The organism is Fulvivirga imtechensis AK7 (assembly GCF_000331535.1).
GTDB lineage: Bacteria > Bacteroidota > Bacteroidia > Cytophagales > Cyclobacteriaceae > Fulvivirga > Fulvivirga imtechensis.
Genome location: NZ_AMZN01000055.1, coordinates 57,672 through 173,014, shown reverse-complemented (window position 1 = coordinate 173,014; position 115,343 = coordinate 57,672). Strand labels below are relative to the sequence as shown.

At 42.4% G+C, this 115,343-nt stretch carries 91 protein-coding genes and 1 tRNA gene (2 of these 92 cut by a window edge); 30 read left to right on the top strand and 62 right to left on the bottom strand.

Annotated elements, in window-relative coordinates; genetic code table 11:
* A protein-coding gene (locus C900_RS17130) for a type IA DNA topoisomerase (protein ID WP_009581364.1) crosses the window boundary here: on the bottom strand, nt 1–1,204 show its 5' portion. It extends 1,103 nt beyond the left edge of the window; 1,204 of the gene's 2,307 nt are visible here — the first part of the coding sequence; it begins with the start codon at nt 1,202–1,204; the stop codon falls past the left edge of the window.
* 146 nt (nt 1,205–1,350) lie between these two features.
* Nucleotides 1,351–1,476: a hypothetical protein gene (locus C900_RS30870; RefSeq protein WP_009581363.1), complete on the bottom strand. Its 126-nt coding sequence runs from the start codon at nt 1,474–1,476 to the stop codon at nt 1,351–1,353.
* A gap of 73 nt (nt 1,477–1,549) precedes the next feature.
* Between C900_RS30870 and C900_RS17125 the strand changes: the two genes are divergently transcribed.
* The 7 genes from C900_RS17125 (at nt 1,550) to C900_RS17100 (ending at nt 10,543) form a co-directional block, all read left to right on the top strand.
* A complete protein-coding gene (locus C900_RS17125; RefSeq protein WP_009581362.1) occupies nt 1,550–1,876 on the top strand; it encodes a PadR family transcriptional regulator in 327 nt (108 codons plus the stop codon).
* A gap of 101 nt (nt 1,877–1,977) precedes the next feature.
* Nucleotides 1,978–4,575 (top strand): FtsX-like permease family protein, encoded by a 2,598-nt coding sequence (locus C900_RS17120; RefSeq protein WP_009581361.1) that lies wholly within the window; start codon nt 1,978–1,980, stop codon nt 4,573–4,575.
* Between the two features lie 700 nt (nt 4,576–5,275).
* Nucleotides 5,276–5,680, top strand: a complete 405-nt coding sequence (locus C900_RS17115) for a hypothetical protein (RefSeq protein ID WP_157494064.1) — start codon at nt 5,276–5,278, stop codon at nt 5,678–5,680.
* Between the two features lie 523 nt (nt 5,681–6,203).
* Nucleotides 6,204–6,533: a PadR family transcriptional regulator gene (locus C900_RS17110; RefSeq protein ID WP_009581359.1), complete on the top strand. Its 330-nt coding sequence runs from the start codon at nt 6,204–6,206 to the stop codon at nt 6,531–6,533.
* 1 nt (nt 6,534) lies between these two features.
* Complete coding sequence (locus tag C900_RS17105; protein ID WP_245558451.1) at nt 6,535–8,703, top strand: ABC transporter permease; 2,169 nt, start codon at nt 6,535–6,537, stop codon at nt 8,701–8,703.
* A 21-nt stretch (nt 8,704–8,724) separates the two neighbouring features.
* On the top strand, nt 8,725–9,183 hold the full coding sequence (locus C900_RS30650) for an ABC transporter permease (protein ID WP_009581357.1): 459 nt from the start codon (nt 8,725–8,727) through the stop codon (nt 9,181–9,183).
* 481 nt (nt 9,184–9,664) lie between these two features.
* Nucleotides 9,665–10,543: a TolB-like translocation protein gene (locus C900_RS17100; RefSeq protein WP_009581356.1), complete on the top strand. Its 879-nt coding sequence runs from the start codon at nt 9,665–9,667 to the stop codon at nt 10,541–10,543.
* A gap of 318 nt (nt 10,544–10,861) precedes the next feature.
* Here the strand turns inward: C900_RS17100 and C900_RS28605 are convergent, their stop codons facing one another.
* From C900_RS28605 to C900_RS17060, 8 genes are all read right to left on the bottom strand, one after another.
* Nucleotides 10,862–14,245 (bottom strand): GEVED domain-containing protein, encoded by a 3,384-nt coding sequence (locus tag C900_RS28605; RefSeq protein ID WP_157494063.1) that lies wholly within the window; start codon nt 14,243–14,245, stop codon nt 10,862–10,864.
* A 767-nt stretch (nt 14,246–15,012) separates the two neighbouring features.
* Complete coding sequence (locus C900_RS17085) at nt 15,013–16,047, bottom strand: Fic family protein (RefSeq protein WP_009581353.1); 1,035 nt, start codon at nt 16,045–16,047, stop codon at nt 15,013–15,015.
* A 498-nt stretch (nt 16,048–16,545) separates the two neighbouring features.
* Entirely contained in the window at nt 16,546–16,668 is a 123-nt protein-coding gene (locus C900_RS29975) for a MetS family NSS transporter small subunit (protein ID WP_009581352.1), read from the bottom strand.
* Nucleotides 16,665–18,173 carry a sodium-dependent transporter gene (locus C900_RS17080; RefSeq protein ID WP_009581351.1) on the bottom strand — a complete coding sequence of 503 codons (1,509 nt, stop codon included), beginning with the start codon at nt 18,171–18,173 and terminating at the stop codon, nt 16,665–16,667. Before C900_RS17080 ends, C900_RS29975 begins: the two co-directional genes overlap by 4 nt.
* 96 nt (nt 18,174–18,269) lie before the next feature.
* The gene (gene pafA / locus C900_RS17075) at nt 18,270–19,877 is read right to left on the bottom strand and encodes an alkaline phosphatase PafA (RefSeq protein ID WP_009581350.1); all 1,608 of its coding nucleotides are present in this window, start codon (nt 19,875–19,877) and stop codon (nt 18,270–18,272) included.
* Nucleotides 19,878–19,954: 77 nt separating this feature from the next.
* Nucleotides 19,955–22,543, bottom strand: a complete 2,589-nt coding sequence (locus C900_RS17070) for a WG repeat-containing protein (RefSeq protein WP_009581349.1) — start codon at nt 22,541–22,543, stop codon at nt 19,955–19,957.
* Nucleotides 22,544–22,635: 92 nt separating this feature from the next.
* Nucleotides 22,636–23,541, bottom strand: coding sequence for a hypothetical protein (locus C900_RS17065; protein ID WP_009581348.1), 906 nt, complete (start codon nt 23,539–23,541; stop codon nt 22,636–22,638).
* 237 nt (nt 23,542–23,778) lie between these two features.
* Nucleotides 23,779–24,258 (bottom strand): DUF1203 domain-containing protein, encoded by a 480-nt coding sequence (locus C900_RS17060; RefSeq protein ID WP_009581347.1) that lies wholly within the window; start codon nt 24,256–24,258, stop codon nt 23,779–23,781.
* A 122-nt stretch (nt 24,259–24,380) separates the two neighbouring features.
* Here C900_RS17060 and C900_RS17055 point away from each other — a divergent pair, with 122 nt between their 5' ends.
* Nucleotides 24,381–25,061, top strand: coding sequence for a 2OG-Fe(II) oxygenase (locus C900_RS17055; protein ID WP_009581346.1), 681 nt, complete (start codon nt 24,381–24,383; stop codon nt 25,059–25,061).
* 44 nt (nt 25,062–25,105) lie between these two features.
* Nucleotides 25,106–25,378 (top strand): Ada metal-binding domain-containing protein, encoded by a 273-nt coding sequence (locus tag C900_RS30865; RefSeq protein WP_083867516.1) that lies wholly within the window; start codon nt 25,106–25,108, stop codon nt 25,376–25,378.
* Between the two features lie 154 nt (nt 25,379–25,532).
* Here C900_RS30865 and C900_RS17050 read toward each other — a convergent pair whose 3' ends face one another.
* The 4 genes from C900_RS17050 to C900_RS17035 all read right to left on the bottom strand — a co-directional run bounded on the left by C900_RS17050 (nt 25,533) and on the right by C900_RS17035 (nt 30,768).
* Complete coding sequence (locus C900_RS17050; RefSeq protein WP_009581343.1) at nt 25,533–26,375, bottom strand: methylated-DNA--[protein]-cysteine S-methyltransferase; 843 nt, start codon at nt 26,373–26,375, stop codon at nt 25,533–25,535.
* A 468-nt stretch (nt 26,376–26,843) separates the two neighbouring features.
* Nucleotides 26,844–28,040 carry a serine hydrolase domain-containing protein gene (locus C900_RS17045; protein ID WP_009581340.1) on the bottom strand — a complete coding sequence of 399 codons (1,197 nt, stop codon included), beginning with the start codon at nt 28,038–28,040 and terminating at the stop codon, nt 26,844–26,846.
* Nucleotides 28,041–28,139: 99 nt separating this feature from the next.
* Nucleotides 28,140–29,249, bottom strand: a complete 1,110-nt coding sequence (locus C900_RS17040; RefSeq protein ID WP_040496972.1) for a helix-turn-helix domain-containing protein — start codon at nt 29,247–29,249, stop codon at nt 28,140–28,142.
* Nucleotides 29,250–29,499: 250 nt separating this feature from the next.
* Nucleotides 29,500–30,768 carry a hypothetical protein gene (locus tag C900_RS17035; protein WP_009581337.1) on the bottom strand — a complete coding sequence of 423 codons (1,269 nt, stop codon included), beginning with the start codon at nt 30,766–30,768 and terminating at the stop codon, nt 29,500–29,502.
* Between the two features lie 124 nt (nt 30,769–30,892).
* Between C900_RS17035 and C900_RS17030 the strand changes: the two genes are divergently transcribed.
* Nucleotides 30,893–32,011, top strand: coding sequence for an outer membrane protein assembly factor BamB family protein (locus C900_RS17030; RefSeq protein ID WP_009581336.1), 1,119 nt, complete (start codon nt 30,893–30,895; stop codon nt 32,009–32,011).
* Between the two features lie 75 nt (nt 32,012–32,086).
* On the opposite strand, the gene C900_RS17025 is transcribed toward C900_RS17030, so the two are convergent.
* The 3 genes from C900_RS17025 to C900_RS17015 form a co-directional block, all read right to left on the bottom strand.
* Entirely contained in the window at nt 32,087–35,152 is a 3,066-nt protein-coding gene (locus C900_RS17025) for a M4 family metallopeptidase (protein WP_009581335.1), read from the bottom strand.
* 142 nt (nt 35,153–35,294) lie between these two features.
* Nucleotides 35,295–39,338 (bottom strand): response regulator, encoded by a 4,044-nt coding sequence (locus C900_RS17020; RefSeq protein WP_083867514.1) that lies wholly within the window; start codon nt 39,336–39,338, stop codon nt 35,295–35,297.
* A gap of 333 nt (nt 39,339–39,671) precedes the next feature.
* Complete coding sequence (locus tag C900_RS17015) at nt 39,672–40,313, bottom strand: phosphatase PAP2 family protein (RefSeq protein ID WP_009581333.1); 642 nt, start codon at nt 40,311–40,313, stop codon at nt 39,672–39,674.
* Between the two features lie 511 nt (nt 40,314–40,824).
* Here C900_RS17015 and C900_RS28600 point away from each other — a divergent pair.
* The 3 genes from C900_RS28600 (at nt 40,825) to C900_RS17000 (ending at nt 44,555) form a co-directional block, all read left to right on the top strand.
* A complete protein-coding gene (locus C900_RS28600; protein WP_009581331.1) occupies nt 40,825–41,880 on the top strand; it encodes an adenylate/guanylate cyclase domain-containing protein in 1,056 nt (351 codons plus the stop codon).
* Nucleotides 41,881–41,902: 22 nt separating this feature from the next.
* Nucleotides 41,903–42,121, top strand: a complete 219-nt coding sequence (locus C900_RS17005; RefSeq protein ID WP_009581330.1) for a hypothetical protein — start codon at nt 41,903–41,905, stop codon at nt 42,119–42,121.
* 238 nt (nt 42,122–42,359) lie between these two features.
* Nucleotides 42,360–44,555, top strand: coding sequence for a carbohydrate binding family 9 domain-containing protein (locus C900_RS17000; protein ID WP_009581328.1), 2,196 nt, complete (start codon nt 42,360–42,362; stop codon nt 44,553–44,555).
* Nucleotides 44,556–44,633: 78 nt separating this feature from the next.
* Here C900_RS17000 and C900_RS16995 read toward each other — a convergent pair whose 3' ends face one another.
* From C900_RS16995 to C900_RS16960, 8 genes are all read right to left on the bottom strand, one after another.
* Nucleotides 44,634–45,038: a DUF4468 domain-containing protein gene (locus tag C900_RS16995; protein ID WP_009581326.1), complete on the bottom strand. Its 405-nt coding sequence runs from the start codon at nt 45,036–45,038 to the stop codon at nt 44,634–44,636.
* 8 nt (nt 45,039–45,046) lie between these two features.
* The gene (locus C900_RS16990; protein WP_009581325.1) at nt 45,047–45,451 is read right to left on the bottom strand and encodes a GreA/GreB family elongation factor; all 405 of its coding nucleotides are present in this window, start codon (nt 45,449–45,451) and stop codon (nt 45,047–45,049) included.
* A 449-nt stretch (nt 45,452–45,900) separates the two neighbouring features.
* A complete protein-coding gene (locus C900_RS16985) occupies nt 45,901–47,268 on the bottom strand; it encodes a sigma-54-dependent transcriptional regulator (protein ID WP_009581324.1) in 1,368 nt (455 codons plus the stop codon).
* Entirely contained in the window at nt 47,261–48,382 is a 1,122-nt protein-coding gene (locus tag C900_RS16980) for a sensor histidine kinase (protein ID WP_245558450.1), read from the bottom strand. Before C900_RS16980 ends, C900_RS16985 begins: the two co-directional genes overlap by 8 nt.
* A gap of 195 nt (nt 48,383–48,577) precedes the next feature.
* The gene (locus C900_RS16975; RefSeq protein ID WP_009581322.1) at nt 48,578–49,051 is read right to left on the bottom strand and encodes a hemerythrin domain-containing protein; all 474 of its coding nucleotides are present in this window, start codon (nt 49,049–49,051) and stop codon (nt 48,578–48,580) included.
* A gap of 17 nt (nt 49,052–49,068) precedes the next feature.
* Nucleotides 49,069–49,302: a hypothetical protein gene (locus tag C900_RS16970; protein WP_009581321.1), complete on the bottom strand. Its 234-nt coding sequence runs from the start codon at nt 49,300–49,302 to the stop codon at nt 49,069–49,071.
* An 18-nt stretch (nt 49,303–49,320) separates the two neighbouring features.
* Nucleotides 49,321–50,055 (bottom strand): iron-sulfur cluster repair di-iron protein, encoded by a 735-nt coding sequence (gene ric, locus C900_RS16965; protein WP_040496969.1) that lies wholly within the window; start codon nt 50,053–50,055, stop codon nt 49,321–49,323.
* A 60-nt stretch (nt 50,056–50,115) separates the two neighbouring features.
* Nucleotides 50,116–50,550, bottom strand: a complete 435-nt coding sequence (locus C900_RS16960; RefSeq protein WP_009581319.1) for an RrF2 family transcriptional regulator — start codon at nt 50,548–50,550, stop codon at nt 50,116–50,118.
* 418 nt (nt 50,551–50,968) lie between these two features.
* Here C900_RS16960 and C900_RS16955 point away from each other — a divergent pair, with 418 nt between their 5' ends.
* Nucleotides 50,969–52,102, top strand: coding sequence for a Fic family protein (locus C900_RS16955; RefSeq protein WP_009581318.1), 1,134 nt, complete (start codon nt 50,969–50,971; stop codon nt 52,100–52,102).
* 153 nt (nt 52,103–52,255) lie between these two features.
* Here the strand turns inward: C900_RS16955 and C900_RS16950 are convergent, their stop codons facing one another.
* Nucleotides 52,256–56,203 carry a T9SS type A sorting domain-containing protein gene (locus tag C900_RS16950; RefSeq protein ID WP_040496968.1) on the bottom strand — a complete coding sequence of 1,316 codons (3,948 nt, stop codon included), beginning with the start codon at nt 56,201–56,203 and terminating at the stop codon, nt 52,256–52,258.
* A 310-nt stretch (nt 56,204–56,513) separates the two neighbouring features.
* Here C900_RS16950 and C900_RS16940 point away from each other — a divergent pair, with 310 nt between their 5' ends.
* Entirely contained in the window at nt 56,514–58,877 is a 2,364-nt protein-coding gene (locus C900_RS16940) for an ABC transporter permease (RefSeq protein WP_009581314.1), read from the top strand.
* 177 nt (nt 58,878–59,054) lie between these two features.
* Here the strand turns inward: C900_RS16940 and C900_RS16935 are convergent, their stop codons facing one another.
* The 5 genes from C900_RS16935 to C900_RS16915 form a co-directional block, all read right to left on the bottom strand.
* A complete protein-coding gene (locus tag C900_RS16935; protein ID WP_009581313.1) occupies nt 59,055–59,633 on the bottom strand; it encodes a sigma-70 family RNA polymerase sigma factor in 579 nt (192 codons plus the stop codon).
* Complete coding sequence (locus tag C900_RS16930) at nt 59,626–60,801, bottom strand: MFS transporter (RefSeq protein ID WP_009581312.1); 1,176 nt, start codon at nt 60,799–60,801, stop codon at nt 59,626–59,628. Before C900_RS16930 ends, C900_RS16935 begins: the two co-directional genes overlap by 8 nt.
* 591 nt (nt 60,802–61,392) lie before the next feature.
* Nucleotides 61,393–62,946: an NAD(P)-binding domain-containing protein gene (locus C900_RS16925; protein WP_009581310.1), complete on the bottom strand. Its 1,554-nt coding sequence runs from the start codon at nt 62,944–62,946 to the stop codon at nt 61,393–61,395.
* A gap of 65 nt (nt 62,947–63,011) precedes the next feature.
* Nucleotides 63,012–64,043, bottom strand: a complete 1,032-nt coding sequence (locus C900_RS16920) for a DUF4405 domain-containing protein (protein ID WP_009581309.1) — start codon at nt 64,041–64,043, stop codon at nt 63,012–63,014.
* Between the two features lie 8 nt (nt 64,044–64,051).
* A complete protein-coding gene (locus C900_RS16915) occupies nt 64,052–64,495 on the bottom strand; it encodes a hypothetical protein (RefSeq protein ID WP_009581308.1) in 444 nt (147 codons plus the stop codon).
* Between the two features lie 248 nt (nt 64,496–64,743).
* Here C900_RS16915 and C900_RS16910 point away from each other — a divergent pair, with 248 nt between their 5' ends.
* From C900_RS16910 to C900_RS28595, 3 genes are all read left to right on the top strand, one after another.
* The gene (locus C900_RS16910) at nt 64,744–65,328 is read left to right on the top strand and encodes a Crp/Fnr family transcriptional regulator (RefSeq protein WP_009581307.1); all 585 of its coding nucleotides are present in this window, start codon (nt 64,744–64,746) and stop codon (nt 65,326–65,328) included.
* A gap of 90 nt (nt 65,329–65,418) precedes the next feature.
* Nucleotides 65,419–65,799: a hypothetical protein gene (locus C900_RS16905; RefSeq protein WP_040496967.1), complete on the top strand. Its 381-nt coding sequence runs from the start codon at nt 65,419–65,421 to the stop codon at nt 65,797–65,799.
* Between the two features lie 147 nt (nt 65,800–65,946).
* Nucleotides 65,947–66,519 (top strand): NADPH-dependent FMN reductase, encoded by a 573-nt coding sequence (locus C900_RS28595; RefSeq protein WP_009581305.1) that lies wholly within the window; start codon nt 65,947–65,949, stop codon nt 66,517–66,519.
* Nucleotides 66,520–66,635: 116 nt separating this feature from the next.
* On the opposite strand, the gene C900_RS16895 is transcribed toward C900_RS28595, so the two are convergent.
* Nucleotides 66,636–67,076, bottom strand: a complete 441-nt coding sequence (locus C900_RS16895) for a VOC family protein (protein ID WP_009581304.1) — start codon at nt 67,074–67,076, stop codon at nt 66,636–66,638.
* A 327-nt stretch (nt 67,077–67,403) separates the two neighbouring features.
* Here C900_RS16895 and C900_RS28590 point away from each other — a divergent pair, with 327 nt between their 5' ends.
* The 4 genes from C900_RS28590 to C900_RS16875 all read left to right on the top strand — a co-directional run bounded on the left by C900_RS28590 (nt 67,404) and on the right by C900_RS16875 (nt 72,454).
* Complete coding sequence (locus tag C900_RS28590) at nt 67,404–69,128, top strand: PKD domain-containing protein (protein WP_083867512.1); 1,725 nt, start codon at nt 67,404–67,406, stop codon at nt 69,126–69,128.
* A gap of 440 nt (nt 69,129–69,568) precedes the next feature.
* Complete coding sequence (locus C900_RS16885) at nt 69,569–71,608, top strand: glycoside hydrolase family 97 protein (RefSeq protein WP_009581301.1); 2,040 nt, start codon at nt 69,569–69,571, stop codon at nt 71,606–71,608.
* 160 nt (nt 71,609–71,768) lie between these two features.
* Nucleotides 71,769–71,999, top strand: coding sequence for a hypothetical protein (locus C900_RS16880; protein ID WP_157494062.1), 231 nt, complete (start codon nt 71,769–71,771; stop codon nt 71,997–71,999).
* Nucleotides 71,996–72,454, top strand: coding sequence for a DinB family protein (locus tag C900_RS16875; RefSeq protein WP_009581299.1), 459 nt, complete (start codon nt 71,996–71,998; stop codon nt 72,452–72,454). The genes C900_RS16880 and C900_RS16875 overlap by 4 nt, the downstream gene beginning before the upstream one ends.
* A 280-nt stretch (nt 72,455–72,734) precedes the next feature.
* Here the strand turns inward: C900_RS16875 and C900_RS16870 are convergent, their stop codons facing one another.
* From C900_RS16870 to mltG, 21 genes are all read right to left on the bottom strand, one after another.
* Nucleotides 72,735–73,043 (bottom strand): STAS-like domain-containing protein, encoded by a 309-nt coding sequence (locus C900_RS16870; RefSeq protein ID WP_040496965.1) that lies wholly within the window; start codon nt 73,041–73,043, stop codon nt 72,735–72,737.
* 43 nt (nt 73,044–73,086) lie between these two features.
* Nucleotides 73,087–73,821 (bottom strand): ATP-binding protein, encoded by a 735-nt coding sequence (locus C900_RS16865; RefSeq protein ID WP_185113978.1) that lies wholly within the window; start codon nt 73,819–73,821, stop codon nt 73,087–73,089.
* A 319-nt stretch (nt 73,822–74,140) separates the two neighbouring features.
* Nucleotides 74,141–74,428: a hypothetical protein gene (locus C900_RS16860; RefSeq protein ID WP_009581296.1), complete on the bottom strand. Its 288-nt coding sequence runs from the start codon at nt 74,426–74,428 to the stop codon at nt 74,141–74,143.
* Nucleotides 74,429–74,764: 336 nt separating this feature from the next.
* A complete protein-coding gene (locus C900_RS16855; protein WP_083867511.1) occupies nt 74,765–76,189 on the bottom strand; it encodes a TolC family protein in 1,425 nt (474 codons plus the stop codon).
* Between the two features lie 185 nt (nt 76,190–76,374).
* Nucleotides 76,375–79,542, bottom strand: a complete 3,168-nt coding sequence (locus tag C900_RS16850; protein WP_009581294.1) for an efflux RND transporter permease subunit — start codon at nt 79,540–79,542, stop codon at nt 76,375–76,377.
* A gap of 58 nt (nt 79,543–79,600) precedes the next feature.
* On the bottom strand, nt 79,601–80,767 hold the full coding sequence (locus C900_RS16845; protein ID WP_040496964.1) for an efflux RND transporter periplasmic adaptor subunit: 1,167 nt from the start codon (nt 80,765–80,767) through the stop codon (nt 79,601–79,603).
* Nucleotides 80,768–80,836: 69 nt separating this feature from the next.
* The gene (locus C900_RS30265) at nt 80,837–81,004 is read right to left on the bottom strand and encodes a hypothetical protein (protein WP_009581292.1); all 168 of its coding nucleotides are present in this window, start codon (nt 81,002–81,004) and stop codon (nt 80,837–80,839) included.
* A gap of 225 nt (nt 81,005–81,229) precedes the next feature.
* Complete coding sequence (locus C900_RS16840; protein ID WP_009581291.1) at nt 81,230–82,612, bottom strand: sensor histidine kinase; 1,383 nt, start codon at nt 82,610–82,612, stop codon at nt 81,230–81,232.
* A gap of 7 nt (nt 82,613–82,619) precedes the next feature.
* Nucleotides 82,620–83,306: a response regulator transcription factor gene (locus C900_RS16835; protein WP_009581290.1), complete on the bottom strand. Its 687-nt coding sequence runs from the start codon at nt 83,304–83,306 to the stop codon at nt 82,620–82,622.
* Between the two features lie 1,235 nt (nt 83,307–84,541).
* On the bottom strand, nt 84,542–85,141 hold the full coding sequence (locus C900_RS28585) for an HNH endonuclease (RefSeq protein WP_009581288.1): 600 nt from the start codon (nt 85,139–85,141) through the stop codon (nt 84,542–84,544).
* Between the two features lie 63 nt (nt 85,142–85,204).
* The gene (locus C900_RS30405) at nt 85,205–85,471 is read right to left on the bottom strand and encodes a hypothetical protein (protein ID WP_009581287.1); all 267 of its coding nucleotides are present in this window, start codon (nt 85,469–85,471) and stop codon (nt 85,205–85,207) included.
* Between the two features lie 50 nt (nt 85,472–85,521).
* The gene (locus tag C900_RS30400; protein ID WP_009581286.1) at nt 85,522–86,109 is read right to left on the bottom strand and encodes a nucleotidyl transferase AbiEii/AbiGii toxin family protein; all 588 of its coding nucleotides are present in this window, start codon (nt 86,107–86,109) and stop codon (nt 85,522–85,524) included.
* Nucleotides 86,093–86,872, bottom strand: a complete 780-nt coding sequence (locus tag C900_RS16815; RefSeq protein WP_040496963.1) for a type IV toxin-antitoxin system AbiEi family antitoxin — start codon at nt 86,870–86,872, stop codon at nt 86,093–86,095. The genes C900_RS30400 and C900_RS16815 overlap by 17 nt, the downstream gene beginning before the upstream one ends.
* Nucleotides 86,873–87,102: 230 nt before the next feature.
* On the bottom strand, nt 87,103–87,675 hold the full coding sequence (locus C900_RS16810) for a hypothetical protein (RefSeq protein WP_009581284.1): 573 nt from the start codon (nt 87,673–87,675) through the stop codon (nt 87,103–87,105).
* A 5-nt stretch (nt 87,676–87,680) separates the two neighbouring features.
* On the bottom strand, nt 87,681–88,319 hold the full coding sequence (locus C900_RS16805; RefSeq protein ID WP_009581283.1) for a hypothetical protein: 639 nt from the start codon (nt 88,317–88,319) through the stop codon (nt 87,681–87,683).
* 155 nt (nt 88,320–88,474) lie between these two features.
* A complete protein-coding gene (locus C900_RS16800; RefSeq protein ID WP_009581282.1) occupies nt 88,475–88,939 on the bottom strand; it encodes a JAB domain-containing protein in 465 nt (154 codons plus the stop codon).
* Nucleotides 88,940–89,416: 477 nt separating this feature from the next.
* Nucleotides 89,417–89,501: transfer RNA gene (locus C900_RS16795), tRNA-Ser, on the bottom strand.
* Nucleotides 89,502–89,607: 106 nt separating this feature from the next.
* A complete protein-coding gene (locus C900_RS16790; protein WP_009581281.1) occupies nt 89,608–91,377 on the bottom strand; it encodes a DUF4153 domain-containing protein in 1,770 nt (589 codons plus the stop codon).
* Nucleotides 91,378–91,425: 48 nt separating this feature from the next.
* Nucleotides 91,426–92,397 carry a YihY/virulence factor BrkB family protein gene (locus C900_RS16785; RefSeq protein ID WP_009581280.1) on the bottom strand — a complete coding sequence of 324 codons (972 nt, stop codon included), beginning with the start codon at nt 92,395–92,397 and terminating at the stop codon, nt 91,426–91,428.
* A complete protein-coding gene (locus C900_RS16780) occupies nt 92,398–92,805 on the bottom strand; it encodes an acyl-CoA thioesterase (RefSeq protein ID WP_009581279.1) in 408 nt (135 codons plus the stop codon).
* Entirely contained in the window at nt 92,805–93,854 is a 1,050-nt protein-coding gene (gene mltG, locus C900_RS16775) for an endolytic transglycosylase MltG (protein ID WP_009581278.1), read from the bottom strand. Before mltG ends, C900_RS16780 begins: the two co-directional genes overlap by 1 nt.
* A 216-nt stretch (nt 93,855–94,070) precedes the next feature.
* On the opposite strand from mltG, the gene C900_RS16770 reads away from it, so the two are divergent.
* From C900_RS16770 to C900_RS16760, 3 genes are all read left to right on the top strand, one after another.
* Nucleotides 94,071–94,700 (top strand): L-threonylcarbamoyladenylate synthase, encoded by a 630-nt coding sequence (locus tag C900_RS16770; RefSeq protein WP_009581277.1) that lies wholly within the window; start codon nt 94,071–94,073, stop codon nt 94,698–94,700.
* A complete protein-coding gene (locus tag C900_RS16765) occupies nt 94,700–95,326 on the top strand; it encodes a WbqC family protein (RefSeq protein ID WP_009581276.1) in 627 nt (208 codons plus the stop codon). The genes C900_RS16770 and C900_RS16765 overlap by 1 nt, the downstream gene beginning before the upstream one ends.
* Before the next feature lie 127 nt (nt 95,327–95,453).
* Nucleotides 95,454–97,994, top strand: a complete 2,541-nt coding sequence (locus C900_RS16760; RefSeq protein WP_009581275.1) for an ATP-dependent Clp protease ATP-binding subunit — start codon at nt 95,454–95,456, stop codon at nt 97,992–97,994.
* Nucleotides 97,995–98,237: 243 nt separating this feature from the next.
* Here C900_RS16760 and C900_RS16755 read toward each other — a convergent pair whose 3' ends face one another.
* The 3 genes from C900_RS16755 to C900_RS16745 all read right to left on the bottom strand — a co-directional run bounded on the left by C900_RS16755 (nt 98,238) and on the right by C900_RS16745 (nt 102,632).
* Nucleotides 98,238–99,647 (bottom strand): ATP-binding protein, encoded by a 1,410-nt coding sequence (locus C900_RS16755; RefSeq protein ID WP_009581274.1) that lies wholly within the window; start codon nt 99,645–99,647, stop codon nt 98,238–98,240.
* Nucleotides 99,648–99,724: 77 nt separating this feature from the next.
* Nucleotides 99,725–100,531, bottom strand: coding sequence for a tetratricopeptide repeat protein (locus C900_RS16750; protein ID WP_009581273.1), 807 nt, complete (start codon nt 100,529–100,531; stop codon nt 99,725–99,727).
* 58 nt (nt 100,532–100,589) lie between these two features.
* Complete coding sequence (locus tag C900_RS16745) at nt 100,590–102,632, bottom strand: VWA domain-containing protein (RefSeq protein ID WP_157494061.1); 2,043 nt, start codon at nt 102,630–102,632, stop codon at nt 100,590–100,592.
* A 240-nt stretch (nt 102,633–102,872) separates the two neighbouring features.
* On the opposite strand from C900_RS16745, the gene C900_RS16740 reads away from it, so the two are divergent.
* Together C900_RS16740 and C900_RS16735 are read left to right on the top strand one after the other, a co-directional pair.
* Nucleotides 102,873–103,931 carry a sensor histidine kinase gene (locus tag C900_RS16740; RefSeq protein WP_009581271.1) on the top strand — a complete coding sequence of 353 codons (1,059 nt, stop codon included), beginning with the start codon at nt 102,873–102,875 and terminating at the stop codon, nt 103,929–103,931.
* Between the two features lie 13 nt (nt 103,932–103,944).
* On the top strand, nt 103,945–104,661 hold the full coding sequence (locus tag C900_RS16735) for a LytR/AlgR family response regulator transcription factor (protein ID WP_009581270.1): 717 nt from the start codon (nt 103,945–103,947) through the stop codon (nt 104,659–104,661).
* 58 nt (nt 104,662–104,719) lie between these two features.
* Here the strand turns inward: C900_RS16735 and C900_RS16730 are convergent, their stop codons facing one another.
* A complete protein-coding gene (locus tag C900_RS16730) occupies nt 104,720–105,994 on the bottom strand; it encodes a replication-associated recombination protein A (RefSeq protein ID WP_009581269.1) in 1,275 nt (424 codons plus the stop codon).
* Between the two features lie 61 nt (nt 105,995–106,055).
* Between C900_RS16730 and C900_RS16725 the strand changes: the two genes are divergently transcribed.
* Both C900_RS16725 and C900_RS29970 read left to right on the top strand, forming a co-directional pair.
* On the top strand, nt 106,056–106,928 hold the full coding sequence (locus C900_RS16725; RefSeq protein ID WP_245558449.1) for a DMT family transporter: 873 nt from the start codon (nt 106,056–106,058) through the stop codon (nt 106,926–106,928).
* Nucleotides 106,929–106,989: 61 nt separating this feature from the next.
* The gene (locus C900_RS29970) at nt 106,990–107,166 is read left to right on the top strand and encodes a hypothetical protein (protein WP_157494060.1); all 177 of its coding nucleotides are present in this window, start codon (nt 106,990–106,992) and stop codon (nt 107,164–107,166) included.
* Here C900_RS29970 and C900_RS16720 read toward each other — a convergent pair.
* Nucleotides 107,163–108,185, bottom strand: coding sequence for a threonine aldolase family protein (locus tag C900_RS16720; RefSeq protein ID WP_009581266.1), 1,023 nt, complete (start codon nt 108,183–108,185; stop codon nt 107,163–107,165). The two genes, C900_RS29970 and C900_RS16720, sit on opposite strands and share 4 nt — an antisense overlap.
* A gap of 258 nt (nt 108,186–108,443) precedes the next feature.
* Between C900_RS16720 and C900_RS16715 the strand changes: the two genes are divergently transcribed.
* Nucleotides 108,444–109,655, top strand: coding sequence for a TCR/Tet family MFS transporter (locus C900_RS16715; protein ID WP_009581265.1), 1,212 nt, complete (start codon nt 108,444–108,446; stop codon nt 109,653–109,655).
* A 67-nt stretch (nt 109,656–109,722) separates the two neighbouring features.
* Here the strand turns inward: C900_RS16715 and C900_RS28580 are convergent, their stop codons facing one another.
* From C900_RS28580 to C900_RS16695, 4 genes are all read right to left on the bottom strand, one after another.
* Nucleotides 109,723–112,509 carry a carboxylesterase family protein gene (locus C900_RS28580; protein WP_051052867.1) on the bottom strand — a complete coding sequence of 929 codons (2,787 nt, stop codon included), beginning with the start codon at nt 112,507–112,509 and terminating at the stop codon, nt 109,723–109,725.
* A 261-nt stretch (nt 112,510–112,770) separates the two neighbouring features.
* Nucleotides 112,771–113,469: an N-formylglutamate amidohydrolase gene (locus C900_RS16705; protein ID WP_040496962.1), complete on the bottom strand. Its 699-nt coding sequence runs from the start codon at nt 113,467–113,469 to the stop codon at nt 112,771–112,773.
* Nucleotides 113,448–114,710, bottom strand: a complete 1,263-nt coding sequence (locus C900_RS16700) for a carboxylate-amine ligase (RefSeq protein ID WP_009581262.1) — start codon at nt 114,708–114,710, stop codon at nt 113,448–113,450. Before C900_RS16700 ends, C900_RS16705 begins: the two co-directional genes overlap by 22 nt.
* Nucleotides 114,707–115,343: the end of a RimK family protein gene (locus tag C900_RS16695; RefSeq protein ID WP_009581261.1), read on the bottom strand. Its footprint extends 809 nt past the window's final position; 637 of the gene's 1,446 nt are visible here — the last part of the coding sequence; its start codon lies off the right edge, out of view; its stop codon occupies nt 114,707–114,709. The genes C900_RS16700 and C900_RS16695 overlap by 4 nt, the downstream gene beginning before the upstream one ends.

Genomic DNA, 115,343 nt, shown 5'->3' with positions numbered 1-115,343 from the left:
CATCCACCTGCGTTTTGGCCACTTTACAATCGGGATAAAATACCGCTATAAAACGCCTGACAATAATATCATACACTTTTTGTTCATCACCGCTTAATGGCTTTTGCTCTCCGGTCGGTATGATGGCGTGGTGATCCGTCACTTTATTATCGTTAAACACCTTTGTCGACTTTCGGATCTTCTTTCCCAGAAGAGGTTCTGTGAAAGAAGAATAATTAGGCAGCCCCTGAAGTATACCGGGTATTTTAGGGTACATGTCATTCGGCAGAAATGTAGTATCGACCCGTGGATAGGTCACTACCTTTTTCTCATAAAGCGCTTGTACCAATTTGAGTGTTACTTCTGCTGTAAACCCGAATTTGGTATTGCAGTATACCTGCAGGCTGGTAAGATCAAACAGTTTAGGCGCATATTCCTTACCTTCTTTCTTCTCAATGTCTGTGATCACCAGGTCTTTTCCAGTGATCTTGTTGAGAAGTTCCTCCCCTTCCTCTTTTGAGAAGAATTTACCGGTGGTGTTGTTGAATTTAGTTTCTCTGTAGATGGTCTGCAGCTCCCAGTACGGCTGAGGCACAAAATTTTCTATCTCATAATGGCGATTGACCAGCATGGCTAATGTCGGGGTTTGCACTCTGCCAATGGACAGTACCTGCTTATAGCCGCCATATTTAAGGGTATATAGCCGGGTGGCGTTCATTCCTAACAGCCAGTCACCAATGGCACGTGAGCTGCCTGCATAAAAGAGATTATCAAATTCTGTTGCCGGTCGTAGCTTGTCAAATCCCGCTTTAATGGCTTCCGTAGTGAGCGATGATATCCAGAGGCGCTGTACTTCACCCTGATATTTCGCTTCTTTGATCACCCAGCGCTGTATCAATTCCCCTTCTTGCCCGGCATCACCACAGTTAATCACGACAGAGGCATTGGCTAATAAACTTTTAATTACCTTAAACTGCTTCTTTACTCCGCTGTCATTCATAAGCTTGGTTTCGAACCGATCCGGGAGCATGGGAAGTGTGTTGAGGTCCCAGCGCTTCCAATGCGGCTGATAGTCTTCGGGAGCATATAATGTACAGAAATGTCCGAACGTCCACGTTACCTGGTAGCCGTTACCCTCAAAGTATCCCTCCTTACGTGCGCTGGCGCCAATTACCTGCGCTATTTCTCTGGCTACACTTGGCTTCTCCGCAATACAGACCTTCATGCGTATAAATTTAGTATTGAGATATTAAAACTGTATTTACGATTTACAATTTACGATTTTTGATTTTTGATTTACGAATTAAACGGCAGGCCGAAAGTTTAAAGCATGAAGCTTACAGCTGCCTATTGCTTTTGCCAACTGTCGATTTATTCATTCAACTTACCCCAATCGCTATCGGGTTGGTACGGCTTCGCCTTACTTACTTCATATGTGATGGTTTCGATTTTCATTGGCACATCCGACATACTGGCGAAATTACAAAATCTATTCATTTCAGTATTTGTTACTAAAAAGTAGAACATATTTATTTTCCCTCCGTATATTAGTTCTACAACTTAGTAACAAATGAAAAAAACACGCTTAGGTGAATTTGAAGAAGTCATTTTGCTTCTGGTCGGCATCTTAGGCAATGAAGCTTATGCATTTAAGATTGCTGATGAATTTGAAAGCCAGACTGATCGCCCGGTATCCATCGGAGCGGTACACTCCACACTCAACCGGCTTTCCGAAAAAGGCTTTTTAACCTCAGAGATGGGAAGTGCGTCTGCCGAGAGAGGTGGAAGGAGAAAGCGCATCTACTCGCTAACAGCCAGCGGTCAAAGGGTACTTTCTGACGCTCGTGACTTCAGGGTATCACTGTGGAGTCAGTTTCCGGGGTTTGCAGGGGGATGACGAGAGAATGATAGAATGAATGGATGAATGAGTGAGAGAATGAGGGAATGATGGAATGAGGTAATGAATGGATGAATGGAATGGTGATACACGCTGAATAATTGAATAACAACAAATACATACCACCCCGGTTAGCAGAACGGCTACTGCTCTGGTTTCTCCGTAATGACCTTGCAGAAGAGGTATCGGGTGATCTGGAAGAGAGGTTTTACAAAACGGCAGCTAAAAAATCATTATCTAAGGCAAAACTCAACTATTGGTACCAGGTCTTTCACTACCTAAGGCCTTTTGCCATCAAAAAATACAGGTCAAACTCAAACCCATTTATCATGTATCAACATAATTTTAAACTCACCTACCGGAATTTTATCAAGTATAAAACTTCCTTTTTCATTAACCTTATTGGTCTTACCACCGGACTGTCCAGTGCACTGCTTATTTTCCTGTGGGTATCCGATGAGCTGGCGATGGATAAGTTACATGAAAAGGATGAACAATTGTACCAGGTATTTCTCACTCACGAAGAAAATAGTTCCTTGCGTACGGGGCCCGAGACACAGGGTCTTTTGGCTGAGGCTTTACTCGCAGAAGTGCCCGAAGTGGTAATGGCGGCCGCAGACACGGAAACAGAGTGGTTTGGAGATAATTTTGCTGTGTCTAATGGCGAGGAAGTGATCAAAGCGAAAGGTAAATTTTCCGGAGAGGACTATTTCAATCTTTTCAGCTATAAATTTAAGCATGGTATACCAGATAGAGCGTTATCTGATAAATCTTCTATCGTAATTACCGAATCACTGGCATTAAAGCTATTCAATACTACTCAGGTAGTCGGCAAAACGGTGGAATGGCACCTGTTACACTTGCAGGGAGAAGCCAGCATATCAGCAGTTTTGGAAGACCTGCCTTCCAATTCTTCTGAGCAGTTTAACTTTGTTCTTCCATTTTCTATTTATAAAGATATCATTGGTGACGGAATGCATTGGGGCAACTTTAATGCATATACTTATGTGGAGCTGGCAAAAGATATCAATATAAATGCCTTAAATCACAAAATAGCGTCTTTTGTGAAAGATAGAGATGAAGGCAGTAACGTTTCCCCATTTTTCAAGCAATTTTCCAGCAACTACCTGTACGGCACCTTTAACAATGGCATCCAAACTGGGGGGCGGATCACTTACGTAAGGCTTTTCTCGGTCATCGCCATTTTTATTCTGGTTATCGCCTGCATCAATTTCATGAACCTGTCGACAGCCCGGGCTTCAAGAAGGCTGAAAGAGATCGGCATTAAAAAAACACTTGGCGCCGGAAGGGTAAGCCTGATTTTTCAGCACATGGGTGAGGCTGTGCTGATCACTTTCTTTGCTTTATTCCTGGCTTCATTACTGACCTTTATGATCCTGCCTGAGTTTAATGAGCTTACAGGCAAACAGCTATCGCTTCAGTTCACCCCGGAAATTATCGGTGCAGCCATCCTTATTGGACTTTTTACCGGCCTATTGGCAGGCAGCTATCCCGCTTTGTATCTCTCTGGCTTTAAGCCGGTAAGTATTCTCAAAGGCAAGCTCAATGCTTCTTTCGGAGAGGTTTGGATAAGAAAAGGCCTGGTAGTCTTTCAGTTTGCGCTATCTGTCATCATGATCGTAGGCGTGCTGGTTGTTTTTCAGCAGATCCGGTTCATCCAGACAAAAAGCCTGGGCTACAGTAAGGATAATATCTTAAAAATACCAGTGGAAGGCAAAGCCGTTGACAATATGGCAACCTTCTTTGACGAACTCAAAAATCTACCGGGCGTGCTCAATGCTACAGCAACAACACATTCTATGGTAGAAAGCGGAGCGTATACCACCGGTATACATTGGGAAGGAAAAGATCCCGATGTGCCTATACGGTTCGAACAAGCCAGAGTGTATTATGATTTCGTTGAAACTTTAGGTATTAAGGTGCTGGAGGGAAGGAGTTTTTCTAAAAAATTTGGCAATGAACAATCAAAAATAATCTTTAATGAATCTGCCATTGAGGCGATGGATATGCAAGATCCTGTTGGCAAAAAAATCATCATGTGGGGTAAGGAGAAGGAAATAATCGGGGTGGTGAAAGATTTTCACTATGCCTCACTTCACACCCCCGTAGAGCCCATGCTGTTTTACTTTGAACAGCAGCCTCCTCACAGCGCTTTGGTAAAAATAGATGGTGAAAATATCCAGGAGGCTATCGCCAATATCCAGTCATTCTATAAAACATTTAATCCCGGATATATGCTGGATTACAAATTTTTGGATCAGAATTATCAGGCACAATATATTGCAGAACAGCGTGTTTCTGTGCTTTCACAATATTTTGCAGGTATTGCTATCGTGATATCCTGCCTCGGGTTATTCGGCCTGGCTGCTTTTACTGCAGAAAGAAGGCAAAAAGAGATTGGCATAAGAAAGATACTGGGAGCAGGGAATTTCAGTATTGTCACACTTCTTTCCGGAGACTTTACCAAAATGGTGCTTGTTGCTGTCTGCCTTGCCTTACCTGTCAGCTATTTTCTTGCGCAATATTGGTTGAGCGGCTTTGCGTACAAAATTGACCTGCACTGGTGGCTGTTTGGTCTGGCAGGAGTAGCAGCGTTGGTCATCGCCTGGCTTACTGTGGGCTTTCAAACATTGAAGACAGCAAATATTAATCCGGTGCAGTGCTTAAAGGATGAATAATAATACTAAATAGTACCTGCAGGAAACGCGCAACTTATCGTCATTGCGCCTGTCCCCGGCTTGCCACGGGGAACGAAGTGCGGCAATCCCCTCTTCTTTGGTGTGCGTTAAGAGGGGATCACTTCGATTCCTTCCCATGGCAAGCCGGGGCTGGCGGGGATAGTAGTTGTTATTCAACTCGTTCAGAGTTGATGGATATTTATTGATCCCCCCCAATTTCATTGGGGGTTAATCATATTCAAGCCTTTCAGGCTTGGGTCGGGTTATCTGATTTTTAGCCTTCTTTTGTTACGAAGCAACCTTTAAGAAGAGTAATCCGGGGATTGAACATAAATAGTCCTCTCATCCGTTGATTTGATGGTAGGGCGCAGAGTCCCTTACCAGGAGACGCTGCTGTGAAGAAAGAAGAGCAATCCCGGAGGGGTTGAATTAGACACACACCAGCTCCTGGCTCCCGGCCAAGCGAAATATCATAAAAGAACGATTGTTTACTGACTACTTCAGGTTCCTGGCTTTTCCGCCTTAATTCACAGGATAACTCGACTTTTAAGGTATTAACATCGAGATCAGGTTAAATTAATAAATAAATAGTTATATTTCTAGCCGTTTTTACCAAGTGAATTATTTATGGGTGCCACAAAATTTGACTTAAAATCAGGACGCCTTTTTCCCCTGGCATTTTCAGATACTCGCCTTCTGTTTGTTAATAGCGGCTGTAATTGTAGTGTTTCAAAATATCTTTATTGCACTTATACTACTGACGGTAGGTCTGGTCATCCTCACCAGCCATTCTGGTATGGAAATCATTCCGACAAAAAAGACATACAGGCCTTACAACTCCTTCCTGTTTATAAAAAGTGGTAAGGCAAAGCCATATGCAGAGGTAGAGAAGATCTATGTAAACGCCAGCAAAACGAGTCAACGGATCTACACTGCCCATACGAATGACTCCACCGTATTCAAAAATATAGAGTACGATGCCTATATTAAATTCTCCAATGGCACCAAAGAGTATTTGATGACCAGGAAGGATAAAAAGAAGCTGTTGAGTGCGTTGGAGGAACTCTCTCAGGCGCTGAAGATCCCGGTTTCGGATAATACGTGACAACGCAGTTGTCTCTAACAAAACACAAGCGAATTCACAAATATTTATGATCACAGCTTTGAGCGTGTCAGGCTTCAGCTTCTGCCATGGTTCAGGGGGATCCTGAATATTTTCTCCGCTGTGCTGCGAAAATTCCAGGATGACGTGGTGGTTCGCGATCTTTGTTTCTGCGGTTAATGATGGTGTAATGTCATTATACAATAAAGTCAACTGAAGTTTTTTGTTGCCTTGACATTAATTAGTGTTTGTAAGAAAACTCACGGCTTATCGTCATTGCGAACGAAGTGCGGCAATCTCCTCTTCTTTAACGTACTTTAAGAGGGGATCGCTTCGATTCCTCCCCGTGGCGAGCCCGGGACAGGCGCGATGACGGCAAGAGTTTTCTTATAAACACTAATTAGATGGTGATCACCGGAAACTTAGCTGCATTATTGCGTAATAAAAACTACATTTAAGAATAAAATATATTCTAATCCATTTGGTTGGAAGTTTATTTTAACTACATTTAAGAAAAATATACAAAATGAGTAAACATCATCTGGGGGAATTTGAAGAAATTGTAATGCTCACGGTGGCAATTCTGGCCGATGAAGCCTACGGGATCTCCATCATTGAAGAGATGGAAAACCGGCTGGACAGGAAGGTGAGCATTGGGGCGCTGCAAACCGTTTTAAGAAGGCTCGAAAAAAAGGGATACTTATCATCCAGATTCGGTGAAGCTACCAAAGTGAGAGGAGGAAAACGCAAGCGCTATTTTATGCTTACCGCATATGGCAAGAAAGTGCTCACCGAAGTGAAGGAGCAGCGGCTCAGCCTGTGGAATGCTATCCCTCAATTCTCAACAAGCTACTGATATGCCTCACAAGAAGTATCCCCTGCCGCCGCGCTGGGTCAGCAAATTTTTCCAGTGGTATTGCCATCCCGATTACTACGAGGACATCGAGGGCGACCTTTTAGAAAGATTTGAGTCGGGACTGGAAGAACATGGCCTGAAGAACGCAAGATGGAACTATATCAAAGATGTAGTTAGGCTTTTTCGGCCCGGGATCATTCGCTCTTTAGAAATATCATCTCGTATAAATCACTACAGTATGTTTAAAAATTATCTAAAAGTAGGTTACAGGAATATCCTCAAACACAAAGGTTTCTCTTTAATAAATGTTACAGGCCTGGCTATAGGAATAGCCTGTTGTATAATCATCATGCTCTATGTCCAAAATGAGCTTTCCTACGACCGATACCATAAAAATTACAACCAGACATATCGTGTTTTACAAACTTTTCGTAGCGCTGCAGATCCCGGAAGCCTACCTCCCCCGGCGCCTGAAGAATTTCAAGTGTGGGGCTGCGCACCGATAGGTCCGGCTCTGCAGGCTGATTTTCCCGAAATAAAGAGCTTTTTCCGGTTTACCAGTCCGGTAAACCTTCTGTTTCAATACCAGAATAAAAAATTCCAGGAAGACAACATGGTATTTGCAGACTCCACCGCTTTTAAAGTATTCAGTTGGAGGCTTATTTCGGGTCGTGAAGAAACTGCGTTAACCAAGCCCAATAGCATCGTATTAACTCAAAATGTTGCCGCCAAGTACTTTGGCAAAAATGATCCATTAGGCAAAACCATAACTATTGACCAAACCAAATCATTTGTTGTAACCGGTGTGATGGAAGATGTTCCGCACAATTCGCATTTCACTTTTGACGGATTGATCTCTATGACCACCGCCCACAACTGGCGGACTGAAATATTTGACTGGTGGGGATATGTCGATTTTTACACGTATTTCCTTGTAGATGAACAAGCTAATATCGCTGCCCTGGCACAGCGAATTCCTGATTTTGTAAAACGTCACTTACCCGGATGGCAGGACAATACCATAGCCTTTGAACCATTAAGCGATGCATACCTTTACTCCGTGGCCGCAAGACAGCCAGGAGCCATGGGCAGTTTGTCTAATATTTATATGTTCTCTTCCATTGCCGTTTTCATACTGATCATAGCATGCATCAATTTTATGAATCTTTCCACGGCTCGTTCTATGGAAAGAGCAAAAGAAATAGGAATACGAAAATCAATCGGAGCCCACCGGCATTCACTGGTGGTTCAGTTCCTTCTTGAATCCATATTGCTCTCCACAATATCAGCAATACTGGCTGTCGCGTTGGTTTCTATAGCGCTGCCATGGGTACAGGAGCTTTCAGCCAAAACATTGGATCTGTCGAGCCTCCTTTCCTGGAAGTCCGTTATTGCTTTCATGGGCGGAGTATTTTTAATAGGCCTTCTCGCAGGAAGCTACCCTGCCTGGATATTGGCGCAAGTCAGGTCAGCTCAAGTTCTAAAAGGGACCTTTAAGTCATCTTCCAAAGGAGCTGCATTGCGAAAAAGCCTGGTGATATTTCAACTGAGTCTCTCGATAGCGTTGATAGCAGGTACTGCAATAGTTTTTTCCCAGCTTGATTTTATCCGCAGCCGGGATTTGGGATTTACCAAAGAACAAATGCTGGTAATAGACTTTGGTTGGGATAGTGGTGTGCAAGAACAGCTAAATATCATAAAAGCAGAGTTCCTGAGGCACCCGGATGTGCATAGCATAGCTGCTTCCAGGGCAGTTCCCGGCAATTTTCTACCAGATGCCGGCACGAGAATAGAGTCACCGGAAGGAGCTATGATAATGCAGTCTCCGGGAATTTATGAAATAGAGCCGGATTTTGTGCCTACTTATGATATGCAAATGATAGCAGGAAGATCTTTTTCTGCTAACATTCCCAAAGACTCCACAGAAACGCTCCTACTTAATGAAGCCGCCATGCGACTATATGGATATACGGACCCCTCCGAAATAGTAGGCAAGAAATTTTCCCAGTGGGGCCGTAACGGCATCGTAGTGGGAGTTGTCAAAGATTTTAACTATAAGTCGTTACATACAAAGGTGGAACCACTAGCCCTGCGTTTTGCTCCTGTTGGTGCCTTAAGGCATCTATCGCTACAGGTATCGCCTGAAAATATAACCAAAACGATTGCTTAATTAGAGCAATTATGGCAGCAAATGGTACCCCATCGCCCGTTCCTTTATAGCTTTCTTGATGACAGCTTTGATCAGCAATACAAGGCAGACATACAATTTGGAAAAATTTTTAGTGTATTTGCCGGAATAGCTATCTTCATCGCCTGCCTGGGATTATTCGGACTGACTACTTATACCACGGAACAAAAAACCAAGGAGATCGGTATTCGAAAGGCGCTTGGCGCTTCGGTAGTGAGCATAGTTTCCCTCTTGTCTAAAGATTATGTAAAGCTTTTTCTAATGGCCATCGTCATTGCTACTCCGGCATCATGGTATGTTATGAACGGCTGGCTCAATGGCTTTGCTTATAAAATCGAAATAGGACCCGAGGTATTCATAGCGGCAGCATTCATCTGCGTTTTAATTGCCCTCATTACCATTAGCTGGCAATCGATAAAAGCAGCGTTGCGAAATCCGGTAGAGTCTTTGAAAAATGAGTAGGTCTTAATATGTGGCTGTTTCGTCTTGGTTGTTAACCCAAAAATATCTAAATAACGCGAATTCGATATAAAATGCTTAAAATAGGTGGTCATCCTGAGGCGACCAAACCACCGCCTCATCCTGAAATTTTCGTAGAGCAACGGAGAAAATATGAAGGATCCCCCTGATCCGGTGTTAGGGCTTGAAGCTCAGTCACAGCCAGTAGTGAGGAGATCCCGGGTCTTCACTGCGTTACGTCCGGGATGACGGTAGGGGAATTGAATAATTAATTGAATGTAATGAAAACTTGTCATTGGTACGAGAGGAAGGAACTTCCTAAGTTCCTTATTGTACTTAGTAAGATTCTTCGTTCCTCTCCAAAGCCAGTTAAGCCAGTTCGGGACAGGCAGAATGACCTTAAAAGAGGTTTTTTTTGTCTATTTTCTGATAATGCATACCTTTAATCGGTACTACTATGTCGAACTCACGTTAAATAGACCAGATGAAACAGCTACTTACCATATTACTCCTGGCATGGGCAGCCGATGCCGATGTCATTGCCCAGCCTGATACTGAAATCTATGTATTTGATCTACGCAAAAGAGATGGTTCCATCACGTTGGAAAACCCGTATAATGTTACCTACCAGAATCCCGGCTATGACAACCAACCTCACTTTTTGCCTGATGGTTCGATGTATTATGTTTCCACCGACAACGGACAGACTGATATCGCCCAGGTAGAATTTCCTGAAGGCTCCTGGGCATGGCTGACAAGAACCACGATAGGTAGCGAATACTCTCCCACTCCCATCCCCGGCAGTCAGGATTTCTCCTATATACGGCTTGACACCAATGGTATGCAGCGACTTTATCGCCATTCATACGAGTCGCAAAAGCCTGAAGTGCTGTTGGAAGATGTCAAGGTGGGCTACCACTGCTGGCTGGATGACAATACCCTGGCCGCTTTTGTTTTAGGCGAACCTCCCTCACTACAGCTCTGCTATGTAAAAAGTCAAAATTGTACACCAAAACGAAAGAACATAGGGCGATCCTTACATAAGATCCCCGATTCCAAAGCGATTAGCTTTATTCACAAAGACAGTACCCCATGGCAAATCATGTCCTATGATCTTTCAATAGGGACATTTAGTCCCATCATCAATACTTTACCCGAATCAGAAGATATGTGTTGGGGGCCTGACGGCACCATTTTCATGGGCAGTGGGAGTGTTTTGTACAAGTACCACCCGGGAAAAGATAAAGATTGGGTGGCGGTATCGGACCTTTCAGAATTCGATCTCAGCGGGATCACACGTCTGGCGGTAAGCCCTGATGGCGGCAGGATTGCTATTGTTGTTGATCAGGCTTCAGGAGACTAAAAAGAAGCCGTCTTTAAAAGTCACATTCCGTTCGAGAAGTTGAGTATTTGTAAACCGCAGAGGTACCAGAGGCTTATTGGAGAAACAAAGGGAGATTCCTCTGTGTTCTCTGTTTCTCCTCAGTTTCCTCTGCGGTTAATTAGTGTCTCTAAGAAAGCGCCAATGCCTGCGTTACGCTCGCCCCAAAAATGCTCATCCCGACAACTGTACGGGACTCCGCTTTTTGGGACTTCGTCCCGCCCTTTGGCGGGAACGTTTTCTTAAAGCCCCTTAGAGTTTTCTTACAACCACTAATTATGACTTTACGTCATTCAGCTCTTATTCCTTAATGATCTTACTATTGATCACTTCTCTTTCCGTTCTCATGGAGACAATATAAGCTCCCTGAGGAAGGTTAGACATATTGAAACGTACATTTGAACCTGCTGACTCGATGTCTTCTATTACAACTCCTGTTAAGGTCATCAGCTTCAGACTATAGCCTTTGGCTTCATCAGCTATAGCTATTTCCACCATATCTTTTACAGGATTCGGTGTAACCACAAAATAACTTTTCGGTCCTTCATTACCTAACTCCGTAGCATTTCTTGCACCGGCAAAAGTCGTGTTAGACGGTGTGCTGGTAATGTTTATAGTATAATCTTCAACCTCGCCATAGCTGAAAGTACCACATGATGACGGTGCCGCGTTGTACCTCATGGACACCCTCATTCTTGTAGTTCCCAAAGCTGCCGATGATGGTATATTCAATGTTGAGGACAATGTGCCGCTGCTACTCGATGAGCCGCTAACCATTTCTTCTCCTGCGTCAGTAAAGTCACCATCCTGGTTAAGATCGATCCATATTTTCCAGTATTCGGTATAGCTTGAGCTTCTAAATCCAGCGCTGAAATTGATCGTATGCGATGCTCCTCTGGTAAGGTCTGTACTCAAGTTTGTAAAATTACCATACCCACCATTGGCACCGGTCGAATTATTGATCGATCCTACGGCCACGAGGTCTATCCACTCGTAGTAAGCACTGTTACCACTGGAAGTACAGTAGGTGATTGGCGTTTGGGTTGTAAATGTTACGGAACTGGCTGTTGATTGATTTCCGGCAGCATCCTTAGCCCTCACTGAAGCAGTGTAAGTAGTTGAAGCCGTAAGTCCGGTAAGGTTATAAGTGGTGCTTGTAGTATTGGCTACCAACGAACTTCCCAGGTATACGTCATAGCCCGTAACGCCAACATTATCAGTTGATGCTGTCCAGCTTAGCGTAGCAGTAGTTGTAGTAACTCCTGATGCTGTCAACGAACCTGGCGCTGATGGTGGCTGTGTATCTCCGCTTCCGGCCTGAATATTCACTGTATAATCTTCTACCTCTCCATAGCTAAAGCTTTCACAAGAGGTAGGGATACCATTATATTTCATGGATACACGCATCCTTGTTGCTCCCTCCAGGGCTCCTGAAGGTATGGTAAAGGTTCCGCTAACCGGTGAGGATTGAGTGGCGGATTGTGTCCATACCTGTTCGCCTGCATCTGTAAAGTCTCCATCCTTGTTGTAGTCGATCCATACGCTGTAGCCTTCGCTGTACACTGTGCCCGTCCATGTAGGAGTAACCGTAATGGTATATGACGTGTTTTTGCTAAGGTTAGTGGATATAGAAGTGAAATCAGTATACCCTCCGCTACCGGCACCAGAAGAATTATTAATGGATGCCAGTTGAACTCTTCCTATATACTCATCCACAACGCTGTTTCCATTTGAAGAACAATAGTTTAACGTCACCTCGGTGGTAGTGAAGGTGGTAGAGCTACTATAAGTAGAGGTAGAGCCATCAGAGCATTTACTTCTTACCTGCGCCTCATACTGTGTAAGTGCAGTAAGTCCGGTAAGATTTGTGGAGGTGCCTGAAACTGAAACTGTAGTCCAGGTAGTTGTACCGGTTTGACGGTAGCGAACATCATAAGAGGCTCCGGCCACAGCGCTCCAGCTTAAAGTCGCTGATGATGATCCGACATTTGAAGCGCCAAGGCCTGTCGGTGTTGTTGCATTACAAGCCACTGTACCGGCAATACCAGTTACGATCAGTGTAAAATCCTGGCTACCACCGGAAAGCGATCCTTTGTGCGTAACCGTAATGGTGTAAGAACCACTTGCACTGTTGACATTAATTCTCTCGAACGGGTCTACATTATTATCTCCTGTACCATTTGAGTTAACACCTGTCAATCTGTAAGGCATATAAGTAGATGAGCCCTGGCTTACCCTAATATCAAGATCGTTTACCAGCACAGGTGTAGTAAGGTTTGCCGTACCTGTATTAGCAGTGCCAGCAGGGTCTGTCCATGAAATAGAGGCCAATAGCGGGCTACTGCCATCGGAATCTACAGTAATAGTATAGCTTTGACCAGTATTTAAAGTAAGCTCTTCTATTTTAGAAGCGCCTCCATTGTCGGTAATGGCCTGTGCTGCCGCTTTTGCGTTAAGCAGACCCCATCCATAAACTGCATCAGGCCCTGAAATACCTGCATCGTCTGCCGTATGAAGTGCAAGTCCTTTTAGTGTAGCCGCCCTCATATAGTTACCGGTAATATTGTTGTGATGCTGTTGCAGCAACAATAGCGTACCCGTTACATTCGGTGAGGCCATTGAAGTACCCGTGATAGAGTTGTAGGCAGCGTCACTGTTGTCATAAGTAGAATACACGCTGGTGCCGTTACCTGTTATGTCCGGCTTGATCCTCAGGTCATCGGTAGGGCCTTCACTGCTACTGCTATTGATGGAAACACTGTTAAGCGAACCATCATTGTTAACGTTAGCATCTTGAGCGTTAGCTACCACCATGTTGTTTTTACTGGTGGCATGCCCACTCAATTTATCGAAAGAGGAATTACCATTGAGCGGATTGCCGTTAGAAGAGTTGTCATTACCATCATTACCTGCCGCTACTACCATCAGGTAATAAGGCGAATTGTACATCAGGTTATCCCAGTCTCTGGACTCAGCGATATAAGCACCGAAATACCAGTCAGGGATCAGGCTGGCGCGATACCCGTAAGAATGGTTAGAAAGGAGCATACCGTTTGCCGCTTCAGTGGTAGCCTCCGCAAGGTCATTATTCCAGTCGTGCGTCAGGGCTCTGGCATGCGGAGCCATGCCCTTGGCAGCCGCCTGCACACCAGATGCCACTATAGTACCTGTAACGTGCTGGGCATGGAAGCTATTACCATTAAGCGCTGTAACACCATCGTTGATCGTGACCCGGTTATTTCCACCGGCACCATCAAACTCCTGGTGTGTGGGTCGTGTGGGGCCACCATCCCAGACGTGAGCGGTCATGTTCTGTCCGTTTACATTCAGGCCCAGCGTTCCGCCTGAGTGCAGGTGGTTAGCCCGGGTAGACCTGGCAGCATTTACATTGTATACGGTGTAATAAATCGGCTTGCCGTCCGTAGAAACTGCTATTAGTTCATCAAAGGAACCATCATCATTTGTCTTTAGCACATCCCAGCCCTTTTGAGCAGCCATTTCCAAGGCCTGTTGCTTGGCAGCAGCAGCTTTTTGGCTGAACTCTGTTCTGAGCTGAGTAAGACGATTCTGATTGTAACGATTGCTGATCTTTTGCTTTTCTGATTGCGTTTGCGCAAAAGACATAGAAATTGAGAATAGGAAAATGGGTAACACCACTTTCCAGTGTGTGGGTTTGGTTTTCATTTGGGTTTAGGTTTTGGTTGAATTAATAGTTCAATATAGAAAAAAATAGGTCAACTAGCAAAATATTTTGGTGGTGGGTTCGTTGGGGGATTGGTTTTTTGGGAGGTACTCAATGCGCTTAGTTAAGAAAAAGCTCTACTAAGAAGTACCGCATCTCGCGGAATCCAACAACTTTCAGTTGATTTGAGGATAATGACATTACGCCATCATTAACCACAGAAGCAGAGGAGGAACAGAAATCATAACCACCACGCCATCCTGAATATTTTCTCCGTTGCTCTGCGAAAATTTCAGGATGGCGTGGCGGTTTGATTTGCTTCGGCCGTCATTGCTTAGCCAAGTGCTTTACTAAGCCTTTAAGGACTAGTAAAGCTTTCCAGGCATCGAAGGAGGCCATCCTGGCCAATGAAGCCTCATTCGGTCATAGCGTTGCTGTGGAGCTTCATTTTTATATTAGTTCGTATTTGATTTTGAAGCCTTCAATCTTTAGTTTATGCTCATTGAGAAGTTGCTGGACGCTCATGAGTTCGTCCTCGGTTACTCTGAATTTCTGTTCTGCCAAAATTGAGGATGTTGACATTTGAACTTCAGCGTTCCCGTACAGGTGTAATTTACAGATAAAAAGAAGTTCGTTGCTACAATCGAAGTTCCCTAATGCGTAAACCATTGTTCCGATCTCCTCGTGAAATCCCAGTTCAGATATTCGGCAGCTATTTTGCTCATAGGGAAATGCTCAACAACGTTTGGGTTTTGCTACATTTTGTTTTTTATAGTAAAGAATAATTTGTTCCAGGACCGGTTCCATGACGTTCGATTAAATTCAAACTTAGCAAATCACTAAGTATACGTTTAACAGTAGGGTTCGGTATGTCAAGATTTTTAGCAATGTCTCCTGATTTGCATCCTGCATGGTCTGAAATGAATGCCAATATTGACTTTTCTCGCGGGGACAATTTTGAAGTTGTTCCAGTTTGTTCCAGTTTGGCCAAAAGCTGTTCTTGAATATTCATTAAAGCACTGAAAAAGAAATTGATCCAAGTTGTTACGTTCTCATTTGGCCGTTGAGCTTGACAGCTTCTTAATTCTCGGTAATATTCGGGTTTTCGACTTTCAATTTCATGTTCGAAACTGACATACTGAATCCATTTATACCCACCTTTCAGAAGGAGTAGACTGGCTAGTAATCTACTCAGTCTCCCATTACCATCTTGAAAAGGGTGAATGGAAACAAATTCGTAAGAGAAAAGAGCGCTTTTGACGAGTTGGTGTGTTTGAGTATCCCTATTGTACCATTCGAATAGAGATCTCATTGCATCATCTGTTTCAAAACCAGGAGAAGTTGTCTCAAAAATCAGTTGTTTGGTACCATCAGGTAAATTTGCTTCCACATTATTACTGTGTTGCTTATAATTGCCTTTATGCCATTGATCTTTTTCGCTATATTTCAAAAGGATATTGTGAAGGTTTTTTATTTCGTTTTCCGTTATTCGTATGTCATTATATGATTCCGAAATAATATCTAGAGCTTCAAAATATCCAGCGACCTCTTGCTTATATCTTTCGGTTAATTTATCGATTGAAAGGTTGCGTAATAAAATATCAACCTCTTCATCACTCATCTTCGATCCTTCAATGCGTGTAGAAGCACCAACACTTCTGACAGTTGCGATAGACTTGAGCTGTTTAAGGCTTTGACCTTCCCTTTTTTCTATTGAATTCCAGGAGGCATCAAACCGATCCAGTTTGCTTATGTTGTTGACCAGTTCCCAGTCAAAATCTAATTCAAAATTGTATACTTTCATTTAAAATGATACGATATGATTCGTAAATATACGATAATGAAACGATAAGTTTGATACGATATGAGCCGAAAATATACGTAAATCCGAAGCTTATGAAATGTAACCATTAAATATGCAACATTGCACATATATCCATTATATTCCTTGTCTGTAATTACCACACACATATCATTACCCGACTAAAAACGACTAGCTCCTCACTATTTGGTTGGGTTCGGGTTTCAGCTTCTACCTCGGATCGGGGAATCCCGGATATTTTCTCTTTACGACCCTGTGACCCTGCCTGTCCCAAGCTTGTCCTCGGGGAGGAACGAAGGGTCTTCCTCAGTTTAGAGGGACAACCTCTGTTCTTAGTAAGATTCTTTCTTCGTCAGAATGACCTGGGAAGGGTGGGAAATTCCAGGATGACGAGGTGGTTTGAAAACACAGAGAAATCTCTCCGCGACCTCTGTTTCTCCTCTGTGTCCTCCACGGTTAGTTCACTGCCCAAGGGCAGCCCTACTCCGAAACCTCTTTCTTGCGTGACGATTCCCGCTTCATGGCCAGGCCGAGAAAGTAGATGAAACCACCCACTACGGTGCCTACGATCAGTATCATTGAAATTATGGCTGCTGTACTCATGATCTGTTCTTTACGAAAATCCTGTATAAATATTTATTGAGCAATAATCCTGCAATGATCACCAGTCCCCACTGCGTGACAATGGAGGCGTTGCTATAAACATCGAACACATTCCAGTTTCCTTCCGCATTGAACCAGGGGTATTCGGAATAGCCTTGTGACATCCACCAGTAAACGAGGACTACACCAAGAAATGCATTGAAAATCAGTGCTACAGCAAAGTAGGTTGCAGGAACGTTGAAATCTGAGTCGGTATCAATATAATCGCGCTTAAACTTACTCACCCCATATCGAAGCACGGCAACAATGAGTAACAGGCCGGAAATGATCAATCCAATGCCCCAAACCCAGTCTTGGTTGTTAAAAACATTGAGCGAATAGGCCGAGGGGAAACCAAACACTATGCAAAAAATGGCTGTTCTAAGAGCGGCTGATTTCCTGCTGAATCCCATATCTTTCAGGTTGCTGATGAATAGCTCCAACATGGGCAGTAGTGAGCTAAAGGCTGCCAGGAAAAACGCCAGGAAGAAGATAAATGACAGTATGGCTCCACCTGTTACTGTGGCAAACAGTTTGGGAATAATGGTGAAGGTCAGTGCCTGATTACCACTTTGCAGATAAGTAATGGCATCGCCCTCACTGGCAGAGAGCGCAAACACCGCAGGCAATATGGCCATACCCGCCATCAGAGAGGCTGTATTATTACCAAACCCACCGATAAAAGTGTTCAGTACCACGTCCTCCCGTTTCCTGGAATACGATGAGATGGTCATGATCAGCCCCCAGCCCGCCCCTGTTGACCATGCCGACTGTGACAACGCCTCTATCCATATGGTAGCATTGGTAAAATGCTTTACATCAATGAAAAACATATATTCCAGGCCTTTGTAGCCATTTTCCATATTCAGCGACATCATCGTAATGATTATGAGCAGTACGAACAAAGAGGGGATAAGTATCTTATTGGCCTTTTCGAGACCATTTTGGATCCCCTTTATCAACACCACTATTCCGGTGATCACTGCCAGTATGTATAAAATAATAGTCCAGGTGTTGCCGCTTGAGATAGAATTCCAATATTGATCAAGGTAGGCAGGGTCTGCGCTGAGCGCCTTGGCAATGGTCTCCCCTCCACTGATAAACGCCCATAGATTTTGAGTAGACAGCCCCAAATACTGGAGCGCCCAGCCCGTGACCACTGAATAGTAAAAAGCTATGCCCAGTGTGCAGAGTGTAATAAAAAAACCGCCCCAGGTGAACTTCCGGCCTCCTATCTGCCCGTAAGAGCCTATTACACCCAGTTTGTACTTTTTACCAATAGAAAATTCAGCCATCAGCAAGGGAATGGACCAAATGAGTAGGAACAAGATCCAAAGGATCAGGAATGCACCACCATACTGACCGGCCAGTCGTGGAAAGCGCCAGAGGTTGCCAGCTCCAATAGCCATACCGAGAGATGCCAGTACTATCCCCCAGCGGTTACTGAATTCTTCTGCTTTTTGCATTTTTGGTTTCAGTCTAAATTCGCGCTAATGATAGCTAAAAATAATTTAGTTACGAAATGCGGTATGCCAGAAGGTATTAGAATGGTGTAAATGGTATCAGTTTTTGAATAATTCCTCAATAGGTTGGCCAGTAACACCATTGGGCAGTTTAATTTCTAACATGAGGCACAGTGTGGGCACAATATCTGTTATTTCTGTATATGACACCGAAACTCCGGGTGTGATATTGGCACCATACCAGAGTAGGGGCACATGAGTATCATATGTAAATGCTGAACCATGGGTAGTGCCGGTGCTCCTTTTGCTATCCAGCCATGCGGGCTCAAGGCTATATAAAACATCGCCCGATCTTTTTTGGTTGTAACCTCTGGCAAGCAGGCCTTTAATACCTCCCGCAGCATAGTCGAGCCAATTGATCACATAAGCAGGGTAGCTTTCAAGCAGACCATCATATTGCAAAATGTAGTGTGCCGCAAACTCCTGTACTTCGTGAAGTTTTATACCCTTATTAAAAATCAGTTCCCTGTTTAAAAATATCTGCATGTTGCTTACATTTCTCACCCATTCACCGTCACCGTATCGCTGCGATAGCGCTGCCGTAATCTCATGCTTTAGATCGATACTGAAATATCCTGCGGGCACTTTGCTATCGATCAAAAATTGTGGCACTTCTGCTACTGCATGATCGGAGGTAAGGAACAAAATGTAGTTATCCTTACCGACTTGCATGTCGAGCGCCCGGATCAGAGAAGCTATATTTTTATCTAACCTTAAATAGGTATCTTCCAGTTCAACAGAATTAGGTCCAAAATCGTGACCAATGTAGTCGGTAGATGAAAAACTTACAGACAAAAAATCAGTGTAGTCGCCTTTTCCTAGTTGCTCCCCCTCGAGGGCAGCCAGAGCCATATCCAACAAGATGTCGTTGCCAAAAGGAGTGCCGGGAAGCAGGCTATAGTCTCTATGGCTTGAAAGGTCGTAAGGGAATACAGCCTCTTTACCTTCTATTTTGCCCTCGTAGGGAGACTTATCAGGACCACTGGCGGTATATGTGTCAATATCATAGAGTGGTTCCCACTTACGCTTCAGGTATGTATCGGCCAGCTTTCTTTGGTTAAACTTTTCTACCCATTGAGGAAGTTTATCTGCATAATAGGTACTGGTAATGAACTTTCCATTAGTATGATCATACCAATAAGCCTGTCCCAGATGCCCGGCCGGGAATATGGCTCCACGGTCCTTTATCGATACTCCAACGCTTTTAGACCGTTTCTGGTTTGAAAGCAGCAGCTCATCGGCAAACGTAGTGGTCAACATATTTCTGGGAGACATTTTCCCTTTATCTGATGCGCTGCCAACGGTCTGTTCAGTATTATCTCCTGCACAATAGATCATACTTCCCAGGCTTTTACTGAACCAGTAGTTGCCTGTCACTCCATGCACGGCAGGTGTCGTGCCGGTAAAGATGGAAGCATGTCCCGGACCTGTATAGGTGGGCACATAGTTGTAGTGTACATTCCTAAGCTGAAAGCCATCGTTCATCAACTTTTTGAAGCCATCATCACCAAATCTGCTCCCAAACCGGTACAGGTACTCCTGCGCCATTTGATCAACAACTACCCCAACTACAAGCCTGGGCTTTTGTTGTTGGCCGTAACACAAGGCATACGCAAGGAGAAAAATGGCAATAAGAAAAGTTTTCATAATTAGGTATAGTTTATCAGGTACACAATAATAGGAAGTAATTGCGGAGTATAAAAAACTCTAATATTACCAGTGCATTAATTATCACAATAGATCAGGGAATAATCCTTGGCATCAAACGCCTGTTTGCGCAAGATATTTCCGAAGGCATCGTAATAGATCACTACATAAAATTCAGCTTCATGAATATGCTTTTCGGTGAAGTAAACAGGACGCTCAGCAGTGCCTACATTAACAATATCGTTAAAGGTAGGTGTAATAATTTCTCCTTTTATATTACTCCACACTCCATAGCCTCCCTCCTTGAGCACTACAGCCCTTACCTCTCCTTTGGCTGCCTGTTCAAAATTAATTGACCTGATATTCTCTTCTTTTACTGCTCCACTTACAAGATCGAGCAGTTGCCATTGATCACTTTTTTTCACCAATGCTGCACTATCACTCCAAAAACGAACATCCTGGTAATCAAACGCTGTCAATTTCTTATTGGCCCCGTTAATCACTCCCAGCTTACCACCTTTTTCGGCTATAAAGAGCTGTGGCGTATAAGGTGAGAGGTTTTTATCATATTCAGCAGGAATAAACACTGATTGCTTTTCGTTATAGAGTCCAAATTTCTTATTCCTTAATAAGGAAACAAAGCCGTCACTATAGTTGCCAATAGCATCGTAGTCCATGGGCAGAAGCGTCCTGGCATCTGCGGATATTAATCCCTTTTTCGACCCTCTGGATATTACCAGATAGTCAGGGCCAAGTGGTTTGGCTTCATCAAAACTGCCACTGAATAAGGTTTCGCCTTTATCCGAGAGTATAATTTTTCTATGTCTGTCTCCTTCTATCAGCAGGTATTGCGCTGAATTTAGCTCTGCCAGCAAAGTTATGTGGTCGTTTTTTCCAAGCAGTAATGGTCTTTCAAGTGTAACCACAGCCGTAGAATCATTCCTGGATATAACAGCGAAGTGATCTCCTATCAAGCCGATCGAGTCCAGATTATTGGCTTTGAGAGCATAGCTGCTTACATCGAACAATGTCCAGAGGCTATCTTGCTGAAAGCCGATCCACGAAGCATTGAACCTCAGCTTTTTAACATTTTCTACCTTCAAAACCTGCTCGTATTCATCATTGAGGATGTTGATGCCCCCCGATTTGCTCACCAACATACCATCCCTGATCACCCTTATCTTTTGATGGGATTGTGGTATTATCTCGCGACAATCTTTGTCTATAACCGCCTCCTCTGATCCCGCCTGAAGCCAGAGATTTCCATCATCCAGCAGATCAAAGTCGTTGTACCCAGCTTTTACATCCAGTCTGCCTTTATCAACACCTTGAATGAGCATGGCCTCATTTTTAACATCGTACCGCTCACCCTTTTCAAAAATAATAAAGTTTCCCAGGGATAAAATATCATCGAATGCAGCAGGAGTTATTTCACGGCCGGATACTGTTGCAAGACCCCACCTTTTTCCCTTTTTAAAAGCCAGGTATTTTCCCAAAAGCAGTCTTACTTCGCCAGCGCCGAATGGCAACACTTTACGGCCCGATTTATGATAAACACCGATCGAGCCCTGGCTTTCAATTTTCAATAGCCCATACCCAAGGTCCTCCACATCATCATACGCACCTTTATAGACAGGCGCTCTGTTTATGCCAATGATCATGTTATCTAAAAACAGGTAGTCTCTCGTTATCCCACCACACAACTCTCCTTCATCCACGCGATCATATTGTGCTGCTATTATTTCCTTTCCCCGGTCATCCATAAACCCATACTGGCCTGCTTCCCGGAATGGTACCAGCACTTTTCCATACAGCGCCTTCAGTGCACGCAAAGAATCCGTCATAAGCTGTGGCGACAGCTCCTGACCGGACTCTTTAAGCACGTGGTACATAAACGCCACTGCCTTAGACCGAAGCTCACTCTTGGGAAACTGCCTGATAAATTTCTGATAGCTGGCCGCACTATGATCGGCCGTCATGATGGCATAGATATTTTGCTCAGCCTCTGATCGATATGGCGTACCCGGGTTGTCTTTGAGAAACTGTAGAAAGCTCTTTAATGTATTGTCTGCCGTACGTTCATAAAAATAAATTTTTTCGTAACGCTTTTTGGCTTCCGGCACCTGCACCGCACCAGGATACTTCTCCATGAAATTCCGATAACTTTGGTAGCTGTTTTCCTGAACAGCCTGCTCATAGGCCCGGGCATTTCTCAGAGAAATAGCTTCCGGCACCTGCTCTGCTGTATTAAAATATGTGATAAAATATATGTAGGCCTCTTCGGTATCCTTTTCGGTAGAACGAGCAAATGCCGCACTATCAATGGCATCCTTTAGGGATTCAATGGCTAAGCCGGTTACTCCTGCATTTTCATGTTTTTTCTTCTCCTTTTCATCTAATCCCCCAAAACCATCCCTCGCAAGAAGGATATAATGATAAGCCGAATCTATGTCTGCCTGATGATAAATCGGACTAAAAAAAAGCCTTGCCTGAACGTAGAAGCCTGCAACAAGGGTACTGTCCTTTTCCAAAGCTTTTTTATTGGTAGCTACAGCTTTATGGATATCCCCTTTTTCAAGATGCTTTAAAGCTCGTTTGGATAAGCTCACCTGCCCCTGGGCAGATAAGCAAAAGAAAAACAATATGATCACCAGCAGTTTTCGCATCTTTCAATACACGACACGAATATGCTTATTTTTCATTAAAGATGGGTACCGATGACCACTTTTTATAAGGATAGGAAGAGTTGAAACAGCGCTCAGCCAGGGGTATTAAAACCCGGAATAGCGATTTTCCTGATACACCAATAACCATATTGTTGCTCGAAGTAGATACTTGCCTTTCCATTAAACACAGTTACATTCTGCTTTTTAATAGCATCGTATTTTAGCGAAACATCTACTTTTGCCTCCCCTTTTTCCTCATCAAATTGTACGTTCAGAATTTCCCGCGTTGTCACTTTGAAGCTTTCCCATGCCTGCTGAAACAATTTGATCCTTTCTATCAATACTTCCTCGCTTATTTCACCTTCTTTGTCAAGTATGTGGCGGCATAGTACGTGTTCGTCATACTTATTCCACTTTCGTTCCAGCAGGGCCTCCAGGAATTCATGCGTATATCTTCTCAGGTCGTCATCATGGTTGGGATAAAACTCTTCATATATAAAATGAGTGAACATACCCTCTATTTTCACGTCCAGGTCTTCAATTTCATATTCAAAAAGCTCTTCCGTGATGAATTTATAGATCACTCTCGCCTCATACTCACAACAGCAGTCCAGCACAACCGAATGCTGGTGCATCACCTCATACAGCCTGTCCAGTTCCTTTTCAATCATTTCATCATTAAGATCCTCCTCCCGCTGAAATTCCGGCCTCCCGATCCTCTCATACACGCTGATCTTTTTGGCGTTTTTATGCAGCGCCTCGAAATTATAAATGTAATTGAGCCAGGCATTTTCCTGTTCCGGGTTAAGCGGGTTTTCATCCTGCTCTGGAAATTGGGCCTGATGCTCAGCCATTAGTTTAAGCTTTAGCAGGTTATTTTCCTGCTGTAGTTTTTCTTCAGGTGTTAACGAGTCGTCATCTTCTTTCATGGGTATATAATTTAGTATTGAGATATTAGTGTTGAGTATTGAGATCAGAGCATCTCGCTTTTGGTTCATATTGCGTCTCTTATTCAATACTCGCGACTAAGTACTCATGACTCTCTTTTTTGCCTACTGCTTCTGCCTACTGCCGATTATTCATCCTCAGTTGGTATGATTTGGCCTTATGGTCATTTCATGAGGATGGATTTCCGACAATTATCATTAGAGTGGTAAGCTAAAATCATTATCTCTCATTGTCAAATTTATTGGCACCCGATCTTAGTAAGACAAGACTTCATCTGTTAAAAAAACTTAAACCCGCTCTATCTTACATATAAAACATCCTGCCTCTGCATTGCGGGCATGCAGATAGGCTACCTGGGGGTAAGCTTTAAATATTTCCCGGATGAGTTCATCCACATCCTGATCTCCGACCAGTTGGGTACAAGCCATCATCTGATCGCTGGAATATCCGATCAAGGTTAATGGAAAATTTACCCTATCTGCTTTTATCTCAGGAGGAAAACGATAAATATCCTGGTAAGGCTCAACCTCCTCTGCGTGAATGAAAACCGGTCCGGGCTGGTCAAAAGCATTTGGCTTTTCAAAGGGCGAATGTTTGAACAACAGCCTTCTGTCTTCTCCGGGCTTGAATGGCTTTAAAGATACCCTGCATGGACCGTATCCTGTTGCCGGCTGTTCCAACACTTCATTACCGTAATCATCCTCTCGCTCTTTTCTGATCCTGGTAGCATACATCGAGCTGAACGGCACAATTTTAAATTTCTTCATAATACTCCTTTTTCAGACAAAGATCGAAAGTAGACTAATGGCTTTCTACCCGTTTTTTGCTATGATATCTTCTTAGCAAGTATCGGGTGGGTGAGAGAATGAAATAAGTTGACATTTACATTATGGAAGAGAAAATAAACAACCAGTTGAATACGAGGGGATATGCTTTGATCCCCTCTTTGTTAACTAAAGAAGCGTGTGGTGAAATGATCTCGCTTTATGAAAATAAGGGGTTATTCAGAAAGCGGGTAGTGATGGAGCGGCACCGGTTTGGAAAGGGAGAATACCAATATTTCAACTATCCGTTGCCGGGTCTCATTACCAATATTCGTGAAAAGTACTACGCAGCGCTTGTGCCATTGGCTAACATGTGGATGAAAGCCTTAAAGATCTCCATAGAATATCCCGCATCGCACGAAGAGTTTATTGAAGAATGCCATACAGCAGGGCAAAAACTGGCCACCCCACTTTTACTAAGGTATCACCAGGATGATTTCAACTGCCTGCACCAGGACCTGTACGGGAAAGTTTTCTTCCCTCTGCAACTGGTCATCTGCCTCAATCAGCCTGGTAAGGATTTTACAGGTGGTGAGTTTGTACTTACAGAGCAAAAGTACATGTCTCAATCGTCTTGTGAAGTGATCACCCCTCAGCTTGGCGATGCCATAATCTTTGCTACACAATACCGGCCAGTAATGGGGGCCAAAGGTTACTATCGGGCGCATATGAAACATGGGGTTAGCCGGGTCCGGTCAGGGGAAAGAAATACGCTTGGTATTATTTTTCATGATGCGGAGGTTTGAAAAATCGGTAATCGGTAATTGGTGACCAACAGCCAGTAGCCAAAATGTTACATCACTACGATATTTCCAGCCATTCTTTCAGGCGATCAAGGTGTTTATATGTTTTGATCAGAACGGGGCAAGTTACGTTAGCAGGTAACAGCCGGCTCAAGATATATGGCTGTCTTGACTGTTCATCTGGAAAGCGGATGAAAATAGAGAACAGGGTCTTCTTTAAAGATGAGGAGGAGGCCCTGGCACATTCATACCGGCCATGTGGACATTGTATGAAAAAAGCATATGAGGTGTGGCGCGGAGCGCAGAGGTCAAAGCGTTGAACTTCGCATTTCTGTGTTTCTTACACCCACCTCTGTATCTCCTCCCGGGAGGAGATTAACATACGTGGTTTGTTGGAGACTGGTTACCCACACGATACCAGGCTCTCACTAACCACCGATTACCAACCACAGACCACTGATTACTGATTACCGCTTACTGATTACCGACTACCGACTCACTCCCCTTGCACGACTCCCAGCCAAGTATAGCCGTTTTCCTGGTAGTACCCCAGTGGTAGTCTCCAATAACCCCTGTAGAGCGGATAACTCTGTGACAGGGTATGAGGTAGGCTACCGGATTGGCTCCGACAGCGCTGCCTACGGCTCGTACTGCTTTCGGGTGCCGGATGGTGTTGGCTATATTGGTATAGGTGGCTGCTCTTCCTGATGGTATCTTAAGCAATGCCTCCCATACTTTCAACTGAAATGGGGTTCCTTTCAAGTGCAGTTTCACTTCCTTCAAATCATTTTGTCCGGTGTAAAACACCTGTAATGCGTTGTTCTGAAGCTCATCAACCGTATTTCTGAATTGTGCTGACGGGAATTCACCCTCCAGGAGCGGCAATGCATGTGCTCTGGCTTCAATAAAGGAAAGGTGGCAGATACCTTTAGGTGTAGAGGCAATAAGTACTTCACCGAACAGGCTGGTGGCAATGCTATAGTTAATGACCAGGTCTTTTCCCTTGTTTTTAAACTCACCAGGGGTCATCCCTTCTATAGAAATGAACAGGTCGTGCAGTCGGCTGCTCCCTGATAAACCGGTTTCAAATGACGTATCCAGAAGTGAATGCTGGTCCAACAATAGCTTCTTGGCATGGCCCAGACTCACAAATTGTAAAAACTTCTTCGGGCTTACACCTGCCCACTCTTTAAACATGCGTTGAAAGTGGAACGGGCTAAGGTGTACTGCATCAGCCACCTCGTCCAATGAAGGCTGTGTCTTAAAATTATCTTTGATGTATTCAATGGCGTTTGCTACTCTATTATAATCTTCCATAACCTTAATTTTTATTCAAAATTACCACTGAGCACCTGTAGAATAAACCCGATTCTTGCTGAGGTAATGTCAGTTAATGGCCATTTTACCCTCTACCAGCAATACTCAATTTAAGAAATAATCTATTCTAAGAATTTCAATGCCACACGTACATGTTATAAATCACACTGTTTGAGCCCCATTTTTTCACGGGGTGAGTTTGTGATTTGTCATCGCAGGCATTGAAATTTATCCATTTGCTCACAGCCTTGACTTTTTTGTTATCCCGAACGCTTTAACGCTTTCGGGAACAAAAAAGTAAGACATATGCTATAAAAAGTCACAATAGACACAAAAGTTACAAACTGAGCAATAAGATGCTATCATCTGACTATCAGCATGTAATGTTTTCTTAAAGCCACTTAGTTTTCTTACAAACACTAACTAACGAGCATTGCCAGAGTCCTTTACGGGATCATGTGGCAAAGACTAATTTGCAAAAAACATGTTTATGCTCTCATTAATTTGATCTATAACTTCTTCGTAGTGCTCTTCATGGTTATCAGTAGAGACTGCGTCATAATTGCTAAGCGTGAAGAAGCCTACGTTATGTTTGGCACTAAAATGTAGTTCCGTAGTCGTTCCAATATCCCCTCCCCGACTACCGAATGCATTTTCTCCGGGATCTATATCCCAAAATATGGTATAGGTTGAAGACGTTTTTGTGAACAACAGTTTATAATACGCTTCACTAAACAATGTATTCGTCTCTCCTCTCGCTCCGGCTATCATGTTTATCATATATTTCATTATATCTTCATTAGACGTTTTTATGCCGCCATCAGGAAAGGATTCGAGATCGTAAAATGGTAGAGGTGTAGCTTTATCCCAGTAGAGTGTAGCATAATTATCATTGGGCAATTGGTACTCAAATGAAGTGTTGTACATGCCCAATGGGTTAAATATATATGTACTCATAAAATTACGGTAGTCCATGCCCGAGGCTTTTGCTATCAAATGTGCCATCAATGAAGATCCAACATTGGAATAATCCTCATTTTCTCCCGGTTCGGTATCCTCGAAATTATCCGGACTATAATAGCTTCCTCCTTCATAGAAATAAGCAGTTATGAATTCTTCCAATGTTTTTGGCTCCCGCTGTGTAACTCCGTAATCCTGAAACATTTCGGCACCTGCTGATGACATACTCTGATCATTTAAAATATAGTAGGAAGTTAAATAGATATCATCGGTATCTACTAAACCAGACGTATGATTGACCAGGTGTTTTACAAGTATTTCGGCTGATGGATTTTTGGGATTGACCAAATCTTCGGTCAAAATGTCATTTATTGGAGTATCTAAAGTAAAATAACCTAACTCGATGCATTTAACGACTGCTACACCAATAAACGATTTGCTGATTGACGCTATGGGTTGGATAGTTTGATTGGTATATGCAATGTTTTCTTCCATATTTTGAACACCAAAACTTCTTTGATAAACCGCAGTACCGTTTTTGACGATTCCCACAGTGAGGCCGGGAAGATCTGAATGATTTATAATATCTTCCAGTCTACGGGTTAAGCTCTTTTCATCTGTTACATTAACAGGATCACCATCATCTTCTCTACAACCCGACATTACCAGGGTTGTAACCAATAAAAAATAAATTGCTCTTTTCATTATTTTGTTTTTTGAATGAGTCTCAAAAGTATAAGGCCTCAAACAAACAAAAGTCACTTTATGTGTGATAGGCGTCCCAAAACAACAGATTTGAACAAATCAGGACTTTTCCCGGAGCTTTCTGTAAGCTCCCGGTGACATACCGGTGGCTGTTTTAAAGATGTTATAGAAAACGCTTTTAGATTTAAAGCCGGCTTCCATACCAATGGCCTCAATCGAATATTTATAGAATTCCGAATCTTGCAACAATTTTTTGGCCAACCCTATCCGGTATTCGTTCACAAACTGGATCGTACTTTTATTGATTTCCTGGTTTATAATCTGGGACAGGTGGCCCTCGCTGATGTTAAGCTGCTTTGCCAGATCGTACCGGCTTAGAAGAGGATCTTTATACAGTTCATCTTCATCCATTAATTTGTACAGTTGCTCAATAACCCTTGAAGTGGTGGCCTGGGCTTTCTTCTTTTTTTCAAAAGTACCTGTAGTCTCTCCAGCAATCAGGCGCTGGTGTATTTCATCCTTTTGAACTATTATTTGCAACCTAAACACGCCATAGTATAGTACCCACCATGACAAGAAGGAAAGCACCAACCACAGCAAATCTGAGGAAAGCTCGGAATTGAGCAGAAAATCTTCAACATCTGATAGTAACCATATCAGGATGATGATTATGATAAACAGATTTAATCTTAACAGCCAGTGCTTTTTCTCTTTAGAGATGGTTTGCGAATGCTTGATCAAACGCCTGCTCCAGAGGATTAAAATAATATTATATGCCAGGGAAAAAGCGGCTTCTAAAGCATAGGTCACTTCAACAGCCGTATCTTCTATGTCAAAGGAAGAATCATAGAGGTTGAAGATAAAATCAAAGCCCAGAAAGGTATCTATGAGCACGGCAATTATAAAAGGAAAGTATAGCCATTTTAGCCAGCTTCGCTTTAGATATTCGTGTTGAATATGAATCAGAAAATAATGAAACAGGGTTGCTGCTACCAGAAACTCCCACATTATGCCTTGCAGGAATTCAAAAATACCCCCTTCGGCTCCGTACCAACCCAACAAGGTTATGGCAACCAGTATTAGTATAGAGAAAGACAGGTAGGCGTTTGCCTTACTTTTGTAGAACGGGGTAGTTAATAGTGCTATGCTTATAAAGCAGCCCAGAACTCCGCTAGCAATGACTACTAAATCCAGAATTATATATAGCAATATGATTTATTTTGTATTTTCCCGGTAAGGTGATATTTCTCCACGCCTAAAAGCCAAACTTAGCATTTTTTCAACTTTATTCATGAGCATGACTATCAGGTATGGGTGAGTAAGCCTAATTTACAATCCTCAGGCGCTCTTAATACACTCACTCATAATTTCCTTACCAAGAATATCAGGGATCTCCTCAATTGGGGCGGGGGACTGAGCCTTAAGTTCCATTCGATACGCTTAATTGGGAATTACATTCTCACATCACTTCCGCAAAGCCGTTATTCAAGATCACCTTTCCTTTACTGTCCGTTAGTCTGACCCCACTAACCTCTCCAAAGCCTCTAAAAACAAATTTGAGCACTTTCAGCTTGCCCATAGCTGTTGAATAATCAAATGTAAATGGCTCGTTGTCTCCTATTTTCACCACCACTTGTTTATTTTTCACCCGTAACCTAAGTTCCTGGGTCGTACTGATGTCGGCCGATAACCGGGAGAGGTCATTTAATTTACCTGGCATGCGTTTATCGCTGAATAGCAAAGAAGTTTCTCCATAGCAACCTTGCTGGCTAACCGGAAGCGCGACTGTTCCGTTTTCTGCTTTTATCAGCACATACATATGCTTACAAAGCAACTTTTCCTGCCCCGGAAGCAACGAAAAGCGAGCTTCAAGAGTGAAATTATCACCATCGAGCGCTTCCAGCAGCGGATTTGATAAAGTGAACACAGGATAATAGACGTTAACATCTTTTGCCTCATATTTATGCAGCAAGTCTGCAGTCATCTGCAATTTACCATCACCAATAAAATCTGCCGGATCAATATAGACTGGAGTAATATCATAATCAGACTGCATTAGCAAACCATGCCAGCCTTTGGTGGTGACATACACGGGCTTTTTCACCAGTATAGAATCATCAACAATCAATTTGGACCAGTGGTAATCCGGATAGTAGTATACTCCGGTATAAAAATGATGCTCCGAATCTAGTTTTGTTCTTTCGTAAGGATTCCACGAAAGCTCGATAAAAACCTCTTTGTTTTCAACTTCACTGATGTCATAATTAAAACCTATGGTAGCGGGAACACCATCATGAATATCCTCGGCAGGGTCCAGGCTAACCATACCATCCGGCAGTGGATTGCTGTTTGGCAACAAAGCGATAAGGGCAAAAGATACCAATGCCGCAAGCAGGATCAACAATGCCGGTAATTTCACCAGCTCCCAGATGGTCTTTGCCGGAGTAGTTTGATCCTGTTGCTGGGCTGCCCTGGTGAATTGCTGCCAGTTGCCATATCCGATAAACTCCGCCAACGCATCCAAAGTCTTTACCTGGGGCAGGCTCTGGTACTGGTTCATCCAGATCCTCCGGAGGGTGGCTGCACTCAGGCGTACCTTTGTCTTCTCATAGATCGAGTCGCTGAGGTATTCAAAGTCACGCTGAACAATGTCCACCTTCTCCGACCAATCCATTTTGGTCAAAATAGCCTCTTTACAGGCCTCGATATATCTTTTCTCCGGTTCCATGCATCAAAAATACTCCATTTCAATACGTGCAAAGGTTTTGACAAGTTTTTGGAAGTGCTTTAAAAGCGCTTAGCAGCAGATTTCATTTTATACTTGATCTTTCCAATAACAAAAAGTTAAACTTATGAAGCTGTACATCCAATACATTGTATTTCTTTTTTTATGTTATAGCCTGGCGGCTACAGGTCAGACACCCTCATTAAAGTGGAAATTCAAAACGGGAGATAAGGTCATCTCCTCTCCGGTTGTTTATAATGACCTGATCTATTTTGGGAGTGAAGACGGCAACTTCTATGCCGTGGACCTGGAGGGCAATGAAAAATGGAGATTGCATACTGCCGGTAAAATCCGCTCGAAAGCGATCATTGCTGAGGGCATTTTATTTTTCGAGTCCGGCAATATTTTTTATGCACTTAATCCCGCTTCAGGTAAAAAACTATGGATATATGATCCTGCCGACACTTTGTATGCCAACCAAATAGACCCTTATGATGATAAACGTCCCTCCGGCACTCTCCATGAAGGTATTATTTACGTGGGATCAAGCAGTGGCACGCTTTATGGCTTTGATACCAAAACGGGAAAAATCAGGCTTAAGATCAATACTGACAATGCTTCGCCTATACGGTCAACGCCTATTGTACAAGATAACAGGCTCTATTTTGGAGACTGGAATGGTGTGGTCTATTGCCGTGATTTGAAGCAGGATAAATACCTGTGGAAGAAAAAGACCTATTCCTTTGATAAGCCTTATTCTACATTTGGTGGTATTGCCTCTGAGTTTGTCATTTTCCAGGACCTCTTGTTTTTTGGCGCCAGAAATTTTGTTCTCAATGTGCTCCGAACCGACTCTGGTGAAAAGGAGTGGACATACATAGAATCCAATGGCGGGTGGGTGATCGGTGACCCGGTAATATATGACAACAAACTGTATTTGGGCGGGTCCGATAACCATAAAATACTGGCTCTCGATCCCATTACAGGACAATTGCTGTGGGACTTCAATGCAGGACAGAATATCTACGCCAAACCTGTGGTTACGAAAGACAAGGTGATCTTTACTTCCGGCCCTATTTATAAGCCCAATGATCCGGGAGGCTTATGGATAGTAGATCGCGCGAAAGGTAAATTGATCGCTAAAGTGCAGATGCCCAAAGGCGCCTACTCGGCTCCTGTAATGGTGGGGCAATCAATATTATTCGGGTGTAACGATGGCAACATTTACTGCTTCTCGCTGGAATAAAAAAAAACAGAGGCCCGTCATTCCTGACGGGCCTCCTACCTAATTTAATCTAACAACTGTTCAAACCGAATTCATCTATTCTTGTTGTACGACCAGCCTTCTCTTTTCTCCATCTATCTCAAGGATATAAACCCCGGCCTGTACTGATTTAAGACTAACCCCTATCTCATTCATACCTTCCTGCAAGTCTACATCCTGATGATAGACAGTAGCTCCAATGCCATTGATAATGCGCACCTGGCCATGCCTTGTTCTTCTTCTGTTCATGTATTTTACATTTACATGATCCAGCGCCGGGTTCGGATAAACCTCCAGGTCCGGGCTCATTGAGGGATCACCCGCTGCAAATGAGGAGTATCCTCCTGTACAAGGCCCAAGATTGGTCCACCAGCCATAGTTCGGAGGCCAATAGATACCACTTATTTGAGCTTCATACAGGTAACCCTGGTAAACCACCCGGTCGCCTGCCGAGTATACCCTACCGCTTTCATAGGGTGGCACACCACTACAGCCTCCGGTATCACCGCTTTCTGTGGTGAAGGTTACCGTGGCATACGGTGCTGTCTGCCCGTTGGAGCAGGTATAGTTGATCCTTACATCATAGGAAATACCTGCTGCAAGCCCGGTAAAAGGTTCGGTATTTGAACTCACTGTTTCCGTTGTCCAGGTTGATCCTGAGCTTCGCTTATATCCGAATCTGTAGCTTGAAACACCGTCCACAGCGTTCCAGGATATCTGCGCAGAATTACTGGTAATTTGTGTCGCTACAAGTCCGGTAACAGCGCTACATGCGCCACCGCCATCACAGGGACCAACCTCTTTCCAGTAAGCGGAAGTGGGAGGCCAGTAGTAAATATTATACAGCGCTTCATAGATCTTATTGTTGTATACCACCTGATCTCCGGCATAATAGTAAGCGTTGTGGTTCCACACCGGCAGGCCGTCACAACCGCCTCCTCCATCAGTGTCTGTGGTGAATGTAGTATTGGCGTATGCCGATGGCTGGCCGTTGCTACAGGTATAGCGCACCCTGACATCGTATGCCGTGCCGGCAGTTAAGCCTGTAAGACCGAAAGAGGTGCCATTAACTGTTTGGCTGGTATAAGAAGATGCGCTTGAAGCCTTATACTCTAAAGTATAAGAAGAAACCCCGGAAACGCCATTCCAGGAAACCGATGCCGATGTTTGTGTGACGCTGCTGACAGAAAGTCCGGTTACGGCATTACAATTCTGATTGTCACTCCCGGTGGTGAAATTGATAGTTGCATATTCTGCTACGGAGCCGTTGCTACAGGTATATCTGGCTCTGACATTGTAGGTTGTGCCCGGTGTGAGACCCGTCAACGTCCGGCTGGTTCCATTTACTGTTAGTGTTGTATAGGTACTGCTGCCGGCGGTTTTATACTCCAAAGTATAGCTGTTTACACCGGAGACGCCATTCCAACTTATAGTAGCTCCGGTGGTGGATATCTGACTTGCAGACAGCCCTGTGAGGGCAGCGCAGGTAGTATTGCCACAATTACCGCTAAAGGCGCTGCCTACGCCCACCGCCCGCATGGCATCCGTTGCGGCTGCCTCCTCACATGAGCCATTGCCGTAAAGATCACGTGCAGCATTGATCACTGCCGTTCTGGCTGCAGAATAGCCCGAGTTAGAGGTGAGATACCTCGTCAGCGCTCTGTAGGCAATTTGTGCCGCCTTTTCAATGCCAACACCGCTTACGCTGAAAGACTGACCGTTGTCGTTGGTGCCACTTCCGCCCTGTGCGGTAAGATAATACCAATAGTTAAGTACGCCACTGTTGGTATGCACTCCACCGTTATCACCTCCGTTGGTAGGCGCCCAGTAGGTGCCTTTGTAAGTATCGGGCTGACGATAACGGTTGGGGTTGCTCATAGACCGCTGGAAAGAGATATTCTCACCCACAGTCCATTTATCCCCTACATTGGCATAGTGCTCCGCATAAGTGCCGAATATATCGCTGAAAGCTTCATTAAGAGCGCCTGACTCTCCCTGATAAATAAGTCGTGCCGAAGTGCCTGTTACACCATGAGCGATCTCATGACCCACTACATCCAAAGGAGTAAATGGCGTACCGCTACTGCTATTTCCAAAAGAAGCGGTACCATTTTGCCAATAGGCATTGTTATTGACCTGTGGATTATTTACCACCAGGTTGATCTTGGAGCCGGCATTATCATAGCCATTACGCCCAAATTTTTCTTTTAAGAAGTCCCACGTTACTTCCGCACCCCAGTATACATCGATGTAATACTTGGCATTTCCTGTTCCTGAAAAGGTTGAGGACGTACTGTAATAAGGGCTGTTGTTGTTGTACAACTGGAAGTTGCGATTTCCTGTTTGACGGGCATAGTAGTAGCCACCACTTTGATCTACCGTAATGGATTTAGCTCCGTAGTAACCCGTATTGGCGGTGCCGTTTACCAGCGCATCGTGAATAAGCGACTCCTCGAATATAATTTCCCCGCTACCGGCATCAACGTAGACATTTTGCTCTGTGTATGGCTCAACCGCAAATACATCGAACCGGTAGGCAAGAGTTAGTTTACTTGCATCCAATTCGTTGTTGATGGTAATATACACCAGTTCACCTTCGGGTTGGTCGTAGTTGATATTCCTGTGGTTACTGCGCTTGCCAGCCTTCACCTCTTTGGCCTCCTCGGTTTGCCAGATATAGGTTTTGGCATCCACCTTCTGTAGTGCCTTGCTTAAGGCTAACTCTTCAGAAATAGCCGGTGATTGTTTCAATGATGCCGGCAGGCGTCTGTACCACTCGCCATTTGCGCTGATCACTTTGCTGTCTCTCACATGCAGGATCAACATAGAGTTAGCGACCACGGCATTGCTTAGCGTTTGTTGCAGCCGGTAATGTGTGATCCCCAGGTTATCTGTTTCTACATCCAGTACTTTGATACCGTAGTCCACATTTGCCTTATAATATTCCTTTACAAATGATTCCGGACTCTGAAATGCCGGGGCTTCACTGAACTGTCTGAAATGCCGGAACAGTCCCTTTTCTTCATATTCACTCACATCTTGTGCATAGGCGAGATTTAGACTGGCCAAAAGCAAAAGTGTAAGCAAATGAGTAAACATTTTGCTCATAAACGTTGGTTTCATATGGGTTTTTGGTTTAAGGTTAAAAATATACCTCCCAAGATGGCCGGTTTTAGGGAATGAGAGGTGACTAACTGTACATGGTGATACAGCCATTTTGTTCAGAAGGGGTTATTTTGTTTAGAAAAGGGTCGATATGTACAAATTAACCCTTGACCTTGTTGTTTTTCAGGAATGCCGAAGGGGAGATACCAAAATAGCCTTTAAAATATTTCCTAAAGTTCTTTACACTGTTGTATCCCACCTCATCGCTGGCTTCGTTGATGTTGTACTGGCCAGACTTCAATAGTTTGGCGCCTTTCCTAACGCGCATGACATGGATAAACTCCTTTGGAGAATAGTTGGTGAGTGCCGGAAATTTAAGATACAGCAACGAACGGCTGACTTTGAGCTTATCAGCAAGGTTCACCACATCAAAATAAGGATCAGCCATATGTTTGTTGACCACAATCATAGCCCGTTTTAGCAGGTCAGAATCCGGTGAGTTTTGAGCCGCCTCATCAATATTCGCCATGGAGTCGGCAAACATAGCTTTTAACGTGGCCCGCGAGCGGATCAGGTTTTGAGCGGAGGCCAGCAATACGGATTTATCGCAAGGTTTAGACAGGTGTACGTCAGCACCGGCAGACAGTACCTCTACTTTTTTGGCATCAGAAACAAACGCTGTGAGCACAATAATGGGAATATGACTGGTCATTTCATCTTCTTTCATCTCCCTGATGAGGGCGTGGCCGCTTTTTCCCGGCATGGCCAGGTCTGTAATGATCAGGTCGGGAAGTTTTGTCTTGGCCAGCTCTATGCCGTCAACACCTGACCTGGCCTCAAATACGGTATAGTAGCCCGACAACACCCCGGCCATATACCGTCTTATATCTTTATTGTCTTCTACTATCAAAATCTTAGCCCCACCATTCTCCCTGTTGACCTCCTTATTAAAGCGCATCAATGACCTCTTCAGGTGATGCTGAAACCGGTATTTCAGCAATTGATCAGGCTTAAAATGGCCGGAGCCTTTGTATAGTATCATAGTAAACGTGGATCCGGCACCCTTTTTACTTGCCGCGCTGAGCTCACCATGATGTAATTGCACCAGTTTTTGGCTCAAATGAAGCCCGATACCGGTACTTTCGAAGCCGCTGGCTTCATTTAACGGGGGCCGTGAAAAGCTGGCATCAAAAACCTTGTCAATATCACTATCAGCTATGCCTGTACCTGTATCACTCACAGTGACTGCAATTGCTTCACGGTTTTGGTACCGGTATTGGCAGTCTATACTTACACTGATCGCCCCTTTTTCAGTGGTGAATTTAAACGCATTGGACAGTAGATTGAACAGCACCTTCTCCAACTGATCTTTGTTAAACCAGATCAACTCGAATTTTTTATTGGTATCAAAGTAGAGGTCTATCTTATTCTTTTTGGCCAGTTCTTCAAATACCTGAACTGTATCCCGCACAAAAGCAATGATATCATACTGTGATACCATCAGTTTAAGTCCCTCCTGTTCAAGTTTTTTCATATCGATCAGCTCGTTGGCCAATCTCTTCAGGCGCTGAGCATTAACCTCGATCTTATGCAGACATTTAGGTGTTGATGAATGTCCGTTGGACTTCAAAACGTCTATATCGTTGAGGATCAGTGTGAGTGGCGTTCGGAATTCATGCGAGATGTTGGACACAAAATCCAGCTTCAGGTTTTGGTTGATCCTGGCCATTTTTTCAAGTTCAAGCTGCTGCTTTAGCCGTACTCCTGCCAGGCGATACCGGTAGTAAGCCGCTACCAGCCCTGCAGCAAGCAGACTATAAATAATAAATGACCACCACGTCTTCCACCATGGCCCCTTCACATCAAAAGGTATTGTAGAAGAAGCTACTACCTCTCCACCATAGCGTACAGCTCTGACCGAAAGATTGTACTCACCCGGATTCAGGCGGTACAGCACTACCCGTGGGCTTACAGGATCTACAGGGAACCATTTTTCATCATCGATGCTATACTCAAAGCTGATGTTGTCATGCAGGTGATGTGCCGGAAACCCCAGTAAGACATCAATAACATCATTCTCCTGCACATCCACTACCGCTTTCCCAGCGTGTGAACCACGAACCTCAGCACCCTTGGATTCATCATTCACCAAAATATCGGAGATCATAATGTTGCAGTCAGCTTTGCAACGATTTTCATCTTCGGCAATGCGTTTTGTATCGATGATCACCACCCCTTTGTTGGTGCCGAAGTATACATTTCCCAGGTGGTCTTTGGCTACCGAACCATAGTGAAAAAAGGGCCAGCCACTGGCTCCCGGCACCCTGTACTGTCTGATCCGACCGGAATAGGGGTGATAGGAAATTATCCCCTGATTAGTACCCATCCACAAAGTACCATATGGATCTTCGGTAATGGCATTGATCTTTTTATTTTTAAAGAACGGCCTTTCTTTAAAATCTATGGTTTTACCTGTTTTCCCCTGATATTTATAAAGCCCCCTGTTGGTACCCAGCCAGCTAATACCGTTGACAGCTACCGAATGGTAAATGTACGCGTCATATGTATCGGTAAAAAGCATTTCGTTCCCCGTAAAAAATCCATCTTTAATAATTCCATTGACCCAGGGGCTGAAGAATACCATGGTGCTGTCACATAGAAAATCCCCATAATACATGGGTTTGACAATGCTGAAGGCGCCTTTTTTAATAGAATCAAGGTGATTAGTGATGGCCCCTGTCTCTGGATCGATCATGTTGAGGCCCGACTGCGTAGTGGCGTAGATATTTCCTCCTGTATCTTCAAAAATATCATTAACGATGCCGGACGTGAAAGGATCGGCAGAAGTGTATTTTGGCGAGTATATCCTGGGAGTAACATCTTTCCCAGCCTTAAAGCGCTCATACTGTTCCCGGGTGTAATAGCATAATCCTTCGTAAGTGGCTATCCACAAATTCCCTTGCCGGTCAAAATGAAACTCACTGATACTGTCGGAAGGTAAATTGAGGCTACCCCCCACTTTTTCCACCTGCTTAGGATCAAAGTTACCGTCTTCCGCTCGCTGCAGATATACTACTCCTCTTCCAAAGGATCCTACAAGAAGGTTGCCTTCGCTGTCCACCTTCACGCTATTCAGGCTGGTGAGATTACCTACATGCTCGTGAAGCGCAATGGTTTTTATCGCCTCATCCTGTAAGCGTGTACTCTTAATGCCATCTCCAATTGTAGCCACCCAAAGGGTGTTATTCCTTACGTAAATAGAAGAGATGCCGTCATCCAGGAAATTGAAATCGGGAATAGATTCAAAAGAAATAGGTTCCGGTACACCGCGTTCATCTTCCAGAAATATCCTGTAGAGCCCCATGCCAGTTACGGAAAAGTACAGGTAACCATCAGCATACGTAGTGGCCGTATAGGGTGTAAGGGTTTGAATATTAGGCATGTTCAAACCCGGCACCTTTTCCAGTTGGCCGGTGGTCAGGTTATAAATGAATGGCCCTTCTGAAAGGTAGTTGATCAGAACCCGGTTTGCTGGCAATACCTGAATGTTTTTACCGAGTTTAAATCCCTTACCCTCTCCTTGCAAGGGATTGTTGATCAGTTGATATTTTTCCCATTGCCCAAGTTCATTGACCTTGCCATGAATAACACCATACCCTGCCAATGAGATGAATAAATGATCGTTACGTGCCGTAGCAAACTCGTTAACGATCAGGTTTTCACCAAAGTGTTTGACATCAAAGCGCTCAACACCCTGGGGTTGGAAGTTTTTATCGGTAGATACAAGATATACTCCGTGCAGATATGAGATCAACACCTGCTGGCGCCCCAGATAAATAATGTCCTCAACAGGGTTGTTAAAGCTTAGTGTATGGCTCACCAACTGCCTGGTATCAGGATCATAGATTCGAAGCCCCAATTTAGTACCAAGCCATAGCCGCTGGTCCGGCATAATGTAGACATAGTATACTGGTATATGTTTGCCCAGACTGTCGAGAAGGGGTACCGTATAAGCGTGATATCCGTCAAATTTTACTACTCCTCCTTCAGTAGCCAGCCACAATACTCCGTTTTTATCTTCTTTTATATCGTAAATATAGTTGGATATCATGCCATCCACCTCTTTATACTCCTTCCATACAGGTTTTTGGCCGTAGCTTTCAAAAAACAACATAAATAAAAGTACACAAAGGTGGGGCTTCATGGTTATCAGGAAGTTAGGTGAATATGTAGAGCAGGAAACATAGCTTGAGCATTGGAAAATTCTTAACCAAAACTCTTTACAGACACAATAGAAGCAATAAATTAAGTGATTTGATGGAAATTATCAAAAGAAAGCATGCGGTTTCTTAACACCTGATGTATTTAGTGTCTCTAAGAAAACGTCAATGTCTGCGTTTACAAACACTATTTAACAAAAAGAAAGAACAAGCGGAAACCTGTGGAGCCGTGGCATTTAAAATCTCCGGTCGCTCACGGTAAAACCTTCACTTATACCTCTGTAAATATTCGGAGCATCAATAAAAGTGTGAAAGTCCTAAAAGCTCAAACTCATATAAATTCCTGGGGTCTTTCCGTTGTAAACAGGGGCCATCATTACTTTGTTCCTTTTCTTTTTATCTCTGTTCAGCCACTTAGTAAGCTTATGCTGATGGGTAAGGTAGACCAGTTCTGTTGCTAAAATGCCAACACCAGCGCCAACGAGTACATCCGGTAGCCAATGATGATTGTTGATCACCCGCAGGGCTCCGGTAGCCACAGCAAAGGTGTATCCCGCCACGCTATACCAAGGGCTTACATCCTTATATTCATGGTGCATGAAGGTGGCTGTAGCAAAGGCTCTGGAAGTGTGTGCGGAGGGAAAAGAAAGTCCCTCGCCACTCGGACGAACCATACCAAAGCCTTTTTTCATGGTGCTGGTGAGTACATGCTGCAGCAGAAATATTTTGGAAAGGATAATAGTACGTTCGCCAAAATTATTCTCACCATGGATCCCCATCATATTCAGTCCGTAAACCATTACAACCGGGGCATAACGTAAGTGGTCGTCTATGCTGGTTTGAAACTGTTGCGGTTCGGCCAGCAGATCCGTCTGAATACTTTCCTGGATCTGGTACTTGCTTAAACCTGTGTGATCTTCTGCAGTCAGTGTGGCCAGTGCCACTGTTGTCAGTGCCATGGGCACTGCAGCAATTCTAAAAGACTGTCTTTGGTGCCATTTCAGGGGTGTTTTAATTGAATCGACTTGTGCGTATGCAATGGATGTGAACAGTAGGAGTGGGAGTAAAAAATAAAGGCCTCTCCCTTTTTTAATGATACTAGTCATAAAAAAATTGCGTTTGAAAAGTTTAAAAAATGAAATACAAAGAGAGGAATGTAATTTTCAAAAAATCAGCAACAACACATTCCACGCCCAAGCTTTAATTTAATGATTTTAGAGCAGATTTTCCACTTCTTGTCGCAGATATTTCGGCATGTAATTGGTAACAAACTGACAGCAAGCGCTTTGCACTTATGATTAAGTATAACTTCAACTAAGTGTAACGTATGTTACAATGCACACACTCCTTATCAGGTACTTTTGCGACAAATATTTTTACAGCCCATGTATCCACACATACTTTCCCACGCCTACATCCTTATTGTTTATGATCAACCTCACAGAATGTCTCGCAAAAGGAGAAATAAACATGCACGTAATTTCTGCACATAGCAAAGAACGAATCATCGGGTATGCCTGGTGGATAACGTTGTACTGGCTCATCATAGGCTTATTTGCTTTTGGTTATGAGACCATTCTGCTGTCACAAGAATGGCCTGTAAACCTTTATATCTTCGCACTCGGTGTATACACGTTGCCTCCAGTCATTTTTGGATTACCCTTCCTGATCCTGGAACAACTATTTGTACTAAAATGGATGAACATGCTCAACTTTTATCTGGCGCTGATCATTCGCTCAATGCTTTACCTGATGGGGATAATTGCGGCTTATAGCCTCATCCAGTATTTTGGCCCGTTGATATTCCCGGCCACTTTTTTTAAAGAACCCTTCCTTCTTAAGTTTATCTTTGTATGGGGTCTTGGAAGTATACTGGCTCTATTGTTTTACAGCCTTTCTTCAAAACATGATCCAAAAATGTTTATGTCGTGGCTAAGAGGAGAATACCACAAGCCAAAGCAAGAAGACCGTGTTTTCTTATTTTGTGACATCAACAAATCTACCCCGGTAGCAGAACGGCTGGGGTCACGCTTGTACTTTGATTTTTTAAACGAGTTTTATTCATTTATTACTCCAATAATCCAGCGATATGAAGGCGAAGTTTATCAATATGTAGGTGATGAAATAGTCATTTCCTGGCCACTACAAAAAGGACTGGCCAACAACAACGCACTCGAATTATTCTTTGAGATAAAAGCTGCCCTGGAAAAAAAAGCAGCGTTCTTTCTGAAAAGCTTTCACTATGCGCCTACTATCAAAGGAAGTTTGCATGTAGGGCAGATTACCAAAGGCGAATTGAATGCCATAAAAAAAGAATTTATCTATACCGGTGATGTACTAAATACCACATCAAGAATGTATGCTATCTGTAAAGAAAAAGACGTACCTCTTGTTATTTCAAGAGGGCTGCTTGAACAGTTCTCCGAGCCAGACCGGTACGTGATCCACGATGAGGGTTACTTTCTTCCTCGCGGCAAACAGGAAAAAATATATATTTATTCTATCCCTGAGAGACAAAGCCCATAAGCCAACGAAAATATAAAGCCACTTGAAAAGCAATAAAAACATACTTTTCGCCCTCATCCTAAGCATCAGCCTCGGCCTGGCGCCCTACACCCCCGAACCGCATATTGTTGGGAAAGTCCGCTGGTTATTGGGTGGCGCTCAGGGCATGCAATTTATAGATTATTTCGATTTGCTGCTACATGGTTTTCCATGGGTATTACTCATTATTACCATTGTCAAACGAGTAAAACAGCCTTCGTAATAAGAATATAATGTGGCAGGTGAGGATTGCTTCTCCAGGTTTGTGCAATGCCTATGCGCCTGTAGAGATAATCGTGAATCTTCTTTAATGCCACTTCCGACTCCACTCATCGAGTTATTTTAAGCCAAATATATACATGAATAAAATTAATAGATACATTAAAAACAATTCATCCAATTAATTAATCTAAGAGTTTTATGATCCGTTTCAGGAGATATAACTTTAAAACGAAGGGTTAATGAAAAAAAACTTACTCACTTTGATATCTCTTCTTACTTCCACCATTTACGCACAGGACCTTTATGAGGTTGCCCGCACTACAGCGCCCATTGAAATTGACGGGGTTGTCAACGAACAGGCCTGGAAATCTGTAGAGCCCTTTCCTATGACCATGTATACGCCTGTATACCAGGGAGAGCTCACCGAGAAAACGGAGATACGCATGTGTTATGATGATGAATATATCTATTTTTCCGGTGTTTTCCTTGATTCTGATCATAAGGGTATCCAGGGCAACTCCTTGTTAAGGGATGGCGACCCCGGGGGTGACTTTTTTAACGTACTACTCGACACCTACAATGACAATGAAAACTTCAGCACATTCAGCACCATGCCATCAGGCAACAGGTTGGATGCGGAAATACTAAATGATGCTGAGGGCGATCAGTCGCAGATCTTTAACGCGAGCTGGAATACCTTTTGGAGCGTAGCCACCACACGGAATGATGCAGGGTGGTATGCTGAAATGAAGATCCCTTTCTCCAGCCTGCGTTTTGACGATAACAATGGCAACGTAATCTTCGGACTGATCACCCACCGGCTGATCGGCAGAAAAAACGAGCGGCAGACATTTCCTGCAATTCCACCGAACTGGAATATGGCAGCATGGAAGCCATCCAGAGCCCAGAAGATATTACTGACAGGCATAAAGCGCAAGAATCCTATTTACTTTACTCCTTATGTGCTGGGCAACTATCAGCAAAATAGTGCCTATGATAGTACCAGAAAAGAAATAGCCGACCATTCTGATACAGACGGAGAGGTAGGCCTGGATGTAAAATTTGCTTTAAGCTCCAACCTCACTCTTGACCTGACGCTGAATACAGACTTCGCTCAGGTAGAAGCTGATAATGTACAGGTAAATCTCACTCGCTTCTCGCTTTTCTTTCCTGAAAAGAGGCAGTTTTTCCAGGAACGTTCCGGAGTTTTCAGCTTCACAACCAGCAACATTTCACAAAACCGCCTCTTTCATAGCCGCAGGATAGGTCTTGATGAAAATGGCAACCTGCTGAGGGTTTATGGCGGAGGACGCCTGGTAGGAAGGTTTAAAAACCTGGATGTGGGAGTTTTAACAATGCAGACAGAAGGTTCCGATCCGTCCATCTCATCGGAAAACTTCGGTATTGTTAGGTTAAGAAAAAGGGTGCTGAATGCCTACTCTTATTTGGGAACCTTGATTACTTCCCGTGTGGACTCGGAGGGCAATTACAATTTTGTGACCGGAGCAGATGCACTCCTCAGGGTTGCAGGACCATACTATTTGACCATAAAAGGAGGCCATGTTTTCTCCGATCACCTGCCCGACTCAGAAAATTCGATGGGCTATATAAAATGGGAAAAAAGAGCGGTATCTGGCTTGGGATATATTGCAGAAGCAGAATATACCGGTAAAAATTTTGATCCTGGTGTAGGCTTTGTGCTTCGCAAAAACAACCTGGCGCTAAATCAAAATGTGGTGTACGGGCATTTTATTGACGGTCAGTGGGTAAGGAAACTGGAGCCCTTTGCTGCTAATTCTATTTTCCTTAGAAACAATGATCAGTCCCTGGAAACCATGACAACCGAACCTGGCATCCTTATTTTGTTTGCGTCCGGTGCAGACATTTCCTTCTCGGTTTTGAGGACCTACGATGAAGTGAAGGAGGATTTTGCCCTATCTGAAGAGGCTTTTGTCCCTGCAGGTAACCATACTTTCAGCACTTTGAATGCGGCATTCAATATGTCAAACGGCAGAATGATTAGAACAAGCGTGAGCGGTGAAACAGGAAAGTTTTACGATGGTGATAAAGCTTCTCTTTCCATATCACCTACCTGGATCCCCTCCAAACATTTCCAGATAAGCCTCAACTATACTTTTAACAGGATCGAGTTTACTGAAAGAGACCAACTGCTGAGGGCAGATATTGCCAGCGCCACCATGCTTGCAGCGCTGGATACAAAATGGTCGCTCAGGTCGCTGGTGCAATATTCAAAGCTCAACAATAAAGTAGCCGTGAACACTGGCCTGCGTTATAACCATAAAGAGGGCAATGACCTCTACCTTGTCTACAACCAGGTATCCAATACGGTGGGTCAGGATATAGAAGGAATTGAACTGCCTGGCACCGAAAGCTGGAGCCTGACATTAAAATATACTTATACCTTCATTAGGTAAGTTGTGTGTGTTAGCCCCTTCTCATCTCCGCCAGTTGCGGTGGTTGGAGGGGCTTTTTTTATAAGGTTGGCAAACTTTTTACTGCAAGCCGGTCTCTTTTCCATCTATGGCGTGTTTTATAGCCTCAGCTAAATTAACACACCGTCTGTTAAACTCACGGGAAGCTTGAGAAGATTCCGGGATGTTGCCACTGAATCTGTACGCATATCCGTTATTGCTGATATTGATAGTAAGCGTAATAACTACAGATTGCCGCACAATGCCCTGGTGTACCTGTATGCGCTCACTTGCAACGAGTGTTCCTTGTTCCGGGTCGGCTTGTCTGATGGTAAGGTCAGCGTCTTCCATCCATTCCAGAAGCCTGCCATAAGCCTGTGTTTTAGAATGGGTTAGTACCCTTTGCTCACCATTATAAGACGCAAGATTTATACCGGAACACTCTCCTGCCAGCAATGGCACGAAGGTACTCAATAGTATAATCATAAAGCTCTTCATTTAAATACTCGTTTGGGAGCATTTTTTACTTCGAGTATTTTTATCTTACCTTTTCCTTTCGGAAATAACCACCGTACCTCATCTCCCTTTTTATAACCGAACAATGCCGATCCCATAGGAGATAGAATGGAAATTTTATCCTGTTCCATATTTCGCTCTGCCGGCACTACTATCTGTATGTTTTTTTTAATTCCATAGGGTGTAAGCACGTCAACCATGCTGTTGATGCGTACAACATATCGTGGCATATCAAACTCCTCCTTTACTACCGCCGATTTCAATTCTTTATGAAGCGCTTCCAGGCAGCTTTGGTTCAGGGGATCTGTATATCTTCGATTCTCAAGCATACCAAGAAGCCAATCGTATTCGTTTTTCTCTACTATAATATTTTGCTGATTCATTTTATATATTATTTCTACAGTTGAATTGAAAAAGGGAGGTTTTAGTGTTTAGCTATAGCCAATTACCCGTAGTGCTCACAGTGATATGTCACAGCATCTTCGCGATACCATTGACAACGATCTTTAGAGCACAATGACTACAGAGACTGGAGCTCTGGTGGTGGCTTTGAATATATGCACCGTTGGCAGCATTAGGTGTTTCCCCCACCTCAGTCTCGAACTCAGAGCAGTCCCATATATAGTCGCCACGGTGCAAACCACAGCTTATATCATGTACACATCTATGGCAGATCCCATCAACAATTGACGTTATCATATACATTCATCCCCTTTCGGAGGTCACATTTACAACATGCGTACCAGTAAGACAGGAAATCGCCAAACAGGGTATTTGGAGTCTTTTTAGCGGTATTGCCACGGTGGCAGGGGAAATAATGACCGGTACATTTTTACCCGGTGGTTCGTTTTGTGCCGCTCTGGTTTATCAACTTCTGACGCAATGTTTTCCTGTTGATGCCTAGGATCCTGGCTGCTTCTGTTTTGTTATGATCCACAGCCTGCAACACTTTCAGTATATGCTCATACTCCACTTCTTTCAATGTTCGAAGTATCGTAGTTTCGGCTGGTACTTCCTGAGAAGCACTTTTTATGTAATCAGGCAGGTGACCGGCTGTAATTTCGCCATCACACAAGATCAATGCCCGCTGAATAACATTCTCCAACTCACGGATATTACCAGGCCAGGCATAGCTTTTTAGCAGGCCGGCTACCTCTTTGGAAAGGGTGATCCCTTCTTTATTAAAATCTTTTGAAAACTTTTGAAGAAAATGCTGCGCCAGTGGCAGTACATCACTCCTGCGATCTCTTAGGGGTGGGGTGGTAATTGATATGACGTTAAGGCGGTAGTAAAGGTCTTCCCGGAATTTACCATTTTTACTCATGGCATAAAGATCACTGTTGGTAGCTGCGATAATACGCACATCTATTTTTTGTGGTTTGTTGGCACCTACCATGGTTATTTCTTTTTCCTGGATTACGCGCAACAGCCTCGTCTGCACTGTGCCTGAGGCCGTACCTATTTCATCTAAAAATATGGTGCCTCCGTCTGCCGCCTGAAAGAAGCCTGCCCTGGATTCATATGCTCCGGTAAAAGCACCTTTTACAAACCCAAACAACTCACTTTCAAGCAAATTTTCTGGAATAGCCCCACAATTTACCGCTATAAAAGGTGATTTGCTGTACTTTCCGCTATAGTGAATGGCTCTGGCCACAAGCTCCTTTCCTGTACCGCTTTCCCCGGTTATCAAGGTGGTGACCTTAGTGTCTTTTACTCTCCGGATCAGGTCTATAAGTTCTTTGATACCTTCGGACTGTCCTATAATACCCCAATAGCTTACGGGTTGATCATTCTTCCATTTTGTTTTTTGCCCATCACCTTCAAATTTCACAGCCCGTTGAGCCAATGCTTTTTCCACTGCCTTTTGTAGCTCCTTTATGGTAAACGGCTTAACCAAATACTCCATTGCCCCGGACTTAACAGCCTCCACTGCACCGGCTACAGACGGATATCCCGTGATCACAAGCACCGGAATATTCGGAAAATGACGAGCGGTGTACTTCACTAACTCCATGCCGTTTTGTACCGGCATTTGCAGGTCAGTAATAAGAAGGTCTACATCGGAGTGCTCCAGTATATCGATAGCATCATTGACATTAGATGATTGAAAGGTGACATAGTTCAGTGCATTCAACTGCCTTTGCAGTACTTCCAGCATATCAAAAGAATCATCTACAATAAGTATTCGTTTCTTATTCATACGATTGTTTTAATGGAAATATTACTGTAAACGTAGACCCGCGATCCACCTCTGATTCCACGACTATTTGCCCCCCATGATTTTTTACAATGCCATGCACCACGCTCAGGCCGAGGCCTGATCCTTTACCAGTGGCTTTGGTAGTAAAGAATGGTTCAAATATCTTTTCACGGATAGATTCCTCAATACCGTGACCTTCATCTTTAATGATCAGGATAAACTGATCAATCTGACGCTCCAATTGCACCTCCAGCTTTCTTCCTTTAGGGGTAGCATGTATGGCGTTGATCAGCAAGTTGAAAACCACCTGTGTAAACTGTACAGGATCTACATGGGCAGTTATCTCACCATTATCTTTTTTGAATAGCACAGTCAATCCAGCATTTTTAAATGAGATCTGCAAAAGATCCAGTGCATCTTCAACCAGGGCATTGATTGACACTTCTTGCATATGCTGTGGCATTTCGCATGAAAAGAACATCAGCTTCTTCACCACCTCACGGGCATGCATGGCCGAGTTGATGATCTTCTCTATGTCCTTCTTCATATGGTTATCGCCAGCCCTGTCCTGGACCAGTTGTGAAAATCCCAGAATATTACCCAGCGGTGTATTCAGCTCGTGGGCTATACCCGCTGTAATCTCTCCCAGTATCGCCAGCCTGTCGTTGTGCTGAAACTTCCGTTGCATGAGTTCCTCTCGCTTTTTCTGCTCGCCTCTTTCTATGATCGCGGCTATTTCCTGCGCCAGTGTTTTTAGCAGTGTCTGCTCTTCAGGAAGAAATGGCGATTGCTGAAAGGAAGAAGCATCATAGTAGATCGCAAGATATCCTCTGGGCTGACGACTGATCTCTATAGGGTGCATCTGTGAAATATGTTCAGCAGGAAGCTTTCCTGAAAAATACGCTACCTCGTCCACGCACAGTTGTACCACAGCCTCTTCAGGAAATTTCCATGCCCTGGGTATCACATTTACAATTGATTGCAGCATGTGTTCTAAAGATTGGGTAGAGGTAGCTACAATATTGGATATTTCATAAAGGCACGTAAGCTCTTTGATCCTCTCATTAAGCGTTTCGACAAGCTGATGGTTATTGGCGTTCATAGTATTATCCATGTAACACAAATATCAGCTTTATTTTCAATACCATGATTATTTACACCATTCCATTCAGGGATCAATGGATATTCCGGAGGAAGTTGCGACCGAAGGCTTTAGCTTCAAGTTGCCAGCCCCGTTTACCAGGCATTCATTACCATTCACTTCTCCCCGATTTTATCAACCTCTGTACCTGCTCCCTATTCGGCTCTCTCATTTCCTTATCTTCCAAAATTCATCCTCTGTGTTTTCCTCAAATATTTCATCGTTATGTACGGTACTGATCTTGTCGAGCTGCTCTTCTGTTGCTGCTTCCTGTATTATGTTAAACAAAACACGCTCTTCAAAGCGGATATGTGCTTCCAACTCCTCCTCCAGTAAGCTAAGGGTGCGTTCAAGGTCGGTATTCATAGTGAAGAGCCTGCGCAATCTCCGATGATCGGCCAATGCTTTCTTTATCAGCTTATGATCCTCACCCAACACAGGAAAAAGATACTTCTCCTCAAGACAGAAATGTGGTTCTGCATATTTTTCAAAAAACCAATCGCAATAAGTCTTGATCCTTTCCAGGGCTATGCCTTTGCTCATACCTTGCCGGATCTTCCAGCTTAGCAGTAAGCTATGATGGTGGTCACGGCTTAATGGTTGCATCTTCTTATCTCTTTTTATAGGCTTTATAGCTTCCATTTTGATTCCTTTAATTTTTAAATTCTTTCCAGACACGTAGGGCAGTTTTGCAACGTACCCTGTTGCAGATGAATGCCATCTACGTGCCGCACCAGAAACTTCCGGATCCTGGTATGGTACCCCAAATGATTATTTACATCCACCTGCTTGTCCTTTATCCTGATCCTGATCTTTCTGTCATACTCCTGGTAGCCCCAGCATACCGGACACAATTTGGGTTTTGCCTTCTTTTTGTTTTCCCGGATATTCATAGGTTACTGTTTTAGTCGTTATTTCAACATTTCAGCCAGCGTTCTTTCCAGGGCTATTGACCGTGGAAATAAAATATTGTTCTCTAAATGAATGTGTAGGTGCAGGTCTGATTCAAAATCCTGAAGCATAGCATAGGTGATCTTAAAAGTATTGCATGCATCAGAAGGTGGCTGGTATGCATCGGTCAGTCCATTTATTTTACGAAATCTGTCCCCTTCGGCCTCGTGCTCAGCCATCATCATATCCACAGGGTTTTGTACTGAAACAAATTGCGGTGACGCTACGGCTTGCCCGACTGATTTAGATTTTTCCAACTTCCTAATGAAAGGGAATAATATAAGTTCCTCCTTCTTCATATGTGTGGTAAGCTCACCGGCCGAGGCAGTAAAAAGATCCTTAATTTCAAAGAGCTCCGGATGGCGTGCTCCATGTACATCACAAAGCCGTTGCAAAAATTGTGTAATAACAGGTATTTTCTCTTCAACATAAGCATGATGTTTTTTCTCGATCACGTCTACCAACAGGTCTAAAGGCCAGGAATAGTAGTCAACAGCCTGGCCACCACCATTCTGAATAATGTTTTGAATAGCCAATACCATCTCGTCAATCGAGATATCATTTTGCTTGCATACGTCTTTTAACACTCTGTTACCTTTACAGCAAAAGTCCACTCCATAGTGATGAAATACTTCCGCTGCCTTATAGTTTTCCGCCACAATTTCACCAATTGTCTTTTCAATTATCTCGTTCATTATTTCCATATTTAGTTCTATGATTTCGGATATTTTTGTCCTTTATTTATTTAAATTTTTTTACCTGTTCAGAAAAGTTAATCCCACTTCCAGCCCCACAGCCAACTCATAAAGGGAAGTGTTTTCCAGCATTAGTTTTAATTCATCTCTCACCTTTACAAACTTATCATGCACGGGGCAGGGTTGACTGGCACTACATTCGCTGAGTCCAAGGCCACAGCCTTTATAGATAGCGTCTCCGTCTATCGCATCCACGATTTCACTCAACTTCACTTCATCAATTTGGTTTTTAGGAATCTCAAACCCCCCATGCGGACCTTTAACTGAATAAATTATTCTACTTCGCACCAACAGTTGTAAGATCTTGGCTGTAAATGCCTCAGGAGAGTTGATCTCTCTGGTAATATCTTTCAGGCTGGTCCGCTGTCCGTTCAGTGACTCCTGCGCTACTACTATAGCTGCTTTTATCCCATATTCACATGCCTTTGAAAACATTTCAGTTCCTTTTGATGTAAATATAAGCAATATTTTATTATCGGACAAATTTGTCCTTTATTATTAGTACACTTATAATATAGCAGCCCAATGATTAAGCCTATTTAAGAAAACTTAAATAAGGCAACTCCTTAATTAAGTTTTTTTCACATTTCTTAATTAGTGTCTCTAAGAAAACGCCAATGTCCGCGTTACGTTCGTTCCAAAAATGCTCCTCCGGACAACTGTAACAACTGTACGCACTACTACCGTTTTTTGGAACTTCGTCCCGCCCTTAGGCGGGAATGTTTTCTTAAAGACACTTAGAATTTTCTCACATAATTAAGATTATTTAATAAAACTTAAATAAGCTAACTTCTTAATTAAGTTTTTAGCTTATTTCTTAATTAATGGCTATCTTTAATTAAGATTATTAACTATGAAGCATTTCATCGCGGGTAGGTATATCAAACAAGGTACATATAAAAGCTTTCAGCCGGAAAAAATAAACCGGGCATGGTCCATTGAAAATATGGAGCTTCTGAGTTTATTAAGTCAGGCTGACAGGCATCTTGGTAGGTTGGATATGTATTCAGAAAACATCCCAAATGTAGATCTATTCATTAGTATGCATGTCGTCAAAGAAGCCACGCAATCAAGTAAAATAGAAGGCACCAAAACTAACATTGAAGAGGCTCTTTTAGACAAAAAAAATATCGCTGAAGAAAAAAGAGATGATTGGGAAGAGGTACAAAATTATATCAAGGCTCTTAACGAAGCTATTAATAAACTTGAAGATTTACCTTTTTCATCAAGACTCATAAAACAGACTCATAGAATCTTATTGTCAGGAGTTAGAGGTAAACATAAATCACCAGGGGAGTTTAGAACTAGCCAAAACTGGATTGGCGGTGCCACTATTATGGATGCAACATTTATTCCACCCATACATTCAACCATTGACGAGTATATGAGTGATCTGGAGGAGTTTGTTCATAGTGAAGAAATATATTTTCCTGAGCTTCTAAAGATTGCACTAATCCATTATCAATTCGAAACTATACACCCGTTTCTCGATGGGAATGGACGCGTAGGCCGATTAATGATAACACTTTACTTAGTGGAAAAAGGAATTTTAAAGAAGCCAATCCTGTATCTATCCGATTTTTTTGAACGAAATAGAACCCTGTACTATGACAATCTAATGCGGGTTCGGGAAAAAAATGACATTACTCAATGGTTCAAATTCTTTCTTGTAGGGATAATCGAAACAGCAAAAAATGGCATTTCAACTTTTGATAAAATTCTAAAACTCCAACAAGATGTTGAGAATAGAATTCAAACTTTAGGAAGCAGATCGAGCAGTGCCAACATCCTTATTAAAGACCTATACCAACATCCGATCATAGATGCTCAAAAGGCAAAAGAAGTTACAGGTTTGTCTGCTCCCTCTGTTTATAAACTACTTGTAGAATTAGAAAAGTTAAAAATCATTCATGAGGTGACTGGAAGTAAGAGAGGCAAAATCTATTTCTTTAGAGATTATGTTAATATTTTTAATAGGGAAGATTAACAAGGATCAGATCATTGGTATAAACGCGTGATGCACAACCAACTGTGCTAAAACCTGGAGAACTATTTATTTATATTTATAGCTTTACTGTAAAAGAAAATAGAGCCATATCTATACTCAACATGGCTCTCTCTCTAGGTTTTCTTTTTCCTTCTAATGCATCGCTATTCTAAAACTTTTAGCTGAGCCATCCCTTAAGAATACCTTAACCCAATAAATACCACTTTCAAAGGATGAGACATCTATCTTCATGTCCGATGAAATTCTACTAGCGGGCAATTCTGCCACTTTCTGACCAGTTAGGTTTCTTATTTGCAACAGCTCAGCATTTACAAGGATCTCTCCCCTGAAGTAAATAAAATCACTAGCAGGGTTTGGATAAGCGTATAAGGCCTGAGTTAAATTCTCTGGTACACCGGTCACAATATTCACCGGGATCTCAAAAGCTTGCTCTACAGATGCTTCACCGGTATCTGTACTTCTAACTCTTACATTGAGAAAATCATCAGAAAGGTACTTCGACAGCACTTCTTTTAAATGCAGGTTGGCGCCATCTATGACAAACATGTCGTTGTGATCATCTCCGGCCCCAGTCACCAAGACATACGTATGTGAATCATCAGCATCGTCATCAGCAGTAGTGAATGTTCCGATCACTACATCAGTACCGGTTTGCTCTGTAAGTTCAATAGATGTAAAACTGATACTCACAGGATCATCATTTACGTTATTGAGTTGGAGCGTAAATATTTCTTCAACCGAACCTCCGTTTCCGTCATTCGCCCGGATTCTTACAGACAGACTTCCACTGATAGGATCATCAAAAACTGCACCTAAAACAAGCTGATTTCCATCAATATTAAAGCTTCCGTTGTCGTCATCTCCGTCACCGACTACCAGGGTAAAAGTATGTGTATCAGCGACATCATCATCCGAAACCGATAACGTACCTACAACAGTGTTGACAGGCTCTCCTTCAGTAACCGAAGCAGAAGATAATGTAAGATCTGTTGGTGCATCATTTACGTTGTTGAGTTGGAGCGTAAATATTTCTTCAACCGAACCTCCGTTTCCGTCATTCGCCCGGATTCTTACAGACAGGCTTCCACTAATAGGATCATCAAAAACTGCACCTAAAACAAGCTGATTTCCATCAATATTAAAGCTTCCGTTGTCGTCATCTCCGTCACCGACTACCAGGGTAAAGGTATGTGTATCAGCAACATCAACATCCGAAACCGATAGCGTACCTACAACAGTGTTGACAGGCTCTCCTTCAGTAACCGAAGCAGAAGATAATGTAAGATCTGTTGGAGCATCATTTACACTGATAATATCTATGCTAAAAGCTTCATCACGTGTTATACTTCCGTTGTCTATTGTTACTGTGATAGTAGCCACACCATGCTGATCCGGCTGTGGGATAATTGCAAGAGTAGCAGTTGATTCAGGATTGGTATAATCGATATTAACAGAGGCAATAAGGCTTTCATCGTAACTTGCTGTTAACACTAATATCCCGGAATTAAAAGCTCCCCCTGAAATATTGCCGACAGCCACATCCAGAGAGGTGTCCTCATCCGTTATTTGATCTTCAATGGGATCAATTGTTGGAATAGATCCTATTTGTATCAGACCTAATCCAGCAATTTCATTAGTGAATGAACCATGCTCACTATCTGCCTCCGCTGTGGTAACCAAATAATACTGCCTACCGGCTATAAGTTCATGCTCAATTTTACCAAGGATCGATTCATCGCCACCAGAGGATGCCAAAACATTCTTTAATGGATTATTAGGATCAAAGCTTGTCTTATAAAGCGCCAGGAAGTTATCAAAATTTGCTGTTTTTGTTTTAAGGCTATATACGGCATCTTGCTTCACCACAAAAGGCTGAACATGATATCCGCTGATGATACTGGTCAGCGAACCCGGTGGAACCCCTTCTTCCGGGCGGTCCCAGGTTAGATCACCCGATGTAGCAGATTTGTAGGTTTCTGCATTTCTGACAGTAACCTCAATTTGGTGGAAATTAGTATCAAAGCCATTATCCTGTACACCACCATCATCAGAAACTTCTATGGTAATTGTTGCTGTTCCAAACTGATCAGCGATAGGAGTAAAACTGATAGTACCGATTGCTTCCGGGCTTGAATAAGTTACCACCGGGTCTGTGATTAATCCAGAATTATCAGAGGTAGCAGCTATTGAGATAGTTTGTGTACCACCGTTGTTATCTGTAATAGCAGAAAGATTAATAGTTTGTTCACCGGAATTCTCATTTATTACTATAGAGGAAACGGCATCCAAAGTAGGTGCCAGGTTTCCTCCACTAACATCAATAGCGAAGGTTGTGGTATACTCGTTGATCCCACCGAAGGTAGTGGCACCATCATCTGTTACGGTTACAGTTATGATAGCCGTTCCAAATTCAGAAGCTACTGGGTTGATAGTTAAACTCCCAGTGTTGCCAGGACTGGTATAGTTAACAGTGGGGTCAGGAATGAGAGCAACGTTGTCAGAAGTAGCCGTTATTGTAATGTTTTGGGTTTCGTTACTTCCGGCTGTTATTCCGGTAAGATCAATATCAAACGGAGCAGCATCCATGAGCACAATAACATCATCAATATCATCGATTGTTGGTGCGAAGTTGTTACTTACATTAACACTAAATACCATCGTAGTTTCATTAGCTCCACCAAAAGCTGTACCTCCGTCATCAGATATTGTTACGGTGATATCTGCAACGCCTACTTGATCCGGAGCAGGTGTGAAGGACAACGTTGCTGAATTATCAGGGCTTGTGTATGTCACAGAAACATCGGAGATGAGCTGAGTATTGCTTGAAGAAGCCTCGACAGTAATTGTCTGATCATTTTCATCTCCGGAAGTGATACCTGATAAACCAACATCGGTTGCTCCTGTGTTCATGGCCAAATACTCGTCATCTACGGGATCAACTGTAGGCGCGGTATTAGGTGATACCGTCACAGAAAACGTTCTGAAAAATGTGTTCACGGCGGTTCCGGATGACATCCCATCATCGGTCACGGTCACGGTGATAAGGGCTGTACCCACTGCATCAGCAACAGGAGAAAGTGTAAGTGTCCCCGTAGCATCCGGAGATGTATAGGTCACCACTGGATCAGGTATCAAACCTGGCTTGTTTGAACTGGCAGTAACTGTAAGAGTTTGTGCCTCAGATGTATTTAAACCGGCAGTTATCCCGGTAAGATCGATGTCAACCGGATCAAAATTTAATGGCAAAGACTGAGAACCTATGGGATTAAGTGTAGGTGGAAAATTGGCTTGCACCTGAATGGTAAAATGCATTTGGTAAGTATCAACACCTCCGTTGTCTGTACCTCCGTCATCCATTACTGTAACAGTAATAACAGCCTCTCCCGTTACACCTGCCGCGGGAGTAATAGTCAATGTACCGAGTGAGCCAGGTGAAGCGTATGCTACTACAGGATTAGGTATAAGGCCAGCGTTATCGGAAGTAGCTGTTAATGTAATCTCCTGTGCTTCTCCTATTCCTGCCGAGATACCGGTTAAATCAACATCAAACGCACTGGCGTTTTGACCAATATAAACCGCATTCTGCTGATCAATGACTGGACTTGAGTTTCTGAAAGGGCTAAAATCGGTTATGGTCAACTCTCCAGCACCTAAAGCGCCATCTTCTGTATGTACCCTAAAGCCAAAAACGTCACCTTCAGCCACTGTTACGACCATTTCTCCTGATTGGCTGGGAGGCCCGCCCGTATCTACCAAAGGAGTAAATGTTCCGTTTAAAAGATAACCTGCCGGATCGTAAGAGGCTCCATCCACATCAGTACTGAAATAAGACCATCTGAATTTGACCTCCCCTGATCCCACAACAGAAATAGTATAGTCAGTATCACCTTCTACTTCATCGTTTCCTCCAACAAGACGAACTTCATCCGGAGAGCCAGACAGGTCAAGAAATGCATCGGAATTATCCGAGACAAACGACCAGTTACCCGGTGCAAAATCGCCCTGAAACTGCGCTAGCAAATTCAGGAGCGGGAAGAATAGGCATATCAATGTTACAACTAAAGTAAACGTTCTCTTCATAATTGAATTAATTAAATAATACTTACAGTGTTTAAATCTGGGATAGAATTGAATAACGGACGGTAAAATGAACCAGGAAGTTGCCTTAATTAGATTTAGGAAAACCAAATCTACAAAAAACTCATAATAATGATCACATTTTATAATATATATTACACGATTTGTGTTATTCCTTGCAACCTTTTATTTGCTAATATCAATATGAAAGCCCCGGATTTATGCAACCTATTGATAAAAGCCTGGTCTTTTGGCATGAATTACCTGTTACCTTTTGAAAAAACCGGAGTATTCTCTGTAAACACCTATAGCCATGCTGAAAAACTACTTCCTTGTTACTTTTAGAAATTTGTATAAAAACAGCGCTTATTCAATAATCAACATAGCCGGTCTGGCCATTGGCATCACCTGCAGCATTTTGATCTTACTTTGGGTAGATCATGAAACTTCGTATGATAAGTTTCTGCCTAAAAATGACAGGCTTTACCAGGTATGGGTTAATGCGGCATTCGATGGTAAGATCAACTCCTGGCGGTCGGTGCCTCTGCCCACCTATGAGGCTATGAAAACCAGTGATGCTAACATTGTAAATTCCGTAGTAACAGGATGGGGAAGCACGCACTTGCTCAGGTATGAGGATACCAGAATGAACAAGCAGGGTTACTTTGCCAGTAAAGAATTTTTAGAGATGTTCCAATACCCGCTGACCCGGGGGTCTGCTGAAACTGTGCTGGATGATCCCTATTCAATAGTACTGACGGAGTCGGCTGCCAAAGCGCTTTTCGGAGATGAAGATCCGATAGACAAGATGGTGCGTGTCGATGATCAGTATGACCTGAAAGTAACTGGTATTTTGAAAGATATTCCTACCAACTCTTCATTTCAGTTTGAATACCTCATTCCATGGGAATTCAGAGCGCTCATTCAAGAATGGGTAGTGAGAAATCAGGACAACTGGGGCAATTATTCCTTCCAGATCTTTATTGAACTCAACGATAAAAAAAATGAAAAAGCGGTATCCGAGACCATTAGACACATGCTTACGGAAAAAGGGCAGGATGATATTGAAAGGGAGTTCTTTTTACATCCGCTGCTTGACTGGAGGCTAAAATCGAACTTTGAGAATGGTGTACAATCCGGAGGTATGAGCGATTATGTACGACTGTTTACCGTAATAGCTATTTTCATCTTATTCATTGCCTGCATTAATTTCATGAATCTTGCCACTGCACGCTCTGAACGCAGGGCTAAGGAAGTAGGGATCCGTAAGAGTGTGGGCTCTAACCGGTGGGAGCTCATTATGCAATTTTTGGGTGAGTCTGTTTTTATTACATTCATTTCTTTTGTTATCGCCATACTCATAGCCTATCTCGTACTGCCCGCCTACAACCAGTTGGTGGAAAAACAACTTTATATTGATTTTGCATCTGGTAAATTCTGGCTTGCAGCGTTGAGTTTCATCCTTTTTACCGGCATCATTGCAGGAAGTTACCCGGCCTTTTATCTCTCCGGATTTCAGCCGGCCCGGGTGCTGAAAGGACAACTAAAAGTTGGTAAGAGCGCCAGTACACCAAGAAAAGTACTGGTGACACTACAGTTTGGTGTAGCCATTTTGCTCATAATCGGCACCCTGGTGATTTATAAGCAGATACAACTCGTACAGAACAGGGAACTGGGCTACAGCAAAGAAAACCTCATTACTGTATTGCTCAACGATGAACTAAGTAAAAATTATTCGACACTAAAAACAGAATTGGAAGCGTCCGGGGATGTCGAATCCGTAACAAAATCAAACAGCGCCATTACTTCTATCAATTCCAACAACTTCTTAGGGTGGCCTGGCAAGCCTGAGGACCTGCGGGTAATATTTACCACCATTGTGGCTGACTATGACTATTCAAAAACGATGGGAATAAAAATCTTGGAGGGTCGTGATTTCTCAAAAGATTTTGGAAGTGATACCTCGGCAATAATCATCAACAAAGCAGCCCTGGAGCTGATGGGCCTGGAGGATCCTATCGGCACCCAGCTTGATCTTTGGGGGGATAAGCGGCCATTGATTGGCGTTGTAGACGATGTGCTGATGGGATCACTTTACGATCCTGTAAAACCCATGTTCATCATTCTTGATGACTGGGGAGGTACAATCACCCTACGCCTAAAGAAAACCAACGATTTAAATGCGTCTCTGGCCCAGGTGCAAAGCATTTTTGAAAAACATGATCCGGCACACCCTTTTGAATACACCTTTGTGGATGATGATTTTAAAAAGAAGTTCACCACGATAAACCTAACCAGTAATCTTGCCTCTATTTTTGCCACTTTAGCCATCATTATCACTGGTTTGGGACTTTTCGGATTAGCCAGTTTTACTGCCGAGCAAAAGACCAAAGAAATCGGCATCAGGAAGGTGTTGGGAGCTTCCATACAGAGCCTGGTGGCGCTAATTTCAGGCGAATTCTCTCGATTGGTTATTATTTCATTTGTTATCTCCGCTCCTCTGGCCTGGTGGCTGCTTAACCAATATTTGGAACGCTATCCCATCAGGACCGGCATTGCATGGTGGATATTTCCGCTCACCGGGCTCATCGCTTTAACTTTTGCGCTTCTGATTGTGGCTTACCAGGCCTGGAATGCTGCCCGGGCTAATCCTGTGAAAGCTTTGAGAAGCGAATAACATAAAATGCCACACGGTAAAAAAGCGCTCCTGGCTGGATAAAATGCTCCGGTTGTTCAAACGAAACCGAGGCCTAGCTATTCATCCATCCAGGGGCTCCGGAATATCACACCTGTATCATGGACAATAACCCGATCAGGGATGTTCCTGCTAATATTGTGAATCGCTTTATCGCGATCAATCACATCCGCCTTCTATGCTATTGTTACCACAGACCTGTACACCCGCCTTTGGCACACACCCTGCAAAACGCCCTGAAGCATCCTGCTCAACCATGCAGGTATCAAAGATCATTTTCCTTATTTTCTCGCGTCCTCTCTGCACTTTGGAGCGCAAGGTAACGTAGTTAAGCCCGAGTGATTCGGATATTTCTTTTTGACTTTTTCCCTCTATTTCAGAAAGTCTGATAATGGTTCTGTAATCATCCGGAAGCTGGTCAATGAAATCATGAAGGCAAGGTTCAAGTTCTTCGTATACATTGGTTTCATCACTATCTGCTACAAATCGAGCAGGGAGTGGTTCCGCATCCGGCAGAAGCTTTCTGCCACGATAGAAATCGATAACCTGGTTTTTCGCAATTGTAAATAACCAGCTTTTTAAGCTTTGGGCATTCTTCAACTGATTTGATTTACCCACTAGTTTCAAGATCACCTCCTGATAAATATCCTGTGCGTCATCAGGCGATGATACTTTGCTCCGAATGAAATTAAACAGATGACCACCAAACCTGCTTTGTATATGATCAATATTATTCATGACGATAATTAAATTTACGTATTTTAAACCAAATAGATATAAGTATCAGAAACAGGGAAATAAATATACCTGACGGGGCAGCAATACTTAGCAAGCCAAGTCCGGTTAATGAGCCTGTAGCAGACCCCATGTCTCTGGAAGTATTGATCCGCGTCAGGGCATCAAAACTTTTATATTCAGGACCAAAATCTATAGCTACGATAGGAACAAGTGTCAGGTTGATAGCTGATCCGACAAAACACAAAAAGATACCACCTCCACTACTACCCAATCCGATCAGAGCTGTCCCTGATGCTATCATCAGGCAGGAAGCCTGAAAGATCGTTAGAAAGCCAAACCTGTCGCTTAGCCAGCCCGATACAGGTGAAATTATAACATTTAGCAACCTTCGCAGCGATATGTAAATGGATGAAACCAGAAGCAGTCGATCGGCATCTCTATTATCTATATTGAGAATATGGCTCATCCCCACGATTAGAAAGCCTTCAACAACGAAAGATGTTCCAAACACCCATACATCGATCCATGCCGGCTTTTGAAATGAAAAAGGCTTAATTTTTTGCTTTTGGTGCTGTACAACGGGTATCAGGTAAAAAACAGGGAATAGTAAGACAAGTAGTGCTCCCCAGGTAGCAAAGGTGAACCCAGCGCCCAGTGACGTGAGCATAACCGGCCCGATCCAATAAGCCAACATAGGCCCTGCATCCTGTATACTTCTTGCTATTCCCAAAGCACTTCCTTTATTTTTATTTTTACCTGCATATTGGATGGTAGCAAAGCGCATAGCAGAATAAGCAGCACCCCACATCAGCCTGCCGGCTATCCATATCCACACTGCATGGCCCAGCGCATATATAAAGGTGGAAATGGTTGAAAAAACAACTCCCAGAAGTAAAACATTTTTTACTCCCCAACGACTGCATAGCCAGGCTATCCACCGGTTGGTAAAAAAGCGCGAGAACTTGTTGATGGAAAGCAGCAATCCAATGCTAAAAAGGGAAAGTCCGAGTGCTTCGCCTTTCACCGGCAGGTACGCGTAAAGCAGTGCATCTCCCATGCCCCCTATAGCCATCAGTAGTGACGACCACATGGAGGGGCTCAGGGAAATATTCCCTTCAACGTCATCCTCCCGGCCAGCTTGGATCAACTGATCTTTACCCCACAGCATAATATTTTGACGACTGTACAACACCGCCAACTAAGACGACCATACCATTCAATTGATGCGAAAACTTAAAAAAAATGGAAGAGCCCCGAATACAGACTGCCTGTACCTGCCCTTCCATAATTAATGTCTTTAAGAGAAATTACAACTTATCGTTATCGGTAACGAAGTGCGGCAATCCCCCTCTTCCTTGGCGTACATTAAGAGGGATTGCTTCGATTCCTCCCCGTAGCAAGCCCCATAGCCGTTAACTTAAGAAAAAACGAGCACCCAGAGGGGGCAAATCTTTGTAGCCCTGGGTGAAGCCCCGGGGTTAACCAGAAGTTGAATGTGCCATAGGAAAGCCGGCCAAAAAAATACTAGCTTCCTTGGCACACACAGCAGGTAATGAGCTCAAAGCATTTATCACGCAAGCATGATCACCAAAACAGCCTTCACCTCTCCCAAAGCTTGAATATAGTGCATTAAATATTAATCCTTTCCCGAGGCTTCACCCAGGCTACAAAGATTCCATCACTCCGCGATGCTTAGCTTGACGGCTATGGTGGCAGGCGCGATGACGGCCAGAGTTTTCTTATAGACACTATTCCACGCTTAGCAACAGGAAGCCACTTTAGCTTCCCGTTCTTTTTCAGGAACCGAATTACAGCCACAACCCGCTTCTCCTTCTGCCTTTTTCTCTTCATCTAGTTTGCAACAAGCCTCCTCGTTATCAGTTGGCGCACCACCACAGCAGCCCTCTGCAGCAGAAGTTTCTAATACATTTTTTTCTATCTTTTCCATTGCTTTCATATTTAAGTTGTCATTTTTTGATGGGGAACAACAAGCTCCCGCATTATTATTCTCTTCTTCGTTTGCAACAACTGCCGGTCCACAGCATGCCACGCCTGTAGCAGCGTCAGTGCTACATACTCCTGTTTCAGGCAGTTCGAGTTCTACTCTTTTGGCTGCCTCCGCATCGCCATCCAGCCAGGCAGCAATACTCCTCACCTGCTCATAACCAGTAGCCATCAGGAAAGTAGGCGCTCTTCCGTAGCTCTTCGCACCAACAACATAAAAATTTGACTCAGGTTGCCTAAGCTCCAACTCTCCGTGTGGCCTTACGGTACCACAACTATGAATGTTAGGATCGATCAGTTCTGCCAGTTCAGGAACACTTTCCAAAGCAACATCTACCTGCACCCTAACCTCTCGTAGCATAGAAAGGTCAGGCCTGGCACCCGTATTAGCTATAATTTCGTCCACACCGAAGATTTGCAGCAACTTATCATCAGTATACCCTTCAATGCTCAACCTCTCGCTTTTTGCAGAGATCTTTTGGATGAGGAAGGGAGTATATATTTCCAGGTGTCCGCTGTTGACCAGTTTTTCGATCCTGATCCCCAAAGCGCCACGGGCTTCCAGTGCATCGTCTTCTTTCCCGCCATATACAGCAGAAAGATTTTCCGCCCGCAATATCCAGGTCATCCTGGTCTCAGGATATTCTTCTCTTAAAGTCGCCAAATCAAGCAATGTATTGATAGCAGAATGACCACTGCCGACAACCGCCACATGTTTATTTGCATATCGCTTTTTGTCTTTTCCCAGAATGTCAGGAATTCTATAACGTATACGATCTGCATGTTCCAACTCCCCCTCTGCAAAGACGCCACCCGCACCAAGTGGGTTTGGATTCTTCCAGGTTCCTGATGCATCAATAACAGCGGATGCTTCATATGTGTAGCGCTTCTCTTTTTCATTCACCTGAATAATGAATGGCTGGTTTTCACGGCCTGATGTACGCATTTTATCAATTCGCTTCCTTGTAATCGCTACCACTTTGGACGATAAGCGAAGAAAAGGCTTTATTTGAGGGTGAAAACTTAGCGGAAGAAGGTAATCTTCAACTATCTCTCGTCCTGTCGGGAGTTTATCTTCATCCGGCTTTTGCCAGTTCATCTCTTGCAGCAGCTTCTCAGCAGCTTTATTAATATTGTACTTCCAGGGAGAAAATACGCGTACATGCCCCCAGTCCAGCAGGTTGGCGCCCACCGATCCACCGGATTCAAATATTATGAATGGTATATTCCTCTCTTTTAGATGAGCAGCCGCTGCCATTCCAACCGGACCTGCCCCGATAATCGCTACCGGATAGTCTCTTACTGTCATAATTGTTTTATTATTTGATTTTCGTCCTTAAGACGGGAAGGAAAGGCTATTGATGCAACAAAATATTAAAAATTAACACCCACGACCACTCGCTCCGCTATTTTAGCCGCTGTGGTAATTTTTGTCAGGTCATGATATAATGTACCGTTTTTTCCCGAATGATGACCGTGCCCCAGCAGTTCCATCAGATAATACCGTGAGCGATCATCGCGGTACACACGGGCGCTATAGATCAATGAAGGCTGTCCGAGCAGGCCGGTACCTCCATGATATTCGCTGTCTTCAAGGTAATCGTATTCGGAAAAGAATTCATTCTGATCAAAAGCCACATTAATTTCCATTTTAACTACAAATACACTGAGCTGGTTTAGCGCCTCATAACCTGCCGACTTAAATAGGAAACTACCTGTAGGAGTGGCCCCTGTTATTCCATCAACAAGCGGGGCTCCCCGATGTGGAGCATAACTGCCATCAATGGCTTTGACCCCTCGTTGATGAGACCAGTGTGGCAGCGCATTTACACGCCTGATATCTCGCTGCTCGACCTGTTTAACGCCATCGTATTCCCTGAAATTATCGGGTGATCGTCCACTATAAAACAACCCCCTGGCTGTAGAGTTGGTCACCATTAAGGTAGTTATATAATTGCCAAGGGTGTCCTCAATCCAGAATGCCATCTGCGGGTTCCAAAAGTGCTCCCCTTTTACAAAGTCTATGGTAATAAAGGCGGCCTCTCCTTCAGAAAAATCATATAATTGATAGTTGTGACCCTCAACCTGGCGACTGGTTCTGGCTTTAACTGAACTACGCCAGTCCATCAAAGACCTAAACGGTTCCAGGTCCCGGTAAGCCATTAATAGCACTAAGGCCCCTGCAACAATTACGAACAACGCTTTTGGACGCTTAAAATAGGATAGGAGGCTTTTACAATTATTGTACACATGAGGCAAAACCGCCAACACGAAAAGGAGTCCGAATATGGAATGAACCGCATCTACTGTACGGTGATATGGCAAAAAAAACAAAATCAGGCCTGATACAGACAGTACAAAAAAGGTGACTGCCAGTACCAGGCTTGTCCACAGGCGTATCTTCATAACCTATCTCATATCTTTGAGACCTGTTCAGTAAGCAGGCTCACCTCTATCTTCACATTTTTCAACACTTGCTGCTTTGAAGAGGCGGGGTCCGGCCTGAAATGCCGAAGTTCATGCATAAGTATGCTTTCCGGAAGCCTTTCTACAAGTTCGGCGCGTACAACAGCCGCTGCCTGTGCAATAAACAGTACACTTTCATCATCAGAACTGCCTGCAGGCACTTCAAATGAAGTTATTTCAGTACTAAAAAAAATAGAAGAGTTTTTCATTGACATTATTACTGTCTCTAATTCCGACCGGAGCTCGGTGATCACTTTGGCCTCTGCAACCTTTGTATTATCCGGGCCGCATGACTTCGGCTCACATCCGGTCTTTAACTGTGCAAAGCCCTGACTGATTGTTAATGTCATCAAAAGGGTAAAATACGCAAATTTGAAAGCTTTATTATTCATCTTATCTATTGTTTTAGACAATGAGACGATCGGAGAAGCCGATTGATGCAAAAGATCGAAAAAAATTCCCGCCAATCATGTCTCTACTAACTGCAATGGAGCAATTTGTGGACCTGATTCCATAATCAGTGGCTTTTTAAGCCGTACTTCGCAATGGCTTCTCCAGACGCAAAAATCATTGCATACATTTTACCTTTCCATCTCATTACTTATCTATGTATTTTTAAAATCGACTGAGATACTGACCAATGGACTTTTCGCTAATAATTGACAACATCAATAAACACATTTCCCTTAACTCCGAAGAGCAGGACTACTTTACTTCTCTGCTGGAAGTACAGCAGGTAAAAAGGAGGGCTTTCCTCGTGCGAAAAGGTGAGATTGCCAGATATACTTACTTCATAACAAAAGGATGTCTTCGCAACTACGAGATCGACCGGGAGGGGACAATACACATTGGGCTTTTTGCTGTTGAAGACTGGTGGATATCAGACCTACAGAGCTTTTTAACACAGACGCCTTCTTTTGGGTTTGTTGATGCCATTGAAGAAACGGAGGTTATGCGTTTGTCAAAATCAAACTATGAAAGCTTGTTTGAAAAGGTACCCCAGTTTGAGCGTTTCTTTCGGATCATCCATCAAAACGCCTTTATCGCTCTGAAAAACCGGCTGATCGACAACTTATCCCTTACAGCAGAAGGGCGGTACCTCAATTTTATCGATAAATATCCTCAGTTCAACCAACGCATCCCACAGAAACAGATCGCAGCTTACCTGGGCATCACCCCTGAATTTTTAAGTATGCTTAGAAGCCGGATGGCCAGGAGATCCTAAAAAGGGGAACCCTCAATATCGGCTTTTCTTAAACTAGTTTATTTTTTTTGGGGGCCAACCCTTGTTGCTTTGAACTAAAAATAAATGACTATGGAAAAAGCAACAAAAATTATCCGGCTCGTACTGGGAGGCATGATCACCGTATTAGGTTTAAATGGTTTCATTCCGTTTATGCCCACACCGTCTGTGAACGAGGAGATGGGGGTGTTTCTCGGAGCTTTGGGAGCCACCGGCTATATGTTCCCCATGATCTCACTTATCAAAATAGTCTCTGGAATTCTTCTTTTGTTGAACAGATGGGTTCCGCTGGCACTGGTAGTATTATTCACCATTTTGGCAAATGCTCTCCTGGCACACCTGTTCCTTGATCCTGCAGGCATTGGTATGGCCATTGTAGCAGTTGCCTTAAATGGATTTTTGATCCTCGGATATAAAGAAAAATACCTGGAATTGGCCGCTAAAAACAAATAAAAAATTAAATCAAAAGTTATGAAATGAGCATAAAGTTTAGTCATCCTAATTATACTAGCCAGGGATGAATAAAGTTTATGCAAATTCCATCCCGAAAGGATAAAGGATCGGGACAGGTAGTGACCATTGAAAATAAACTATATACATATGAAAAAGATATTGGCATTTTCGGGCAGCAACAGCCCTAACTCAATCAATCAGCAATTGGTAGCCTATGCAAGTGGTTTACTAAATGAAACCCCCTCCGTACTGATCAATCTTCGTGATTTCCCCATGGAAGTATTCGGCCTGGAGATTATGGAAACCAGCGGGATACCCAAAAGTGCTGCTAAACTTTACCAATTGATCCGCGAGCATGATGCTTTCATCATTGCGGTAAGCGAAAATAACCACTCTGTGTCAGCAGCATTTAAAAATGCTATGGATTGGATATCCCGTGCGGGCACATCTTACAATGTTTTTGAAAACAAACCCGTACTGCTTCTGGGCACATCACCCGGACAAGGTGGCGCAGCATTTGCCATCAGGCATGCAACGGATATCATCACCTTGCTCAAAGGCAAGATAGTTAATTCCTTACCTGTTCCCGGGTTTCACAAAACTGTAGAACTGCGAGAACAAGGCTTACATTTTAACGATCAGGAATTACACGACCGCCTGCATAACCTTGTTGAAAATTTTGAAAGTCAACTGCAAGAGGAAGCAGGAATCAGCAAGTAAATTGTCCAAAATAGTCGTGAACGGTGCAGAGAACACTAAGTAAATAAGAAGCTTATGTTCTCTGCACTTTTCAATATTTCCTCCAGACTAAAGCAGAATATCTTCAAAGGATTTGATCAGACCTTTTCCCCACAGTTGAACATCCAATGAACCCCAAACTTATCCGTGCAACTGCCAAAATAGTCTCCCCAGAACATTTCCTGCAGCTCCATGGTCACCTGTCCACCTTCCGAGAGTGCTTTGAAGAGCCTGTCAGTCTCTTTGCGCGTATCAGGCTGAAGGTTAATGTGTACATTATTACCTTTATTGAGTTTAAAACCCATACTTTCCGGGGCGTCAGTGCCCATCAGCGAGTGCCCTCCCAAAATAGACAATTCCACATGCATCACCAGGTTTTTATCTCCCTCAGCGCATGGAGGCATGCCATCCGTAGCAGGAACATCTCCCATACGCATAATGCCATCACCGAAAAACTCCCCACCAAAGACGGATCTATAAAAATTGAATGCTTCTTCGGTATTTCGCTCAAAATTCAAATAAGTGCTTACTGTAGCCATAATGATAACTTGATTTTATTTTTAATGATTCTAACAACTCCAAAGATCTATACTTTCACACTATAAAAAGGGGTATGATTACGACCCTTTACTAGGTGAAATGCGTCACCCGCATGGATATCAGAAGACTAAAATCACACCTCATCGGACGAGTTCCTCCTGTTGGCAAGTCTCATTCGATGAATAGAGGAAGCCGGAAATCAGGACAATAAAAATTTTTCTCCGATACTTGAGATTTGATTGTGGAAATTCATTTAACTTTATAAGGAAACTATTATCCCCTCCACTTACAGTCATTAGCATAATCAACAGTATTAACACACGATTATGCGAACAACTATACTCTATTTCATCTGCTTTTTAGCAACATGTGCGTATTCATACGGTTTGACTATGCGCATTGAGAAGACGCCCGCGGGCACGGAATATCTGATATTCACGCCCCCAGGTTATGATGGCACACAAGCCTATCCTTTACTTATCTATTTGCATGGCGCCCAGGATATCGGGCCCACTATCTCCTGTCTGGCTGGCAAAGGACTTCCGGGGGCCATTAAGAGGAACAGTTTCTTCAACAGTATACCTATGATCATCATTGCTCCACATGTCAAACTAGGCACAAAATGTAATAATTCTGCTAATAACAACTATGAGTGGGACCCCAGCTATGTAGATGAGGTGGTAAGGCATGTGATGAAGCCGGCCAACTACAACATTGATCCGGACAGGGTCTTCGGAACCGGCATCAGTCTCGGAGCCAAAGGCATATGGGATTATGCGCTTGCGTTTCCCGGTAAGCTGGCAGGACTGGCGCCATTTAGTGGCAACGCACCCATCGAAAATATCTGTACTCTAAAAGGTGTGGCCGTTTGGGCTTTCCACGGCCAGGCAGATGGCATCATCCCCCCAACAGGTGGCACCACAAGAAAAGGTCAACAGACAGTGGTAGAGGCTATCAACAACTGTATCAAGCCCCCATACTTGCCGGCACACCTCACACTCTTTGAGGCCAAAGGCCATAACGGCTGGGACCAGGTCTACGACCGGACCAGTGGATATGATATCTATGAATGGATGCTTGCGCTCAAAAAAAATAACCCTAACAACTACAAGCCCATGGTCAACCTGGGCAGCGATAAATCATTTTTGATCCCTAAGCACCCTCTCAGGCTACACAGCTTCACGTATGACCCGAACGGTAACATCACCAAATACACGTGGCAAAAAATTTCCGGTCCTGCTGTATCCTTTACAAACGGAAAACCATTCCTGCAGATAAAACCGACCACAGCCGGTACCTACCATTTCCGGCTAACAGTCACGGATGACGAAGGAAATACCAACAGCGATGAAATAAAGATCAATATTTTAAGCAGCACCACTGCCCCTGAAGTGACAGAACTTCGTCTTTATGATGGCAAAAACAAAGCAGATCTGGGCCCGATCACCTTCAATAAAGTAGTCAATCTGAACAACTACAATGCAACGCTGCTCGACATTAAGGCCATCACCAAAAACCTGATACCACAGTCCAGCAGTGTGCGCTTTGAAATCGACCATAATCGCAACTTCAACACTATGAATGATAAGGTGTTGACGGCCACCTACCCTAATTATACCATCGGACAGCAGAATCATAAATTCTTTGTGCCTTTTGTTGACGAATATACCGTTACAGCCACTGCTTACAGTGACAGGTTGTCAACCAAACCGAGCATCTCTTATCAGGTGACGCTCAGCTTTACCAGAGGCACACAAGCGATGGACGAAGCAAAATCGACCAGTGAAAATGTAGAGAAAAGAGACGAAGCTACACTCTATCCTGCCCCGGCTGCCAAAGGTGAAGTCGTATTCCAAAGTGATAAGCTAAAAGGAGGCGAGTCGCTGAAACTGATAGCCCCTACCGGTGTAGTCATTCGGGAATACGAGATTGCCAACCACCAAAAACAAATACCCATCGACACGAGAGGACTTAAAACAGGCATCTATTTCCTCCAGGTCAATTATCACGATAAGATCGTGACGCACAAAGTACTTGTGCAGAATGAGTAGGTATTGGTAGCCACTGTTTAGGCGTCTGACGGTTTGAAACCGTTCAGACGCCTTTTCCATAGTATAATTTCCGCTAAATATGCGGAGATTAGATCGTTTATTCTCCGCATACAATATCAGGATCGTCACCGCGAGGCACGAAGCGGTCCCCTTATCGTGTATACAGCCCTAATGAACACCCCAATTTCACTGCGAACGATAAAAAGAAAAAATTATCTACCAATCACCAGCTTCTTTAATCCCCTGCTTTTCAACAACCATCCCCCCTCTTCCTATAGGGTAGTTTGTCGCTCAAAAAAGTCACTATAATTTGTATCTTTAACCACAGATGCCTGGTTTTTCAATTAACAATAACCCCTTAAAACATGTTAAACAATTTTACCAAACAACTTCCGGCTCGTATGAATGCGCGCTTACACCTATTGTTAATCTCCCTTTTTATGGCTTGTCAAATGCCTGTAGAAACAGAGGCTCCTCTTACCATAGCATCTCCTTCAGGCAACAATACTGTCTCCTTTTTTCTTAGTGCCAAAGGGGAACCTGGTTACACAATAACGCACAATCAGACACTGGTCATTGATACTTCATGGATTGGCTTTGATTTCAAAGATGCCAACCCTTTAAGGTCGGGCCTGGTCGTCAAAAATTCCTCCTCCAAAACAGTGACTGAAACATGGGAAATGCCGTGGGGAGAGCAAAGAAAAGTAAAAAATAACTTCAATGAGTTAACCATAGACCTGGAAGAACAGGAAGGATTGCAACGCCATTTTTCAATGATATTCAGGGTGTATGACGATGGTCTCGGCTTCAGGTATCATTTTCCGAAACAGGAAAATATGAAGGAGGTGATCATTACTGATGAAAATACACAATTTCAGCTTACAGGAGACCATCAGGTATGGTGGATTCCGGGGGATTGGGATATCTATGAACATCTCTACAATGAAACCCGGTTTTCTGAAATAGATGCATTGAGTAAGCGTGACCACCCTAACCTCGCTCAGACCTATATTCCTGAAAACGCGGTAAATACTCCGGTAACTATGAAAACTGCGGAAGGTCTGTACCTGAGCTTTCATGAGGCTAACCTCACTGACTATTCCGGTATGACCCTCAAAGTCGACCCGGACAATCTCTCCATGCGCAGTGAGCTTGTAGGCTCGGAAATAACAGGCTACAAAGTAAAAAGGAATACACCCTTCAGTACCCCATGGCGCACCATCCAAATTGCTGACAAAGCAGGCGATCTGATTGAATCTAAGTTGATCGTCAACCTCAATGAGCCCAATAAAATCGGAGATGTTTCATGGTTTAAGCCTACTAAGTATGTTGGCATCTGGTGGGAAATGCACCTGGGCAAGTCTTCATGGGACAGGGCAAGCGATAAGCATGGAGCTACAACAGAGAATACTAAAAAATTTATTGATTTTGCTGCCGCTAATAACATAGGAGCTGTTCTTGTTGAGGGCTGGAATACAGGCTGGGAGCACTGGATAGGCTTTGAAGACCGTGAAGGCGTGTTTGACTTCGTTACTCCTTACGAAGACTATGACCTGCAGGAAGTGGTGCACTATGGTAAAGAAAAGGGTGTGGAGATCATTATGCATCATGAAACCTCAGCAGCGCCCCGCACTTATGAACAGCAGTTGGACACTGCTTACAAGCTCATGGAAAGCCTGGGCATCCATGCCGTGAAAACAGGTTATGTAGGCAAAATAATACCGAAAGGCGAATACCATCACGGCCAGTGGATGGTCAACCATTATAGAAAAGTATTGGAGAAAGCTGCCGAACATCAAGTGGCTGTTAATGCGCATGAACCCATAAAAGCAACAGGCATCAGACGCACATTGCCCAATGCTATTGCTCGTGAGGGATTGCGAGGACAAGAGTTCAATGCATGGGCCAGTGATGGAGGCAACCCACCATCTCATTTGCCCACGGTAGCCTTTACGAGGATGCTGGCCGGACCAATAGATTATACCCCGGGTATTTTTAACATCAAACTTAAGCCCTGGAAGGAAAATAACCAGGTCAACACTACTCTTGCCCATCAACTGGCCCTGTTTGTGGTAATTTACAGTCCGGTACAAATGGCGGCCGACCTGCCCGAATACTATGAGGGCAATAAGGCTTTCCAGTTTATCCGAGATGTTGGCGTTGATTGGGAAGAATCAAAGGTCCTTAATGGTGAGGTAGGAGATTATGTAACGATCGCCAGAAGAGAAAGAGGCTCTGATAAATGGTTTGTAGGCTCTATCACAGATGAAAATACCAGACAATTGAATATTCCGCTTGACTTCCTCGATAATGGCAAAAACTATAAAGCCACCATTTATGGAGATGAAAGAGATGCGCACTGGGACAAAAACCCAACTGCTTACCGGATCACTGAGCGAACTGTCACCAGCGAAGATTCACTGGACTTACGCCTTGCGCCAGGGGGTGGCGCGGCTATAAGCCTGATTCCTGCTGAATAGTAACATTTCAGGAGCTGTCTTAAACGACCAGTCATCCTGTGGAAACGAGGGAGGGATCTTACTAAACGATAAGACAGGCACTTTCGATCTTAGTAGTATTCTTCCTCCGTCAGAATGACTTTCAGTTTTTGAGACAGCCCCTTTTTATCATGCAGAAAGAGTGAAAAAGTTAATCAACATATTCATCGCTTTTCTTGCCATCATATCAATGGCTTTCGTCTGGCTTTATATCAAAAGAGTTACCCTTCCATATAATTCTGAAGGCATGTATTTTGATCCTGAGGAGAGTGTGGTTTATCATCAGCAAACAGCGGATGTCTTTGGCCTGATTGCTCTGGTCCTTATTATTTTAACCGTAGTATTACTCATTATCAGAAAGAAGTCCAAATGAATCTATACCCATCACTGCAAAACAGGCTGCTCGATCAGCATCATGCGATCAGAGAATTGATTGGCAAAATGGATGAGGTCGTTCTCCGAAAAAAACCAGTTCCGAAAAAATGGTCCGTCTACGAAAATCTTGCACATTTGGTGAGGTATCAGCAAATATTTCTTGAGCGCCTGAACCTGATCCTTACCACCAACACCCCCTCCTTCGACAGGTATAAAGCAGAGGATGATCCTGACTTTGGGAATTTTCTCTCCCACACCATGGAAGAGTTATTGACAAAGCTAGAAAATGACCGGAAAAAGATTATTGCTCAAATCCAGGGGCTAAGCCAGGAAGAGCTTTTGAAAACCGGCACCCATCCCAAATTGGGTGTGATGACTGTTGTCGAATGGACTGAGTTTTTCATTTTACATGAAGCGCATCATTTGTATGTGATTTTTCATTGGAGAAAGTGAGCTAGCTGATATCAATTCCCTTCTCCGCTCGAAATCTTTGATAAAAAGCCCGAGCTTAGTCCTGTCTCGGAAGCTGATTTCTGTTCGTAATATTTTTTTAGCGACGGATCACAAGGATCAACCTTCAGAACTTTCACAATTCTATTAAGCTGGTCTAGTCTTAGTGTATTTAAGGCTCAAAAGCCTCATTTTGAGGAGAACCTATTCTCCGACCAATCTAAAACAAAAATAGCCATAATAGTACGTAGTCATGGCTAGTTATTTTAGTATCATTAACCAGTTAATGGTAGTGACTCACATCTTCCAAGTAGTTCTTTATAACTTCAGCCTGAGACTTCTTATAATTAATAAGTGTCAGGTTTTCTTTAATAAAATCAAGCCCATACAACTCGATTAGCTCTCCAAATGAAGAATTCAAAAATGAAGATGTCATAGCTCCAGACCCTTTCAGGGATAATTGAACACAATTTCCAACTTCAAAATTCTTATCTAAAATGGTTAATAGTTGAAAGCCTGCAGAATTTGACATAGTCCCTTGAGTGATTTCGGACAATTCGACAACTGTTACAGCATTAGCCTTTTTTTTCATTTTTCCTACCTTTCTCCTCTCTTAGGAGGGTATAACTCTTAAACTACAAAAAAAATTCATCATCAACAATCTCTTGCTCCATTTCAGGCAGATAACGACAGTCCAACTCTAAGCTTACTAACGTCCCGGGAAACGAAATGTTTTTAGTTTCATATGTATTTATACCAGTGGGATATTGGATGTAACTAGCATAATTAGATATTATATTTAATCTACCTTTTAAGGCGTTAGCAATCGATTTCAAATTGTCCAAACCAAACCCTTTGTTATTCGGAGTTGATTGAGTTGTAAATCTTTTTCGAAGAGCAATTCTCAGAGCAGATTCATCGGATAACAATACTCCTTTCTCCCTCTTCCACATTTCATTAACTGCGTTTGGTATTCCTATTCCAAAATCACAAACTGAGGTCACAATTTTTTCCTTTTTTTGATAATACTGTGTAAATACATAACCTTGGATGGTGGATCTTGAGTGGTCAAATATATTATTAAAGATTTCTCCCATAGCCGTGTTCATGGGATCCAATGTCAGCCCATCAAAATAATGCGTTTCATAATATCGCTGCGCCTGAAAAGCATAGTTAAACATCATTTCCTTAGATATATGCCACAAGCAAAGCGCGGTATTAATAAAAGTCGGTGTAAATCTATCCCGGTCAAAATTTTCAGTCCAATAGTCGCTAAACCTGACATCCTTCAGATATTGGTTATTGTTATTCCTAAATTCAATAGAAATATTTTGCTTTGCATATTCTTCGATTAAACATGCTATTGACACAAGATGATATGGTTCAAGAAAACCCTTGTTACCTAGGTCGATAATTAACTTATCTATTTTTCTCCGATTTATAACATATGTATATCTATTAGAAATTATTTGCCGCGTCCAAAGGTCAAAGCTATATGGAATTGGTTTAAAGATGTGCATGGAAATATTTAAATCAATTTAAACATCGAAAATAAACATTTTTAAAAGAAATATAAAAATTATAAGACATTTTATCAATTAATCACTTCTTCTGAAACCTCAAGTGTCTGTAGCAATTAAATATTGATTTTAAATATTGTAGCTAGCTGCCTAAAGATGATCGACAATTTCAGAAACCCTCACTGAACTGTAGAATTAAAGAGACTATGCCGTCTAATCCACCACCCACTGCAAAAAATAACCAGCAAAACGTTTTGGCCTGCCCCGGGCTAATTTTCTCATCGCTAATAAGTTTATTATATTTTACTTGATTAATAATCTTTGCCTGCTGCTTCTCTTCCTCTTGAACAACATTTTTGTAATGCAAGTAACCACCTACTAAGGTGGTATGATTACCTGCAGCGGCCAGTCTATGAGTATATTGATTTTCAAGAAAGCCAGGAATAAAACGAAACATTTCTATAACCCTATTTCCTTATAAGGTAATTATCAATAATAAATTAAATACCCAATAAGAATCCGATCACATGATATGACCCCAATGATGACAATCCTAATAAAATAAAAAGTCCTCAGATAATACCTAAAGGCCTATATTTACAGAGGAGGAGGGATTACTCGTACCCACCAGCAGCCGCACAGCCCCTCGTGAATTCCGCTGTGCTACATTTCGAATCCTGGCCTACCCTTTGGTTCTGATTCTCTCACTTTTAAATATATCGTGAGGAAACCAAAAAAAAGCCCGAGCTTATGCCCAAGCTTAACTTTTGCAGGGAAGGAGAAGATCATAATCTCATCGCCAACCCCCACCTAAGACTTTATACATGTTAATTCTCGATTGGAAAAGCCTCTGTTTCATTTCAATTAATTCCATTCTGGCTTCCAATGCATTTTGCTGGGTTAACAATACCTCCAGGTAAGAAGCACGACCCGTTTTAAAAAGTTCGGATGATGTCTCGATTGAGTTGGTGAGAATATCAACTTCCTGGTTTTTAAGTTTATATTGCTCTTTAAGATTTTCGAAATTAGCTAACTCAGTACTCACTTCAGTATAAGCCACTAAAATAACCTTTTGGTAGTTGTACAATGCCTCTAATTGCACAGCATTGGCATAGTGGAATTCAGATTTTATTGCCGATCTGTTCAAAATCGGTGCACTTAAATTACCAAAAAGGTTAAAAGCTATTGATTGGGGAAACTGAAAAAGCAGATCCGGTTTAAATGCATTATATCCTGCACCTGCTGATAATCCTATTGTAGGATAAAAAGCAGCCCTGGCGGCTCGCACATCGGCTTTTGATGCTTCAAGCTCTTTCTCTGCCTGTTTAATATCAGGTCTGTTCAGCAATAGCTGTGCAGGTTGTCCGGGCGATAGACTAACAGAGAATACATCTTCCAGATCACCACTATTTCTTTCAATGGATGTATTGTATCTGCCGGTGAGGTAGTTGATCAGGTTCTCAGTAGCATTAATCTCTTGCAGTATTTCTCTCTCCATACCTTTTACTTTTAGCAACTGCACCTCAAATTGTTGCACTGCCAAAGCATTGGCCCTACCTGCTTCCTTTTGCACCCTTACAATATCCAGCGCCCCTTCCTGAACCTTTATGGTCTCCTGTATTGCTTCAAGCTGATGATCAAGTGAAACGAGCTGATAGTATGCTGCGGCTATGTCAGCGACCAGGTTTGAAGTCACCAGATGTTTTCCTTCAATTGAAGCTAAAAATCGTGATATTGCTGCTTTTTTTCTATTTTTCAGCTTTCCCCATACATCTGCTTCCCATGTGGTTTGTAAACCCAGATAATAATCAGTGTAAGTTGGGTTGAGAGGATCTCCGGAAATAAAAGTTCCGCCCTCATTGCCGGCCCAGTTTACTGAGTTTTCTGCCGTGCGTGCCTGCCCTCCCCAACCTTCTATACTTAAATTTGGCATTCGCAGCCCCCTTCTATACATAACATCAGCTCTAGCCATCTCCAAACGCTGCAACCCCATATTCAGGTCAGGATTATGACGTAGTGCGGAGTCAATTAACGCTACCAATTCAGGGGTATCAAAGAATTCAACCCAGGTGTCGTTTGCTAAATTGGTGGAATCATTATTATAGGAGTAGGTATCCGGTAGTGGCAATACCTGATCCTGCACTACTTTTGACGTCTTGCATGATGTTATGCTAAAAGCAACAACTATTGCAACAGCACTAAATTGTCTATATTTCATGTGTATCTATTTAGTATTGAGTATTGAGATAGTTCGAAGACCGCAGTCGGAAGGCCAAAGTGCATCATTGAATACGCTCAAATATTACTCACCCTTTTTTTGCCAACCGCCGGCTATTCATCCTGCCTGTCCCGATCACTATATCACTATCGGGATATGACTAAAATTTATGCTCATGTCATGAGTTATTTCGCAACTACATATTCTGTGGGAATTGAATTTCCGGTCTGCACCGGCTTTTTCTTATCACGAAGGCTGGCAAAAACAAAATAAAGCCCCGGAATCAGCAAAACTCCTATAAGTGTTCCAAATACCATTCCTCCGGCAGCGGCGGCACCGATGGTTTTGTTACCTATGGAACCAGCTCCTGATGCGAAAACAAGAGGTATGAGTCCCGCGGTAAAGGCAAATGATGTCATAAGGATAGGTCTTAATCGTTCGGTAGCCCCTTCGATGGCTGCTTTTAAAGGCGTTAGGCCTTCGCGCTGTCTTTGGAGGGCAAATTCAACGACCAGGATGGCATTCTTACCTAACATACCAATGAGCATCACCATGGCCACCTGTGCATAGATATTATTCTCAAGATTTAATACCCACAACAAAAAGAATGCACCGAATATCCCCACGGGTAGTGAAAGGATCACTGATAATGGTAAAAGAAAACTTTCATACTGCGCGCACAGTAAGAGGTATACAAACAGCAGACAGATCAGGAAAATCCATACGGCCTGGTCTCCTGTGGCTACCTCGTCATAGGTCATTCCGGCCCATGCAATATCATAGCCACGGGGCAATTTTTCTGCTGCCACTCTTTGAATTGCAGCAATGGCGCTTCCACTACTATACCCCTGCGCTGGCTCTCCGTTTATTTCAGCAGAAGTATACATATTATATCTTGTTATCTGCTCGGGGCCCAATACCTTCTCGATTTCCATAAAAGAGGCATAGGGTACCATCTCTCCCGCCTTATTCTTAACATAGAGCTTAAGAATGTCTTCAGGCTGAGCCCTGTAGCCGGGGTGCGCCTGCACCATTACCCTGTAGGTTTTTCCATAACGGATAAAATCAGATGCCCATTCACCCCCTAACAGCGTTTGAAGAGTAGTCATCGCATTATTAACAGATACTCCTTGTTTTGCAGCCCTATCATAATCCACACGTAATAAATATTGAGGATAATTATTATCAAAAAGCGAAAATGCGCTTTCTATTTCGGGTTGTTTTCTAAGCTCATCTACAAAGTCTCTCATCACTGACTCCATTTTATGAAGGTCATCACTACCGGTTTTGTCAAGGAATCGCAATTCAAACCCACCGGCATTACCATAGCCGGGAACAGCAGGTGGTGGCAGGAAATCTATATTTGCATCCTTAATATGCCTCGTTCCTTCACGCAGGAGCTCTGCTACTTCATCTACAGTCTCCTTGCGCTCACTCCAGTTCTTAAGATTTATTAAAACCGTACCATAAGGTGCACCCGTACCGTCAGAGAAAATATTGGTACCAGCAAGGGTTGAAACAGACTGAACCGCATCAAGAGAATTGGCCACATCTTGTATGGCATCAACCACCTCCTGAGTACGCTCAACTGTCGCACCCGGAGGGGCCAGAACATTGGCATATAAGATCCCCTGGTCCTCATTAGGTATAAAACCCGTGGGTATTATACTGCTGAATTGAAATGTAACAAGGCAAAAAATGATCAATGCACCGTAGGTTACTGCCCTCCGGTTAATTATGAGCTCTATTATTCGGCGGTATTTATCTGCAAGGGCGTTGTATCGCCTGTTAAAGCCGCTAATAAACTTATCTATGAAGTTTTTCTTTCTTTGTCTGCCATTTTCATGGTGAGGGTTCTTTAACAAAATTGCACATAAGGCTGGTGTAAGCGTGAGAGCAACCACACCCGACAGGATAATAGATATTGCCAGCGTAATAGAAAATTGACGATAAAAAACACCGACCGGTCCTGACATAAAGGCCATTGGGATATAAACTGCTGACATCACCAGTGTAATAGCTACGATCGCACCCGTTATCTTCTTCATGGAATTGCGTGTAGCCGTTAAAGCATTCACCCCCTTAGCTTCCATCTCGGCATGTACCGCTTCTACTACAACAATGGCATTATCTACTACGATACCAATTGCCAGCACCAGGGCAAAAAGAGTGATCATATTAATGGAAAAGCCAAAAAGCTGCATAAAGAAAAAGGTGCCTATGAGTGATACCGGCACCGCGATCGCAGGGATCAAAGTGGATCTGACATCTCCCAAAAAAATGAATACTACCAACGAAACCAAAAGGAATGCTTCAAGAAAGGTTTTCAATACCTGCGCCATAGAGGCAGACAAGAATCTTGAAACATCATAACCAAATGAATAGTCCATTCCCGGCAGAAAGGTCTTTTCCTTCAGCTCCTCCATTTTACTTTTGATATTCTCGATTACCTCCTGGGCATTTGTTCCCGGTAGCTGTTTTATAATAATAGCTGCTGATGGTTTTCCATCTAACTTGGCATATGTATCATAATAGGCAGTGCTGAATTCTATATCAGCCACATCACCTAACCTTAGGATCAGCCCATCCGATGTGGCTCTTATAGGTATTTTTTTATACTCCTCTTCCTCTGTAAACCTGCCCGTGTATTTGAGGATATATTGCATAGACTGCGAGTCCTTCATAGAGCTTTCACCTACTTTTCCGGGAGCAGCTTCGATATTCTGTTCCTGAAGGGCTTCAATTACTTCATCTACGGAAAGTTTATAAGCTGAAAGCCTGTCTGGTTTGAGCCACACTCTTATGGCATATTCCCGTTGACCTAAAATGTCTATGAACCCTACACCCTTTATCCTTCTCAGCTCTTCCAGAACATTAATATGGACGAAATTGTGTATAAACTTTTCATCCATGGATTCATCTGAGCTGGAGATGTTCAGGTATAGCAATATACTATTTACCTCCTTGGACACTTTAACGCCATAGAGCCTCACTTCCTCTGGCAGCTTGCCGATCACTGAAGCTACCCTGTTCTGCACGTTCACGGCAGCGATATCTGCGTCAGTACCGGTTTCAAACGCAATACGAATAATACTGGTACCATCGTTTCCAGCATCGGAAGACATGTATTTCATGCCCGGAACACCATTAAGAGCCATTTCCAAGGGGCGAATAACGGCTTTAACCGATGTTTCAGCATTCGCTCCCGCATACTCTGCAGTAACACCAACCACTGGTGGCGCGATCTCAGGAAACTGGGCAACAGGTAGTTGGATAATGGCCAGCGCCCCCATAATGGTGAGCATCAGTGATATTACAATTGATAATACCGGTCGTTGAATGAATTTATCCATTTTTTTTTACTGGATACCCACTATTGGGTATAGATTTAAGTTCTGGAATTAGAGGAATTTAATTTTTTGAGAAAGCCAGGTTCTCATCATTCTTATGGGCAGATTGCAAAAAATTTACGACTTCAGTCTCCACCTTCAGCCCATCATATACATGTTGCAGCCCTTTGAAAATGATCTTATCATTCTTACTAAGCCCTTCATTTATTACATATAGACGCGGTAGCCTGTAGGCAGGAGTTATTTTTTTTCTTTCTATAATGTTGTTATCATTTACCGCAAAAACATACATGATGTCCTGTGCTTCCATAGTAGCCGCCTGTGGTATGACCAGCGCATTTTCCAAAAGAGTGTTTATCCGCACTTTTCCTGTAGCGCCATGTATAAGCCTTCCTGTCGGATTAGGAAAGGAAGCCCGAAAGGTTATTGTTCCGGTAGCGTGATCCACAGCATTATCTAATGTTTCGATCGCTCCTGGCTGAGGATATACCTTCTGGTCTGCCTGAATGAGGTTTACCTGATCATTTGATTTTTGCTCCTTGTCAAATATTTGTAGGTACTCCCGTTCGGAAACATTGAAATAAGCATAAATGGTGCTATTGTCTGATATTGTAGTTAGTAGTGCTCCCTCCTCTTCAAGGCTCCCCACTTTATTGGGTATCCTGCCTATGGTACCATTAAAAGGCGCCCTAATTTCAGCATATGACACCTGTAACTTTGCGCTTTTCTCATGAGATCGCGCTTCATCAACTTTAGCTTTTAACGCATCTATTTTTGCTTGCGCCAGGTTCAATTGAGTTACTGATTCTATATTTTTATCAACCAGCTCTTTAGTACTCTGCCACTCCACTTCAGCAGCCTTTAACTCAGCCATGGCACTGTTAGATGCCGATGTAGCTTTTAAAAGCTCCGTCTCATATTCACTTTTGCTTATGCTGAATAATAGTTGTCCCTTTTGCACTTTTTGCCCCTCATCAACGTGAATGGCTTCAAGGAATCCTCTGATGCGAGAACGTATTTCAACGTGCCGGGCAGCATGAAGAGTGGCTATGTAATCCCTGGAAAAGGCGGTATCAATGACCGCAGGATGAACCACTTCAAATGTATCTACTGTTTTGTTATCCACTAAACTTTCTTCAGTATCTACAGTAAAAAAAACAGAATAGAGGGAAACCAGTAATACCGGAACCCCTAAACTTAATATTGCTATTGATTTTTTCGTTTTCATATTTTTTAACACGAATATAGTTTTAGGTGATTAAGAAGATTTAAGAAAAAGATTAGAGGGATATTAGAATTACCACCTGCGGATGGTCCTTAAATTCCTTACCCACTGTTTCAGTTGCAATCGTTCTGCCCCTTGGAGTTGTAAGAAAGCCTTCTTGTATTCTTTAGCAAAAAGGATCGTATCAAAACTGACTTTTTCAAGAATGGTTTTGCTGTATTCTAAAAGTGAAAGGCTCATATCAAAAATGTTTTATCGTTCTATAAGCATAAACGATCAGCTTTTTAGTAAATGTTAAGAAAATGATTAGAGAAAGATTAGAATTCCCTCAAAGGTGAAAATTTATGAATAGATACAGAAGGATTAGATTACCACCCTCTTTTGACATAATAACAGGCAAGCAAAAAGGTTATAAAAGCACGAAGAATTCAATCCTATCGAAATAATACGGTCTGGTAATGAACTTTAGTCGGCTGATGTTGCGGAAACAGGAAGTTTGACAGTAACCGTAGTTCCTTCATTTATGGCTGATTTTACATGTAGGGAGCCTTTATGCATTCTAAGAATTTTATGGGCCAGTGTTAATCCTATTCCAAAACCATTAATTCCTCTCGCATTTTCAGCCCGGTATAAAGGCTCGCTTATCGTTTGCAGGTCATTCTCAGGGATACCAATACCAGAATCTATAATGGTAATCATTATATGTGATGACTCATGGTGAAGCTGAACAATCACAGGTTGATTATTGGAAAATTTGCAGGCATTATCCATTATATTGGTAATAGATACTGTTAGTAAACTGGAACTACCATTTACAACTAAATTATGTTGGTCTTCTGGTAAGTTGCTGAAGTCGAGCCGAATACGATTTGCCGGATATACTTTGTTGAAATAACCTTTTACCTGAATCAACAACTCATCGATCCTTATGGGTTCGATCAGTTGTTCTCCTGAAACATTTCCAGCCTGAGCGAGTTGTAGTAAGCTATTGATTAAAATTTCCAAACGATGAGCTTCGTTTTCAATAGACGCCAGAGCTGCAATATATTCTTCAACATGCCGCTTCTTCTTTAACACTATTTCAGCTTCTCCTAAAATAACCGCCAATGGATTTTTCAATTCATGTGATGCATTATTAATAAAGGTCTTCTGAAGATCGAAAGTGCTCTCAAGTCTGTCAAGCATATTATTGAATGTTCTTGCCAGTTCCCCCAATTCATCTTTATTATTTTCTATTGGCAACCTTAAATGAAGATTTGTGGCCGTTATAGAATTTACACTATTGGTAATTTTGGTAATGGGCTCTAAAACTTTACCCGAATAATATCTGCCAATTATATAAAGGGAAAGTATAGTAAAAAGAAATGACACTATTAATACTTGCGCCAGGTTATTCATTTTGGCCTCCCCATAAATATTATCCGCTGAGGAGATCACAATAAAATCACCTTGGTTATCAAAATATAATATTCCTGAATAGTATGTATTTTCTATTTTTAGACTTCCTTCTTTATCTTTTAATATTTTATAAAGAAAGCTCTTCGGAAGCTCCGAAAACAGCGTATCATGTAAAATCACCGATTCCTGAAGATTTACCCTAAAAACAGCCTCTCTTTCATTAGGCAGTATTTGAGAGTGTTTTTTTCTTACCTCATCATATATAATTGAACTCAGCTCATCCTTTTCAAGGTAGATCTGTGCCACAATTTTTGCCCGGCCATTAAGCCTGTCGAAAAATTCCGATTTGGTGTAAGTATTGGAAAACAGATAAATAAGAATGAACAACGCTAACAATAAAACACCGGTCAGCACAACATAGATCAGGGTTATTTTCTTTCGGATCTTCATCTTCTTTTTACTCCTCCTTCATTGTATATCCCATGCCAAAAACTGTATGAATAAGTTTTGAACTGAAACCCTTATCGATTTTATTCCTTAAATAATTCACATAAACGTCTACCACATTTGTACCCAGATCAAAATTTATGTCCCATACATTCTCAAGCAAGTCTATTCGGGAAAGTACTTTCCCTTTGTTTCGAAGAAAATATTCGAGGAGTCTATATTCCGTTGAAGTCAATTTTATTGGCTTACCGGATCTTTTAGCCGTTTTCGCATTTCTATCCAAGGTTAGGTCTGCAATACCTAAGGTATCATTTTCCTCCATTTCAAATTTGTCTCTTCGTCTCAGCAAAGCCCTGATTCTAGCCAGAAGCTCCTTCAGCTTAAAGGGTTTGGTCAGATAATCATCTGCGCCACTATCCAGTCCGGTAACAATATTTTCTGTTGAACCCAAAGCGGTTAGTATCAGGATAGGTGAAGACGAGTACTTGTGTGTCTTAATTTTCCGGCATAGCTCAATACCATTTTCACCTGGAAGTATGATATCCAGAATAATCAGGTCGGTACCGATTTGTGAAAGTAATTGAATAGCAGAAAAACTATCATATGCCAGTGTGACCTGATACCCCTCTTCTTCCAGCCCCTTTTTTATAAATGATGCCACACTTGGTTCATCTTCAACAAGTAAAATGTGCTTCATTTTGATTAATCCTTAATAGGTATGAATGATAGTATATTATATAATTTTTAAGATACTAAGTAAGAATGGTCGGTACATAATATTAGTATTGATATTAGTACTGAGTATTAAAACAAGAGTATCTCATTTTATCGTTCGTATTGCCGCCATTCTACTCAATATTCACCACTAAGTTACTCATGACTCTCTTTTGTTTTGAGTATTGAGACAGCCCGAAGGCTAAGGTCGGAGACTCACGACTAGATACACAATACTTTCCTTGCCCGCTGCCGATAGGCTTTGAACGTTTGCCTGAAACTAACAGCTTGAGGCTCTACTGCCAACTGCCGACTGTTCATACCCTGTTACAATTGCTATAATCACTATCAGGGCCTGTACAATCTCATTAGGCGGACTTATGGTTATTCATATAAATTAATTCGTGTCTCTAAGAAAACGCCTATGTCCGCGTTACGCTCGTTCCAAAAATGCTCTCGCACCACTTAGAGTTTTCTTATAGACACTAATTCATCACTTAAAAGTTCTATTAACTAAAGTATTAAGGAAAGAAAAATTTAAGCAGTGCAAGCATCAAACCTGTGACTAAAATGATCATAAGAATGGCCAACCTCAGTTTGTAAGGATTTCTAAACATCCACTAATGTTAAAAATCCTCATAGAAAATTTAAAAGAAAGTACATTAAAAAAGTATTAGAATTTCTTGCACAGAAGACTCAGTGATCCCGCAGACACTAATAGTAGAAAAAAAGCCTGAGGTGATCAACTCAGGCTTTCCTTGCAGAGGAGGAGGGAGTTTTTTTATCCTTTGTAACAACCTCACCCCCAACCGCTTACATATATTCCAAGGTTTTGGTACCATTATGGGTGAGTTGATCCGGGTATCCACCTTAAATGAGGGTGTTTTTTCAAGGGGGCGGATCGAGGAGATATACCACCAGCTCACACCCCTTTTTATGCGGGGATATATGCCCTCCATTTCCAGGAAGTCCACAATAGGTTGCTCGTTCAACTGCTGTATGTTCACCTCAACTTATTATTGATACTGGATAAAATTAGCACTTCTCTATTTAGATAACGATGTAGTGGACAAAAGGCTAAGGAAACTATTCTACAGGCAGGCATTCAAGCAATTGATAAATCCCATCTTTATCGCCAGTATAATGATGTAAATGAGTGGCTGCTGAAGAACTTTAAAAAGTTTAAAAATCAGATAAAGCGATAGGAGGCATACATAGCTACCGATCTACTAACCCGGAACGCTTCTTCTCATGAACTTCGTCATGGCATTTCTTGCACAACGACACCAAATCCTCCAAAGGTTCATCAAAAAGGTTGTTATAGGTTTTGTGGTGAACTTCTTCTGCTGGCCTCTCCTTACACTCCTGGCACAGGTAATGATCACGTTCCAGAACTAGCTTACGTTTTTTTCTCCATTCATCTGAGGCAATATAGGAGTGATATTTGTAATACCTGGAATTCACCAGATTGTAGTGCTTCCTATCTTCAGCCAAGCATGCACCTTCGTTGTTTCTTGCATACTTCCAAGCCTCAAAAGCGCTGATGGAAAATTCATTCCTGATTTTTTCACCATAAATTTTTGAGCTCAGGGGTTTGCTTCTATTGGTTGATCCACCACAGTTTGTACATTGCCAGTACAGGAAAAATTGACCGGAGCTTTTATGATCAATGGTCACTATTAGGTAAGGTTTTCTGCAGCACTTCTCAATTCTTTTAAATTCCCAATAGCCACAATTGCCGCACTCGTAAATATCATGATATAAATAAATAGTGTTTACTAAGATAAATGAATCAGTACATTTAAGACACTTTTGCATAGGCTACATTTAAAAAAGCTTTGACTTTAATACTAACGTGGTTGAAACCAGTAGTTATGATGACTATTCCAAAGTACCTAGGAATTCTTTAAGACGATTTACATGCTGATCGTATTTTTCCGGATTGTTATCTTTTAGTCGCTGTAGGTTCAATAATTTCCATCTAATCGAAGGGTATTGTTCATAGGAGTAAATAGACCAATCTGGTTGTAGTCCTTTAAACCCTATTAAGAAATCCTTATCCTTTTGCGTTAGGGAATTTTGCACCAGCCCAATTAACTTTTCTCTCGTATCTTCATAATTTTCATAAGTGAAAGGCTCTAAGGTCATACCCTCAAATTGGTTTAAAAGGGCATCCTTTTGATCTAACCGATGGGGATTCAATATTTCATAAATGGGTCTTTCGCTCCCAGGATACAGAAGATAAATCCGGCTATTAGTTCACCTGAAAATCCTTCATTTTCCAATAAATATTTAACGTCAAACAAGTCTCTAGGGTGTTGACGATCAAGGGCAGCACATATCTTCCCTCCGTATAGTTGCTGCACGGGAACCATCTTCATTTCCACAAATACATCGAATTCTTCTTGTGCACTTTCGCACAATATTGCTGTTTCCGGCTTTTTATAAGTACCACGGCCAACAAGGTTGATTTCCAACTTTATTAAGGCATTTTCTTTAGAAATAAAGAGTTTTCCAACGTCTATTTTAGGTTCAATGGATATTCCTTCTATAGTTGATTCCAGCCTTGTCTGTATTCTTTTTAATATCGCTGCAATATTCTTTAATGAGGTATCCCGATCCTCTATGGGAAGATAGGTAAGATCTACATCCACAGATAAGCGGGGCATGTTACGGACAAAAAGGTTTATGGCCGTACCACCATGCAATGCTATATCATCTTCCTCAGCAATAAAAGGAAGTACATCCAATAATAGACTTACCTGCCTTTTATATGCCTCGTTCATCTTTTTTTTTTAGTTCTTTGGGTAATGTTATTTGATATTTTTGATCAAACACTCCATTTGGCACTATACTTCGTTTGCCTTTACCTAAATCGACACTTTCGGTGTTTATATATCGGAACCATTGGTGAGCGGCTTTTTCCGCCATAAAAAGAAACAATCTTTTCACTTTTATGGAATTACAGTTTTCAAGCAGTTGCTGTACACTGTTGGGTCGTAGATTATTCAGACCTTCCATTATTTCATAGCATTCCATCAGGGGTTGTTTTTCAGGTGCGAGATACAGGCATTCCATGATAGCTCTGGCGGGTGTAGAAATTTTAAGTTTATAGGCACCAAAGTCAAAATCAGTTACACCTATGTCTACTGGTAAAAAATCACTTTGGGTCAAGCTGTACTTATCTTTCCATTGATCCCTGAACCATTTGGGCGGGTTTTCTTTTAAAGGCCCGAACAATGATGTTCTTGAAGCATTTAATTTTAGGTAATGTGCTTTTCCTTGTAAGCCCAATGCTGACTTCGCTCCGATATGTATATGCATTCCCAATTGGTGCTGTAAGGCAAAAAGGGCCCCTTCTAATGGAATGTCATCGCCGGTTCTTTTCATCGCTCCAGAACCTATTGATTCAAGCCAATTACTTTTCTTGTACTGCTTCTGTAAGTCAAGACTATAGCCTCTTTCAACCAACCAGGAGCTGGTGAATATAGTACCGTATGGCTGCGATCTCAAAAGTTGGTTTATTTTGGATGACTTTTCCGTATTCATAATACCAAAATACAGATTTATTTAAACCAAAGATTGCATTTAGTTTAAAAATTTCCAATTTTCAGTATTATAAATACTGACTTGATTATTTTTTTAAACAAAAAATGTGATACACAATAAGATATTACAACCAAAGATCATTTCTCATTTATACGTCCCGTTCAAAGATGTGAATAACAGCTTTGCTTAATGATCTCAAAAAAATCAAAAAAAAATGTGACTTTCCAGAATCAATTTTGGGGATTTTTGATTTTCCCCTTTTCTTTAAGATAACGAATTAGTATCTCTCCTGGTGAGACCTGGGCCTTATACTTTATTTCTTCAGTATCATCGAGAATTTTTATTTTTTCGGAACCAATATACTCTCCAATTCCCTCAATCAGAACAGCATACTTTTCAAGAATAAGAGTTTTATAAATTTTCCATTGGTCATTCTCTTTGGCTTGAATATCGATTTTGATCCTACTTAGAATATTTTTCTCATCAAATTCAATATCATTGACTTCTTCCTGAATCTCAACCAAATGCGAAATGTTTATCATTAGATTATTTAGGGCAGAATCAATTCTATAGCTATAGGGGCGTTGCCAATGTGATTTTCTATCGTATTCCCAATTTTCACTTTCTATCCATTCATTGAGTATATCCCGTGGCAGTTTATACTTCCGGCAAATAAATCCTCGCGGCTTCCCTTCAAAAACAAAGTCAGAATGGCACACATGCTTCAAAGATTCCCATGTCCATTCAATATTATCTAAAACCACACTTCCATCAGGATCATAAACTATTTTGGGTTTGGCCATAGCAGCTAAGATTGGAACAGGCTAAAAATAAAATTCCCTATGGAGCTAAATTGCGATCCATATTCTAAAATTGATTTCATCAAGCGTTCTGGTAATTTACCGGTTTGATTTATTGCCTGTTTTGCTTGAACAAAATCACCTACTATCGATGTCCTTTCTTCTTCATTAATTGTATCATCCTTTTTAAGAATTTCAATAATTTCATCCAACTTGTATGATGCATTATTTCTGTTATTGATTGTCACATCTCTTGATTCGATAACAAATGTATTGTTCGTACTTGTCCCCGATACATTAATGCTATACTTGTCTTCATTCTGCATTTGTAATTCCTCCTTTAAATATTTAGAACCCCTAAATGTTATTTTGGCTCGAAATTCGTCCTCCTTTACTCTTTGATTTAGTTCGTTGAGTGGACTTTCCGTCCATTTAGTTTTACCTGTAACAAGATTTGCCTCCATTATGAAAGAATCGTATTTTGTTTCACGTCCTTCCATAGCAATAAGCCGTTCAACAACTAGTTCATTAAAGATGGCTTTTTTTTCCTTTAGAGTAAGACCCGGAAAAAGATGTTCTATAGGGTGCATTTTGCCATCCCCTTCAAATTGTTTTAAATAAAGAAGTAGTTTTAGGTAATTATTCATCGGTAATTGTAAATCAATACCTTAAGATAGACTTTAATATTAAGAATTTCTAGCCACTCGGATAATCACTATTGGAAACATGTGAATAAATATGCCGTTTACGCGGTGAAAGTCGTTACTTTATTGAAAGCTTTGCTATTGGAGCAAAAAAGGAGCTATAACAGCCCCTCATCACTAAAGGAAAAAAATCCTTCAGTAGTTACAATCAGGTGATCAAGCAAAGGTATTTCCAGAAGTTTACCTATTTCCTTTAATACCTTTGTAATATTTATATCAGGTTGACTTGGCCTGCGTGATCCACTCGGATGGTTATGCGCAACTATTATATTTGAGGCATTGCTCTTTATTGCTGCTGCAAATAATAACTTAGGATCAACAATAGTTCTAGTAGTACCTCCACATGACAAATTATATATACCTAAGACTCTGTGGCCCCTGTTGAGCAGCATAACCTTAAATTCCTCAACGAATCCGATTTTATCTGAATCCCAATCTTCGATAAATACTTCGTAAGCCGTTTGAGAGCTGCTAACAGATGGTCTTTCGGAGGGCTTAACCTTTGACTTGTACACGAGCTGAATTTCTGCTACTTCCCATTTTTTGTTCTTTGAATTTTCCATAATCGTAAGAATTTGAATTATGGGGCCACCGGCTCAGGGAAGGGGGATTTCCGGCAAAAAAGAACGGAATTGGGTGAGGATTTTCGGGGAGGGCCGTTCTCTCGCCACGTTTTTGCCGGAAATATTCCCTTCCCGATAAATTTGCGACAGAATTCAAATTCTTACGATTGTGGAATGTGTTTGAAAGATGGGAAGCAGCCAGGAATCTGCGTGCTGTCTTTGATGGTAATAGTGCTTTCATTCCACCTTACTCACATCTTTTCACTATTACCTGTTTTATAGAAAGGTAAAAAATGGTTGACGAAATAAAGAGGAGGAGGGATTACTCGTACCCACGAGCGTGCCGCACAACCCCTCGTGAATTCCGCTACGCTACATTTCGAACCCAGGCCTGCCCTTCGGTTCTCATCCCTTTCCTATTAAGTGTTTTTTGTAGAAAACAAAAAAGCCTGAGGTGATTAACTCAGGCTTTCCTTGCAGAGGAGGAGGGATTCGAACCCCCGGTACCTTGCGGTACAACGGTTTTCAAGACCGCCGCATTCGACCACTCTGCCACTCCTCTGTGTTTTAATCCCTTCGGAGCACTCCTTTCTGAGCTTTGAAATCAAACGATTTCCCGAATGGGACTGCAAATGTATATTATATTTTATTTTTGACAAATAAGTCTTTTATATTTTTTGTCGCTTTTTATTAAAAAACAGGTCAAACTCCATAGAACGGATATCATATTGCTCCCCCGCACGCTCAAGCGTCAGCGATTGAATATGCAAAAGGTACTCCATCTGATCCGTGCTTCCCTTCAATGACAATTCCTTCGGATCCATGTCATGAACATTTTCAGTCTGAAGCTTCACCAGTTTGTTGATCAAAGAATCAAAATCAATGGCAGCACCCCAACCAGCGGAATCCTTTATACTAAGCACACTTTTGTCTTTATCCCAATTTACTGTTAGTGTACCCATTGTATGCTCCTGCTGATAATAGCTCTGATACCTGACAAACTCATCAAACTCCTTAATGCTTGCATAATATTCCCTTCTCGAACTAAAGGATAAAAAGTTTCTGACACCTGACTCGTTAGTCTGCCATTCAGAGATATAGTTGATGTTATACTCGTTCAGCAATATAGCGGGTATGTTTGCGTGCTTTTGAGCCAGAAGCGAATCGATGTCATACGTAAAATACCGGCCCACCTCATCAAGTTGCTCACGCCTCTCCAGATAGGTCAGGATAGATGACAAAGCTTTTTTATCCTGGAAAGTAAGCTCATCAGACCCTTTTACTTTACTTTCCATAACCTTCTCAAAGCGGCTCACCTGATTGTTAACAGAGAGTGAAAAAGCACCCCAGGGACCAAATGATGACAATAATATAATAACGGCCAGGGTAATCGGTATTAGTTTGATGTTTCTGGTTTTTGAAAATAGAAAGTAAAGTGCTATTCCGAGAAGCCAAAAATCAAGCAGATATAAATAATACCGGTTTTCTGTAATTCCGTATTCCGACACTCTCCTGTACACCGCAAGAAAGAGTACTCCCACCAAGGGCACCAGGGATATAAAAAACCATTTGGAGAAAAGCCGTATCCAGGCTTTTGGTCCTGATGTAGCCAATGGATGAATCAAAAGATAGGACAGTATTCCTAAAACTGCGTAGCTCACAAAAAGGTAGGCTATCCAACCCCGGGGCCAGTCCCACGCGATGATGATCTTAATGGTATACAGGTACAAAATGATATTATAAATGCCAACTAGCGGTATCAAAATGTATTGAGCAAAGACAGAAAGCCCCGTTGGATATGAATGATCCGCCTGATAAGTCTCCTCCCTGCGGGGAATGCCTCCTAAAAAGTAGAGCATAGAAAAAATACCCATCACAACAAAGAATAGCCTCGCATATATCCGCTCATGCACATCTACATCAAAAAGATTTTGAACAGCGGCAATGGCTAACGCCAGACCACCATAAAGAACCAGAGCATAGAAAAAAGCTATCAAGATCTGTAAGAACAACTGCTTATTATACGACCAAAAGCCTTCCTTTTCAAAGTGTAGAATGTGCGGAGCAAAAGAAACGAGCAGATGAGCAGTGATAAGGAACAAAACATATCGGATGATCTGCACTTCGGAGATTGCATCCGGCAGAGCAAAATAATAGAAAACCAGCAAACTCAGCCCTGCAGCGTGCGCCGCATATCGAGCCCACATGGCATGAAGGCCCTCACTAAATAGCTGTAGTGCCGTAAAAAAAGAGATACCAAGTATTGAAACTAAAACTAATCTTACAAGTTGCGGCTTCAGCGCCTCTTCATGATAAGGTATGCCAACAAGATAACATAAAGCCAGCATACCAGCAATGCCACAGGCCGTGGCCAATGGAAATCTGGCAATGGTTTTTAAAGTAAGGCCAAGTGTCTCTTTTAGATCAGGTATTTTCATACTATAGCAATTGTTAAAAACAGCTACAGTATACGAAAAAGAAAGGAATTATTTTTTAGCAGCAGAGAGCTTGCTATAATCAATACCGGAAATTCGGAAAGCATGATGCACACTGGCATTAACCTCGTAACCCACCAACAGTACAATCGACAGGATCTCCTGCCAGATCATTAAAGCAATTAACACCCCCAATGAGCCATAGAGTTTATTATAGGTCGCAAAATTAGATACATAGAAGGAAAACCCATAGGTAACCGCCATGCATAGCAACGTGGCTATTAGTGAGCCTATCGAGAAGAATCGCCAATTGTAGTGCACAGCCGGACCAAAATAATAAATAAAAGATATGGCGATAAAGAAGACTATAAAGAGAACTATAAAACGTAACAGGAAAAATATATAGATCTGGTATGCTTCTATATCCAACCATTCGAAACTATATATGATCTCAATAAAGAAGTTGCCAATTACCAGCAAAATACTGGCCAGGATCAGTGCAAATGCCAGCATGACTGTAAGCGCAGTGGCCACCAGGCGCATTTTTAGAAACCCTCGCTTTTCAATCGTTTTATAGCAGGCATTGAAAGCCTTCATCAACGACATCATACCATTGGTGGCCAGGTATAGGGAAAATAACGCACCAAATGTCAAAAGCCCTCCACGGGTGTTGCCTACAATATCCTCAACGGTAGTAAAAACTGTTTCATACATATTCTGAGGCAGCATCTCACCAATGAACTGCAAAATACTGTCTTTGCTCACATCAGGCACCACCTGATGAATGTAGGGGGTAAGCGTAAACAAAAAGATAATAGCCGGAAATATGGCCAGTGTAAAATTAAAAGCCACGCCATTGGCCCGCTCGATGATCTCATCTTTAGTAACCTTACCGATGAACACCATAATGATCTCATAAAGGCTAAGATCATCATATCGCCTGAACTTTACCTTCTTGAGAAAGGCTATCAGCTTTTGATAAAAATCTGATTCTACAATATAATTGGTAATTCTCTTTTTCATTTATTCGAAAAAAGGACGTAACAGGTTGACCATCGCCTCGGGAGGGCCACACGGACGCCCGGTTTTCATATTTATAAAAACAAGCATAGTCTCCCCCGTATGTATCAATTTATCCGATTCATTATAAATTTCATAATGAAACAATATCCTCACCTTAGGGGCCTTGTGAATAGTTGTTTTAATAGTCAGCAACTCATCGTAAGTAGCCGGAGCTATATACTTCGACTTGTTTTCGAGCACCGGCATCATTACTCCCTGTTCTTCCAACTGCCGATAGCTTAATCCGAGACTTCTGAGGCTTTCTACACGTGCTACTTCATAGTATGCAGCATAATTGCCGTAATACACATAGCCCATTTGATCGGTTTCGGCATATCGAACTCTTATTTGTGTCTGGTGCTGAAACATTATTTATTATTCATTCTGGCTTTTCTTTGCTCTATTGTAAGCTGCCTCTGATAACGAGCAGCATTATTCAAGTGTTCGCTTAGTGTGCTGGCGAAGTTATGATAGCCCGAAAAGTCCTCTCTGGCACACATATAAAAATAGTTATGGTCTTCGTAATTTAATACTGCATCAATTGAATGGATAAAAGGCATGTTGATCGGCCCCGGAGGTAAACCCGGGTATTTGTAGGTATTATAGGGGGAGTCTATTTCCTTATGTACATTCAATACACGCTTGATGGTAAAATCACCCGAGGCAAAGACCAGGGTAGGATCGGCCTGTAGCGCTATTCCCTTTTTTAGCCTGTTCATATACAAACCTGCTATTTTTTTACCTTCATCACGCTTGATACTCTCTGCCTGCACGATAGATGCAAGTGTAGACACTTCTAATGGAGTAAGACCAATGCTATCAGCTTTTCTTTTTCTTTCCTCGCTCCAAAACTGCCGGTATTCATAATGCATCCTTTCCACCAGTTCATCTCCTGAAATATCATAATAAACATGATATGTATTCGGTATGAACATACTGACTATATTTTTTTCGTTAAAACCCTCCTGATTATCAGCAATAAATTTATTGAGCGACCGATTAAATTCATAAGGGGTGAGCTCAATATTTTTTGTGATCTTTTCAGCTATCTCGTCTTTTAACCTGATATTGTTGAAAGTGAGATTGACAGGCTCCTGCAACCCGGCCCTTAACATTCTGATCGCATCTATGTTAGACATATTGGCCTTTAACTTGTAACGTCCCGGTTTTATATACTGATCATAATCCATAATTTTTGCCAGCAGACTAAAAGCCACTATATCCTGCACAAAATCATCTTCATAAAGCTTACTCTGTAAAGATTTGAAAGTTTCATCAGAATCAATAATCAATATTCTGCTTTCCTTTTCAACCAAAACATTAGGAGCGTAAACTACCTGGTAGGCGTAGAATGAAAATGAAGATAACAGAATAGTAAAAACCAGTAAAAAAATAATAAAAAGCTTTCTTCCCTTCATTGTTAGTTAGAATAAAATGAGGTTGCTTCTACTGTCAACACAACCCCTGTTCTTCGTTAAACTTCGACAAAAGTAATAATTAGTTTAATAAAATAGTTCCACCTGGTTACATTGTGATCTAAGAACACAAGAAAAGCCGTCCAATAAAACAAAATCCAAACCCTCTTCCCACACATTTATTTTTATACCTTTGCACGAGCAAAATTATACGACCTAATGCCTGCAGAATTTATAAAACTATACCCGGAAAACCCGGAAATAGATAAGATTGAACACATAGTTAATGTACTTCGGGATGGAGGAGTGATCATCTACCCCACCGATACTATCTACGGTATAGGATGTGATCTTTTCAATAAAAAGGCTGTGGACAGGGTCTGTAGGATCAAAGGTATAAAACCCAAAAATTTCAACCTTTCTTTTGTCTGCTATGATCTCAGTGATATATCACACTATGTGAAACGGATTGATACTCCCACCTTTAAAGTTTTGAAAAAAGCGCTGCCAGGGCCCTTCACTTTTATTCTTGAGTCAAACAGCAATGTTCCCAAAATACTCGATACCAACAAAAAAACGGTGGGAATAAGAATTCCCGACAACAATATTCCTCGTGCTATTGTCAAGACCCTGGGTCACCCTATTGTGACTACATCTATAAGAAATAAGGATGAAATAGTGGAGTATACCACTGATCCGGAAATAATTTTTGAAGAGTTTAAACACGTGGTGGATATTGTGATCGATGGCGGCTTTGGAGGTAACATCCCTTCCACGGTGGTAGACTGCACACAGGAACAATTTGTTGTGCTTCGCGAGGGCCTGGGTGATATCTATGAATATGCCTGATGAAGACCCCCTTGCTTGACCTGCATTATCTCCCTTCCCTGGAGTATTTTTCCTGTATTTTAAAGTATGACCAAATACTTATAGAGAGGGAGGAGCATTTTATCAAACAGACCTATCGCAACCGGTGTCATATACTCGGTGCCAATGGAGTGGAGCGCCTCTCAATACCTGTAACAGGTGGTAATAAAAAAATCAAAGTCAAAGATATAAAGATAGACTATAAGCAGAAATGGCTGAATGTACACTGGCGTGCTATTATGTCAGCTTATGGTAGGGCTCCGTTTTACGAATTTTTCGCGGACTATCTTGAGGGTGAATTCCAAAAACGGGAAAAGTATCTTTTCGATTTCAACTACAGGTTACTGACAACATGTCTTAAACTGCTACAAATTAACCCCGATATAATTTTTACCGAGAAGTTTGATAACCATCCTGAAAGTCATATTATTGACCTGAGGTCAGTCATACATCCGAAAAAAAGCTATACTCAAAATCCTTTCTACCGGCCATTACCCTATCAGCAGGTTTTTGGCAAAGGTTTTGTGGCTAACCTCAGTATACTTGATTTATTATTTTGTGAAGGTCCTAATGCTGCAAGTCGGCTCAGGGAGTCGGTGAACATTTAGAATCAAAATTTCGTTAAACGAATAATGAATCTCAACATAAAAAATACTGCCATAAATACTGGTTAAGATGGTAGTAAAATTTTTGAAGAAATCATACATTTACACTAGTCACTAGAATTGCTCAAATATGGAAGCAAAATTTTCAAATAGAGTTAAAGAAGTAATATCCCTAAGCCGGGAAGAGGCGTTACGACTTGGGCATGACTATATAGGCACTGAGCACCTGCTACTGGGAATGATCAGAGAAGGAGAAGGTGTGGCAGTAGGTCTGCTTAGAAAGTTAGGTATCTCACTGGATGAACTCAGAAGTGCAGTGGAAAAGGTATCGAAAGGTACTGCCTCTCACGATGTAAAAAATCTGGCTAACATACCATTAACACGTCAATCGGAAAAGGTACTTAAGATTACATACTTAGAGGCCAAGATCTTTAAGAGCCAACTTATAGGAACCGAGCACCTGCTCCTGTCTATCCTTAGAGACGAAGACAACATAGCTACACAAATATTGGAGAAATTCGATGTTAACTATGATGTGGTGAAAGAGTTGTTGGAGTATCACACACAAAATCCCATGGCTTCATCTGACACTGATGATCCTGATGAAGATTCATCAAAAATCTTTGGTGGCGGAAGCTCCGGAGGAGGAAAGGAAAAGAAAGGCACAGAAAAATCGAGAACTCCTGTTTTGGATAATTTCGGCCGTGACCTGACGAAGCTGGCGGAAGAAAACAAGATGGACCCTATTGTGGGTCGTGAAAAAGAGATCGAGCGTGTAGCTCAGATCCTGAGCCGCAGGAAGAAAAATAACCCCATCCTGATCGGTGAGCCTGGTGTGGGTAAAACAGCCATTGCAGAAGGCCTGGCCTTGAGGATCGTTCAGAAGAAAGTGTCAAGAGTACTTTTCGGTAAGAGAGTAGTAACACTTGATCTTGCTTCGCTGGTAGCAGGAACCAAGTACCGGGGACAGTTCGAAGAAAGGATGAAGGCCGTGATGAACGAACTGGAGAAATCTCCTGAGGTTATATTATTCATTGATGAATTGCACACTATAGTAGGTGCGGGTGGAGCTTCCGGCTCTCTGGATGCCTCAAATATGTTCAAGCCAGCGCTAGCCAGAGGTGAAATACAATGCATCGGGGCCACTACACTTGACGAATACAGACAGTATATCGAAAAAGATGGCGCTCTGGCAAGAAGGTTCCAAATGGTAATGGTAGATGCTACCACTCCTGAAGAAACGATTCAGATCTTAGATAATATCAAAGAAAAATATGAGGAGCACCACCATGTAAATTACACCCCAGAGGCAATTCAAGCATGCGTGAAGCTTTCTGACAGATACATCAGTGACCGGTATCTGCCTGATAAGGCAATAGACGTGCTTGACGAGGCCGGTGCAAGAGTTCATATCAACAATATTCATGTTCCTGACGAGATAGTAAAGCTGGAAGCAGCGATAGAAGATATAAAGGAAGAAAAAAACCAGGTAGTAAAAAGCCAGAAGTATGAAGAGGCTGCACAACTGAGAGACAAGGAGAAAAAGCTGCTGGAACAACTTGAGCAAGCCAAAAACCGTTGGGAAGAAGAAACAAGAAGCAAACGCTACACGGTTAATGAAGACAATGTGGCTGACGTTATCGCCATGATGACCGGCATCCCTACCAAGCGTATTGCTCAGAAAGAGAGCAACAAATTGCTAGGTATGAATGAAGAGCTTAGCAACAAGGTGATAGGACAGGACGAAGCGATCATAAAGCTTACCAAGGCTATACAAAGAACAAGAGTGGGTCTGAAAGACCCTAAGAAGCCTATCGGCTCATTTATATTCCTCGGCCCTACCGGTGTTGGTAAAACCGAGCTGGCAAAAGTATTGTCTACCTATCTTTTTGATAAAGACGATGCGCTGATCAGAATAGATATGAGTGAATACATGGAGAAATTCTCCGTATCACGACTTGTAGGAGCGCCTCCGGGATATGTAGGTTACGAAGAAGGTGGTCAGCTTACTGAAAAAGTAAGGAGAAAGCCTTACAGCGTAGTGCTGCTAGATGAGATTGAAAAGGCTCACCCGGATGTATTTAACCTGTTGCTTCAGGTGCTGGATGATGGTATCCTTACTGATGGGCTCGGAAGAAGAGTAGACTTCAGAAATACCATTATCATTATGACATCTAATATAGGCGTCAGAGATCTGAAAGATTTCGGTGCAGGCATTGGTTTCTCCCCTACTTCCAAGCAAAGAAATGAGGACGAAATAATGAAATCAACCATACAAAGTGCGTTGAAAAAAGCTTTCAGTCCTGAGTTCCTGAACAGACTTGATGATGTGATTGTGTTTAACTCTCTGCAAAGGGAACATATCCATAAGATCATCGACCTAACGCTGAACAAGCTTTTCCAAAGGATCAAAGCACTTGGCTACGATGTAGAGCTTACAACAAAAGCCAAAGACTTCCTTTCAGAAAAGGGTTACGACCCTCAGTATGGTGCACGGCCATTAAATAGAGCTATTCAGAAATACCTTGAAGATCCCGTAGCAGAAGAGATCCTGAGAGGCGAGATAGAGGAAGGTGTTACCATAGTGGCTGACTATGATGGCAAAGGTGAGAGTCTGAAGTTGAAAACAAAAAAGCCAAAAGCCTCTAAGAAGGAGGAGAAAGAAGAATAATTGATTGTTTAAAATAAGCTAAGAGGGCTGTCTCGATATATGGGGCAGCCTTTTTTATTGACCGGTAAACGTAGGACATGAGATGCAGTTTAATTAAATTAGCGTCTCTAAGAAAACGTCAATGTCTGCGTTACGCTTGTCCGAAAAATGCTCTCGCTCCTTAGTACGCTCCGCTTTTGGAACTTCGTCCCGCCCTTTGGCGGGAACGCTTTCTTAAAGCCACTTAGAGTTTTCTTAGATACACTAATTAACTACTTCGGAATCCAATCGGTCAAGAGCATTTTTGCCAACGACATAAGCATATATGCTGTTGGGAACAATTAGTAAATTTGAGAGATCCTGAAATTTTGTCTTGCTTGTAATTATGCCCTTATCCAGCTTATTCTTCTTCATAAAATACTCCAGCTTACCGGGCCGGGGATTGTCAGACCATTTAACTTCAAGAGCCCAATAAACTTTTTGAAAATTAGCACTAATTTGAATTAGATCCACCTCTCCCTCATTGGTCCCTTTTTTCCAATTTGCATACCTTAAAAACTCATGTTCCCTATGTAAATATTGAGCATAAACAGTTGTTTCGACTAAATGAGGAAACCGTTCATCATCTGCGGCTATTTTCCCAAACAACCCTGTGTATAAACTGGGGTTGGTTAAATAAACTTTGAACTGTGTAATATTTTTGAACCTCTTGGCAGTTACATCTACCCGGTGTAGTATCTTAATCAAAAAAGCAGCCTCAAGATACTTTATATATTTCTTAATAGTTTTATTATCAGTGTTGGTCTCCCTCGATACACCTTTATAGTCAAGTATCTCTCCTGTTCGGTAAGACAGCACATTAAAAAACTGTTGCAACTCTAAGGTATTTTCAATTCCAAAGAGTCCGGGTAAATCTTTCATGATAACCTTGTCCGTAATGTCCTTCTGAATGATCCTTTCCGGATTTTTCACCTTGTCAGAATTTAAAGCAATTTCAGGAAATCCACCAAAGTTTATGTAATCAACAAAATGCTTATTAAATGAATCAATATCTGAGGTATTATAGAACTTTTGACTCCCTTTAAAGTTTACTTCTATTTCGCTTAATGAGGTGTTATACCTATTCAGGTCGATATATTCAGCAAAAGTTAGTGGAGGCAGAAAGTAGTCTGTAAAGCGACCAGCCCCACTTTCTATACTTTTCATTCTTAATGCTGCTGCTGCACTACCACTAGCTATGAATTTTGTTTTGCGGTATTTGTCAACAAGTGACTTTAAATGTACTTCCCAATCTTTTAAATATTGAATTTCATCAAAGAATATATAACACCCCTCGAAGTTCATGGAATTAACTGATAGACCTTTCGAAATTAATTCTTCTAGCCCTATATTGGTATAGATAGGTGTGTCCAGGCTGAAATAAAATATCTTACTCGACTTAACACCTACGTGTATTAAATCTTGAATTGCCTGATACATCATTACTGTCTTTCCAATCCTTCTCGGTCCCATTAATACAACTGCCCGATGTGGAAATTCCTGAGAGACTAAATCATAAAATCCGTTAAAATACCTTCTTTTGCTTAAATCTTCGTAAAAGGGGATTTGATTGTTCTCCCACCAGATATTATCAGACTTAATCCGCTCAAGTAAAATTTTCTCATCAAAACCCATAGGTCAAATTTAGGGATAGATATACCAAAAACAATCAAATGTTATAACTTTCGGTGAGAATCTATAGAGAGAGCTGATTATCCCTTTGAACAATATTTCGCTGCAGCCTTCTCGGCATATTTTCGACTATAGCTGGCTGCAGTTTTAAAATCGTCACAGGCCTTGCTGTTAGCTCCAAGCATATAGTTACAGATACCTCTCCTGATAAAAACATCACCGGTATGAAGTTCAAGATCAATAGCGCGATTAAAGTCGTTTCTTGCTTCTTCAAACCGGGTCATCCGCTGGTGAATAATGCCTCTGTTGAAATAGGCTTTTGCAAAATCATTTTTATTTCTGATCACGTAGTTCATATCTTGCAGAGCACCATAATTATCACGGAGGGTGGCCCGTACGATAGATCGATGATAGTAGGCGTTGGTATGTTTCGGTTGAAGCTTTATAGCCTTGTTGAGATCGGCAAAGGCCTCATAAAAGGAGGCCGTCAACATATAACAGCGGCCACGGCCGTATCGTGCTTCAAAATGATCTTCATCCAACTCCAATACATTGGAAAAATCAATAATGGCACTTTTGGGATCCTCCTTTTTCCAATAGCAGCGTGCACGTCCTAAAAAGCCTTCCAGCAGCTTTTTGTTCAGATAGAGGCTCTTTGAGTATAGGTCTATACCTTCACTGTAGAGTTCCAACTCTTCCTTACAACGCGCCAGGTTATAGAGCAGATGCCAATTATGAGGATCAAGCCGCAGCGCTTTCTCAAAGTGATAAGCTGCGCTCTCAAAGTCGCCCTGGGCAAATAACCTGGCCGCCTCTTCTTCATGATCTGTGCAGGACGCTGTTAAAAACAGCACTAATACCAGACAAAATGAATAACACTTTTTCATCAACTATAAACCTAGTTGAATTATTCGTTTAAACCTAGTATTCAGTAAAATTTTTATATTAATAAGAGCCACTGTGCTTTCTAATGAACCATTCAATGGTAAGAAGACCAAGCAAAAAAAAGAATAACCACTTTAGATGAATAAATGGCAGGTATTTCTCCTGAGTGTGGATGATACCAGGCGCTTTCTGAACTTTAATCCCCTGAAGTAGCCTGTCTATTTGACCGGACAGCACAAACTCGCCTCCCGATCTATGGGCCAGCCTCCTTAAAAGATCAAAATCAGCGGTCAGATTGATGGTCTCCAACTGTAGCTCCTTCACCAGAAACTGGCCTTTTACAGCCTCCCTCTGGTCTCCCAATAATGTTGAAGCATTATATTGATAGACACCTTCGGGTATGCCACTGATGGTATATCTTGTATTGTTTTCGTTTGTAACAAAACTATAGTTGGTAGTTTCCCCTTCCGCATTGGTAATAGCAAGATCTATCTTATTGCCGTAAACTCTTTCATACAGATCGTTGTAAACTTCGGTGTCAAAAACAATCTTCTCATTAGACAAAAATTCATTTTTTACCGGATAGGCCTTAAATTTTCTTTTATCTTCCTTGGAAGACAGATACTGCACCAGTTTACCGACCAGCTCATTGAAAGCTTCATTATTACCGTTTTCTGCGTAATCCATTAGCTTCCATTTCCATAAACCGTCACCCAGCACTACCCCGTTTTTTACGTCTTCATTAGTGGATACTGCTATCAGTGGCTTGCTAGTTACAATGTTTCCCACCTTTTGATAAAGCAATACATCTGCTTTGCCTCTCATAGAGATCCTGCCGAAAGGTGTATTGATGGGGGGAAAATCATCCAAAGACTGCTGTAAAGCGTCAGACAATTTAAAGCTTGTAAAATCCTGATTAAAAACGGCTGTCACCTTATCATATTCATTGGGTACAGCATCAATAGCCAGCACCTGGCTGGTTTGGTTAAACTGCCGTACATTGGTCTGAGGGCCAAGGATGGTCAGGGTGGGCACTTTCTGTTGCTGAAACTTTTGAATAAAACGATCGGCTGCACCACGATTATCAGGTATCTGGTGATATATTATCAGGTCATACTTATTTGTGGAGCCTGATAGTTTGCCCAGATCATTATCCATGCTCAGAATATACTGATCGATGCTATAGTTGGCGTTGCTTTCAATAGCTGATCTAATAGCTTTTATATCTGGGTGCGGTGCCGGAGCGATCAATGCTATCTGTTGTTTTCCTTCTATCACTTCTACATATGCCTGCTGCACATTATTGGTATAAGTGAACTCGCCCTGCTTCCTCTCTAGCAGCACCTGATAGCGCTGATAGCCATTTTTATTAGCTTCAATTAAAAATTTCACATCAGACACCTGGTTATCGGCTCCAAGTTGCAGTAGTTGTCTGGCTATTGTATTACCATCGCTTACTACTGAAACATTCACCGTTTCTCCTGCAAAACCAACATGTGTCAACTGGGCTACCAGAGGAAAGCGATTGCCCTCGTAAGATATTTTATTATAAAGTAAAGAGACGATCGACAAGTCAGATTTTGGCACTGTATCACCGATTCCGACTGCATGTATTCTAAAATGATGATCCGAAAAAGTTGGCGACATCCCCTCATTGTAAATACCGTCTGAGATCAGCACCACGCCTCCGAGATTTCTGCCTTCATAGTCTCGCTGCACATCATTAAGGAGGCCATGTATGTTTGAGCTTTGAGCACCATAATCGATGCGACCGGGAACGGAATTCTGAGGCTCACTGGTAAAATCCCTGTATTCAATGTTATACTCACCTTGCAGGTCCGCTGCCAGGCCACGCAACTTGTCGTTAAATTGCTTCAAAGCAATGCTATCTACTACTTCAGCTACAGACCGTGAATTGTCAACGGCAAATACCAATGTAGGATCTTCAGTATAATTTCTGATCTGTCGCAAGATTGGAGACACCAGGAGCGCAGCTATTCCGGCAACGGCTATCGCCCTAAGGACAAACAGCAACTTATTAACTCTTGGTCCCCATGGCCCGCTTTTTCTATAAAGCAGAAAGCCATATATTAAACCTGCCAACAAGCATAGAATTAAAAAAAGTGGAGAATTTTCAAAAATCAACCCGGGTCGCTGCATCACATTGGTTAAAGACTCTGTGCAAATTAAGTAATTTCAAACAAAAACTACTCCTGATTTTTCGTTTGAACGTAGCTGGTGGCTATTTGTTTGTCACTAGCTTTAGGTTGTTTGTCGAAATATCTACGACAGCACATTTTTCACATGGTTATCTAAGCTAATTTTAGGGTATCAATTCATCAAATGCAAGAAAAACTGGTAACATATTACAGGCGGACTCCCCGGGTAGGTAAGCATATTCTTTTTTGGCTGGCATTTATTTCTTTTTTCGCTGTACTATGGGGCAGCTTCAACGATGATTACTTCCACCAGTTTGAGCTGCAATTGTTATACCTGCCTGAAAAATTACTTGCAACCTATATCACCTTGTACATTCTGCTTCCCAGCTTCCTATTGAAGGAAAAGTATATACTTTTTTTCTTTTGGGTAGCAATTGTACTGCTTATAGCCGGGCTGATTCACTGGCTTACCGCCTATTACATAGAACGACCGATCTACTATCGTTATGATGACTGGGGTAGCGTATGGCATCCTGCCAAAGTGCTGAAGTCTGCTACCCACATCTATCCTGTGGTGGTATTGGCTACAATGATCAAATTTTTCGAGCACTGGTACCGCAACCAGCAGGCTACCCAGAACCTGGCCAAGGAGAAGCTAGAAGCTGAGCTGAAATTTCTGCGCGCCCAGGTACACCCTCATTTTCTGTTTAATACCCTGAATAATCTGTATGCTCTGGCGCTAAAAAAAGCCGATAACACCCCTGAAGTAGTTTTGAAGCTGTCAGACCTGCTCAATTATATGCTCTATGAATGCAATACCGACCAGGCACCGCTTGATAAAGAGATCAAATTGGTTGAAAATTATGTGGCGCTGGAAAAATTGCGCTATGGTGACAGGTTAGATGTTTCTATGAGAGTAAAAGGAGATATTTCAGGAAAGGTGATTGCTCCGATGTTAGTGTTACCTTTTGTTGAGAACAGCTTTAAACACGGAACCAGTAGCGAAACCGAAAAAGCCTGGATAAGCATAGATCTGACTGTGAAAGGAAATTTGCTAACACTAAAAGTAGACAATAGTAAGAGCAACCATGAAACTGATGATGAAAAGCAATACAGGGAGGGCATAGGCCTTAAAAATGTAAAAAGAAGGCTCGAGCTTCTGTATGGTGGTAGCTATGAATTAAAAATATTAGATACTGATGAATCATACCTGGTGGTGCTGAAACTGGAATTGAACGAATAACGTAAAATAAAAGATGAAGATAAGATGTCTGATAGTAGATGACGAGCCCCTTGCCATTGAGATCATCGAGTCTTATGTAAACAGACTGGATCACCTGGAGCTGGTGGCTAAGTGCAGTAACGCTTTGAAAGCATTTGAAATATTGCAAAAGGAGCCTGTCGATCTCATCTTTCTGGATATCCAGATGCCTAAACTTACAGGTATCGACCTGATAAAGACACTAAAACAGCCTCCAAAAGTAATACTGACCACTGCATACCGCGACTATGCACTGGAAGGTTTTGAGTTAGATGTTGTTGATTACCTGCTTAAGCCTATTTCATTTGAGCGCTTTTTAAAGGCGGTAAGCCGCGTCTCCAACCAGCATGAAAATGGCGCTGCATCTGACTCTTCCAATATCAATTCTGAAGATGCCTACATATATCTGAAAGCTGATAAGAAGATGGTGAAAGTACACCTAAAAGACATTCTTTACATCGAAAGTTTAAAAGATTATGTGAGGGTGAAAACAGCCGAAAAGGACGTAATCACTCATCAGAAGATCAGTTATCTGGAGGAGAAGCTTCCGGAGGAGTGTTTCCTTCGTATTCACCGTTCTTTCATTGTTTCGATGAAAAAAATCGAAACCTATTCTGCCTCCGCCATAGAAGTACCCGGTAAAGAACTACCCATCGGACGGCTTTATAAGGATCAGGTATTGGAGATACTGAATTCGAAACATCAAATTTGAATCGTTCTCTGTTCTCTGTTCTCATTTTCGCTTTGCTCCAAGCGCTAAGCGCCATGCGTCAATATCCATACTTATCCTTCCAAAGCGCCCGCAGCCGCTTCCTCATCTCTTCCTCTCTGGCATTTTGACCCGGATCGTAGAGCTTCGAGTCCCGGATCTTATCCGGCATAAATTCCATACTGACGAAGTTATTGGAGAAGTCATGGGCATATTTATACCCTTTGCCGTAGCCGGAATCCTTCATCAGCTTGGTAGGAGCATTTCTGATGGACATAGGTACGGGCAGATCTCCTGTTTCCCTTACCAGGGACTTGGCTTTTCTAATAGCCATATAACTGGCATTACTTTTTGGCGAACAAGCCAAATAAGTAGCACACTGCGACAGTATTATTTCAGCCTCAGGATAACCAATTACATTAACAGCCTGGAATGTATTGTTGGCAATAACCAATGCGGTGGGATTGGCATTACCAATATCTTCGGAAGCTAAAATCAGCATTCTTCTGGCAATAAATTTCACATCTTCTCCTCCTTCTATCATACGTGCCATATAGTATACGGCTGCGTTAGGGTCGCTGCCTCGTAATGATTTTATGAACGCGGAAATGATATCATAATGTTGCTCGCCACTCTTATCGTAAATAGCCACACGCTGCTGGGCAATGTTCATGACTTTTTCATCGGTAACCTCGATAACCTCTTCGTCCCCCGCCAAAGAGTCGTATACGAGATCAACAAGGTTAAGTAGCTTTCGCGCGTCACCACCGGATATATTCAGCAGCGCCTTATGTTCCGTAAGCACCACTTTTTTCTTCTTGAGCTTTTCATCCTTAGCCAGTATGTGATCAACTAACCTCAACAAGTCATCTTCACTTAAGGATTTTAAGGTATACACCTGGCACCTGCTTAAAAGTGCGGAGTTCACTTCGAAGGATGGATTTTCCGTAGTGGCACCGATAAGTGTGATTGTTCCCTTTTCTACGGCACCCAATAAAGCATCCTGCTGTGATTTGTTGAACCTGTGGATCTCATCAATAAATAAGATAGCCTTCGACTGGCGTTTTGCTTTGTCTATTACTTCCCGCACATCTTTTACACCGGCACTTACAGCGCTAAGCGTATAGAAAGGCGCCTTCACCTGGTTGGCGATAATATTGGCTATGGTGGTTTTCCCCACGCCAGGCGGTCCCCACAATATCATCGAAGGGATTACTCCCGAATTAATAGTTTTTCTAAGTATTGCGTCTTTACCTACCAGGTGTTCCTGTCCTATCAGTTCATCAAGCGATGCTGGCCGCATGCGCTCCGCTAAAGGTAAATTCAGGTCAAACATACTTCTTTATTTATTCCATTAAAGGTAACAATTTTCATTTCATTAAGAGCTAGATTTGGGCGTGCCTGGTAAGATTAAAATCCATAGCATCCTTCTTTTTGTCACACTACTATTTGGCGCCAACTATACGGTGGCAAAGGTAGCTATGCCGGAATATATAGAGCCATTTGGCTTCATCTTACTTCGAATATCCTCAGTCACGCTGCTATTTTGGCTATACGGAAAAACCAGTGCCTCTGATCCGATAAAATCCAGAAGGGATTTTGGCTTATTGCTACTCTGTGCGCTCTTCGGTGTAGCCATAAACCAAACACTTTTCTTTAAGGGCCTCAGCCTTACCAATCCTATCAATGGCTCTGTGATCATGACTACCTCTCCCATCATGGTTATGCTCGTAGCTTATTTGCTGGGAAAAGAAAGTATTACAATTAAAAAAGTAATTGGTGTGTTAGTTGGTGGAACAGGAGCTTATCTACTGCTGAGCAAGAGCGGGTTTTCTATCAACAATGAAACTTTCATCGGAGATTTGCTCATATTGATCAATGGGGCTTCCTATGCCGTCTATCTGGCAATTGTTAAACCTCTAATGGCAAAATACAGGGCCATTACTGTCATAAAATGGATATTCTTGCTTGGAGGGATAATGACGTTGCCGTTTGGGTCAGCTCAACTGGCACAAGTCGAATGGTCTGTATTACCGCCTATTGTTTGGTTCAGTATCATTTTTATTGTGGTAGCCACCTTTCTTTCTTACCTGCTAAATGTGTGGGCCTTGAAATTTGTTAATTCTTCTGTTGTAGGCAGCTATATATACTTGCAACCGGTCTTCGCTACGTTTATCGCTGTCACTTTCCGCGATGATCAGCTACATTTGTCCACTGTTGTATATTCCCTGATAATTATGTTCGGAGTGTACCTGGTAAGCCAAAAATGATTGTATACCTGCCGGCTTTTTGATAATTTTAACGACATCTAACCGGAAATTTGAAGTGACCATGAGTGGATTACTATATTTGATAGGGCTTATCTGTTGTATTTGGGTGATATATGACGTTTGGGTAATTAATAAGAAATTGGATGAGTCTTCAAAGATACTCTGGACGATCCTTGCGATAATTGCCAATATTCTGGCTGCCATCATTTACTATATGGTTCACAAACGAAGGGTCTAGACCTTCAGTTTTTTCATTGTTGAAACGGTAAGGTCCAGCATCTGATCAGTAAAATCCAGGTGCGTTACCAGGCGGATCTCCCTTGGGCCGAAGCACACAGCATAAATACGTTGATCCGACAGTTTTTGTAAAAAAGCATCCGCATCAATACCTTTTACCAATTCGAATATCACAATGTTGGTGTCTACCGGAAGTACATTCTCAATAAATGACAATTCCTCCAGTACCTGACCTATTTCCCTTGCTCTGGCATGATCCTCTTTTAGCCGGTTCACATGGTGATCTAAAGCATAGATACCTGCGGCAGCGAGATATCCAGCTTGTCGCATACCTCCACCAAACACTTTTCTCATTCGTCTGGCCTGCTGTATGCGATCTTTATTTCCAATTAAAACTGAGCCTACCGGAGCCCCCAAACCTTTAGACAAGCAGATGGAAATGGTATCGAAATATTCACCATAATTAGCTGCATTGTCGCCTGTCTCTACCAACGCATTAAACAACCGGGCGCCATCAAGGTGCATTTTCAGGCCTCGTGATCTGCAGGCAGTGGAGATCTCAGCTATTTCCTCCAGGGTATAGTAGCTGCCCCCACCTTTATTTACGGTATTTTCAAGCTCAACAATAGTGGTCTTAGGATAATGAATATCATCAGGGTTGATATTATCCAGTATATCAGACAGGTCCAGCCGTCCACGGTCGCCATCCAGTAGCTTGAAAGACAAACCACTATTTCCAGCTACGCCACCCCCTTCATATTTATAAATATGAGCGCCTTTATAGCAAATTACTTCCTCATAAGGATTGGAAAGCACATTAATACCTATTTGATTGGTCATGGTGCCTGATGGACAGAAAACGGCAGCTTCCATACGAAACAGATCGGCACATTTTCTTTCCAGGCGATAAACGGTCGGGTCTTCGCCAAAAACATCATCACCCACCTCTGCTGAGAACATAGCCTCCAGCATCTGGGGTGTAGGTTTTGTTACGGTATCACTTCGAAGATCAATTTTCATGCATATATGTTTAGTATTGAGTATTGAGCCTGTATTTACGAATTACGATTTACGATTTACGACCCCTCCTTTGCCTACTGCTTTTGTCTACTGCCGACTATTATTGTGTATTGAACTTCTCCATTTGTCTTTGCATGCTATTTACAGCTATGACCCTCCTGATTGCCAATTGCTTGTGCCTATTGCCTTTGATTAGCAGACTTTTTCAATACCTCAAGTTTAAAGAATATGAACTACATTTGACGAAATTTTCCGGAAATGAGAAATAAAAAAGCTGCCATTAACTTCATTTTTATTACACTGCTCATTGATGTTACAGGCCTGGGCATCATCATTCCTGTAATACCAACGCTCATTCAGGAGCTTATCAACGGAGATTTAAGTGATGCCTCGGTCTATGGGGGATGGCTAATGTTTGCATATGCATTTATGCAATTCTTATTTGCTCCTGTGCTTGGGGGCCTGAGTGACCGGTTTGGCAGGCGGCCTGTATTGCTCTTTTCTCTCTTAGGCTTTGGGCTGGACTATCTGTTAATGGCATGGGCGCCTACTATTGGGTGGTTATTCGTAGGAAGGATCATCTCAGGAGTAACAGGCGCAAGCTTCACTACCGCTTCGGCTTACATTGCAGATGTAAGCCCTCCCGAGAAGCGCTCTCAAAACTTTGGCATTATCGGAGCGGCATTTGGTCTTGGCTTTATCATTGGACCATTCTTAGGAGGAATTCTCGGAGAGTATGGTTCCAGAGTTCCTTTTCTCGCAGCCGCGGCTTTCTCTCTTATAAATTGGCTTTATGGTTATTTTGTATTGCCAGAATCATTGAAAGCTGAAAACAGAAGACCATTCGAATGGAAGCGTGCCAATCCCATTGGTTCTTTGACACAGTTGAAAAGATATCCTGTGATAATAGGATTGGTTTCCTCCCTGGTGCTTGTCTACATTGCTGCACACGCCACTCAAAGTACCTGGGCCTATTATACTATGGAAAAATTTGGCTGGACTGAAAAGTGGGTGGGATATTCTCTGGCCTTTGTCGGACTAATGATAGCCCTGGTACAAGGACTGCTCATCCGGCAGATCATTCCCAAGATAGGTCAGGTCAACGGTGTTTATATCGGCTTGTTGTTATATTCGGTGGGATTCATGTTGTACGCTTTTGCCAATACGGGATGGATGATGTTTGCTTTTACAACCGTATATGCACTTGGCGGAATAGCAGGGCCATCGCTGCAAGGAATTATGTCGAGTCAGGTACCGTCTTCAGAGCAAGGGGAACTACAGGGCGGGCTAACAAGTTTGATCAGTGTCACATCAATTGTCGGACCTCCTCTTATGACAGGGATCTTTGCTTACTTTACTGATCCTAATAAGTATTCGTTGTACCTGCCGGGAGCTCCTTTTATTCTGGGTTCGGTACTTACGTTGATCAGCCTGGCTTTTGCGGCTAAAACGTTGAGAAAGATAAGTTAAATTGATTTAAACTGAACAAAAAAAGCCGTCTCCTTTCGAAGACGGCCCTCTTTTGTTCCTAAAGCCACTAGTGTTTCACTATTCTACCACGCTGTATCGGAGCTCCCGACTGATCTACAACACTGTATAGGTAAATTCCATTCTCAATACCATCCAACGGCAGGTCTCCCTGACTGGTTACCGTTTTTACAGCTCTGCCATCGATGGCGTTCAGGGTGATCTGAACCGGCTCATTGCTTGATGTCAAAGCGATCTGGTACTGGTCTGTTCTGAAGTTCTTTTCAACCTGGGTCAGGTTGCCCATCTCATTAAGGTCATCTTCAATAGTCATGGCCTCGTCCGTGGTACGTGCTCCTGAAGCTGTCTGTCCGGTCAACTGCTGGTTAAGCAGCCAGGAGTACAATGTAGTTACCCCGGGGTCGAAAGTACGTTTCCAGCTTTGTGTCTGCCCTCCTGACTCAGTTACGAATCTCGTTGTAGCAGACGAACAGTTATCTACTTTGTTGTAAAATGTCTGCGCATTGCTAAAGCTATATACTTCGTCAAGCTTTCCATTGGCCATATAAAGTGACGGACCGCTACCTCCCACCTGGCATGCTACTGAGTATGGCATACTGTAGCTCACTACTGCAGCCGCTGCCCATCGGTTAGGGCTATTGCTGGTGTCGGTAATTCTGAACAAGGCATCGATAGCGCCTTCGTCATAGCCTACAATGTAAACGCGGTTAGGATCGATAGAATACTTGCTCATCATAAAATTATAGAACCTGTCTATTTTTCCCTTCCAGAAGCCTGCTCCTTTAGCTATTTGCGGGCTCAGAACGATAAATCCTTGTCCGTTTGCACTGATTGCCTGTCCCTGGTTAGCAAAATAAAGCGGTCCCTCACTCTTCAAAAGATCTGTATTGGTGCCTTCTGCCTCTCCTGAGTGAAGATAAAGGATCACTGGATACTTTTTGCTCGTGCTATATCCGGCAGGTAAATACTCCAGGTATGCTCTGCCGTCAGAAGAAGTCTTCTTTGTGATCCCTCCGGGAGATGTGCCTGTGTTAGAGTCATTGCCACCAGTGCCTAATGGCCGTGCCAATAACCAAGCGTAAACATCTGAAGTACCCGGGTCAAAAAGCGCCTTCCAGCTTTGCGCCTGTGTGCCAGGAGATGACAGGAATTTTGAAGATGATACCCCGCAACCCACTACATCGTTATAAAATTTTTGTGCAGCATTATAGTCGTTAGTGGCATCTGACTTCCCATGTGAGAAGTAGAGGGCGGCATCGGTTCCTGCAACATTGCAGGCCTGAGAAGAAGGGGCGCTGTAACTCACCACAGCAGCTCCTGCCCAGCGATTTGGATTGTTCGTATCGTCTTGCAAACGGGCAATCGCATCAGAAGCCCCTTCATCAAACCCTGCCAGATAGACCTTGTCAGGCGCTACGGAATATTTAGAGGTCACATAATTGTAAAACTGATCTATTTTGCCCTTCCAGAAGCCTGCTCCCTTAGCAATTTGCGGAGCAACTACTATAAAACACTCATTGTTTGAGCACAGGTCTTTTCCCTGGTTGATATAATACAGTGGGCCTTCCTGCTTGATCAGATCCAGGTTAGTTCCTTCTGCCGCTGCAGAATGCAGGTATACCATAACCGGATAACTTTTGGAAGGGTCATAGCCATCAGGCAAAAACTCCAGGTATTTCTGTCCATAGCCGGTTGTTTTACTTACTATTCGAGTGGTCGTGGTATTGTTATCATCAGCTACATTCAACAATACACGATCTGACGCTGATTTTCCTTCGTTATCCTTTACCACTACCTCAAAGGTATATTGTCCTATTTGCAGGTCTTTAACAGTAAGTTTTGACCTGTTAGTATTCCATAAGGTAGCCGAAGGCCCGCTAATTTTTTTCCATTGAAATGATGCCACAGAGCCGTCAGGGTCGGAAGCCTCGGCTGTAATGTATACAGGGTCATCTTCGAGTGTTGCATTGATATCATCTCCGGCATCAACAACAGGCGACTGATTAAGTGTATTGTCATTGCTACCGCCATCTCCACCGCCTGAGTTGTTAAGTGTTTTGGTCAGCATCCACTCATATACATTTTGGCTGTAATTGGAGTGGTCAGGTTTGTATATATCATTCCAAATCCAGTGTTCACCACCCTGAATAGCGGTCCATTTGGTTTCAGCCGTAGCGCCACAGTTTTTTACAGAATTAAACATGTTCAACCCTGAATTATAGTTAATTACATCATCACTGGTTCCATGAAAAGCCCATACGGGTATTTTCCTATTGGCTACGGTACACCCGTTACTGGTCTTTCCCCAGGCGCACAGTGGGGCAATAGCGGCTAATTTATTAGGTCCGTTCTCATCATCATAGGCACGTTCCCATACACCATTACCCCCCAGCGATAACCCGGTGAGATATATCCTGTTTGGGTCATATCTGTAGTTTTCAGGGCCGTTAAGGATATAATCCCAGAATTCTCTTTGAGCATAACCGGTCCAGTTCCCGTTCCCGGTCAATTGCGGAGAAATGACAATGAAACACTCCTGTTTGCCATTTACATTAAAACAAAGGCTTCCATTGTTTTCAACTTCCTTTGGTGGACCAATCTTAGCTACTTTATGCATATCAGCAGGACTGGACCCTCTTTCACCAGCACCATGTAAAAAAATAAGCAACGGATACTTTTTGGTGGGATTGCTTGCGTAACCAGGGGGCAGGTGCTCCAAATACCCCTGGACCTTGTTCAGATTAACTGTCTTTACTTTGTTGTACTTTAAAGCGGAGTTTTGCGCAAAGGCAGCAAAACTGGCTAAAATTAACAGCATTGTGATTGTTAACTTCATGGAAATAATCTGTTAAACTTGAAAAATTGATTTCTATCAGTTGCAGGTGTGAACCATTCTCTACGCGTGCCAAACTCACTTAACTGACGCCACAAAAGTATAGTAAGGGAAAACGCATTGCACTATACTAATATATGAGCTGCAACTTTTACCGATGAGGCAAGAATATAGTCTATGGGCGTCTAATCCCACTACAAATTATTAACGCTTAATAATTTACAGGGATCTTGCAACCAAAATTGTGTGTAAAATTTCCACAACTCACCTGTAGATAAATGGGGACAGTGAATACACCAGAGCTTCTTTGATCTGTTTCATCTCCGGGGTGTCATTGTGCTTTTGATTGATCTCCAGCTCGATGCCGAGGTAGTCATTTTCCTGAAACTTCGTTCTGAGGTAGGTGGTAAATCCATCGTCAGCGCCATTATATGGGCAATTAAGCATAATCACGGACTCAGTTAATTCGGCATTAAGCCGTAGTTTCCATTCTTCGCAAAACCGCTTTTCAGCCAGCCTGGCATCATCATACAAAAGGCCGATGTCTACCGTTCTGATTATACCATTGAGCACCGGGGTAAAGGTATGCACGGAAAGATGCAACACCGGGCTACCCTGATTGATATACTCAGCAATTTTTTGTTCTACCTCAGTCCTGTACGGGTAGTAGTATTTTTCAAGCAGGTGGTCCTTAAGCCGTTGTTCGATGTTAGTTGTAAACTCTGAAAACAGTTCTTTATTGTATAATGAACGGTTCATTTCGATCAAGAGACGAGATGCCTTTTGAATAAAAAGCGGAGCTTCCAGTTGCCTTGCCAGATACTTCGCAAGATTCAGTGCACCGGGGTCCCACCCACGGTGTGACATCAAAATTGTATCAGCCCCTGCAAACATGAACCGATAATCTTTGGGGATATAGTTTCCTGCGTGTTCGCAGGTAATTAAGATCTTTCTTCCATGCATAGACCAAACATTTCGTTGTACATTAGACAATCCGCCAATTCACGATACACCATGGTAATATTTTCAGGGGTATATATGCCCCCAAGAGTTCTCACTATCCTGCTTGCGAGTGTACCATGCTCCAGTATGGTATTAATTTGTGGCAGCCATGGTTTTATTTCTTCCGGATAATATTTGCTGACCAAATTCAGAAGATGCCTCCAGACCTCTACTGCTTTCAATGGTGCATGAGCTCCGACACCAAACATGGCCATATAATCCAAATTATCAATTAGGGCATGTTCTGCATCTTTGATGGTTTTTTGAAAGATCTGATGCAGGGGATCAACCTCCCATGCCTGCTGATCATGAAAGGATACGAGTTTCTCATCAACGAGCACTTTCAGCACACCGATGATCAATGCCACAATAGCCATATCCGCCCGCGGACATTCCTGAATATCCAGAATCCTTATCTCGATGGAGCCTCGGTCGAATCGGGCAATTGCCCCTCTCGAATTAAGCCATACCGGCTGCAGAATGTTATTAGGATCATGAGGAGTAATGTCGTGGATAATCCGATCGTAGATCATCTTATGATATTGTCTCTTCGAAAATGCTCTTTCAGGTATCACCTTTCCTGTAAGTGAAGGAATGATCCGCTGGTTTTTCTGATAATAATCGAGCCGTTTGTCCAAAAATCCCGTATTTCTACCACTGAGAACCGGGGAACTCGCTCCAATAGCAGGCAATAACGGAAGTATTATTCTAATGGCAGCATGAAGTCGGGCAAACTCCTCATCGTCATAAAACGGGAGATTGAGGTGCGTGCTCTGCAAGTTAGACCAGCCATGTCCGCGACAGTTAAATATCCTGTTATAAGTCTCATATATCTCATTGTTATCATGGGGCCAAAGGAAAGTATCTCTATCCGGGTCCATCAATGGATGAGCCGCCGTTGGGAGTAACCTGGCATCGAAAGAGGCAAGTTCTTTGTTGATAGACCGAATGTCTTTGCTGAACTGATCAGCCAGTTCTACCAGGCCCTTTTCAGGCCTGGTACTTTTCAGCTCCACTACATGTAGCACAAGTTCATTGCACCAGCTCACCTTGCCCCTTTCTATCTCACTGGTATACTTGCCTGATATTTTTTTAAATAATTCATCTGTAACCGGTTTAATGGCCAATGAATCTTTATGTACGATCATGTACTCCAGCTCTATACCATAGCCCTGGAACAGGTGTAGTCTTGAATTATTCATCGTTTTTGAAGCCTCTCGATAAATGTCTCCATTACCTTGGTGTAAAGGCCGTTTTTAATCACTCTATCCTCGACCCCTGCATCAATGTTCGGGTTGTCATTAATTTCAATTACATAAAACTTTCCATTAATCTCTTTTATATCCACCCCATATAAGCCCGAGCCTATCAGGGCTGTAGCCTTCAAAGCTGTGTCTATTAAAGCTTTGGGAGCATCCGCTACAGCAATGGTTTCGCTCTTCCCCTCCCGGTGCTGACCATTTTTCTTCCAGTCTACGATCTGCCAGTGGTTTTGTGCCATATAATATTTACATACATATAGGGGCTGTTTATTGATGACCCCTACTCGCCAGTCGTAAGCTGTTGGCACAAATTCCTGCACAATAAGGAGTTCCGATTTCTGAAACAGGTCTTTTAGTGTCTCACGAAGTTGCTGTTCATCGGAAACTTTCTTCACGCCTTTTGAAAAAGAACCATCAGGCTGCTTGATTACCATCGGATAATTAAAATCGGCAGGTATTTGCTGATAGTCCTTTCTGATAATGTGTGACTTGGGCACTGCTATTTTATTGGCAACCAATAATTCGTGTAAATAAACCTTGTTAGTGCATTTTAGAATGGAATTGGAGTCATCT

What these genes read in the sequence shown, in the direction of transcription:
- C900_RS30405 (WP_009581287.1), bottom strand. Translation starts at nt 85,471, where the DNA reads ATGACCTTAGAGCCTTTCACTTATGAAAATTATGAAGATACGAGAGAA.
- C900_RS16800 (WP_009581282.1), bottom strand. Translation starts at nt 88,939, where the DNA reads ATGGAAAATTCAAAGAACAAAAAATGGGAAGTAGCAGAAATTCAGCTC.
- C900_RS28590 (WP_083867512.1), top strand. Translation starts at nt 67,404, where the DNA reads ATGCGAACAACTATACTCTATTTCATCTGCTTTTTAGCAACATGTGCG.
- C900_RS16810 (WP_009581284.1), bottom strand. Translation starts at nt 87,675, where the DNA reads ATGGCCAAACCCAAAATAGTTTATGATCCTGATGGAAGTGTGGTTTTA.
- C900_RS16845 (WP_040496964.1), bottom strand. Translation starts at nt 80,767, where the DNA reads ATGAAAACGAAAAAATCAATAGCAATATTAAGTTTAGGGGTTCCGGTA.
- C900_RS29975 (WP_009581352.1), bottom strand. Translation starts at nt 16,668, where the DNA reads ATGAGTACAGCAGCCATAATTTCAATGATACTGATCGTAGGCACCGTA.
- C900_RS16990 (WP_009581325.1), bottom strand. Translation starts at nt 45,451, where the DNA reads ATGAATCAGCAAAATATTATAGTAGAGAAAAACGAATACGATTGGCTT.
- C900_RS16760 (WP_009581275.1), top strand. Translation starts at nt 95,454, where the DNA reads ATGGAAGCAAAATTTTCAAATAGAGTTAAAGAAGTAATATCCCTAAGC.
- C900_RS17080 (WP_009581351.1), bottom strand. Translation starts at nt 18,173, where the DNA reads ATGCAAAAAGCAGAAGAATTCAGTAACCGCTGGGGGATAGTACTGGCA.
- C900_RS16815 (WP_040496963.1), bottom strand. Translation starts at nt 86,872, where the DNA reads ATGAATACGGAAAAGTCATCCAAAATAAACCAACTTTTGAGATCGCAG.
- C900_RS16875 (WP_009581299.1), top strand. Translation starts at nt 71,996, where the DNA reads ATGAATCTATACCCATCACTGCAAAACAGGCTGCTCGATCAGCATCAT.
- C900_RS17070 (WP_009581349.1), bottom strand. Translation starts at nt 22,543, where the DNA reads ATGCGAAAACTGCTGGTGATCATATTGTTTTTCTTTTGCTTATCTGCC.
- C900_RS17035 (WP_009581337.1), bottom strand. Translation starts at nt 30,768, where the DNA reads ATGGAACCGGAGAAAAGATATATCGAGGCCTGTAAAGAGGCTATTTTG.
- C900_RS30865 (WP_083867516.1), top strand. Translation starts at nt 25,106, where the DNA reads ATGTTACATCACTACGATATTTCCAGCCATTCTTTCAGGCGATCAAGG.
- C900_RS16755 (WP_009581274.1), bottom strand. Translation starts at nt 99,647, where the DNA reads ATGGGTTTTGATGAGAAAATTTTACTTGAGCGGATTAAGTCTGATAAT.
- C900_RS16895 (WP_009581304.1), bottom strand. Translation starts at nt 67,076, where the DNA reads ATGGCTACAGTAAGCACTTATTTGAATTTTGAGCGAAATACCGAAGAA.
- C900_RS16870 (WP_040496965.1), bottom strand. Translation starts at nt 73,043, where the DNA reads ATGAAAAAAAAGGCTAATGCTGTAACAGTTGTCGAATTGTCCGAAATC.
- C900_RS16905 (WP_040496967.1), top strand. Translation starts at nt 65,419, where the DNA reads ATGGAAAAAGCAACAAAAATTATCCGGCTCGTACTGGGAGGCATGATC.
- C900_RS17020 (WP_083867514.1), bottom strand. Translation starts at nt 39,338, where the DNA reads ATGAAGCCCCACCTTTGTGTACTTTTATTTATGTTGTTTTTTGAAAGC.
- C900_RS16750 (WP_009581273.1), bottom strand. Translation starts at nt 100,531, where the DNA reads ATGAAAAAGTGTTATTCATTTTGTCTGGTATTAGTGCTGTTTTTAACA.
- C900_RS29970 (WP_157494060.1), top strand. Translation starts at nt 106,990, where the DNA reads ATGAGTGGATTACTATATTTGATAGGGCTTATCTGTTGTATTTGGGTG.
- C900_RS28605 (WP_157494063.1), bottom strand. Translation starts at nt 14,245, where the DNA reads ATGAAAACCAAACCCACACACTGGAAAGTGGTGTTACCCATTTTCCTA.
- C900_RS30650 (WP_009581357.1), top strand. Translation starts at nt 8,725, where the DNA reads ATGGTACCCCATCGCCCGTTCCTTTATAGCTTTCTTGATGACAGCTTT.
- C900_RS16940 (WP_009581314.1), top strand. Translation starts at nt 56,514, where the DNA reads ATGCTGAAAAACTACTTCCTTGTTACTTTTAGAAATTTGTATAAAAAC.
- C900_RS28595 (WP_009581305.1), top strand. Translation starts at nt 65,947, where the DNA reads ATGAAAAAGATATTGGCATTTTCGGGCAGCAACAGCCCTAACTCAATC.
- C900_RS17110 (WP_009581359.1), top strand. Translation starts at nt 6,204, where the DNA reads ATGAGTAAACATCATCTGGGGGAATTTGAAGAAATTGTAATGCTCACG.
- C900_RS17030 (WP_009581336.1), top strand. Translation starts at nt 30,893, where the DNA reads ATGAAGCTGTACATCCAATACATTGTATTTCTTTTTTTATGTTATAGC.
- C900_RS16790 (WP_009581281.1), bottom strand. Translation starts at nt 91,377, where the DNA reads ATGAAAATACCTGATCTAAAAGAGACACTTGGCCTTACTTTAAAAACC.
- C900_RS17025 (WP_009581335.1), bottom strand. Translation starts at nt 35,152, where the DNA reads ATGAAACCAACGTTTATGAGCAAAATGTTTACTCATTTGCTTACACTT.
- C900_RS16770 (WP_009581277.1), top strand. Translation starts at nt 94,071, where the DNA reads ATGCCTGCAGAATTTATAAAACTATACCCGGAAAACCCGGAAATAGAT.
- mltG (WP_009581278.1), bottom strand. Translation starts at nt 93,854, where the DNA reads ATGAAGGGAAGAAAGCTTTTTATTATTTTTTTACTGGTTTTTACTATT.
- C900_RS16785 (WP_009581280.1), bottom strand. Translation starts at nt 92,397, where the DNA reads ATGAAAAAGAGAATTACCAATTATATTGTAGAATCAGATTTTTATCAA.
- C900_RS16735 (WP_009581270.1), top strand. Translation starts at nt 103,945, where the DNA reads ATGAAGATAAGATGTCTGATAGTAGATGACGAGCCCCTTGCCATTGAG.
- C900_RS17050 (WP_009581343.1), bottom strand. Translation starts at nt 26,375, where the DNA reads ATGGAAGATTATAATAGAGTAGCAAACGCCATTGAATACATCAAAGAT.
- C900_RS16765 (WP_009581276.1), top strand. Translation starts at nt 94,700, where the DNA reads ATGAAGACCCCCTTGCTTGACCTGCATTATCTCCCTTCCCTGGAGTAT.
- C900_RS16910 (WP_009581307.1), top strand. Translation starts at nt 64,744, where the DNA reads ATGGACTTTTCGCTAATAATTGACAACATCAATAAACACATTTCCCTT.
- C900_RS17000 (WP_009581328.1), top strand. Translation starts at nt 42,360, where the DNA reads ATGAAAAAAAACTTACTCACTTTGATATCTCTTCTTACTTCCACCATT.
- C900_RS16855 (WP_083867511.1), bottom strand. Translation starts at nt 76,189, where the DNA reads ATGAAATATAGACAATTTAGTGCTGTTGCAATAGTTGTTGCTTTTAGC.
- C900_RS16930 (WP_009581312.1), bottom strand. Translation starts at nt 60,801, where the DNA reads ATGCTGTGGGGTAAAGATCAGTTGATCCAAGCTGGCCGGGAGGATGAC.
- C900_RS16730 (WP_009581269.1), bottom strand. Translation starts at nt 105,994, where the DNA reads ATGTTTGACCTGAATTTACCTTTAGCGGAGCGCATGCGGCCAGCATCG.
- C900_RS16705 (WP_040496962.1), bottom strand. Translation starts at nt 113,469, where the DNA reads ATGCATGGAAGAAAGATCTTAATTACCTGCGAACACGCAGGAAACTAT.
- C900_RS17055 (WP_009581346.1), top strand. Translation starts at nt 24,381, where the DNA reads ATGGAAGAGAAAATAAACAACCAGTTGAATACGAGGGGATATGCTTTG.
- C900_RS17105 (WP_245558451.1), top strand. Translation starts at nt 6,535, where the DNA reads ATGCCTCACAAGAAGTATCCCCTGCCGCCGCGCTGGGTCAGCAAATTT.
- C900_RS28600 (WP_009581331.1), top strand. Translation starts at nt 40,825, where the DNA reads ATGCACGTAATTTCTGCACATAGCAAAGAACGAATCATCGGGTATGCC.
- C900_RS30870 (WP_009581363.1), bottom strand. Translation starts at nt 1,476, where the DNA reads ATGAATAGATTTTGTAATTTCGCCAGTATGTCGGATGTGCCAATGAAA.
- C900_RS16850 (WP_009581294.1), bottom strand. Translation starts at nt 79,542, where the DNA reads ATGGATAAATTCATTCAACGACCGGTATTATCAATTGTAATATCACTG.
- pafA (WP_009581350.1), bottom strand. Translation starts at nt 19,877, where the DNA reads ATGAAAACTTTTCTTATTGCCATTTTTCTCCTTGCGTATGCCTTGTGT.
- C900_RS30265 (WP_009581292.1), bottom strand. Translation starts at nt 81,004, where the DNA reads ATGAGCCTTTCACTTTTAGAATACAGCAAAACCATTCTTGAAAAAGTC.
- C900_RS16985 (WP_009581324.1), bottom strand. Translation starts at nt 47,268, where the DNA reads ATGAATAAGAAACGAATACTTATTGTAGATGATTCTTTTGATATGCTG.
- C900_RS16950 (WP_040496968.1), bottom strand. Translation starts at nt 56,203, where the DNA reads ATGAAGAGAACGTTTACTTTAGTTGTAACATTGATATGCCTATTCTTC.
- C900_RS28580 (WP_051052867.1), bottom strand. Translation starts at nt 112,509, where the DNA reads ATGAAGTTAACAATCACAATGCTGTTAATTTTAGCCAGTTTTGCTGCC.
- C900_RS16715 (WP_009581265.1), top strand. Translation starts at nt 108,444, where the DNA reads ATGAGAAATAAAAAAGCTGCCATTAACTTCATTTTTATTACACTGCTC.
- C900_RS16700 (WP_009581262.1), bottom strand. Translation starts at nt 114,710, where the DNA reads ATGAATAATTCAAGACTACACCTGTTCCAGGGCTATGGTATAGAGCTG.
- C900_RS16740 (WP_009581271.1), top strand. Translation starts at nt 102,873, where the DNA reads ATGCAAGAAAAACTGGTAACATATTACAGGCGGACTCCCCGGGTAGGT.
- C900_RS16925 (WP_009581310.1), bottom strand. Translation starts at nt 62,946, where the DNA reads ATGACAGTAAGAGACTATCCGGTAGCGATTATCGGGGCAGGTCCGGTT.
- C900_RS17065 (WP_009581348.1), bottom strand. Translation starts at nt 23,541, where the DNA reads ATGAACCAAAAGCGAGATGCTCTGATCTCAATACTCAACACTAATATC.
- C900_RS16885 (WP_009581301.1), top strand. Translation starts at nt 69,569, where the DNA reads ATGGCTTGTCAAATGCCTGTAGAAACAGAGGCTCCTCTTACCATAGCA.
- C900_RS16995 (WP_009581326.1), bottom strand. Translation starts at nt 45,038, where the DNA reads ATGATTATACTATTGAGTACCTTCGTGCCATTGCTGGCAGGAGAGTGT.
- C900_RS16840 (WP_009581291.1), bottom strand. Translation starts at nt 82,612, where the DNA reads ATGAAGATCCGAAAGAAAATAACCCTGATCTATGTTGTGCTGACCGGT.
- C900_RS16915 (WP_009581308.1), bottom strand. Translation starts at nt 64,495, where the DNA reads ATGAATAATAAAGCTTTCAAATTTGCGTATTTTACCCTTTTGATGACA.
- C900_RS16975 (WP_009581322.1), bottom strand. Translation starts at nt 49,051, where the DNA reads ATGGAAGCTATAAAGCCTATAAAAAGAGATAAGAAGATGCAACCATTA.
- C900_RS28585 (WP_009581288.1), bottom strand. Translation starts at nt 85,141, where the DNA reads ATGCAAAAGTGTCTTAAATGTACTGATTCATTTATCTTAGTAAACACT.
- C900_RS16920 (WP_009581309.1), bottom strand. Translation starts at nt 64,043, where the DNA reads ATGAAGATACGCCTGTGGACAAGCCTGGTACTGGCAGTCACCTTTTTT.
- C900_RS16980 (WP_245558450.1), bottom strand. Translation starts at nt 48,382, where the DNA reads ATGGATAATACTATGAACGCCAATAACCATCAGCTTGTCGAAACGCTT.
- C900_RS30400 (WP_009581286.1), bottom strand. Translation starts at nt 86,109, where the DNA reads ATGAACGAGGCATATAAAAGGCAGGTAAGTCTATTATTGGATGTACTT.
- C900_RS16720 (WP_009581266.1), bottom strand. Translation starts at nt 108,185, where the DNA reads ATGAAAATTGATCTTCGAAGTGATACCGTAACAAAACCTACACCCCAG.
- C900_RS16860 (WP_009581296.1), bottom strand. Translation starts at nt 74,428, where the DNA reads ATGTTTCGTTTTATTCCTGGCTTTCTTGAAAATCAATATACTCATAGA.
- C900_RS16960 (WP_009581319.1), bottom strand. Translation starts at nt 50,550, where the DNA reads ATGTTTTCAAAGGCATGTGAATATGGGATAAAAGCAGCTATAGTAGTA.
- C900_RS16835 (WP_009581290.1), bottom strand. Translation starts at nt 83,306, where the DNA reads ATGAAGCACATTTTACTTGTTGAAGATGAACCAAGTGTGGCATCATTT.
- C900_RS17015 (WP_009581333.1), bottom strand. Translation starts at nt 40,313, where the DNA reads ATGGCACTGACAACAGTGGCACTGGCCACACTGACTGCAGAAGATCAC.
- C900_RS17100 (WP_009581356.1), top strand. Translation starts at nt 9,665, where the DNA reads ATGAAACAGCTACTTACCATATTACTCCTGGCATGGGCAGCCGATGCC.
- ric (WP_040496969.1), bottom strand. Translation starts at nt 50,055, where the DNA reads ATGAACGAGATAATTGAAAAGACAATTGGTGAAATTGTGGCGGAAAAC.
- C900_RS16780 (WP_009581279.1), bottom strand. Translation starts at nt 92,805, where the DNA reads ATGTTTCAGCACCAGACACAAATAAGAGTTCGATATGCCGAAACCGAT.
- C900_RS16970 (WP_009581321.1), bottom strand. Translation starts at nt 49,302, where the DNA reads ATGAATATCCGGGAAAACAAAAAGAAGGCAAAACCCAAATTGTGTCCG.
- C900_RS17125 (WP_009581362.1), top strand. Translation starts at nt 1,550, where the DNA reads ATGAAAAAAACACGCTTAGGTGAATTTGAAGAAGTCATTTTGCTTCTG.
- C900_RS17085 (WP_009581353.1), bottom strand. Translation starts at nt 16,047, where the DNA reads ATGAAAGTATACAATTTTGAATTAGATTTTGACTGGGAACTGGTCAAC.
- C900_RS17060 (WP_009581347.1), bottom strand. Translation starts at nt 24,258, where the DNA reads ATGAAGAAATTTAAAATTGTGCCGTTCAGCTCGATGTATGCTACCAGG.
- C900_RS16955 (WP_009581318.1), top strand. Translation starts at nt 50,969, where the DNA reads ATGAAGCATTTCATCGCGGGTAGGTATATCAAACAAGGTACATATAAA.
- C900_RS16935 (WP_009581313.1), bottom strand. Translation starts at nt 59,633, where the DNA reads ATGAATAATATTGATCATATACAAAGCAGGTTTGGTGGTCATCTGTTT.
- C900_RS17045 (WP_009581340.1), bottom strand. Translation starts at nt 28,040, where the DNA reads ATGAAAAGAGCAATTTATTTTTTATTGGTTACAACCCTGGTAATGTCG.
- C900_RS16805 (WP_009581283.1), bottom strand. Translation starts at nt 88,319, where the DNA reads ATGAATAATTACCTAAAACTACTTCTTTATTTAAAACAATTTGAAGGG.